The sequence below is a fragment of the Aquimarina macrocephali JAMB N27 genome (assembly GCF_000520995.1).
Taxonomy (GTDB): domain Bacteria; phylum Bacteroidota; class Bacteroidia; order Flavobacteriales; family Flavobacteriaceae; genus Aquimarina; species Aquimarina macrocephali.
The window spans coordinates 173,015-288,357 of record NZ_JACA01000005.1 but is presented as its reverse complement, the minus strand read 5'-3'; the positions used below and the strand labels follow the sequence as shown (position 1 = coordinate 288,357).

Here is a 115,343-nt window from a genome sequence, read left to right as displayed (position 1 = left end):
AATTACAATCTATTTAGGATTATTGAAAGTAGCACTTTAACTCTTAATGAAAAAGTACTAAAAATGAAGCTACTTCTGGACAAATTATTCAAAGCCTCAGATGGTGGGTGTATTATGGCAAATACAGCATTAGAAACCATTCACCTCGACCCCATATATAAAAAAGAAATACAATCATTTTTTAAGGATTTCATCTCTGGGTTACAACAACTTCTTGAGGTAAATCACCCAACAGAAAAAGCATTACTACTGGCAGAACAAATGGTTCAGGATATCGAGGGAGGTATTTTATTGATGCAGATTTATGACGATCCAAAATATCTTAACAATGCCATTGAAAGAACAGAAATAGCAATATTAAATCAGTAAAAATATGGAATCATACACTATTCATTCTTCTGACGGCTACCCCATTTCGGTAAATGAGTTTGTTCCTAAATCTCCTAATCACAAAACAATAGTTTTTGCTCCTGCAGTAGCAGTTCCTCAAAAAATTTATTTCCCACTTGCAGAATATCTCGTTGCCAGGGGGTGTAATGTATTTACTTTTGATTATCGAGGAATAGGAGATTCTCTCTCTCAAAGCATTCAATCTTTAAAAGAACATGGTTTTTTATTCTGGGCACAGGATTTTAAATCAGTTTCTAAACATGCAAAAGAAGAATTTCCTAAAAACGAACAATATATGATTGGTCATAGTTATGGCGGTAATAGTGTTGGTTTTAGTGATGCCTATCAATATTATGACAAATACTTTACTGTAGCTTCGCAATTTGGGTTTTATAAGCATTTTACCTTAAAAATGAAGGTACTCATCTATCTTAATTTTAAGTTTTTTGTACCACTTACCACTTCTCTTTTAGAATACTACCCATCTGGTTGGTTTGGGTTAGGAAAACCCTTAACCACCAGGGTAGCCAAAGATTGGGCTATTTTTTTACTACACCCAGATTCGATGTTATATTTTACCCAAAAAGACACTAGCACATACTACAAAGAAATCAAAGAGCCTATGCTTTTATTAAGTATTGACGATGATTCGTTTGCTCCTAAAAAATCAGTCGATATTTTAGGAGAACGTGTATACAAAAATGCCAGAGTGACCAGAAAACATCTAAAACCTAGTGATTTTAATCTAAAAACTATTGGTCATTTTGATTTTTTTAGAACAAAAAATCGAGATATCTTGTGGCCAATTATTGATGATTGGTTTCATCTTAATTAAATACAAAAGATCTATTATCATATATCATATGAGTGCTACCGAAAAAGAAATCTCTTACACTGCGACAAACACATATTCTACACTTAATAATCTGCATCCAGGCACTAAAAATGTTTGGTTAGTTTTTCATGGGATTGGATATTTGAGTAGATACTTCATACGGTTATTTGAAAGTCTTAATAAAGAAGATAATTATTTTATTGCACCGCAGGCTCCATCAAAATATTATAAAGGTGATAACTACAGAAGGGTTGGTTCTAGTTGGCTAACTAAAGAAAATACTCAGGCAGAGACCAAAAATGTATTACGATATGTTGATGCAATATTATCATCTGAAGAAATTCCTGAGCATACAAGGCTAATCGTATTAGGATATTCTCAAGGAGTAAGTATTGCCAGTAGATGGATTGCCAGTCGTAAAATAAATTGTAATGCTTTGGTCATGATCTCTGGCGGCTTTCCTAAAGAACTGTCCAGAGAAGATTTCACTTTTCTTACCGATCAAACAAAAATCACTCATATTCTGGGAGAAAAAGATCCTTTTTTTGAAATAGAAAAAGTTGACGCTGAGAAAATACGGGTACAGCAAATATTGCCACAAATTGAGTTTAGAACTCACCCAGGTGGACATGAGCTAGAACCAAAAACTTTGATTGATTTACTATAAATCTACCTACCCTATTATTTTTTTAATTCTTCTATTGCTGACCTACTATGAACGGTATCATAAATAATAGTAAGCTTTTGAATCTTATTTTCAGAATTTAGTACTATTACATCTACCACTTTAAACACAACTCTTTTTCCATCTTTTAATTCCCAATCAAAATCAAAAAGCAGTGAAATTCTATTTGAATCTTTTTCAGAAAATAAGCCGTCAAAATTTAATTTTGAAGTAGTGGTATCATCTGCCAATGCTTTATAAAACTTACTAGCTGGCATTGTTCCATACAATGGAGATTCAACAATCCCGTCGTCGGCAAATAAACTAACAACTTTATTCACTTCATTTTTTTCTAAAAATGATAAGTAATTCTGAGCAACTTCTTCTTTTGTCATATCTTATAAATATCTTTCTTTTATAACCTCAAAATGATGTTTTTGATGTCCTATTAATATACACCCTGCAGCTCTTGAACTCATAGGGCTACCACTCGCCTCTCCTATTCTGGTTAACATTTCACCAGTGAAGCTTTTGAATAATGAAATAGAGTTATTTCTCGCAGACTGAAAATCTGAAATCAATTCTTCTTTACTATAATTATTCGCATTTGAATACGGAACATAATCATCTTGTTCAAACCCCATAATTGGTGTTTTATCATTCCTTGCAAAACGCAAAGCACGATATGCAAAAATACGTTCGCCATCAATTACATGTTGCAACACCTCTGCTACAGTCCATTTACCCTCTGCATAGGCGTGAGTAAGTTTTTCTTCAGGAATGGACTGTATAAAATCAACAAATTCTTTTTGACTGTTTTGTAATCCTTTTACAAGATCAGGAGATTCTGCTTTAGATATATATATCCCATAATACGGATTAAACTCTCCTTCTTTTAGCTGTGATAACATAGTATATTAGGTATAAATTAAATTCCCTTTTTATTTGAAATAGTATGTAAACCCACATTATGCTATAAAACTTTGTCATGAAGCATACTATGGGTTAAAAAACGAAGCTGAAATTTAATCATTCCAGCTTCATAATATAATATCCTTAACAGTACTTTATTAAAAAATTACGCCGAATTACGACTGGCATTAATATTTCCAAACAAAGAACGAGTTACCATCTTCTCATAAATTGCAATATCTTCTGGATTTGCATCCTTATCCCTACTTAAGTCCTGAATTTTCTTCAATGCATATTGTTGTATGGTAAGCAGAGGTAATACGATATTTTCTCTAATATCGATAGATGCTTTTCCTGCAGGTTCGTTTTGCATTAGCTCAGAATATCCTGTTAACTTAAATAACAATCTTTTTGTCAACAAGTATTCATCATGAATGATGTCCCAAAATGCACCATATTCCTCATCTTCTTTCATATAAGAAGTTAATTCAAAAAAGGACTTAGTAAGACTCATCATACTATTGCCAATCAACGTTCTAAAGAATGGTGAATCTTTATAAAGTGACATTACTTTATCAAATTCTCCCTTTTCTTCAAATGCTTTTAAGGCGGTTCCTACTCCATAAAAACCAGGAACATTCTGTTTTAACTGGCTCCAACTTCCTACAAAAGGTATTGCTCGTAAATCACCAAAATCCAAAGTCTCGCTTTTACTTCTTTTAGAAGGTCGACTACCAATATTTGCTTTCCCGTAGTACTTTAATGTACTCATATGCTCAAGATAAGGTAGAAATTTAGGGTGGTTTTTGAAATCAACATATGTTTGATAGCTTATATCTGCAAGCTCTTGCATGGTTTGCTTATTCTTTACAGAGAAAAGATTACCCTCATTACTAGTCAATTCATTTTCTACGCCAGCTCCTAGCAGTTGTTCTAAATTATATTGACAAGAATCCAGTGTACCAAAATTAGAACTGATTGTTTGTCCTTGAACGGTTAATTGTATTTCCTCGTCTTCAATTGTTGGACCAAGAGAAGCATAAAATTGATTTGTATTTCCTCCTCCTCTTGCAGGTGGTCCCCCTCTACCATCAAAGAACACAACTTTTACATTGTATTTTCTAGACACTTCAGTTAATGCCTCTTTTGCTTTAAAGATCCCCCAATTCGCCATAAGATATCCTCCATCCTTGGTTCCATCAGAGAAACCAAGCATAATAGTTTGTTTCATTCCGCGGCGTTTTAGATGTTCCATATATTCTGGATTGTTATACAAAGACTCCATAACCTCATGTGAGACCTGTAAATCTGGCACCGTTTCAAAGAGGGGAATTACATCTACCGTAGGAAACTCCCAATCACAAAGTCTTATCAGTGCAAATGTTTCTAATACATTCAGTTCATTTCCATTATTACTAATAATGTAACGATTAGCTGCTCTTTCTCCATTATTTTGCTGTATTGTTTTAATAGCATAAATGGATTCTATTGTTGCTCTTGTTATATCATCATCAAAAATAGAGGGATCTATTTTTCCATTAATGGTAGAAAGCACACTGATCTGTTCGTTTTCAGAAAGAGATTCATATTGCTTAGGAAAAAGATCAAATTCCAGTTCATTAGTCTTCTGTACAACTTCTGTAAGTACTTTATGATGAATTCTTGAATCTTGACGAACATCTAGTGTCCCGAAATGAAAACCAAAAATTTTCACTTTATTAATTAGATCTTGCAGATCTTCAAGAAATAAAGATTGATGCTCCTCTATTAACTCTTCTCTAATTTCAAGCAATCCATTCATTAATGTTTCTACCGATAATGGTTCTGCGGTTTTTGCATAATAAAAGTTATCATACAATGCATTTTCTAAAACTGCTATTTTATCCTGAAGATTACCAAAAGTGATTCTTCGTTTTAATACTCGAATATCTCGATAATAATTTATCAAAATTGTTTTTCGTAAGCGTTTTGCTACTTTTAATGTAATCTCTGTGGTTACAAACGGGTTTCCATCTCTATCTCCTCCCGGCCAGAATCCTAAATTGATTAAATCATTTTCAAGATCTTCTCCTTCAAATATATTTTGTTGAACATAATTATATATGGTTCCTGCAGAGTGGTAAAATACATTTTCTAAATACCAAATCAAGCTTACTGCTTCATCATAAGGTGTTGGCTTTTCTTTCTTAAAGAAAGCCGTTTTTCCTAACTGAGCTAATAGTTTTTTTATTCTAGGAGAATCATTATCACGAATTGCTGCATCCAAATCATGAATAATTCCTAGTACTGTTCCTGGATAAAACTGTGTAGGATGTGCTGTTAAGGTTGGGCGTATTTTAAATCTTCTTAGATAATCTTTCAATTCTTCTAATTTACCTTTTGCCTGGGCTTCTTCTTTTATACTTCTTAAAGTCCCGCGACCATCCATATTATTAACTACAGGAAAGGCAGCATCTTCTATTGCATCAAATAACACAACTTGACGCTCTATATACTGGATAAACCTAAATAGCAAATCATGCTTTTCTTTTGGCATAGGGTTATCTTGATATAATGAAAAAAAGTCTTCTACAATTTCTGTAGGATTTTTGTGTTGATCATAGCCTTTTTCACATACTTCTTTAAAAAGTGGTAACAAAACCCCTGTGTTACTTATAGTATCAAAAGGTAATGTTATAAATATACTATTGTATATCTGGTACTTAGCAAGAACGTTTTCATTAAAACGTTCGATTTTTGGTTTTCTAGCCATTGGTGTGGTGGTACTTATTTATGGTTAATATGCTTTTTTATTAAATACAGTAGAGAAAATTTGTTTAGTACATCTCATGCCTGATTATAAAAAGTCTTTTTAATTAAAAAACCCTTTAAGATTTTCTTAAAGGGCTTACTCTATATTTGTTTAGTATATCCCTTTATAAATCCTGGAAAATAGAATGCATTAATCGTTTCTTATCATTAATGCTCTCTTCTAATGAAATCATAGTCTCGGTACGATATACACCATCAATATCATCTAGTTTAAAAATAATCTCCTTAGCGTGATTAGTATCTTTTGCTCTAAGCTTACAGAAAATATTAAACTTTCCTGTTGTGATATGAGCAACAGTTACAAATGGTATTTCATTAATCCTTTCTAAAACGAATTTGGTTTGCGAAGTATTTTGAAGATAAATACCAACATATGCTATAAATGAATATCCTAATTTCTTATAGTCTAATGTTAATGAAGACCCTTCAATAATACCTGCTTCTTCCATTTTTTTAACTCGCACATGTACTGTACCAGCAGAAATCAACAATTTTTTTGCGATATCTGTAAATGGTGTACGTGTATTCTCGATCAACATGTCTAGAATCTGGTGGTCAACTTCGTCTAATTTAAACTTTGCCATATTGTTTTTTTATTATTTTTCCCGATTATTTACATTGCAAATTTAGCAGAAAAATATAGTTTCCATACATTTTATTTTAACTTTTTGCTGATTCTATTAAGAATAATTCAGAGTTTAGGTGAAATTTTAACAGCTTAGCCTCTGGAACTATCTCTACTGTAACGTTTTCGTTATGTATTGTTCTTTTTTTGCCAATAATCTCCCTATGTCCGTAAAATTTTTGGAGATCATCAATTTTAACAATTTTTGGTATAAATTTCACACTATTTTTGATTAATTCTTCGCTGTATTGAACGGCTATATCTACGTTTTTGCCTTCTAACATCACATCTCTTATAATAATATCATAGAAGCATTTTCCATTTTCTGGTATTAAAAAATAGTCTTTATATGTATCTCCTATAATTTTAGTAGTCGCTATATATTGTATTGAAGTTATAAGGGAATAAAATATGTATTCTCTGGTTATTTCACGATCATAATCATTTGGGTAATGCCCAGCTTCAAAAAGTATCGTCGGCACTCCCATATTAGCCAAAGTATCTCCTACACAATTTAAATTAAAACCATCATCATACCTTCCTACCTGATTTGGAATGCACTGTTGGAGTACTGTATTCATTTTTGCTATGATTTCCATAGCTATTTTACGGCTTGGAGTTATTGATCGTTCTAAATCACTTGCTGGAGATAAAAAAGATACCGTAGCAGGATATTTAGTTTCTCCCGCACTAAAAATAGTGCGTTGTCCATGAAGATTAAAAGCAAAATCTGGTTGAATACGTTGGACCAGTTTACTAAACACTACACTTTCCTTTTGTGTTTTTTGTTGTGCATCTCTATTAAGATCTACATCGTTATAATTAAGTCTTGTATATGCTTTTGCCCCATCTGGACTTAAAATAGGTACTATATATATTGTACACTCTTTTAAAATAGCTTTTGCCGAATCATTTGAGATGTCTGTAACGAAGTTTAAGAAATCAAATACAGCTTTTGTCGTCGTACTTTCATTACCATGCATCTGGGACCAAAACAAAAGTTTTTTAGATCCATTCCCTAATTTAATAAGATGTATAGGAGCATTATTCTCTGAAAGTCCTATCTGCTCAATTTCGGTTTTTAAAGACAAAAGATCCAATAAAGGAGAAATATGATCTAGAGTAATATAACGTCCAAATAAAGAAGGTTCTTTATAAGTATTGAACCAGTTATGTAGTATACGAGTATCCATTAATTCATTTTAGAAAACTACGAAATTACTATAGTTTACTGAAGATTCATAACAAATCAGATTAATATTTACACTTGTAAACTAAAGAGATGTTTACAAGTGTAACAACATCTTATTTACATTTGTAAACATTCAAAACATACACAATTGTTTACATAGTTAAACAACAATGTTCACTATGTTTCCAAATGTATTTGAGTTATTAACAAAAAAAATAATATAATTAAGCAACATCTATTATATCTTTATAAATCAAGTATTTAAACATGTCTATTTAAACAATAAGTTCATTACAAAACATTGTTAGTTTACAATTGTAAACCATTGTTTTCAACAAATTTGTTTACCTTTGTAACCAACATTTACTTCTAAACTGGTTTACAATGGTAAACAATAAGGATTTCGGTAAGAGAATCCAAAAAATAATGGATTATCACGCTGTATCTGCCTCATCTTTCGCAGATTACATGGGTGTAGGTCGTTCTTCTATTTCTCATATTCTTAGCGGACGAAACAAACCTAGCCTAGATTTTGTAATGAAGATTGTTGATGCATATACAGATGTAGATTTACAATGGTTACTATATGGAAAAGGAACATTTCCGAAGTCTGAACATATTTCTGTTGAGAAAAAAATTCCTTTGTCAGATACCTCTACTATTTCTCAATCAACATCTGCTCCAACTACAATTTCTAAACAGGATTTATTTTCGCAGTCGTCACCAGAAGAAAAAATAGCTGCACCAAATACTCCTCCACTCGAAAAAATTTCGAGAGTAATTTCTGCCGAAAATGAAATAGACAGAATTGTTATTTTTTATACGGATGGAACCTTTAGTTCATATCACATGAAAAAATCTTAACAACTTTTTTCTTCCTTTCTATTAACTTTCTGGAAATAGAATTATTTTCGTTTTTCATTTATAACTATTATGAAGCGATTTGCTTTACTATTTTTCTGTACTCTATTTATTAGTAGTTGTTACCAACAAGAACGTAACTGTATAGATTTTCATACAGGTACTTTTGAATTTGAAACTTTTTTGGATGGTGAGTTAATTACGACCACCTTTATTCGCAATGATACTATAGAAATTGATTATTTCAGAGGTAAGATTGACACAGCCAGTATTCGATGGATTAATGACTGCGAATATATCGTACAGAAATTGTCTCCCAAAAATATGGCTGAGAAAAAAGCTATACATATGAAAATCTTAACTACCGATAAAAACATCTATACATTTGAATATGGATTAGTAGATGCAACAAACAAACAACGTGGAACCGCAAAAAAAATAAAATAATGTTCGAAATCTTTACATCTGCAGATGCCTGGGTCGCCTTATTAACACTTACATTTTTAGAAATTATTCTTGGTATTGATAATATCATTTTTATTTCATTGGCTTCTAGTAAATTACCAGACCAACAGCAAAAAAAAGCAACCAATATTGGACTATTCTTAGCCATGATCATGCGTGTCGTTTTATTATTTGGTATATCATTATTAGTTGCTATGGAAGCTCCTTTCTGGCATATCAATCTTCCTTGGATAGAAGCTGGTATTAGCGGTCAAGCCTTAATTCTATTTGGCGGAGGAATGTTTCTACTATATAAAAGTGTTCATGAAATCCATGAAAAAGTCGATGAAAAAGGTGAAGAAGAAAAAGAAATCCAAGCCAAAAGTTCTTCTTCTCTTTCTAATGCGATTGTACAGATTACCTTAATCAATGTTGTCTTTTCTTTTGATTCTATTCTTACAGCCGTAGGGATGACAAATGGATTAAGTGATGATCCCAATGATGCATTATTATTAATGATTATTGCTGTGGTAGTATCTGTTTTAATTATGATGCTGTTTGCAACTCCTGTAGGACGCTTTGTAAACAAACACCCATCAATCCAGATATTAGGACTCTCGTTTTTAATCCTTATTGGATTTATGCTTATTGCAGAAGCTGCACATTTAGCCCACCTTCAGATATTCGAAAGCGAAGTTGGTACCATACCAAAAGGATACCTTTATTTTACAATTGCATTTTCACTACTAGTCGAGTTTTTAAATTTTAAGCTACGAAAAAAGCAAAAAACTTCTAAACAAAAAGCATAAAATATAAATTGTGACATTATAAACCAGTTCAAAAAATATATGGTTTTAACTTATCAAAAATAAAATATGAATAATTTTTTTTCTATTGTATCTCTCTTCTTTATTTCTATATCAATTTATGGGCAAGAATATAAAGAGAAACTTAGCAATGATGTCTGCAAATGTTTTACCGAAAACAATAAAAAAGGGATTAATACGCTAGAAAACTGTTTTACTCAAAATATTGGTAATTATCGAAATGAATTCGATAAGCTCATTGACAAAAACTCTTCTATTTCTGAGTATGAACAAGGAGAAATCATTGGGAAAAAAATATTCTTTGAAATGCAGCAAAATTTAATTCAAAAATGTGATGCCTATTTTCTTTTCTTTGAAAATTTAAGAGAACAATCAATTCTCGCTATGAAAAAGAAATACAGTCAATCAAAAATGGATTCTATTACTACCCTCATTTCAAAAAACAAAACAACTGATTTAATTTGGGAAAGAGCAAATTTATATTTTGCTAATAGCGAATTGAAAAATGCAGAAATTGATTATCAGGAATGTTTAAAAATGGATCCAAACCATATTCCAAGTATGTTCTTCTTAGGTTGGCTACATGAGAGAAATAAAAATTATAGTAAAGCAATTGAACTTTATAAGATTATCCTAAATGCAACCAAAAAACAAGAAATAGTCTTGTTTATAGAAATTGCTACAAGGAAATCAAAAGAATGAATATTTGATACTAGTCATAAAGCTATATAATTCATGAAGAGAATATGATAAGCTGTAACAACTTACACATTGATTCGTCTTCAGAGAAATGTATAGATAATGAGTCAATTAATAGTCCAAACAGAAAAGCTTAACTTCTCGTATTCGAAATCAAAAAAAGATATTGACAGTTTAGATTTAGAAGTCCCTAAAGGAAGCATATATGGTTTTTTAGGTCCAAATGGTTCAGGAAAAACAACTACAATAAGACTTCTCTTAGGTTTACTCAATAAAAACTCGGGAAATGTTAAGGTCTTTGAGAAACCTTTTGCAAACAATAGAATTGATACACTATCAAAAATAGGAGCACTAATAGAAAACCCTTCTCTTTATAATCATTTAAGTGCAAGGGAAAATTTACTCATTGCCTCTAATTATCGAGGAAACATCAAGAAAGATCGAATAGATGAAGTTTTAGAAACGGTTAATCTTTTACGCGTGAAAGACAAAAAGGTTAAAACTTTTTCTTTAGGAATGAAACAACGTTTAGGTTTAGCGATAGCACTACTTTCAAAACCAGAGCTATTGATATTAGACGAGCCAACTAACGGGTTGGACCCTAAGGGAATTATCGAAATGAGAGAATTAATAAAAAAACTTAACAAAGAAGATGGTATTACCATTTTTATATCTAGTCATTTATTAAGTGAAATTGAAAAAACATGCACTCATGTTGGTATTATTAGAGAAGGAAAAATGCTTTTTCAAGATACCGTTAAGGCTTTAACTGCATCGCAATCAGATCAATTACAAATCGAACTTGAAACAGATGACAAACATCGTACATATGATCAACTGATTCAAATGGGATTCGAAATAAAAAGTATAGAACATGAAGAACACCTTCTTTTGGTTTCTGTAAAAGAAAAATCTCAAATCCCTGTACTGGTAGATTCCCTTCGGAAAAATGATATTAATATTTACCAGGTAATGATCAAGAATAATCTTGAAGAATTATTTCTAAACCTCACCGAAAATTAATTAAAATGACAGCTATAACATTCTATTTCAGCAGTTTAAAAAACGAAATAATTAAGTTAAAACATACTTTTGCCTTATGGTTAACTGCTATTTGCGCACTACTTATTCCTCTATTATTTTTTATAGTATATACCATAAAATGGGAAGGTTTGATTCCTGAAGAGGGAGTTAATCCCTGGAATCAATACGCAAATGAGCAAATTATGAATAGCCTTCCTGCATTGGTTCCTCTATTTATTGTTCTTATCACAAGTTTAATTATCCAAATAGAGCATAAAGCAACAGCCATTAAACATTTATTTGCTTTACCTATCCCAAAATCGAGCGTTTATTTTGGTAAACTAAGCATAGTTATTGCTACTGTATTCGCTACATATGCTATGTATTATGGATTAATTTTGTTAAATGGAAATTTATTAGGCGGCATACGTCCACAATTAAATTTTTCAGAATTCTCTCCAGAATACATATTTCATACAAAAATATTATTTCGTTCTTTTATCTCTGTTCTAGGCATTCTAGCTATTCAATTTTGGTTAAGTTTTAGATTTAAGAATTTTATTATTCCATTAGGAATCGGTATGGTATTGGTAATTATTGGTTTAATAGCTGCTAGAGCTCCAGAAGCAATTTATTTTCCCTATTCCTATTCTGTGATAAGTATGAACCCATTAGACGAAAAAACTTCGGACCTTAGTCTATTTTGGTGGTTCCCTACTGTATCAATATATAGCCTAATATACTTTTTGGTTTTTTCTATAGCAGGTTTTTTTGATATCAAAAGAATAAATGTAAAATAAAAAGAATATTCACGATAAAAACAATCGCATTTATCAGTAATCAATATTCAAAAATAATTCTGGATCAAATCCCACTCTGCTCCTTAATTATAATCAACACAAATTATTAATATTTGAAGATGTTTTTCACAAGTATAATATTAGAATCAAAATAATTTGGTTAATATTATACTCCTAAAAAATATTTTTCACATGAATGATTTAGAAATAGCAAAACAGATACAACTTAAGCACATAAGTACTATTGCCGAAAAACTAGGATTAAATTCTGACAATATCGAAATGTATGGTAAGTATAAAGCCAAATTACCACATTCGGTTATTGATAAAAATAAGGTAAACAAAAGTAACTTAATTCTTGTTACTGCTATTTCTCCAACACCTGCCGGTGAAGGAAAAACTACAATGTCTATAGGTCTGTCTGAAGGTCTAAATCAATTAGGAAAACAAACCACAGTGGTTTTAAGAGAACCTTCATTAGGTCCTGTTTTTGGGATTAAAGGTGGAGCTACAGGTGGTGGTTACTCACAAGTACTTCCTATGGAGGATATTAACCTGCATTTTACTGGTGATTTTTCTGCTATAGAGAAAGCTCATAATTTACTATCAGCTGTTATTGATAATAATATACAAAGTAAAACAAATTCATTGGGTATAGATGCCAGAACTGTTACCTGGAAAAGGGTAATGGATATGAACGATAGAGCCCTTCGACATATTGTTGTAGGCTTAGGAGGAACAACTTCTGGTGTACCAAGAGAAACAGGTTTTGATATTACTGCAGCATCAGAAATAATGGCAATTTTATGTCTTGCAGATGATTTAGAAAATCTAAAAGAGCGATTAGGGAACATCTTTATTGGGTATACTTTTAGTAAAAAGCCCGTTTATGTAAAGGAATTAAAAGTTGAGGGTGCTATGGCAGCACTTCTTAAAGATGCCATTAAGCCAAACTTGGTACAAACAATCGAAGGTAACCCGGCAATTATTCATGGTGGACCTTTTGCCAATATAGCACAAGGTACTAATTCTGTAATCGCAACACGAATGGGAATGTCTCTTTCTGATTATACCGTAACAGAAGCAGGTTTTGGTGCGGATTTAGGTGCAGAGAAATTTTTGGATATAAAATGCCAAAGCGCTGGAATATCACCAAAAGCAATCGTAATCACTACTACAATACGAGCATTAAAATATCATGGAGGAGCAGATTTAAAGTCATTGACAGATCCAAATGTCGAAGCGCTTAAAAACGGAATACCAAATCTTGAAAAGCATTTAGAAAATGTAAAGCAATTTGGAATCACTCCTGTTATTGCTATCAATAGATTTGTATCTGATAGCGATGAGGAAATTGCTGCTATTCAAGAGTTTGCAAAAAACAATAATGTAAGAGTTGCTTTAGCCGAAGTTTGGGCTAAAGGAGGAAAAGGTGCTATAGAACTTGCAAAACATGTCGTAGAGATTGTAGAATCTGGTGAATCAAACTTTTCTCCACTATACAATTGGGAAGCAGATGTAAAATCTAAGATCGAAACTATTGCCACAAAAATATACGGCGCAAATCAAGTAGATTATACTGCAAAAGCAAAAAAGAATTTAAAAACAATTGCTGATTTAGGATTGGAGAATCTTCCTATTTGCATGGCTAAAACTCAAAAATCATTATCTGATAATCCAAAATTAATAGGTCGCCCTAAAGATTTTACTATAACTATTAGAGAAATAGAAATAGCTGCAGGTGCAGGATTCTTGGTGCCAATTACCGGAGATATGATGAGAATGCCAGGTCTTCCTGCGCATCCGGCATCAGAAAACATCAATATTGATAATGACGGAAATATTACAGGCTTATTTTAGAAGTCAATATCAATAAATATGCCCTTTTGCATTATAGTTAATGTTTAACATAATACAATTATTTCTATTAACTTTGTGTAAATGGCTCTTTATTAATTAGTAGTTCTTATGGCGATTAGAAATTATGAAGGCAAGAAATATGAAGTAGATTCAGTGAATAAAACATTAGATTCACTTACTATTGAAGAAGCATTGCAAATAAATATCAACAATAAACCCTTTACGGTGTCTATGAGGACTCCGGGAGAAGATATTAGCCTAATTCGAGGGATGCTTCATTCTGAAGATATCGTTAAAAACATAAATTTCATGCCCGATATCGTCCTAAAAAAAGAGAATGATGATGGCATTGTAACCATAGTAAATCTTACTATTCCTGAAGAAGAACTAGGTGATGGGTATTCTAACAGCAGAAGTTTATTATCTGTCTCTTCTTGTGGCATTTGTGGCCGAACAGAACTTGGAGATCTATCATTTCTTGGAAAAACTATTGATGATACCGAAATAATTGATGTCAATATTATTCATCAACTATTTACAAAAATGAGTGCTTTACAGCATAATTTTAACCAATCTGGTGGTGCGCATGCTGCAGCTGCATTTACTAATACCGGAGAACTACTATGTTCTATGGAAGATATTGGTCGTCATAATGCTGTAGATAAAGTTATTGGTAAACTAATTTTATTGAACAAACTGGATCAAGCAAAAATAATCACTGTGAGTGGACGTGTTTCTTATGAAATCGTTGTTAAATGTTTTAAAGCAAAAATTCCGTTTTTAGCAGCGGTTTCTGCACCATCTTCTTTAGCTGTTGATTACTCTAAAGAACTAGGGATTACACTATTAGCATTTTGTCGTAATCAGAGAGCAACCTGTTACTCTAATCCTTATCGAACTAAAACAACCAAACAATTTCGAGACATCGATACAAAAGCAAGTTAAAAAGAATATATGTCAGATAATTTAAGTGAATTATTAGGTAGAAAAAAAGTAGATCAAAGCCTCTTTAATAAAATGGGAGAGCTGGCAAAACCTGCAGGTACACCAAGTGATGAAGAGTTAGCTAAATTAGCTGATGATTTTTTAATTGGAAAAGCCAATGCCTATGGTACAGCTAGTTTCTATGATTTTTTAAAGCCTGAAAACAAAGGTAAGAAAGTATATGTATGTAATGGGACCGCATGTGTTTGTGCCGGTACGCAAGATACTGTAGGCAATTCACTTAAAGATCATTTCAAGGAAGATGAAATTGGACATATGACATGCCTTGGAAGATGTCATGAAAATAACGCATTTCATTATAATGGAAAAAATTATTCTGGTGATGCACTTCATAATCTTGATCAAATTATTAATTCAAAAAATGAGCTAAATCAAGATAACTATACTATAAAAGCAAGCGGAAAAGCAATACTTACCCAATCATTCACTACTATTTCTGATTTTTATAAGCCTCTTATAGATGCACTCAAAAAAGATTCTGCAGAAATATTAGAAGAAATCAAAACCTCGAATGTTCGAGGTCGTGGTGGTGCTGGTTTCCCAATGGGATTAAAATTAGAGTTTTGCAGAAATGTAGAAAACGCTACAAAATTTATTATTTGTAATGCCGATGAAGGAGATCCCGGTGCTTTTTCTGATCGATATTTATTAGAACATCAACCTCATTCGGTATTATTCGGGATGCTTATTTCTGGATATGTTACACATGCAAGTTACGGGATTGTCTATATACGTGCAGAATATCCTGAAGCAGCAAAAATTGTACAGGATGCTATCGATGATCTTCGAAATGAAGGATTGATCGGGGATAATATCCATGGCAGTGGGTTTAATTTTGATTTCAAAATCATACAGGCACAAGGATCATACATTTGTGGAGAAGAAACGGCGCTTATAAATTCTATAGAAGGGCAACGACCAGAAGTTCGTGTTCGCCCACCCTATCCAGCTCAAAAAGGCTTATTTAATAAGCCAACTGTAGTCAATAACGTGGAAACATTAGCCGCTTTACATTACATTATCAGTAACGGAGGAAATGCCTGGAAACAAATTGGAACTGAACGTTCTTCTGGAACAAAACTAGTCTCCTTAGATAGCTTTTTTAATCGACCTGGCCTCTATGAAGTAGAAATGGGAACTCCTCTTTCTGTAGTTATTAATGATTTGGGTGGTGGATTTAAGTCTGACGTTAAAGCGCTTCAGATTGGCGGCCCTCTTGGAGGAGTAGTACCCATCTCAAAAATTAATGATTTAACAATAGATTTTGAATCTTTTTCAAAAGAAGGTTTCTTACTGGGGCATGCATCAATTATTTGTATTCCTTCTAGTTTTCCGATGATGAAATTTATAGAACATCTTTTTGATTTTGCTTCTTATGAAAGCTGCGGAAAATGTTTTCCTTGTAGACTAGGGACAAAACGTGGTCATGAGCTTTCTACCAAAGCATTACATTCTGGTCATAAAATAGATCAAAAATTATTCTCAGACCTTTTAACTACCCTCGAACAAGGCTCATTATGTGCGCACGGAGGTGGTATCCCACTACCTATCCGAAATACGTTACACTATTTTGAAGATGAATTGAAAACGTACTTCAACTAAATATTTAATATAATGAAAACAGCTTATATAGATAATCAGGCTTTCGAAATAGTTGAAGGAGAAACTATGCTCTCTTTTATAAGAAGGTATAAAGAAAGAAATCTTGTTCCAACCTTATGTGATGCACCAAACTTAGATCCTTTCGGTTCTTGCCGTGTGTGTAGCGTAGAAGTAGCTTTAGAAGAAAACGGAGCTGTTAAGACTTTGGCCTCTTGCCATACCCCGGTTTCAGAAGGGCAATATATATACACAAATTCTGAATCGGTTAAAGAATTACGAAAAAATATTGTTGAGTTAGTACTAACAGACCATCCTCTTGATTGTTTAACCTGTGAGGTAAATGGAAATTGTGAGCTACAAACAGTTGCTGCCCAGGTAGGAATTAGAGAAGTACGCTATCCAGAGGGAGATAATCATCTTCATAAAACAAAAGATTTAAGTCATCCCTATATGACTTCAGATTTATCCAAATGCATTAATTGTTATCGATGCGTACGTGCATGTGATGAAGTACAAGGGCAGTTTGTATTAAGTATGTCTGGTCGAGGCTTTGATTCTTCTATCATCAAAGGGTTAGATCAATCTTTTATGGATTCTGATTGTGTAAGTTGCGGTGCTTGTTCTCAAGCATGCCCTACTTCTGCTATTTCAGATGTTTTTCAGTCAAAAGCTATTAAAGCAACCGATACAACAAGAACTATATGTACCTATTGTGGTGTAGGATGTAATCTTGAAGTCGCTACAAGTAATGGAGAAATATTAAGTATTCAAGCTCCTTATGATGCAGAGGTAAACCAGGGACATACCTGTTTAAAAGGTCGATATGCTTTTAAGTTTTACGATCACCCAGAGCGTTTAAACTCTCCTATGATCAAAAGAAATGGGGCATTTGAAAAGGTTAGCTGGGACGAAGTATATGAATATATCGCTTCAAAATTAACTTCTTATAAAAATGAATTTGGCTCGGATTCTATGGCAGGGATTTCGTCTTCACGATGTACCAATGAAGAGAATTATTTAATGCAAAAATTCTTTAGAGCAGTAATACAGACTAACAATATTGATGGTTGTGCACGAGTATGCCACTCGCCTACCGCATTAGGAATGCAACGTACATATGGTACCGGAGCAGCTACAAACTCTATTGATGATTTAAAAGACACAAATTGTATTATGGTTATTGGGGCTAACCCAACCGATGCGCACCCCGTTACAGGAGCCAAATTAAAACAGTTTGCGATGAAGAGTGATAATGTATCTATTGTTATTGATCCAAGACGTACCGAATTGGCTAAATATGCAACACACCACTTAGCATTAAGACCAGGAACTAATGTGGCTGTTCTTAATATGATGATGTATTACATTATAACCGAAGAACTGGCAGATGCTTCTTTTATCCAAAATAGAACAGAAGGATTTGAAGAGTATAAAAAAGAGATTCTTTCCATAAATATAGACAAATTAGAAGCTGTTTCTGGTGTGGATCGTAATCAGGTACGTGAAGCGGCCATTGCCTATGCTTCTGCTCCAAATGCGATGTCTTTTCATGGACTAGGAGTAACAGAGCATTCTCAAGGTACATTTACAGTAATGCAAATTGCCGATTTGGCTTTGCTTACTGGTAATATTGGAAGACGCGGTGTTGGTGTAAATCCGCTACGCGGGCAAAATAATGTGCAAGGTTCTGCTGATATGGGAGTACAACCGCATCAGGGAGCAGGATATTTAGATATTACTAGCGATAAGGTAAATAAACAGTATAATGAATTTTATGGTGTAAATGTACCTATGAACATAGGATACAAAATACCCGAAATGTTTGATGCTGCCTTGGCAGGAAATCTAAAAGCTATTTGGATTATAGGAGAAGATGTTGTGCAAACAGATCCTAACACACAAAAAGTTATTAAAGCACTTCAGTCAACCGATCTTGTAATTGTTCAAGAATTGTTCATGACCGAAACTGCAAAATATGCAGACGTTATTTTGCCAGGTGCATCGTTTCTGGAGAAAAACGGAACGTTTACCAATGGAGAGAGACGTGTGCAAGCGGTTCATAAAGTTGTTGAACCTATTGAAGGATCTAAACCAGACGGGCAAATTATTGTAGATATTATGAATAAAATGGGATATGCTCAAGCAGACTATACTCCCGATGGAATGTTGGAAGAAATATCTCAAATCGTTCCTTTCTTTGCCGGGATTACATGGGATAGATTAGGTGTAAACGGACTGCAATGGCCTGTTGCAAAAGATGGTACAGACACGCAAATTCTTCATAAAACAGATTTTAAACGAGGAAAAGGATTATTTGAGTTTAATTCTTGGGAAGAAACCAAAGAATTAACTTCACATGCCAAAGATTATCCATATATTTTAACAACAAACAGGGAGTTAGAGCATTATAATTGTGGAGCTATGACTCGTAGAACTGCTAATGAACAAATACTATCTGATGATTATTTAATGATTCATCCAGAAGACGCTCAGGAAAACTTAGTTAATGAAGGTGATTATGTCTGTCTAGAATCTCCAAGAGGAAAAGTAGATGTAAAAGCCAGAATTACAGATGAAGTTAAAAAAGGTGTATTAAGTACTACTTTTCATTTCCCAGAAATTATGATTAATAATTTAACCGGAGATATTCATGATTCTGAAGCAATGTGTCCAGAATATAAAGTTGTCGCTGTTCGAATACGAAAAAGTAAAGGAAAATTTAAACCACAGTTAAGTTAATCTATATACCTATAATCATTCAGGTATTCTTGAGGTAGGTTTTTGACTTTACCTGAGGATAACTGTATTATTAGTTTTTCTAAACCATTTTCGCAATACCGATCAAAAAATAGTCGAGTTTTAGATGTACTCTTGTAGTGTTCAAAAAGCAAATTATGCCTAAAAGCGCTAAAGACTCATACCAATATAGAATTTCTAATGCAATTACTTTTATAGAAGAGAACCTAAAAAACGTACTTACATCGGATCGTATTGCACAGGAGGCTTGTTACTCTAAATATCATTTTATTCGTCTTTTTGCGGCTGTTACCGGAGAAACAGTGGTAGACTATGTTAGAAAACGAAGAGTTTCTGAGTCTGCTCATGAGTTAATTCTTACCCGAGAACCTATTGTAGCTATTGCAGAACGTTATCAATTTGATTCTCAGCAAGCATATACACGTGCTTTTCAATCTGTGTTTAATACCAGCCCGGGAAAGTATAGAAAAAAAGGGCATCGACTTGTAACTTTTGAACGATATACCTTATCACCAGCCGATATCAATAAATTACAAAACGATTTTGTTTCTATGGAACCAAAAATTATTACTATTACAGATAGAAAATTAGTAGGAATGCGAATAAAAACTTCACTATCTAATGATACGACATCTCAAATGTGGCAACAATTTATGCCCAGAAGATTTGAGATCAAAAACAACAAAAACACGGGGTATTATTCTGTACAGTCATTTGATGAAGACATCACTTTTGACACTTTTACAGAAGATGTGATATTCGAAAAATGGGCTGCCGTCGAAGTCACAGATTTTGATCAGATTCCAGAAGGAATGGTCTCTTATGTACTACCAGGTGGCAAATACGCTATATTTATTAATAAAGGACCTGTTGATACTTTCAAAAAAACAATGGATTATATACACGGAAAATGGCTTCCTAATTCGGGTTATGAATTGGGTCAAAGAAATCATTTTGCAATTATGGGAGACAAGTACCATGGTCCACATCATCCGAAATCTGAAGAAGAAATCTGGGTTCCTATTCAATGAATTGCATAATCATTGACACTATGTTATACAGGTTTCAAAAGATATACCTATCTCCTATCATATTTTTTCTAAAAATGGAAACACCTTATCTCTGTAACTAACACCTATAGGAATCTCTACAGTGTCAATATCAATATCGTTTGTTGTAAAAGCCGTTACTTTTTTTAGATTAATAATATAAGATCGATGTGTTCTTAAAAATTCTTTATCTGCTAATTCAAGTTCTATATCACCGATTTTGTATTTAGCCACAATACATTTCTTATCGGTATGTATTTTTATATAATCTTTTAAACTTTCAATATATAGAATGGTATTTAAATGTATTTTGTGATGTTTGTTTCCTGATTTGATAAGAATATAGGGATCTTCTCCTGTTAATGCATTAACGGGTGCTTCTGTATCTCTCTGGATTCCATTTTTTATTCTGAAATAACGCTCTACTGCTTTAAAAAACCTATCAAAAGTCACAGGTTTCAAAATGTAATCTACTATATCTAGGTCATACCCTTCTAGAGCATAATCTCTATAAGCAGTTGTTAGAATAGTACTAGGAGGGTGTTTTATCGTTTTTAAAAGGTCTATCCCTGTAACCGAAGGCATTTTTACATCCAAAAACAATAAATCAATAGCTTCATTATTCAAAATCTCAAAAGCTTTTAGTGCATTATTACAGGAAGCAACCACTTCTAAAGACTCTATTTGAGAAATGTGCTTTTCTATAAGTCGTACAGCCAAAGGCTCATCATCAACGATCAAACATCTTGTCTTTGTAATAAATGTATTCATACTGTAAGTTCTAGGGTTACTGTAAATAAGCTTTCTTTTTCATCGATATTAAGGATATAATCATTGGGGTAAATTAAATCCAATTGTTGCTTGATGTTATTAAGTCCGATAGATTCTTTAACTCCCTCTTGTGTAGAATTAGCAATAGAATTAGTGACTACAAAGGTAAAAATAGTGTCTTGATAATTAATAGAAATATCAATTTTTGGGGATCCGCTATCCTCTCCTGCTCCATGTTTAAATGCATTTTCAACTAATGGGAGCAAAATAAGCGGAGCTATTTCTATATCCTCCTCTAATAATGTATTAAATGTCACCTGCAAACGATCGTCATATCTTAGTTTTTCAAGGGCGATATAATTTTCGAGAAAAGAAATTTCGTTCGTAACAGAAACAAATTTAGTATTACATCTATATAGCACATAATCCAATATCTCAGATAGCTTACTTATTGATTCTGGAGTTTTTGGAGAATTATCCAAAGACAACATATAAATATTATTAAGTGTATTAAATAAAAAATGAGGATGTAATTGAGTCTTAAGCATTTTTAATTCTGCTCCTACTTTCTCTTTTTCTAATAACAAATTTTGCTGTTTCACCATAGAAATATCTACTATAAACTGAACTGCCAGAAAAATTAATGCTGCTATATAAATACTAGGAAAATAGTGTGCCATCAAAAATTTTACATCCAGAAAAATTTGAGCGACCGTTTCTTGAGTAAACGGAGGTATTCGTACCAATGGTTCTGCTACATGAACTATTAGTACTCTACTTAATGCACTAAATATGTAAGCACTAAGAAGCATTAAAATCGTAAAACGCACATATTTTTTGGTGTAAATAAATTTGGGAACCAAAACGTATGTTAAAGAATAGGAAGCTAATATTTGAGGAATCATAATGCAAATCTTATACACCAAAGAAGCGACCATTGTATGATTTTCTTCAAAATCATCTCTAACCATAAAAAACAATAACACAACCAACCAAAATATAATATGAAAAGATAATCTTGACTGTCTAAAATCTTCTTTTAATTTTTTAAAATTCATAATCTAAATATGCTGTTATATACGACTTATTCTCTAAAAAATATTATTCAATAATTTTACTCCAAATTACTGCTTTTTTGAAGAGATCTTTTACTGTAGGCCAACTACTTTTCATATAGAAACTCGGCGGCAGATGCTCCCATTTTTCGATGATTATGACCAATATTTGGTATTATTTTTAGCTCCCAATTAAAATCGAGATTCATCTTCTTCGCTTTTGCTTTTGCCTCGTTAAAAAAGAATTTTCCTCTTTCTAATCTATGTACTCCTTGTTTATCCGCAGACACTGATCTCAACAATGTGCCTCCTATTTCATCTTCATTATCTAATTCTCCTATAAATAAAATTAATTTTTTTCTAAACGAAGATTTCAAATCTTGCTCTGTAAGTTTTGTGTTTTTTATTCCAAAAGGAAGTTCTGATTCAAAATCTGGTAATGTATAAAAACCAGAATTAGATGCTAAAATCCTGTTGGCTTTAGAATTTTGCTGGAAGATTGCCATACGATGTAAAATTTGACCACCTGCAGAATGCCCAAAAAGATCATATTGTGTTTGGGTAGCATGTAGAGTATCAACAACAAGATCAAATAATCTGTCAAAATCCTGAAAAATCCATTTTTCAGGATTAAAATTCACTTTAAAAGTAAAACCATCATCTTTTAGCTTTACAATATTAGAGTTTTTTACATATTCTATATTGTTTTTTAAATTCAAGTCATACATCAATCCGCACATATGATATGCTCCAAATCCATATTCTTTTTCAGAATACATCGGCGAAAGAATAAGTATTCCATATTTTTCTGAAGCCGAAACCCAGGCATCTCTATAACTATCTCCATTTCTTCCAGCTCCGGGAACAACGATTAAGATTTTTGATTCTGATTGGTAATTTTTTGGTTTATGATAAAAGACTTTTATGGTTTTGTTTTTATTTTCATTTCCTCCATCAATAAGGAACTCTCCCGAACCATTTTGAATGTCAATTTCATTTAAAACCAACTTTTTTTCTAAATCACTTTTCTTTATAAGCTTCATTTTACAATGTGAGCAAGTTCCGGGTTTAGAAAAAGTAAATTCATCACAGGATAACCCACAAGGTTTACAGACATAGTCCTCTATTTGATTTTCAAAAGAAGTAAAAATTAGAATTATAATAAGTAGAAAGACTGGTTTCATTTTCATTTGTTTATAGCTAATAAATAATAATATCTAATTCAAAAATAAACGCTGTATTGCCTTTAAATGAATGAAGTAGACGAATTCATAAAAAAACTGCCTGAATCAAGTAAAATAAACGACGAATATCTCTTACTCATCATCTTTTATCATCCGACGATTTTTTGTTGGTATTGGTCGACAACTCAAAATCGGTACTCATAAAACAATCATTTTTGACCAAAATTAAAAACTAATCAGGATGAAAAAAATAGCATTTATATTCTTGTTAAGCTGTATTATGTCTTTACAAGCACAAATGTCAAAACAACTAACTCTTAGTGGTAAGGTAATAGAAAAAGTGTATAAACAACCATTAGAGTTTGCTACAATAGCAATCATAAACTCGGTAAATCAAAAAACTATTACGGGTGGGATTACCAATGCAGAAGGAAATTTTGTTATAGAAATTTCCCCTGGAAAATATAATATTAAAATAGAATATATCTCTTTTAAAACATACATAATAAATAACATCACTATCGATGCCGATATGACTCTTGATACTATAATACTTGAGGAAGATAATGAGCAATTAGCAGAAGTAACAATAGTATCAGAAAAAACTACTGTAGAGTATAAATTAGATAAAAAAGTATTTAATGTAGGAAAAGATCTAATTCATAAAGGAGGAACAATAAGTGATGTATTAGATAATGTGCCTTCGGTAAGTGTAGATGCTGCAGGGGCTGTTAGTCTTAGAGGAAATCCAAGTGTTAGAATACTAATTAATGGCAAACCTTCTGTGCTGACTGCAAACAATGGGCTTGAGCAGATTCCGGCAGAAAACATCGAAAAAGTAGAGGTAATTACTAATCCTTCAGCCAGATATGAATCTGAAGGTGCTGCAGGTATTATAAACATTATTCTTAAAAAAAATAAACGTTCTGGTTTTGGAGGTTCTTTACAACTTACTTCAGGAATTCCTGCAAATCACAATGCAAATATTAACCTAAATTATAAAACAGAAAAAATTAATGTGTTTGCTAACCTGGGGTACAGGTATGCTAATTTTTTTGGAGAAGAAAAACAAACACAGACTACCCAAATAAACGCTATAGCCAATAGTGTAAATCTTAATGCAGACACCAAAAGAAATGATGATCATTATAATATATATTTTGGTGGGGATTATTACATTAATGATAAAAATACACTTACCACAAGCTTTTATCATAACAAATTAAAGAATACTGATGAAACTGATTTTACTTATACCTATCTAAATACCAATAAAGAAACAGATAGTGTTATATCACGAAAAGAGGATTATAAAGAACCTCAGAATTTTAATCAGCTAGAAATCACCTATGTAAAAACATTTGATAAAAAGGGGCAAAAATTTACAGCTAATGTTCAGTACGATTTTTGGAATGATGATGAAAATGAAATGATCACACAACAACGTATTCTACCTACCGAAGGAGGTCTAACAAGAATCAGAACCCGGGATGTAGAAAGTAGTAAAGATCTCCTTATGCTATCTGATTTCATATCTCCTTTGACCGAAAAATCCAGATTAGAAACAGGTGTAAGAGCAGAAATCAGGAGAATTACCAGTGATTATACTGCATGGGTAGACGATCAAATATTAGAAGGTTTTGATAATCGTCTGGATTATGACGAGCGTATTTATGGAGCATATATGCAATATGGTAACAATAGAAAAAAGTTTAATTATCTTCTGGGAGTTAGGCTAGAACATTCTGATATCGGTATTAGTGATCGCGAAGCTCTTTTCAGTAATAAGAAAAAATACACAGACATATTTCCTACCACTCATTTTACTTATAATTTTACAGAAAGAACCAATCTTCAATTAAGTTATAGCAGAAGAATTAATCGACCACGATTTTGGCAACTAAATCCATTTGGAGGGCTTTCGGATCCTAGAGATCTCTTTGCAGGAAATCCTGATTTAAACCCTGCATATGCAAATGTTCTTGAACTTGCATTATTAAAAAGATGGACAAAAATAACGCTCAATCCATCAATTTACTATCAATATCATACTGATTTCTTCCAGTTTATTACCTCTCCTACTGCCGAAGGAGGTTTTATAACAACACCCGTAAATTTATCTCATGAAGAACGTCTTGGATTTGAGCTAGCAACAACATATAACCCGTTTAAATGGTGGCGTTTATCTGGTGAATTCAATTATTATACTTTTACACAAGAAGGAACTTATGAAAACATCAATTATGATACAGAAGATACAAAATGGTCTACAAGAGTAAATTCTAGAATGAAGTTTTCAAAAGGGTTTTCTATACAAACAAATTTCACTTATCAGGGAAAAAGTAATAGTGGGCAAAGACTTATAAAATCACAATATTGGGCAAACTTTGGGATTAGTAAAGACCTATTTAAAGACAAAGTTTCTCTAACACTTAATGCGAATAACATTTTTGATTCGAGAATTAACAAATCGACAGTTACAGGGCAAAACTACAGTTTGGTTTCCTCTGCTACCAGAAGCGGCAGAAGAGTTAGCGCAACTCTCACATATCGTTTTAATCGTAAAAAATCTGACCGTGACCGTTTACCAGACTAATCAATATACTTGCACTAAAATTTCAGTTAATAAAACCCTTTAGACTTTCTAATTCTAATGGGTTTTATTATTATTTGCCGTTATCAATAAATAGTTTACTTGGTATTTCATAATTATAAATTTTAATGCACTTTTGCAGTACCAAACAATCTATATATATTAAACGTATCATTATAATGAGTCTAGAAAGAGAATTACACAAGCGTAGTGGATCTGTATGTGAATTATCAGGAGAAACTGAAAATTTAAAAGTCTATGAAGTTCCTAAGTCTCCAGGAACAGGTCTGGATTCGCATATTCTCATTTCTCAAGTGTGTTTAGAACAAATAGAAGACCCTGAGAAAGTAGATGCAAATCACTGGCGCTGCCTTAATGATAGTATGTGGAGTGAAGTTCCTGCTGTACAAGTAATGGCATGGAGAATGTTACATAGATTAAAATCTGAAGGTTGGCCTCAAGATTTATTAGATATACTATATCTGGATGAAGATATGGCGGCATGGGCAAATGCTACAGGAGATGGTGATGATAAAGAGAATGCTATTAAACATTTAGATGCTAATGGTGCACTATTACAAGCTGGAGATTCTGTTGTCTTGATTAAAGATCTCGATGTAAAAGGTGCTAATTTTACTGCCAAACGAGGTACTCCTGTTCGAAATATTTCATTAGTGCATGATAATGCCGAACATATAGAAGGTCGAGCTAATGGGCAACATATTGTGATTCTTACTAAGTTTGTAAAAAAGACATAAAGAACTAAAAAGTAATAGAACAATCTTAAAATGTATTCAACAAAAAAACTGTGAGTCTAAATCAAAAACTCACAGTTTTTTTATGTATCCTAATTTTTATTTTTATAAATTCTTACAATACATTCATATATTTTAGTCGTGGTTGTTCACAGTGGTAACCTCTCGCTATAAAAGCTTTAACCTGGGAATGTTTAGACACATATGCACCTCCATTTATATCTGTCATGGTACAAACCCAAACTCTTTCTCCATTAATGTTTTTTAGCTTAGATTTTTCTATTTCAAATTTTTTGAATTTTTCTAATGTACTTTTCATTATACTATTTTTTTTGAATTATATGTAGTATCAAAAGTACTTATGTTCTAAATTTTAAAAACCTGTATTATATAATCGCTCTGGTTATGGTAATAATTGATAGTATTAAATTGATAAGTGTAAATTGGCCATCTGTATTTGCCTGTTAAAACTCAAAAAACCTTTATTTGAACTTAGAATAGCTAATTTATTACTATCTGATGACGAAGACTTACACCTTAAATTCGCCTTTACTTTAATATTAGAAAAGAATAATAGTTTTCTATACTTTGTTGACAGGAGTATTTATATATTCGTTTTCAAGCATCGACATGATTATTAAGTTTTTAAATTCACCATTAACCCATATGCTATCTCTTAATGTTCCTTCCTCTTTAAACCCTTCTGATTGATATAAATATCTGGCTCTTTTATTAGTTTCGAATACATCTAACCACAATCGATGGCAGTTTAATTTTTTAAAACAATACTGTTTTAATTCTTTGATTGCCATTCTACCAAAACCTCTGCCTTTCTAGTTTATAACAATTCTACGAAACTCAATACTTCTATTGTTATTTTGCAATCCTGCCAATATTACAAAACCGATAGTTATGTTATTTTCAGATTTCAGTATCAAATGTTCAATATTTCTATCTGCTATCAGATTTAAGTGTTCCTCTTTTGAGCTAGTCAATATGAACTGTGAATTCTCAATATCGGTCTCTATCGATACTACAGTATCGATATCTATTTCTTGAGTTTTACAGATTAACAAATTAGAATGTTTTTTACTTCTTTCATTTCTAAAGAAGTTAGTTTCTCTATTAAGTTTATTAATATGTACTGTACCACTACATATTAATCCTTTTTAGTCAATATCTAAAAAAGGCTCGCCTGTTCCCCTTCTTCACCGGCATCGGCGTCATCGTCTGAAGATTTTGCTGAAGTTTGATTGTTGGTTGCTTCAGGAGATACATTTTCTTCTTCAATCACTTCAATTTCTTCGGTAGGAAGTGATTCTTGTTCTTCATATGGTAATGAATCCAGTAAATTGATCTGTTTTACTTTATGTGTAGTTAATTGATTCCCTAAAGCTTTTGATCCTTTGATCGATATAAACTCTTCGAGGTTTATTTCTTCGGTCGGTCGTTGATCTTTGCCTCTAAGCTTCGTAAATATTATTTCTGCTATCGGTCTATAATCTGTAGAAACAACTTCTAAGAAAGATTTTTGATGTTCTGTAATAAAAGTTTCTTCGCGCTCTGGGTGTTCAATCAGAAAACGTTTTATGTAGTATCGCTCTTTCTCTCCATCCCAATATATTGCAGATATTGGTTTTTTGGGTTTCCATTTTTCTAAAACAATCATATCCGAACTAAAATGCAATGTCATTTCGGGAATTATTGTTTTTGCATTACCTTTTTGAGTAATAACCAAAAGACGATCCTCTCCTCTAAATTCACCTAACAATTCACCTCTTCCATCTACATTAAGGCGCTGTACCGAATCATCAAACCAAATTCTTCGTGGTTTTAGAGTAGATACTCCTTGTTCTTTCAATTCAACACGTTTAATATTATATTTGGTAACAATATTTCCTTTTACCCCTCTACCTTTGATTAACAAGTCTGCAAAATCAAGATCGAATTTTAATTTTTTAATACTTCCTGCTTGTCGCAAGAAAATAGTAATTACTTCGGCCTCACCATTTGGATTAGCAGAGAAATATGTGACTTTTGATCCTTTTTTTCCTTGTGCAAGATCATATTCTTTATCTCTTGTTACTCCTGTAACTGCAAAACGCTTAACATATGATGCTCCTCCTCTACCATCTTGATAAATCATATTATAAATCGTACGTTTATCTTTTTTCTTAAAAACAGCTATATGAATTATATTTTTACCAATAAAAGTTTTTGATCCAACTTTGGTAATCATCAATTTTCCTTCTTCTGTAAAACAGATAATGTCATCAATATCAGAACAATCTGCTACATACTCGTCTTTACGTAGCGAAGTACCGATAAACCCTTCTTCACGATTTACGTATAATTTTGTATTTCGAATTACAACTTTGGTTGCTTCAATATCATCAAAAATCTTGATTTCGGTCTTACGTTCTTTTCCTTTACCATATGTAGTTTTTAGCCTTTTAAAGTAATCTATGGCAAACTCTATAAGGTGCTCGAGATGATGTTTTACTTGGGCTATATCTTCTTCAAGTGCATCTATTTTTTGTTGTGCTTTATCTATATCAAATTTAGAAATACGTTTAATTCGAATATCTGTCAGGCGTACAATATCTTCCTCGGTAATCGCTCGTTTTAGATGTTTAATATGAGGTTGTAATCCTTTATCAATAGCTTCAATCACCCCCGGCCATGTTTCTACTTCTTCTATATCTCGGTAGATCCGGTTTTCGATAAATATTCTTTCTAATGATGCAAAATGCCATTGTTCCTGTAACTCTTCTAACTGGATCTCGAGCTCTTTCTTTAGTAATTCTACTGTATTATCGGTAGAACGGCGCAACATTTCTGAAACACCAATAAAGTTTGGCTTATTATCTTCTATAACACATCCTAATGGTGATATAGACACTTCGCAATTCGTAAATGCATAAAGTGCATCGATCGTTTTATCAGGGGAGATACCAGAAGGAAGATGTATTAATATCTCTACTTTTGCTGCGGTATTATCCTCTATTTTCTTAATCTTTATCTTTCCTTTTTCATTAGCTTTAAGAATAGAATCAATTAAAGATGTGGTTGTAGTAGAAAATGGTATCTCATTTATAACCAAAGTGTTCTTCTCATATTGAGATATCTCGGCACGTACCCTAACTTTACCGCCACGATTACCATCATTATAGTTTGTAAAATCTGCTATTCCTGATGTAGGAAAATCTGGGAAAATAGTAAATCGTTTGCCTTGTAAATGTTTAATGGATGCATCGATTAATTCGATGAAATTGTGTGGTAAAATCTTAGTACTTAATCCAACGGCTATTCCTTCTGCTCCTTGTGCCAGTAATAAAGGAAATTTTACAGGAAGATTAATAGGTTCTTTCTTTCTACCATCATAGGATAATTGCCAGTCGGTAACTTTGGGATTGTATACTACATCTAATGCAAATTTAGACAGGCGGGCTTCTATATATCTCGATGCGGCTGCTCTATCACCGGTAAGGATATTACCCCAGTTACCTTGCATATCAATCAGCAATTCTTTTTGCCCAACTTGTACCATTGCATCAGCAATACTGGCATCACCATGAGGATGATACTGCATCGTATGCCCTACAATATTGGCCACTTTATTATATCGACCATCATCGAGATCCTTCATAGAATGAAGAATACGACGTTGTACTGGTTTTAAACCATCTTCAATTGCCGGTACTGCTCGCTCTAAGATTACATAAGATGCATAATCCAAAAACCAGTCTTTATACATTCCTGTAACCTTAGTGATCACCTCTTGTGGTTGATGATCTTCGGGGGTAGAATCGTGATGTAGTTCTTCGTTTTCGTTTTCCAAATCCATATATAATTTCTGGGGCTTCTAATAATTATAATTCTTCCTCTATTGTATCAAGTTCTACTTTTAGATTATCTATGATAAATTCTTGTCGTTGTGGTGTGTTTTTTCCCATATAAAAAGACAATAATTCTTCAATCGATTTTTCTTTATCCAGCATTACAGGGTCTAAACGTATATCATCTCCTATAAAGTGTACAAATTCATCTGGAGAAATCTCACCTAATCCCTTAAATCGTGTGATTTCTGGTTTACCCGATAATTTTGCAATAGCATCTCTTCTTTCCTGCTCAGAATAACAATAGATTGTTTCTTTTTTGTTCCGAACTCTAAACAACGGAGTCTGCAATATATATAAATGCCCTTCTTTTATTACTTCGGGAAAGAACTGTAAGAAAAAGGTGATTAACAATAATCGTATGTGCATTCCATCTACATCGGCATCTGTTGCGATTACAATATTATTATATCGTAAATCTTCTAATGATTCTTCTATATTTAATGCTGCTTGTAACAGATTGAATTCTTCATTTTCATAGACAATTTTTTTACTCATGTTATAGCTATTCAACGGTTTTCCGCGTAAGCTAAAAACAGCTTGAGTATTCACGTCTCTGGATTTTGTTATAGATCCACTTGCAGAATCTCCCTCGGTAATAAATAGAGTACTTTCGAGATTACGATCTTTCTTACTATCGGTAAGATGAACACGGCAATCTCTTAATTTCTTATTATGTAGACTGGCTTTTTTTGCTCTTTCTTTTGCCAGTTTCCGAATTCCGGATAAATCTTTACGTTCACGCTCTGCCTGTAATATTTTACGTTGTAGACTTTCAGTAGTATTTGGATTTTTATGTAAGAAGTTATCCAGTTGTGTTTTTACAAAATCATTAATATAGGTTCTTACTGTAGGTAGATCTCCTCCCATTTCCGCAGACCCTAACTTGGTTTTTGTCTGACTTTCAAAAACGGGCTCCATCACTTTTATACTTATCGCAGATACAATGGATTTACGAATATCACTGGCTTCATAGTTTTTACCATAATATTCTCTAATGGTCTTTACTATAGCCTCTCTAAATGCAGCTTGATGTGTTCCTCCTTGTGTAGTATGCTGTCCATTTACAAAAGAATGATACTCCTCACTATATTGTGTTTTACTATGAGTAATCGCGATTTCAATATCATCACCTTGAAGATGAATAATATCATATAATTGATCCTCCTTATTTATAGTATCAGAAAGCAAATCTTTTAATCCATTTTCTGAAAAATATTTCTCTCCATTAAAAATAATGGTCAAACCAGGGTTAAGGTACACATAGTTTTTTAGCATTTTGGCCACATACTCTGCGCGGTACTTATAATGCTTAAATATTGTATTATCTGGTACAAAAGATACTTTAGTTCCTCTTCTACGAGAAGTTTCTTCTAATGTTTCCTGATTTGTAAGGTTTCCTTTTTCGAATTCTGCCGAAGCTGATTTACCGTCTCGAGTAGATTCTACTTTAAAGAATGCAGACAACGCATTAACCGCTTTGGTACCCACTCCATTAAGTCCGACTGATTTTTTAAATGCCCGGGAATCATATTTACCTCCGGTATTCATTTTAGAAACTACGTCTACCACTTTGCCTAGCGGAATCCCACGACCATAATCTCTAACAACTACTTTTTCTCCTTGTATAGAAATCTCAATCGTCTTACCGGCTCCCATTACATATTCATCAATCGAATTGTCGAGTACCTCTTTTACTAAAATATAAATTCCATCATCTGCAGAAGAACCATCACCTAGTTTCCCGATATACATTCCGGGTCGCATACGTATATGTTCTTTCCAGTCGAGGGATCGTATATTATCTTCGGTATATTTGGTTTCTTTGCTCATAAATTTTGGGTAGAATGCCTGCTAATATAAGGTTTCACTTACAAAATTAAAATAGCCTTTCTACAAAGTAATTAACAAATCGATAGTGAATTTTGTTGATTATTTGGTATGCAGCCATTTGATCCATCTAATTAGACCGTTTTTAAATAAAAAACGGAAATCAAAAGATCATTATTTTAAAATAATTCAAAAAATTTGTGCACAGATTAAACCATTTCTATAAAATGTGGTCATAGTACGTACAACTAAAGATCTCGATACTATGAAAAAAATCCTGCTACTATCAATTTTATTAACTACTTATGCTTGTTCTAATGATGATATATCCAATCAGGAAATCGATATTAATACTGAAACCACTACAGATACAAACCCGGTAACTTCTTCTTTTGATTTCTCTTCGTATTTTAATATTGATTTCGACAATTTATCCAATTATGTAACAATACCTCCTGCCTATATTACAAAAGATAATACAAATGGTAATGAAATCACTAATGAAGGAGCTACTTTAGGTAGAATCTTATTTTATGATAAAAATTTATCTTCTAACAACACTATTTCATGCTCTAGCTGTCACATTCAATCCACTGCTTTTAGTGATAATGCATTGGTTAGTCAAGGTGTAAATGGAACCACCGCCAGGCATTCTATGCGACTAATTAATTCTAGGTTTGCAGATGAAACAAATTTCTTCTGGGACGAAAGAGCTTCTTCATTAGAAGAACAAACAACAATGCCAATCCAGGATCATGCAGAAATGGGATTTAGCGGTACTAATGGAGATTTAAATTTTGATGGTTTATTAAATAAACTAAATGAAACTGATTATTATCCAGAATTATTTAATTGGGTTTATGGTGAATCAGAAATTACAGAAAACAAAATACAGTTAGCACTAGCTCAATTCATTAGAAGTATTCAATCTTTTGATTCTAGATATGATACAGGAAGAGTTTCTTCTCCAAATGACAGGGCACCATTTACCAATTTTTCGCAAAATGAAAACAATGGAAAACAGTTGTTTTTAGATCGCCCAAACTTTGATGCTGGCGGAAATAGGACTTCTGGTGGAGTTGGTTGTGCTGCATGTCATAGACCACCAGAATTTGATATTGATCCGCAAAGTTTAAATAACGGCTTTATTCATCGTATTGCAACAGTCATAACAGATACTGATTTTACCGTTACCAGAGCTCCCTCTCTACGTGATATTTTTAATCCCGAAGGAGAACTTAATGGTCCTTTAATGCACTTTGCTGTTGACTTAGATCAGGTTATTGATCATTATAATGATATTCCTAATACATCAGACAACCCTCAGCTAGATCGAAGATTAAAGCCTGGAGGGAATCTACAAAATCTACAAATGACAGCTCAAGAAATAAATGATTTGAAAGAGTTTTTATTAACACTCTCAGGAAATGATGTTTATACTAATGAAAAATGGGCTAACCCATTCCTATAGTATAAAGAATTGTTAGCAAAAAACAGTGATTCCTAAGCCTGGAAATCATATCTCATTTAAAACACATTTAGGGTTTAGCATCTCACCTTAAGTGTGTTTTAGATTGTATTTTTCTGAAATCATATACTCAAAAAACTCTCTTCAAAGCTTGAAACAAAATCGTTAATATATTTTTTATTAATGTCTTCTTTTCTAATAACCAGATAATGAGTTCTTTTCACACCATACTTTCCAATGCTTTTAAAAATCAAATCTTTAGGTATTTTTAGTGATTTTATTGCCCATTTCGGCATACATATAACTCCCATATTTGCGTTCACCATTTCTAAAGAAACTTCGGTAAGGGGGATAGCAGAAATTTTTATAGGTGTTATTTTATTGGGTTTTAAGAATTGCTCATAAACTGATACTGTTTCTAATGGAAAAGAATGAATAATCAAATGAATATCCTCAAAATTATCGGCACTTAAATATTCTACTTCGCTATATCTATGCTCTTTGTGCATAATAGCATAGGTTTCATCCTCAAACAATGCAATACTAGACAATTGATCATTTGCTGGTTCTGAAGTAACCAAGGCGATATCAATCTCATTTGATAATAGTTTTGAAATCGGTTGATGCGTGGCTTCAAGAATAAGATCAACATCAATTTGAGGGTATAGCATTCCCATTTTTTGAATGAACCCAGGTAATCCCTGATAAAAAGAATAACACTCTGTACTTACTTTAATACTTCCTTTGGATCCATTTTTTATTTGTTGAATACTATTAAATCCTTGCTCTATAGTTTCCAGTACTTCATTAGCCATCTTATATAGTTCCAAACCTTCTTCAGTTAGTTTCCATTTATTTCTTGTTCTATGAAATACTTTAAAGCCTAACCTTCCTTCTAATTCTTTTAATTGATGACTTAATGCCGATTGAGTTAAAAATAATCGTTCTGATGAGTTAGCGATATTACCTTCTTCAGTAATAGTTTTTATTAATCTAAAATACTTAACATCCATACCTGCAAAGCTACAATAATACTATTGTAACGAATATGAAAATATTTCAGTTACAACATCAAATCATTCATCTAATCTATTAGAAACAGGCTCTAAATTGATGTTACATTTGACAAAATAAAAACGAAGAATTATGGAAAATCAAATTAAATTTTACGAAAACAAATTAGCTTATGAAATGGATCCATCTGACTTATTTGATGCTCTTGAAAAAGAAGAAAACATTGTAGTAGTTGATGCAAGAAAATCTTTTGGGTATGAAAAGGAACATATCCCGACTGCTATTAACTTACCTCATCAAGAGATGACAGTAGAAAACACAGCCCATCTTGACAAAACAAAAACTTATATTTGTTATTGTGATGGTATCGGTTGTAATGCTTCGACCAAGGGAGCATTATATATGACCAGGCTTGGATTCAAAGTAAAAGAATTAATGGGTGGTATTGAATGGTGGAAATTTGATGGATATGCTACCCAGGGAACCAAACCTACTGAAGGTTCCTTAATTCAATGTGCCTGTTAAAAATAAAATCATGACTATTAGATTTGCAAAAGAAGAAGATATTAAACAAATTGTTTTACTATGTGAAGCTCACGCAATATATGAAAAAGCAAAGTTTAATTCTAAAGAGAAAGTAACATCACTTTTACACTATATTTTAGGATCAGAGAGTGTTCTAAAATGTGTTGTTGTAGAGCAAAATAATGAGCTTTTGGGTTATGCAACTTTTATGAAACAATTCTCGACCTGGGATGCTGATTTTTATATCTATCTTGATTGTTTGTATCTTAAAGAAGAAACACGAGGAAAAGGAATTGGCGTAAAAATAATGGCTATTGTAAGAGAATATGCTGTATCACAAAATTGTAGTATTATTCAATGGCAAACTCCAGATTTTAATATCGATGCCATTACATTTTATAAAAAAATAGGCTCAAAATCAAAAGCCAAAGAAAGGTTCTTCTGGAAAGTATAGAAAAAAAATAATCTAAATGTATTCTTCTGGTTATTTTATGCAAAAAAATTGCCGTTAAAGATCCATAAAATTCATTTTCTTTTTACCTTTAATGTCTACTTATTTAGAATAACAAATTACAAATTTTATGTTTACACTTGAAGAACTAAATCAAGTCAAAAAACGGAAACATTTGATCAATATTGCTGATCAAAAAAACATCGACATTAAAAAAATATTACAGAAACTTCGATATGAAGAAGAGCTTCGTTTTCTACAAGGAGAACTGGTAAATCTTCAGCAATGGATAGCAAAAAAGAAGTTACGTGTTGCAATAATTTTTGAGGGGAGAGATGCTGCAGGAAAAGGAGGGTCTATAAAGCGATTTACAGAGCACCTTAATCCTCGTTCTATGCGTATTGTTGCATTATCAAAACCTACCGAGGTCGAAAAAGGGCAATGGTATTTTAGAAGATACATTAAAGAATTACCTAATCCAGGAGAAATTGTTTTTTTTGATCGTAGCTGGTATAACCGTGCCGTTGTAGAACCTGTTATGGGGTTTTGTACCAATAAGCAATATAAAAATTTTATGGTTCAGGTTCCAGAATTTGAACATATGCTATATGAAGATGGAGTTATAGTAATCAAATTTTGGTTCTCTATATCAAAAGAAGAGCAAAAAAAACGCTTTGATGCAAGACTACAGAATCCTCTAAAAATATGGAAATTTAGTCCCGTAGACATGAAAGGGCAACAGCTATGGAACAAATACACTAAATACAAGGAACAAATGTTCTCAAAAACTCATACTACATTTAGCCCCTGGGTTATTGTAAAAACCAATAGTAAGAAAACTGCTCGTTTAGAAAGTATGAGGTATGTATTATCAAGATTTGACTATACGGGTAAATCGAAAGCAAAAACCACATTACTTCCTGATCCTAATGTGATCCTAAGATACTATAGATATATTGAACAAATAGATATTTGATTTATGACGGCAACTCAAAAAACAAAAAATATTAATCTTTCTAAAGAAGATCTGGAAATTCTAAACTCTCCTATTGGTTTAAAATATCTGTTTATGGATAAAAAGACTGATGTTGAAAAGGTATTGAGGATGGTTAAATATGAGATACAATTAAAAGAACTCCAGGCCGAACTTATCAAGTTACAAAACTGGACCATAAAAAATGAGAAGAAAATAGTAATCATTTTTGAAGGTCGTGATGCCGCAGGAAAAGGCGGAGCAATACGCCGTATTACTTCTCATATAAACCCTAGGCATTTTCGCATTGTAGCATTGCCAAAACCTACAAGTGAAGAAGAAGGACAATGGTATTTTCAACGTTATGTTAATCAACTGCCTACACCGGGGGAAATGGTTCTTTTTGATCGTAGTTGGTATAATCGGGCGGTTGTGGAACCTGTTAATGGGTTTTGTACAGAAAACCAGTATACTACATTTATGGGACAGGTAAATGATTTTGAAAGAATGATACTAGAATCGGATACTTATCTTATTAAATTTTATTTTTCAATCACCAAAGAAGAACAAGCTACTCGTTTTAAAGATATCAAATCAAGTCCTTTAAAAAAATGGAAAATGACCCCTGTAGATGAAAAGGCTCAAGCACTCTGGGATGAATATACAAAGTATAAGGTTAAAATGTTTGAAAAAACAAATACCGAGCTTTCTCCCTGGGTTATTATTGAAGCCGATCGCAAAACTGAAGCACGGATTAAAGCAATACAATATGTCTTGAATACGATTCCTTATGAAGAAGATATTATTTAAAACTAAAAAAGGCCCTTGTACAAGGGCCTTTTTTAGTTTTGTTTTGTAAACCCTATCCTTTTAACCAAGTTTTTCTAAGCTCTGATTGCTCTTTTGTAGAATTATCAATTACTTTAAGTTTTTTCCCTTTGGTAAAAGATTTAGTTACTTTAGTTTTAATAACAACTTCCTCTCCTGCTCTGTTAAGTTTAACTTCAATATCATCTCCTTCTTGCCATTGAAAAGTCGCACCTAGTATGTTATTAGCATTCTGCAATGTCAATTTAGTACCATTTACTTCTACAATATCATCGTTTGGTTTCGCTCCATTTTCTGCCCAGAAGCTATTATCAGAAACTAAATCTGTAAAAAAGATAGTTCCTTTTTCCTGATTTCCAGCTACAATTAAAACTCCAGAATTTTGGATATAATTTGTTTCTACTCTTTCTGATTCTACTGATAACCCTACTTTTTTAAAGAATTCTTCATAGTTAATAGGAGTTTTTCCTACAACATGAGTTTTCAAAAATTCACCAATAGCCGGATAAGTCATTGCCGTAATCTCTTCTATAATTTTATCATCGTTAAAAGGTTTGTTTTTACCATATTTAAGAGATAACTCTTTCATCAAAGATAGGATTCCTCGATTCCCATTACTTTCTTCACGCATCAGAATATCAATACACATACCTATTAATGCTCCTTTTTCATATACATTAACATAGTTAGCTGCATAAGGTTGATCCAATATATTTTCACTCATTACCGTAAAACTCATTGTATCATCAAATCCACTTGCACTCTGAATTTTACCCATGATTTTATCATAAAACTCCTGCTCTTCTACCAATCCTTGGTTAACCTGAAATAAGGTCGCAAAATATTCGGTTACTCCTTCATACATCCATAAATGTTTTGAAAAAGTGGGCTTGTTATAATCGAAATAATGTACATCTTCAGAATGAACACTAAGAGGGGTTACAATATGGAAAAACTCATGAGAAACGACATCAATCATTGCAGATGCCAACGCTTCATCGGGCATTTGTTCTGGTAATACTACTACGGTAGACGTATGATGCTCTAGTGCTCCAAATCCCGCAGGGGCATTTTCAGTGCTAGGTGCTAAATATAAATATATATCATAACGAGGAGTACTATTGATATCTCCAAGATATGCCTTTTGCCCTTTCATCATTTTAAATACAGTTTCTTTTATCTTAGCTGCTGTATGTACTTTATTTGGTGAATATATACTTAACACAATTTTGATATCTCCTACCATAAATTCTTCGACATCAAGATCTCCATACATCATTGGATTGTCTGTAATTTCGAAATACCGTGTTGCCAAATATTTATCTACGGTAATTACCTTATCATCACTAACTTCTGACCCTACTTTTTGTAACGCAGAAGTTCTCTTCATTTCAGATGGAGCTTTTACCTCTAATGCATACTGGTTATTTTTCAGTACATCAAAATATCCAATAAATCCGTGAAGGTTCAATACATAATTTTCTGGTTCTATATTAGTTCCAGAAGGAGAGAAAGGCGTACCGATGTCTGTGTTCTCTATATCATAGGTATCATTTACCAGGTAACTAATTCTATCAAGCTGCTTGGCATTCGGAATCAACCATGTATTGGTATCTTTTTTTTCTGTTTTAATTTCATTTCCCTGATAATCAAAAGCCTTAAAATCATCTACAAATTTCCCAAAATCACTTACAGCATAAGTACCTTGAACCACTTTGGGAATACGATATTTTACGGTATCCTGAATAAAGCGTCCTGGATTTATAGTAACCGGAACTTTATCGTCTTTTACTTGAGTTAAATCTATAGCTGTTGCTATAGGTACATTTGTTGCTATATCATTTGTAAGGTTACTGGTTCCACAACCAATTAATAATACACCAATGGAAATCTTGGCTAATGTTTTTTTCATTGTATTGGATTAACTATTTACTATAGCTAGACTTAAAAAAATGTCTAGTGTTTCAACTTTAATGGCGCAAATTATACAATTTGCATAGACTTTAGCTTATTTTTAGCACTTTTTATAACAAAACCACTATTTTGGATTTAATAATTGATAAACAGCGATTACAATTCTCTAAAAGCCCTGAGTTACTAGTACCAGGAAAGGCAACCATTATTTTCTTACATGATTCTTTAGGATGTGTTGAATTATGGAAAGATTTTCCCAAACAAATAGCATTAAAAACAGGGTGTAATATTATTTCTTATGATCGCCAAGGCTATGGTAAATCTGCTCCTTTTATTACTTCGAAAAGAAATAATGATTACTTAAAAGAAGAAGCTTATATTCTAGCAAAAATAATACAGAATCTAGAATTAAAAAACGTTATACTATTTGGTCATAGTGATGGCGGAAGTATTGCTTTATTAACTGCAGCTTTGTTTCCAGAAAAAGTTATTGGTATTATTACCGAAGGAGCCCATGTATTTGTAGAACAAGAAACCATTAATGGTATTAAAGCAGCAGTCCTTGCGTACCAAAATACTTCTCTTAAAGAGAAATTATATAAATACCACGGAGATAAGACGGATGCAGTTTTTAGATTATGGGCAGAGACATGGCTTTCTGAAACTTATCAATCCTGGAATATTGAAGAATATTTATCTAAGATTGAATGTCCTTCACTAATAATTCAGGGTGAAAAAGATGAATATGGAACACTGGATCAAGTAAACTCTATTGTAAAAAACACATCGGGGCACTCCAAAGCTTTACTAATTCCAGATATTGGGCATACGCCACACAAAGAGAATTCAGAAATTGTGATTAAGAATGTCATTTCATTTATTAATGAGATATTTCCTTCTCATTAATAAATTAGGGCAGCAAATGCTTTGTTATAATATTTTTAAGATCATTCTTATTTAATGGTTTATTAATAATATCATTCATTCCTATTTCCATACATTCTTCTTGCACTTCACTTAACTCGGAAGCCGTAAGAGCAATAATAGGTGTGATCTGATTAAATTCTCGTATACGTCTGGTGGCTTCTGTCCCATTAAGATAGGGCATATTTAGATCCATCAGAATAAGATCAAAATCCTCTTTTTTAACCATTTGCAGTGCATTAAAGCCATTCTCTACAATAGTACAGTCATATCCAATTATATTTAAAAGGTTTTTGGTAACGATTTGATTTATTTTGTTGTCCTCTGCGACTAATATTCGTCTATAAATAGTATTCATACTACTACTATTCAAATCTATTTCTTTCTCTTCCTTTTCGTCTATGATTTCTAATTGTAAATCAAAATGAAACTTGGTCCCCCTACCTTCTTTACTATCCAGATAAATTTCGCTATCCATCATTTCTAAAAGGTTTTTAACAATAGATAAACCTAATCCCGTTCCTTCAGATTTATTAAACTCTCTACCAACCTGAGAAAACTTCTCGAATACAAACTCTTTTTTATCCTCTGGGATTCCTACACCATTATCTTCTACTTCATATCTAATTGTAATCATTTCATTCTCTAAAGAGAGGATTTTTATTCTAAGCCATATCTTTCCATTTTCGGTAAACTTTGATGAATTTCCGATCAGATTAATTAGAACTTCGGATATCTTAAGAGAATCAACATCTAATACATCGGGTAATTCATTTGGTATTTCTAAAACAAGTTCATTGTTTTTGTTTTTTGCCTGATACTCAAAAGAATATAATAAGTTCTGAGAAAGCTTAAGTAGATTTGTAGGAGTCTTTGTAAGTTTTTCATTATTAGACTCAATCTTGCTTATTTTCAATACCTTATTTATTAAATCCAAAAGGTAGTCTCCAGAAAACTTTAATGAATTAAGCAATTTTTTATGCTTTGGTAAAATATCTTTTTCTTCTAATAATAATGTCGTAATTCCTACCACACCATAAAGAGGAGTTCTTAGTTCATGACTTACAGTAGAAATAAATTGAGATTTTGTATTGGTGAGTTTTTCTGCTTCCGCCTTTGCTTCAATGAGTTGTTTATTTTTTTCTTTTAAGACATCACTACTTTTTTTTCTTACTCTATATTTCCAATAAAAGAAAAACAAAGCTATTAGTAGCAGAACAAGGCCAACCAGTAGCACATTAATAATAGTGTCTTTTCTGGCTATTTCTGCCAAATACGCTTCTTTCTCATTGTATTCAAGATCTCTTTGATAACTATCTTCATCAAAGGTCACCTTTTTAACTTCTAACGGTTTCGATTTTTCTTTACCTGATTTCTCTAGTGATGACACTTTGTTGCCATCAGTACTATAGTTTATTTGTCCGTAACCGACAATACCCATATATACAAAACAGTACAATACTATTATTCTTAAACCCCCTTTACCCATAAATATTACAAATCTAATTTACGTTTCCAATATTTTCTTTGGAAAGTAATCCCCATCAACGTAAGTAAACACTTACTAATTAGAGTGTTAAATTAATGAAAAAACATTAAAAAACGTTTAAAAATAACATTGAAACTTTTTATAGGTGAATAGATTTTACTTTGTTTCATTTTTTCTTTGAGATTACATATACTCCGAAAATCACTATTGCTGCTCCGATTACCTGGACTGTTGACAAATTTTCTCCCAAAACGAAATAAGCCAAAAGGATAGTAGATACAGGACCCAAACTTGCTATAATCGAAAAATTAGATGCCCCAAGTTTAGCAATAGCTGCAGATACCAAATAAGAAGGTATAATTGTAGAAAAAACAGCCATGATTATACAAATAAGATATACTTCTAACGGGTAGTTCATTATATTTTGTCTATCAAAAATCAAATATTGAATAATTATACATAAAGATGAAACTATCATAGCATATGAGGTAAAAGTTACTACTCCAAACTTAGGAATTAACCACCCACTCCCTACGAGATAAATTGCATAGGTTAATGCACTCAAGAAAATCAAAGATCCTCCTAAAACGATATGACTAGTTTCTATTTGAAGCTCTCCCCAAAACGTAACAATCACTCCTATATATGTTAGTAAAATAGCTAACAGTTGTTGCTTTGTAATTATGCTCTTCAAAAAAATCCGGGAAATAATAATAACTAGTGTTGGATAAATAAAAAGAATTATTCGTTCTAATCCTGCCTTAATGTATTTCAATCCAAGGAAATCAAAATAACTTGCCAAGTAATACCCAACAAACCCAAAAAACAAAATCCACAAGTAATCTATTCTTCTAATTTTATCTTTTTCTACAGGCTTTTTATACAAGGCTAATACAATGTATATAGGTAAAGAAAATAACATTCTAAACAGTAATAGATGTTCTGAGCTTATCTCAAATTTATATACTAATTTGACTAATACTGCTTTTGCAGAGAATAAAACGATACCAATAATCGCCAGTGCAATTCCGTACGAGGATAACTTACTATTTTGCATCTTTCAAAAATAGTAGTATCGTTATTTTTGAAAAATCTAAAAACTTTCTAATTACGATACCCAACAAAAAACCTTTCTGGTATTCCCAGAAAGGTTTTATAAATAAATAAAGTATTTTTTATACATTAAATAAGAAATGCATTACATCTCCATCATTCACGATATATGCCTTTCCTTCTACTCCTAGTTTTCCTGCTTCTCTTACTTTGGATTCACTGCCATATTTTACAAAATCATCATATTTGATAACTTCTGCTCGTATAAAACCTTTCTCAAAATCGGTATGAATCACTCCTGCTGCTTGTGGTGCAGTAGCCCCCACATTAACTGTCCATGCTCTTACTTCCTTAACACCAGCTGTAAAATAAGTTTGCTGGTTTAACAATTTATATGCTGCGCGAATTAGTACTGATGCACCTGCTTCTTCTAATCCCATATCCTGCAAAAATAATTGACGTTCTTCATAATCATCCAATTCAGTAATATCAGCCTCAGTACCAACAGCTAACACTATTACTTCTGCTTTTTCTGAAGCTACAGTTTCTTTTACCTTTTTCACATAATCGTTTCCGTCTACCGCAGATCCTTCATCAACATTACAAACATAAAGTACAGGCTTATCTGTTATAAACTGAGATGGTTTCACATATGCCGTATGATCGTCTTCAGAAACATCAATTGCTCTAACCGATACTCCAGCTTCTAATCCTTCTTTAAGTTTTAGTAAAATTGCTTCTTCTTTCTGGGCCTCTTTATTACCAGTTTTTGCAGCCCTTTTTACTTTATCCAGTTTTTTTTCTATGCTCTCCAGATCTTTAAGCTGTAATTCGATATCAATCGTTTCTTTATCTCTAATTGGGTCTATCGATCCATCTACATGAACAATATTATCATTATCAAAACAACGCAATACATGTATTATAGCATCTGTTTCTCTAATATTACCTAAAAACTGATTTCCTAATCCTTCTCCTTTACTCGCTCCTTTTACTAAACCTGCAATATCCACAATTTCGACCGTTGCGGGGATTACCCGTTCGGGCACTACTAATTCCTCTAGCTTTTCCAGCCTATGGTCTGGTACATTCACCACACCAATATTTGGTTCTATGGTACAAAAAGGAAAATTAGCACTCTGTGCTTTTGCATTAGATAAACAATTAAACAATGTTGATTTTCCAACATTTGGCAACCCTACGATTCCTGCTTTCATGGTACGTATATTAATAATGGTTGGGATATTTTCTATAGTTCACTCCCAATTTTTAAGAGTGCAAAGATAATGCTATTCATATATAGTAAACAAGTACAGATTCATAAGATTATTTAATAAATAGTTTACAGTAAAAATTACTAGTCTAAACATTTATTCTCTTGATACTGGCACTTAGATTTTAGCATATTTCTGTTTTTTTGTAAATTTATACCTAACAAACACACAAATGAAAGCTTTAAAGACTCTAATTACAGCATTATTTATGATTTGTACTGCTGTTAATCACGCGCAATCTGACGAAAAAAAAGATAAACAAAATTCTTCACAAGAAACAGTGACTAAAACGATTCGTATCAAAGGACCTAATGGTGAAGAAAAAGTTATTAAAAAACAGGAAGTTATTACTAAAAAAAGCAAAATAACGTTTAGCCCTGACGGTGAAGATCAAATTAATCAATCCGCTATTTATGAAGATGATGAAGTAGTAGTACAAAAGTTTGAAACTACTTCGGATATGGTGGGTTACACTAAAGTTGCTGATGAGAAAGGTTTTATAATAACTTTTTTAAATAAATCCGGAGATAAAGTCGCTAAAGTAAGGCCACTAAAGAACGGGTATTATATTGTAAACTCAGGAGGTAATGATAATTGTCTTGGGCATTTTGATACAGATAAAAATTTTATTCTAGAAATGTATGATTCTAAAATAGACAAGGTAACTACAATTGTCTATAAATATCAAGCAAACTAAATATTTACTAATACTAATTAATAGTTAAAGCCGAGTCTATAGGACTCGGCTTTTTTTATGATATGTATCACATAGATTTTTCTGCATAAATCTCTATTTACAAATAATTTATGATGAATAGTAGACTCCACTTTATTTGAAAAACCTAAATTTAAGTAATTATTTAAAATCATAGTATAAATCTTAAAACCAAAAATCATGTTACAAACCATTTTAAATTTTAAAGGAGTTCAGAAACTTAACAGAAAACAACTTCAGATTATTAAGGGTTCTGGATGGCCTAGAAATGAACAAGATTGTCTTGCCTGTGGTGGTGAATGGAGTGCCCCCCTATGTGCATTACCATGGAATTCTCCGTGTGTATAACTAATGAAAGTAACTGAATATTTCGAGAATTAAGGGTGTAAAAATATTAAAGTAAATCTTTACATCCTTAATTTATGAATAATGACTATGTTTTTGGGCTTTATAGGCAATTTTACTATTTCTTCTTTTTAACTGAAATCATCAATAAAATCAAGGATCTAATTAAAAAACACCTAACAGTTTATGCTAAATACCAACCTTTTAGATATATTTAAGGACACAATCACCTTAATAAACATTTTTTATGAAAAAAATCACACTCATTTTATTTTGCTTATTCACCAGTTGGTGTTTTAGTCAACAAGTAGTAACAGGAACAGTTACTGACTCTTCAGGATCTCCAATACCTTATGTAAATATTATAGAAAAAGGATCTGCAAAAGGTACAACAACAGACAGTCAAGGTAATTACTCAATTGCCATAGATGCAAATGCTATTCTTGTATATAGCTATATTGGTTTTGAGACACAAGAAATAGAAGTAGGAACACAAGAAAAAATTGATGTCACCCTCCTCGAAGGAGAAGCATTAAGTACTATTATTGTGGTTGGATCCAGAAGTCCAAAAAGAACTGCAACCGATACTCCTGTAGCAATTGACATTATCGATATGCAAGACGTTATTACCAAAAGTGGTAAAATAGAAATTAATGAACTCTTGCAGTATGCCGCTCCTTCTTTTAATGCTAATAAACAATCTGGATCAGATGGTGCAGATCATATCGACCCAGCAACTTTACGTGGTCTTGGACCCGATCAAACTTTGGTTTTAATAAACGGAAAAAGAAGGCATTCTTCTTCTTTGATTAATGTTTTTGGAACTCGTGGAAGAGGGAACTCTGGAACAGATCTCAATGCTATTCCTGCATCTGCTATAAAAAGAATTGAAGTTTTAAGAGATGGCGCTGCAGCACAGTATGGATCTGATGCTATTGCTGGTGTTATTAATATTGTTCTAAAAGATAATGTAAATAAATTAACAGGAAGTATCAGTTATGGTGCTTATAATGCGAATGCAAAAGGAGATTTTCCTGCGGGAACTCCTAATACCGATGGAAATCGACTCGATACCGAAAATGATGGAAACATCATTGCTGATGATAAAAGCCTTGATGGAGGATCAGTAAAAATAACCGCTAACTATGGAGTAGAAATCGGAGAAGATGGTTACGCAAACTTTACTACAGAATATATTAGCAAAAACAAAACACTACGCCCTGGTTTTGATTTCAGGAGAGGTTTTGGAGAGGCTGCTATAGATGGTTTTAATTTCTTTGCTAATGCTGCAATTCCTATATCCAAAAAAACTGAAATATACGCTTTTGGAGGTAGAAATTATCGTGATACCGATGCTTTTGCATTTACTCGTAATGATGGAGAACGTGTTGTACCTTCTATTTATTCAAACGGTTTTACACCAAGGATAACATCAAATATTATCGATAATTCTGTTTCTGCTGGTGTTAGAACCGAAACTGAAGGTGGTTGGAAAATTGATATTAATAATACCTGGGGTAAAAATAATTTTCATTATTTCATAAAAGGAACTTTAAATGCCTCGTTACAGGGCTCTTCACCAACAGATTTTGATGCTGGTGGACACAGCCTAAGTCAAAATACAACCAGTCTTGACCTTTCTAAATATTATCCAAACATTCTTAAAGGATTAAACATCGCTTTTGGTACAGAGTACAGAATTGAAAATTTCGAAATTTTTGCTGGCGAAGAAGGGTCTTATGCAACATATGATGTTAATGGCTTACCTATTACAGATCCAGGAAGTCAAACACAGCCTACCGATCCACTTTCTGGAGAATTGAGACCTGGTGGATCACAAGGGTTCCCCGGGTATAGTCCTGCAAACGAAGTAGATCGTTCAAGATCTAACCTTTCAATATATGCAGATGCAGAATTAGATATTTCTGATAGTTTTTTATTAGGCGTTGCAGGAAGGTTTGAAGAATATAGTGATTTTGGAAGTACTACTAATGGTAAATTAGCTTTTAGAATTAAAGCTACAGAAGGTGTTAATATTCGTGGATCTGTAAGTACAGGTTTTAGAGCTCCTTCTCTGGCTCAGATATACTACAACCTTAGATTTACTGATTTCCAGGGCGGAGTCGCAACAGAAACCTTATTATCTGCTAATAATAGTCCTGTAACTGCTTCTTTTGGGATTCAACAACTCGACGAAGAAACAGCATTAAACGGAGCCTTAGGAGCAACAGCCACTTTTGGTGGTTTTACAGCTACAGTAGATGGGTATTATATTAATGTTAAAGATAGAATTGTATTAACAGGAACATTTGCTGCTCCTCAAATACCAAATGTGGCAGAAGCACAATTCTTTGCCAATGGTGTAGATACAGAAACTATTGGGCTAGATTTAATACTATCCTGGAAAGGAAACTTTGATTTTGGTAATATATCAGCAACACTAGCCGGAAACATTAATAATATGACTATTGAGGATATAAACAATGGAGGTTTAGACCAAGCTACCTTCTTTGGAGAAAGAGAAAAAGCATTTTTATTGGCTTCTGCTCCAGAAAGTAAGTTTTCTTTTAATGCCAATTACAGCAAAAATAAATTTAATGCCGGGGTTGGTTTAACACATTTTAGTGAGATTGTTCTTATCGATTTCACGGATGCAGAAGATGTATACGGTGCTAAAATTACTGCAGACCTAAATGTAGGATACAAGCTAACCGATAACCTAAAGTTTACTATCGGAGGAAACAATATTTTTAATGAATATCCCGATCAACAAAATGATGGTGAAACAGAAGCTGGTGGATACTGGGATGCTGTTCAAATGGGATTTGGTGGAGCTTATTACTATGCTAGATTAGATTTTAATTTCTAAAAAACACCAAAACATATATTAGAAGACCGCCTAAATATTTAGGCGGTCTTTTTATTTTTTAAATATTCAGAAATAAGAAATATTGATATTTCTGATTTCCTTATTTATAATTTTTTCACTTTTAAACATAAAAAGAAAAACTTTACTAAATACATTATAATTTTATCTTCTTCATAACGATCATGCACTATTTCCTTACGTCGATTCATCGTTTTGGCATCCAAAATACAACAACAAAACTTAGTTACTAGCCCTCGAAAACAGCCACTATTTACTAAATATTATAAATACAAATTCACAACACTTACAGAGTGAAAGAAATACATTTTTTTATGATTTTTTCACATATATTTTGAAAAATTCATAATACTTTATGTTAAATACTAGCATTTTTAAATATATTTAACCGACAATCATTTTAAACCAACATCATTTAAACACAAATTATTACATGAAAAAACTCGCATTTATTTTAATCGTACTATCCACAAGTCTGTGCTTTTCGCAACAGATAGTAACAGGAGTCGTCTCGGATGCAGATGGGTCTCCTTTACCTGGAGTAAATATTATTGAAAAAGGAACCAGTAATGGTTCTACAACCGATTTTGATGGTAAATACAGCATTGAAGTTAACCCCGAAGGTATTCTAGTTTTTAGCTATGTAGGCTTTAATTCTAAAGAAGTACCTGTAAATTCTCAAACAACCATCAATATCTCATTAAGTGGTGGAGCAGAACTTGATGAGATTATTTTAGTTGGATCCAGAGCGCTACCAAGAAGTAATACTACTTCTTCGCTCCCTGTTGATGTATTGCCGGCAAAAGAATTAACTTCTACTGGTCAAATTACATTCGATAAAGCATTACAATATAAAATACCATCATTTAATACTGTGCAGACACCAGTTAATGATGCTACTTCATTATTAGATCCTTATGAGATTAGAAATATGGGACCTAGTAGAACCCTAATTCTTATTAATGGAAAACGTAAAAACCTAAGTGCTTTATTGTATACTCAAACCTCTCCGGGAAGAGGTGAAACTGGTTCTGATATTTCTGCAATACCAACAGATGCCATAAAACGAGTAGAAATATTAAGAGATGGTGCATCTGCACAATATGGTTCTGATGCCATTGCAGGTGTAATGAATATTATTTTAAAAGACAATCCCGAAGAAGGCTCTGTGACTATTAGATCAGGAATTACATCTGAAGGAGATGGAGAGACGATTGGAATTAGTTTAAATAATGGTAGTTCTATAGGAGAAGATAAAGGGTTCTTTAACTATACCGTAGATTTCTCTAAGGTAAGTCTTGCTAACAGACCAGGAACTGTAGATGCACAGGGAGAATTTGATGATTTCGTTTTCACAAATCCTGATAGCTATAGTAGCTATTTAGATGCTGGAGGGCAAGCTTTAAACGGAGGAGCTACTCTAACAGGTCTTACAGCCGAACAAGCTCAGCAAGAATTTATTGATAACTACGTAGGTACTCCTAATCATACTACCAGACTTGCAGAAATCAATGCTTCAAATACACAAGGAAGAGCAGATGTTGATCAATTTTTAGCTCTCAAACCTGATGCAGGAAATATCAATGGATCACCAGAAACAGCAGCAGCAAAATTTTTGGTAAATGGTGGGTATGATATAAATAAACATACACAGATCTATCTAAATGCAGCATATGTCTATAAAAAAATAAATAGCTTCGCTAATTACAGAACTCCATATTGGAGAACAGAAGCTGCTTTTCCTTACTTAGCTGATTTTTTCCCTGATGGACCAAATGGTCAGTATATTGGATATGTACCTACTTTTGAAGGAGATCTAAATGATTATAATGCTACTATTGGTTTTAAAACCATAAAGAATGGTTGGAATTATGACCTAAGTTATACTACTGGTGGAAACACACAAACCTATAAAGTAAACAATTCGCACAATCGTAATACTGTATATTCTCCGTCTACATGGATTGATACAAATAACAATGGTTCTGTAGATCCCGGTGAACTCACACAAGGATCTGAGTTGTATAGAGAAAATAGCCCCATATCATTTGATCCGGGAGGAACTGGATTTAGACATAGTGTAGGAAATATTGATATTGCAAAATTAGTTACCGATAAAATAAGTATTGGTTTTGGAGCAGAATTTAGAACAGAAACTTTTGAAATCATTGAAGGAGATCTTGCTTCGTATGATGGTGGTGGAGCCGATTCATTTGCTGGTAATAGCCCTGAAAATTCTGGAACTTTTAATCGTTATAATTTTGGTGGATATTTGGATATAGCGTATGATATTACCGAAGATTTTCTGGTTAACGGTACGGTTAGATTAGAAGATTATAGTGATTTTGGTGATGCTTTTGTGTGGAAACTGAGTTCGCGCTACAAATTTTTAGAAGATAGATTAACATTAAGAGCCTCTATCTCTACAGGATTTAGAGCACCAACACTTCATCAAATTTATACTCAAAAAGCGCAGTATAGTTTTGTTCCAGGAGCAGGAATTCAAGTTGGTGGATTAATAAATAATGTTTCTCCTCAAGCAAAATTATTAGATATTCCACAATTAGATGCAGAAGAATCTACAAATATCACTGTAGGTATTGGTGCTAAGATTAATAGTAATATAAACTTTACTATTGATTATTATAATATTCAGGTTGAAGACAGGATTGTACTAAGTACCGAAATTGGAAAAACTGCTACCGATGCTGTTGGTAATAGTATTGGTAATACAAGCCTAGATCAATTGCTAAATGACAATAACTTAAATGATTTAAGTTTTTTTGTTAATGCATTAGATACCAGAACTTCTGGTATTGACGTCGTTGCTAATTATAAAAATATAAATCTTGCTGGTGGTAATCTTGGGTTTAGTTTATCTGGTAATTACACAATAGAAAACGAAAGAGATGGGGACGTTAAGAACCCGGCAATTGTTTCTAGTGCAGGACAATCTGTAGTTAACCTAACTCAGGAAGCTTTATTCTTTACTTCTAGACCTAAGACTAAATGGATTTTGGGAACTAGTTATGATATTGGTAAATTTGGTTTTTCGATAAATAATACATATTTCGGAAAAACAGAATTCAGACAACAAGGTCTGGGCCCTAATTTAAAAACTGAGTTTATCCCAAAAATTGTTACCGATTTAGGGATTAACTTTAATGCAACAGATAAATTTACTGTTGCTGTAAATGTGAATAACCTATTAAACGTTTTACCAGAATGGGAGTTTAAATCTCTTAACGCTGCTGGTGATGTACTTATGAATGATCCTGCAGAATTAAAAACCCGTTCTAATTTAATCACTTTCAACCAAAGGTATTCTCAAATGACTTATAATGGTTTTCATTTTAGTCAATTAGGAACTATGTTTAATATATCGTTAAACTATAAATTATAGTAACAACTTAGATCTAATTATATTAGAATGGATTGTTTTGAATATTATCCAAAAAAACATCCATTCTGTCATATTGAGCAGAGTCGAAATATACTAATAGTAAAAGATGATTGTCCATCGACTCTGCTTTAAATGGCAGAAAAATAAACTTTTCAGGTTTCCTTACTTCTTCTATAATCTTAAAAAAAACAAAATCTTTCGTTTTATTTACTTTATCAAAAGCTAGAATCATATTTTTGCATGAATTTTAGTACCAGACATTCATGAAAGATTTAACCCGTTACTTCTACAACCTTCTTGTTTCAAAAGGTATTTCAGAAAATACAGCAGAATACTTAAACCTTCTTATAGGAATATGCATTCTGGTAATTGTACTTTTTGTATTAGATTTTGTAATGAAAAAAGTTATTGTAGCCATCTTTAAAAGTTATGCTTCAAAATCTAAAAATACTTTCGACGATTATTTAGTCAAAAATAAAACTTTTGATTACCTGGCACATATAGTACCATTATCACTAACAGTATGGATTGTTCCTATGCTATTTATTGCTTTTCCTACAGCAGAAAAATACTTAGAAATCCTGTTTAACATCATGGTTATTGTATTGACAATATGGATTTTAAGAAGTATCCTTAGAACGTTTAGAGATTTTTTAAAATCTTTAGATTCTTTTAGAGATAAACCCATCGATAGCTATGTACAGGTATTTATGATATTTGTATGGTTTATAGGAGCTATTCTGGTATTCTCGTCAATGACAGGAAAATCAATATGGACATTCTTAACAGCTCTTGGAGCAATGTCGGCAGTTATTCTTCTAATTTTTAAAGACACAATTCTGGGGTTTGTTGCAAGTATACAAGTAGCAGTAAATGATACCGTTAGAATTGGGGATTGGATCACTATGCAAAAATATGGAGCCGATGGAGACGTGATCGAGATTAATCTATCTTCAGTAAAAGTTCAGAATTTTGACAAAACTATCACTACAATCCCAACATATTATCTTACATCACAGTCATTTAAAAACTGGAGAGGTATGATGAATTCTGGCGGAAGAAGAATTAAAAGAGCATTGTTAATCAAAACATCCAGCATTTCATTTTTATCTGAAGACGATCTCAATAAATTAAAAAAAATTGAACTTATTGAATCTTACCTTACTAGAATTCAACAAGATATAGACTCTTATAACCAGGAATCTAAGATTGATAAAAGTGTATTGATGAATGGAAGAAACCTGACTAATATGGGGGTTTTTAGAATGTATGTAGAATTATATCTAGAAAATCATCCGTTTATCAATAAAGAAATGACTATTATGAGTCGTCAACTACCTCCTTCTGCACAAGGAACACCTTTAGAAATATATGCTTTTAGTAATAATAAAGTTTGGAAAAACTATGAGCAAATAATGGCAGATATTTTTGACCATTTACTATCTGCTATACCATATTTTAATCTAGAAGTATTCGAATTAAATTATACTTCAGAAAAATAACTTAACACCAATAATTTTATGATTACCAGTTTCAGACTAATAAGCTACCTTGAGGGTATTTCATACCTACTTATCCTTTTTGTAACTATGCCATTAAAATATATTTTTGAATCTCCAGAACCTAATCAAATTATAGGAATGGCTCATGGGTTTCTTTTCCTAATTTATATTGTATTTGCATTTCTTGTGAAACCAGAAAAAAAATGGAACATCAAAACGCTTATGATTGTTTTGGCTTGCTCTATTATCCCTTTTGGAACTTTTTGGATGGATCAAAAATACTTGAAGAAGACTGAGTAATTGATCATTGAAACTATAGTAATCACTACTTCGATAATCAGTATCCAAGTCTAAGGATTACTCTGGATACTCTATTCTAAGATGATAAATATTGGTTAATTTACGTTTAAAGACTTTTTTTATCTGTTGAATTTCTTTAAAAGTAATATTGGCATTCAGGAACTGATTATCCTCCATTTGTTTACTTACTATTTTTTCTACAAAAGAATCAATTAAACTACTTGTTGGATTTTTAAGACTTTTTGAAGCTGCTTCTACACTATCACTCATCATCAAAATGGCAGTTTCTTTAGAAAATGGTCTTGGCCCGGGATACCTGAAATCTTCAATATTTACATTTTCATTAGTTTCTTTTTCTTTACTATAAAAATAGTAAACAGTACTAGTCCCATGGTGAGTTCTAATAAAATCGATGACACGATCAGGTAAGTTATTTTTTTTGGCTATCTCTATACCTCTTATCACGTGATCAATAATAATTTTTGCACTCTCTTTTGGAGATAATACATCATGTGCATTACCAGAGGCAGATTGATTTTCGGTAAAATATGTAGGATTTGCCATCTTACCAATATCATGATACAATGCTCCTACCCTTACCAGCATTGCATTAGCTCCTATTTCATTAGCTGCAGCTTCTGCAATATTAGCCACATTAAGAGAATGGTGAAATGTTCCTGGTGCTTTATTAGACAATTCCTTAAGTAAAACAGAATTTGTATCACTAAGCTCTAATAGTGAAACATCAGAAATCAATCCAAAAATCTTTTCGTAAGCATAGATTAAAGGATGTACTATAAGAGTTGCAAACCCACTTATCACAAACAATCCAACTGTAATCCAGTCGATATTGCTTATACTACCTTCATGAATAATATGAAACGCGATATATGCCAGAATATAAATTAATGTGATCTGCCCTACAGAAATAAATAAATTAGCCCTCTTAAAAGATTCTGAAATTGTTAGTATTGTTACAATTCCGGCTATAATTTGTAAAAAAGTATATTCATAGCTATTAGGGACAACAAACCCTAATATAAGCACCGTAATTACATGAGTAAACAATCCTAATCTCGAATCAAAAAATGCTTTAAGAACCAAAGGAAGAATACACAAAGGAACAACATAGATATAATCTGATCGATATTTAACCACCAACGTGGTTATCAATACCAAGAAAAGAACATTAAAGAAAATAAAAGTTACCTGAGTATTGTTTTCATATATATCTGATCGATATTTTTTAATAAACAATAGAAGCATCATAAGTGCTAATGAAACCAATAAGCAATACCCTAATACGATCCAATAGAAGTTTTTATCACTCCAAACCTGGGATTCATATTCTGCTTTTAACGAATTTAATATTTGCAGCTCATCTCCTTCTACTACCTCTCCTTTGGCTATAATCCTACTCCCTCTGGACACACCTCCTCTTGTAGTAAGAACTTTCTCTAATTCTATCTCTAAAGTACTCTCTGTTAGCTTATTATTTAGTCTAACATTTGGTTTTACCAAGTCATAAAAAAGAGCTACATAATCACTTTTAAACTTCGTATATTCACTCTTATTAATACGAGAATTAATTGTTTTGGTTAAAACATCAGAGGTTAGAATTTGGCCATATGTTATTGCTTCTGCCGTATTTCCTTTATTTAAAAAAATTTGCCTGTCATCATCATAAGAGTATTTTTCCTGTAAAACTCCATGTCTATATATATCATTTAGCAATATTCTACCAAAAAGTTTTGCCTGATCTCTACTGCCGCTTTGATCAAGTACTTTTAAGTAATTAGAAAATGCATTATCATAAGATTCTTTAGCCGTATTAGCAATTATAGTATCATACTCAAAATAAGGAATTACATCATCATTAATTCGTTTTTTCTCTGCTTCAATTTCTGCTTCGGTTTTTGCAATGGCAAAATCAAAAGGAGCATATAAATTCTCATATTGCCAAGGTTTACCTTTTGTAAATTCGTATTTAAATATCCCTCCTTTAGGGAATAAATATACAATGAGTGCTGTAGTACATAGAAAAAGAAAAATCCTATATATAGAGGATTGCCTTTTATATAATCTATTTAAAAATCTTTTCATGATATTGCCTTTTTTAATCAATTATAGTTCATTGATTAAAAATTTAATATTACTTGTAAAGTCTTCATAGCGTTGTTCTCCTATCAAACATTTTAGTTCATAATTCACAAAATGCAATGGCAAAACTTTACTCTTGTTCGTTTCACAAGTATTATTATATAAAATTACTCAAAAGTAATAAAAAATAAGTCAGTACCACATTTGTATTCTTGTTAGTAACTTCGCTATGCATATCCTTTAAAAATCACTAAATTCGCAAAAATCAATACACACATTTTTAAAACATAAATAATGAGTAAAGAAGTAGTAATCGTATCTGCGGTACGTACACCAATTGGAAGTTTTATGGGTAGCCTGTCTACCGTTCCAGCTACTCAATTGGGAGCCACTGCAATCAAAGGTGCATTAGATAAAATAAATCTGGACCCTTCATTAGTTCAGGAGGTATTTATGGGTAATGCAGTTCAGGCCGGAAACGGTCAAGCTCCAGCCAGACAAGCTGCATTAGGAGCAGGTATCAAAGATACTGTTCCTTGTACAACTGTAAATAAAGTATGTTCTAGCGGTATGAAAGCTGTTATGCACGCTGCACAAACTATTGCTTTGGGTGATGCAGATATTGTGGTTGCCGGAGGAATGGAAAATATGAGTTTAATACCTCATTATGTGCGATTAAGAGCGGGACATAAATTTGGACCTCAGACTATGGAAGATGGTATGCAGAGAGATGGATTAGTAGATGCTTATGACCATAATGCAATGGGAGTTTGTGCAGACCTTTGTGCAACAGAACATAATTTTAGTAGAGAAGATCAGGATGCATTTGCTATCCAATCCTATGAACGTTCTGCAAAGGCTTGGGCAGATGGTAAATTTAATAATGAAGTAGTTCCTGTAGCAGTACCACAACGTCGTGGGGAACCAGTTATGATTACTGAAGATGAAGAGTATAAAAACGTAAAAATGGAAAAGATACCTACTTTACGCCCTGCTTTTTCTAAAGAAGGAACAGTTACTGCTGCAAATGCTTCTACAATTAATGACGGAGCCGGAGCGGTTGTTGTTATGAGTGCCGAAAAAGCTAAAGAACTTGGATTAGAACCTCTTGTAAAAATAAAAAGTTATGCTGATGCTGCGCAAGAACCAAAATGGTTTACTACTGCTCCTGCAAAAGCATTACCAAAAGCAATAGAAAAAGCAGGAATCGCTCTTGATGATGTAGATTTCTTTGAATTTAACGAAGCATTCTCTGTTGTTGGATTAGCTAATCAAAAAATCCTAGGACTTAATGATACTAATACCAATGTAAATGGTGGTGCCGTTTCCCTGGGACATCCTCTAGGATGTTCTGGAGTACGAATATTGATTACTCTAATCAATGTATTAGAACAAAATAACGCCAAGATCGGTGCTGCAGCTATCTGTAATGGTGGTGGTGGTGCATCGGCTATGGTAATCGAAAGAGTATAATTGTAAATCAGGAAATAAAAGTTAAGGGCAAGAACCTTCTACCCTTAACTTTGTTCTTCTGAATCTCAATGTAATTGTCTAATATCTGACGTTTATTCGTCTATTTTCTATAAAAATTCATGCAATACGGTATTTGTAATCTAAGTATTGTCCCATTACGTTTCGAGCCTCAGGATCCCAGTGAAATGGTTTCCCAAATATTGTATGGCGAACATTTTAAGGTGTTAGAAAAACGTAAAAAATGGAGTAAAGTTCGTTTGGCCTTTGATCATTACGAAGGCTGGGTTGATAACAAACAATACATAGAAATCACCGAAGAAGAGTATAACAAATTTGATGAACACCCCCTCTGCATGGTGGGAGATATGGTCGAATTTGTGAGTTGTGATGATAATCAACTAATGCCTATCCCTCTCGGAGCTTCTCTAAAAGCATTGGATTTTTTTAGCCATCAATATGAAGGGACCACAATTGTAGAAAAACAATCCAAAGAAAATATAGTGGATACCGCTTTTCTATTTCTTAATGCTCCATACCTGTGGGGGGGAAAAACAAATTTTGGTATTGATTGTAGCGGGTTTTCTCAAATGGTATATAAACTTAATGGTTATAAGTTGTTAAGAGATGCATCTCAACAAGCAACGCAAGGGGATCCACTAAGTTTTATTGAGGAAAGTGAACCTGGAGATCTGGCATTTTTTGATAATGAAGAAGGCGCAATTACTCACGTGGGTATCATAATGAAAGATAATTACATCATCCATGCTCATGGTAAAGTACGTGTAGATCGTATAGATCACACTGGGATTTATAACCCCGAAAAACGCACACATACTCATAAATTAAGAGTGATCAAACGTATTATCTAATTTAAAAAAACCGAAATGATAAGTCCACTTCGGTCTTTTAGCACGTATAATTATAGTTCATCAAACAAATGTTATGACTTGTAAATGTATACCATTCTAAAAATGAGTATACCTACTATGTAACATTAATTTATAGTCAAAATGATGTTGAAAGAAATTCAAATCAAACCAGTACAGCCTAAGGATAGCCATAAATTACTGGATATCGGGCGTCAGACATTTTATGATGCTTTTGGACCTCCTCATAACACAGAAGAAAATATTAGTAGTTACCTTGATGAAAAATTCACTTTAGATAACATTGCAGAAGAGCTTCATAATCCAAAATCTAAATTTTACTTTGCATGGATTAATAACCAAGTTGCAGGATATATAAAAATAAACTCTGGTAATGCCCAAACAGAACCTGTAGAAGGCAGTGCCCTGGAAATAGAACGGATATATGTGGTAAAGGAGCATCAGGGGAAAAAAATTGGACAATTACTCTTTCAAAAGGTTTTACAAATAGCAAAAGAAAAGTCTATTGAGTTTATCTGGCTAGGAGTCTGGGAGAAAAACCTTGGAGCAATAAAGTTTTATAAAAGAAATGGTTTTAAAATCTTTGATACCCACCAATTTATGCTGGGAACAGATCTCCAAACGGATATGATGATGAAACTGGTTTTATAAATTTTATGATTTTTATAACAATATGCGTTGCAAATTTTAATTATTTTTGAAACGATCATTTCAATTAAACTATGCCAAAAGTAGAAACATTTGATAGAAACATAGTTTTGCAAAAAGCTACCGAAGTATTTCATAAAAAGGGATATAATGGCACTTCTATGCAAGATTTAGTAGATGCAACTTCTTTAAATCGATCAAGTATTTATAATTCTTTTGGAAGTAAATTGAATATGTTCATGGAAGTTCTTTCGCATTATCAATCTTTGTATGGAAACAGTTTTAGCCAAAAGTTAGCACAATCTTATAATGCTACCGAGGCTGTAGAAGCAATTTTTGATTTATACGTTTATGAAATTGTTAATGACAATGATCGTAAAGGTTGTTTGGTTACCAATTGTAAATCAGAAATGACAAACCAAGAGCCTTTGATCAAATCCTTTATGGAAAAAAACCAAGATCGAATGATTGCGATGCTCGAAGATATCGTGACCAAAGGACAAATGGAAAAGATTTTTAACCAGAACCAAACAGCCAGCCAATACGCACTTTACCTCTTTTCATCTATACAAGGACTTAGAATGACAGGAATACTAAACAAAAATGAAGAAGATTTAAGAAATCTCATTCGTATTATACTTAAAGTGCTATACTAATTTTTTTTAACCTATTTTGAAACGATTGTTTCAAATAAACTATTTATAAATACAAAAATAATACAATGAAAAAGTTACAAAACAAAGTAGCAGTTATTACGGGAGCCAACAGCGGAATAGGATTGGCAACAGCAAAACTGTATTTACAGGAAGGAGCCAAAGTGGTACTTTCGGGAAGACGCCAAGAGGCACTAGATGAAGTTGCAGAGAAACTTGAAGGTGATTTTATTACCGTAAAAGCTGATGTAGCCAATGCAGGAGATAATAAAAGATTAATTGAAGAAGCGACTATTAAGTACGGAAAAATTGATATTCTCTTTCTAAATGCCGGAATTGCACCAATAGCTCCTGCACATGAAATAACAGAAGAGCATTACGATACTCTATTTAATACTAATGTAAAAGGCCCAATATTAGCAACCAAAGAAGCTTTACCACATATAAATGATGGTGGAACTATATTGTTCACTAACTCTGTTGTTACTCAAAAAGGGTTTGATGGATTAGGTGTCTATTCTGCAACCAAAGGAGCATTACGAGCTTACCAGCGTGTTTTAACCTCTGAAGTAAAATCTAGAGGTATTCGTGTTAATTCTATTGCACCAGGGCCTATCGAAACACCACTTTATGATAAAATGGGATTGCCAGAAGATGTTGTAGAAGAAATGGGGAAAGGTTTTGCTCAACAAGTACCATTAGGCCGTTTTGGAACTTCTGAAGAAGTTGCAAAATCAGCTTTATTTCTAGCTTCGGAAGATGCATCCTTTATTAATGGTGTGGATTTAGAAATTGATGGTGGACTAAGCCAAATATAAAATACCTCTCAGTAAAAAAAGGCTGATTTCTATCAAAATCAGCCTTTTTAAATTTGCTTCAATTCTTTTTATAATTTTCTTAATATCACGAATCCACAAAGACTCTCAATATCAGTTTTTTGCATAACATTTTGATTATTTGTATATTATCATCTTAAAACCAATTAAATATATAAAAAACACCTGTTTTTTTGCACAATCTCCAGACAAATCCCATCTGGTATATATTTCTTAAAACTACTATACTATGGGAGAGAAAAATGATACTCAAAAATGGCCCTATCAAACAGAATTACGTAGGAATTTCTTCAAAAAAAAATTACCTGTTAGAACAAACAGTCATAACTATGTTCATCATAAAGTAATACTATTTCAGAATAGTAAGCCAACCTCAGGTTTATTCATTTGGATATATCACTTATTCTTCAATCCCAAGAATTTCTTAATACACAAACTTTATTCTAACAGTATACATCATTTACATAATTGCAATGATGTTTCCATTCGATAAAATAGTTCTACTTCCCCGGTAGAAATTCTATAAGGGAGTTATCGGATTGTCATATTTATCGTTTAACATATTCAAAATAATTGCCTCAGGTAAAATTTATTAACAAAAACAATTAGAATGAAAAAACTGCACAACAAAGTAGCCGTTATTACAGGAGCGAATAGCGGAATCGGGTTAGCAACGGCCAAGCTGTATTTACAAGAAGGTGCCAAAGTGGTACTCTCAGGAAGACGCCAGGAAGCATTGGATGAAGTTTCAGAAACTCTTGTAGGGGATTTTATAACCGTTACTGCAGATGTAGCCAAACCAGAAGATAATAAAAGATTAATTAAAGAAGCTATCGATAAATATGGTAAAATTGATATCCTATTTCTTAATGCGGGCGTTGTTTTACATCCTACTCCAACACACGAGATCACAGAAGAACATTATGAAGAGATCTTTAATATTAATGTGAAAGGTCCAATATTAGCTATTAAAGAGGCGTTACCACACATTAATGATGAAGGTACAATCCTTTTTAATAACTCTGTAGTAACACATCGAGCCTTTGATGGTCTGGCTATATATTCTGCTACCAAGGGTGCGTTACGTGCTTATCAAAGGGTTTTAACATCAGAAGTGAAATCCAGAAGTATTCGTGTTAATTCTATTTCTCCAGGACCTATTACTACTCCTATTTTTAGTAAAATGGGATTACCGAAAGATGTTTCAGAAGAAATGGGCAAAGGTTTTGCTAAACAAGTACCGTTAGGTCGTTTTGGGACCCCTGAAGAAATTGCTAAATCCGCATTATTTCTGGCATCAGATGATGCATCTTATATCAATGGTGTAGAATTGGAAGTCGATGGAGGAATGAGCCAGGTTTAGTTCCTGTTATATTTTTATTACAACATAAGTTAAAACGACAACATCAAATCAAGATCGAATAGCTCGTTGTTCACTGACAGGTATATCTGTGAGGTTTTTAAATTATTCTAAGATTTAAAAACCTCACAGAACTTTCCAATATTAATGGTAAAACTATTTTTAAAATATCAAGCTTAGACTATCATGATCAGATAATTGTTTCTATTATTCTTTAATCAATTAAAGAAACACCATTAAGGTCAGTAGTAAGCACATCACTCATGTAATCAAAAAATGGTCTTAATAGTTCATAATGATATACTACTTTATCCAAAAAATCAGGTGCAAAAACCTCAGCATCTGTAAAATTATGAGCAACAAAAAATGATTTATTTTTGATCAAATCAATATTGGGATGGTCTTTACTAAATCCTTTGGGAGCTGTTTTTACCTGGTTTGAAGAGTCAAAACCACTAAATGCTTTCTTAAAATCTGCATTTGATAATATATCACGAATCTCTTGATCATCCATTTCGAATTCTTTCCTAACACGCAATAAATCTGCTGATTCTGGACTAAAAAAACCTCCTGCCATAAGCGAATTACCAGGCTCTAGTCTTAGATAATAGCCTCCTCGTCTATGTGCTCCTGCTCTGCTAAAACTTACACTGCGATGTACATTATATGGCGTTTTATTCTTACTAAAACGAACATCTCTGTTAATTCTAAATACTTTAGTTTTTTCGATCTCATCTTTCTCACTTAATCGTTCAACTACAGATGCATAAAACGTTTTGAGTATTTTTTCATTACTCTGATATTGCTTCTTGTTTTCTGTCATCCAATCTCGATGATTGTTCTGTTTTAGGTCTTTTAAAAATTCAAATATTGTTTTTGGTATGGTACTCATAAAATATACTTTGATCTTAAAAATACTAAAATCTGTTTTCTCTATAGAAGTTTAACTAAATTTTATGGTATACGATAGATTAAAACCTTGAGTTATTTCAACAAAAATGGGAAGCTTATTACTTCCCATTCTTTACATTTCCTAAAAACCGAGTTACTAGAATTGGTCTATTAAATAATTTATCAAATCTGTCGTGGTTACTATACCGACTAATTTATCATTATCTACTACTGGTAGTGCATGAAATTCTTTTTTCGATAATATTTCTGCAACTTCCTTGATTGTAGTATTAGAGTTTACGCTAATTAGGTTTTTTGCCATTACCTGTTCTATAGTAAACATTTCATAAACTACAGTATCAACATCATGTTCTTCTACATCCACTGCATCGGCAAAGCTTATACGTAGTAAATCTGTATAACTTAACATACCAATAATAGCATCTCCACTAACCACAGGAATATGGCGGATATTATTTTCTTTAAATAGCATTTCCGCTGTTTCTAAACCATTAGTATGATTTAAGGTAATTACATCGGAAGTCATAATTTTGGAAACAGGTGTTCTTTTTTTCATTCTATTAGGTTTAAATTCTATACTAAAGATAGGATCAAACTCACAAAATAATTATGACAAATATCAGTTAATGTATCCAAAATTTGTTTAGAATTTTCAAAGTATCACTTATACGTATTCTAGTTCAATTTACAGTAGTCATACAGCAACACTTTCATATCATTAAAACAATGATGATCAATGCTATTGCATAACCTATTATAATAGATCTCCAGAAAATATGTGCTTTTTTTAAGTCCATAAAATAAAACGATACAGCGATAAATTTTAATGCAGAAAGTAGTAAAATTATAAAAGAGATATTTTTATTTATCACCCCAGAAATTATTCCCGAAATAACGGTTAGTAGTATTAAAAATATATAGGTAATAGTTATGCTTTTTTTCATGGGGATACCTTTTTAAATTAATGTATAACTCCTAAAATAGAAGTGCCGTTTTCTATCAAAAAAACAAATAAATGATAGGAAAAATTAATAACCATATTAGATCACACATATGCCAAAACGTAGCACTAGCCTCAACATCTTCTATATTTGTTTTCTCTTTTCTTAGTCCAAAGTAAACAGAGCCTAATATCACCAAACCAACAATAACATGTATGACATGAAATAACGTAAGTAACCAATAAAAGGTAAAAAACAAGTCATGATTAATGTCAAGACCCAAATTTATTTTTTCGTTGTATTCAAAGGTTTTTACTATTAAAAATAACATTCCAAACAGCATTGTTGCTAACAATAGTACTTTAGATTTTTGGAGGGTGTTGATTTTTAAATAATGAACGGAAATAGCCATACAAAAACCACTGGTAATTAAAAGAATAGTATTAATAATTCCGTAGACTGGATTTAACAGTAATCTTGATTCATGAAAAATTTCAGGTTCTTGTTTGCCACAGTATACCATTGCTATTATAGCCATTCCAAAAGTTATTAATTCTAAAAAAACAATGATCCACATAAGGATCCCTCCCGGTGGGTAGTATATATTTCTATAGTTAATAGGTTCTTGTTTCATTTATCTTTTTTAAACTTCCTTCACTAAATTGTTTATATCCATGTTTTTTAATCCCAATCTAACAATCGTTTTTCTCCTTTCAATTTTTGAATTTCGGTTACATCCTGAGACATTTCGATAACTCCTTTATAATTTTTGTGATTGTCTCTAATTGCAAAATATCGGATATGGATTACCTGGCCTCTGTAATTAAACCAGAATTCTGCCACATCTTTTGTTCCTGCTCTAAATTCGTCTACAATACGCAATACCATATCTACGCTTTTTGGAGGGTGACAAAAACGAACTTCTCTTCCTATAATTCCTTTGCTTCTTGGAAAAACACGATCCTCTCCCCGATTATAAAAAATAACTTTGTCGTTTTCATCTACATAAGTAATATCAACAGGTAAATAGCGAAGCAATAAGTTTACCTGATTTGGAGTCATATAGCCCTCATCATAATGAAAAGTGTCTTCTAGAGAAAATGGTAAATCACGTTCGGTAAAATCCTTGCTTGGATGAATATATTCTGATTCTATTGCGGGATATGGTTTTGGTTTTTGGAGTAACATCCACCCCATTTCTTCATCTCCTTCATAAAATTCTTCCCAGTCCGCTTCGGAAAGTATTTGCATAGCATTAGGAAATAGTCGCATATCTTCGATAATCAAAAGACGTTTTATACCCTCAATTAAATATGGAAGGTTTTCTGATATTTTAGAAGTATTTCTCTCTGCATTGTACGTATTCAATAATCTAATCTGGTCTCTTAAATTATCATGAAACGACCACATACCACGACTGGGACCATTCCAACCATGTTTTTCTAAGTAGGGAAATAATTGGTTTTCTTTTCGAGCAAATCGTTTTTCTATTGTAGTTAACTGATTGAATATATTAAAATACTTTTGAAAATCTTTTACCGCATCTGCTTCATATAATTCTGATAATAATTCCTGAATTAGTTCACTTTCCTGATAATACACTTTTACCGGGTGTCCCTCTGGTAATTTTTCTATTTCTGATAAAAAAGAGTTCATTTAATTTTGGTGTTTAATCTTCTCGTAGAGTTTTACTAATGATTGTAGTAGTTCTACTGGTGTTGTTAAAATTTGATAATGGTTTTGTCCAAACATTTGCGGCAAATAATATTTTGCCTGTGCTTCAATTGCCAGGGCATATGAATTTATTTGACGTTCATTGAGTTCTCGTAAGGCTTGTTTTATATCATTGATACCATATTTCCCTTCATATCTATCATAATCATTTGGCTTTCCATCAGAAATAAGAATAATCCATTTATTCTTAGTATTTCTTTTATCCAACAATGCCCCCGAATGTCGAAGTGCAGGTCCAATGCGAGTATATCCGCCAGGTTCTACAGCTCCTATTTTAAATTTTGCTTTACTCCAATGATCATCAAAACCCTTAATCGTTATGTAACTAGAATGATTTCTGGTTTTAGAATAGAAACAATTGATCGAGAAATCGATATTAAATTCATCTAATATTTCACCAAAAAGAATGGAAACTTGTTTTTCTACATCGATAACTCGATTACCGGCAGCATAACCATCGCTAGATAAACTAATGTCTAACAACAATAAAATAGATAGATCTTTTTCTTTTTTTTGTTTAGATAAATATATTTTCTCTGATGGAGTTATACCAGAATGTACATCGACAAACAAATCGGTTATGGCATCTAAATCAAACTCCTCTCCTTGTGTCTGTCTGCGTTGTTGTTGATATTTATTATTAACTGTTGTCAACATTTTTCTTAGACCAAGCAGTGTAGACCCATTTTTTGATATTGTTTTTTTATAATATCCAACATCAGTTTTTAGAATGGTTTTGGGATATACTTTACAAAAATTGTCTTTATACGTACGCTTTGCATAATTCCATTCATCATAAGGAATAAAATACCCTTTTTCATTTCTTTCGGCACTTTCTGCTATAGTTGTATTTTCAATGAAATCTGCCTGATAAACAGAATGTGCAGTGTCATCAACTCGCACAGTGTACTTCATATTCAAATCTTCTAAAGCATTAGCATGATCATCTATCTCATCATCTCCATCCATGTCTTTGAAATTCCCTCCAAATTCATCTGCCGTTTCCACCTTTTCAAACTGATGTTGCAAAACAGCATCTTCTACTTGTTTTTCATCTACTTGAATCGAAATTATTTCTTCTACAGCATTAGCTTTCAAGGTCGTTTTTGGCTGCTCTGGGTTGGCAGTTTTTATTTTTTCAGTAAAATTATTCAAAGTTTCGTTAAGCATTTCTTCAGGAATATTGCGCATCCACTTTCCATAAATAAATGAATAATCTATTTGTGTGTCTTTTTTAGCTTTTCCAGCATAATACGCTATGAATTTTTGGAAATAATTCTCGGTGATCGGGAATTCTTCGAATAAGCGTTTTAACACTTTTGATGAAGTATCCGAGGCTAGGATTCGGGACTCTTCTACTGAATGTTCTAAAGTATCATTCCAGTTCAGATCCAGGTTTTTTTGAGTAGCCAGATATAGTACTCTAAATAGATAAAAAGAAATATTTTCTTCGATTGTTAAAAATTCAGCATATTTTGAAGGCAGAAAGAAGTTATTATTCTTATAACCACCTTCTCTTTCTGCTTCATAAATTTCTATAGGTTTACCAGTAATAGCTCTCGCAAAAATGGTCAAACGAGGTTTTATATCGTTTAACTTTACTGCGTAAGCTAAATTTGCTTCTTTTTTCTTTCTGCGGCACTTGAAATAATGGGCAAATTTGGTAAAGATGTATTCATCTGGTTCAAACTCAAACATGATTTTAGTATTGATATGTTACATTTTGGTTTAGAGTAGCTAAATGCTCATTACCAAACATTTTGCATTTTAAATTATATCATCAAATCACACAGATCTTTTAAAGCACTTATCACCTCTAGATCATCTGTGAGAGGTTCTACAATAGCTACATGTACTGCAAGACGTTTTGGTAATCCAGAATGGATTAATTTTGCTGCGTCAACCAGCAATCGTGTCGAAACGGTTTCGGTTAGACCTAACTCGGTTAAGTTTCTTATTTTGTTTGCAATGTTTACCAGCTTCTTGGCATCTGCCGGAAGAACATCTGTTTCATTTATCAAAATATCAGTTTCAATTTTGGCCTCTGGATAATCAAAAGATACAGCTACAAAACGTTGCCTGGTTGAAGGTTTTAACTCTTTAAACCCTCTTTGATATCCTGGATTAAAAGAAGCGACTAACATAAAATCGGGATGTGCTTTTATGGTTTCTCCTAACTTATCAACGAACAACTCTCTTCTATGATCTGTAAGTGAATGAATGGCAACAATCACATCTGGTCTTGCTTCTGCAATTTCGTCCAAATAAAGAATCGCTCCTTTTTTAACTGCGGTGGTTAATGGGCCATCCAGCCAGATGGTCTCGGCTCCTTTGATAATATACCTTCCGATTAAATCGGTAGAAGAGGTTTCTTCATGGCAACTAACTGTAATTAGGGGCTTACCTAATTGATATGTCATATACTCGATAAATCTTGATTTACCAGTACCTGTAGGCCCTTTTAATAAAAATGGGATTTTGCTTTTATAAGAATGTTCAAAAACTTCTATCTCTTTGGCAATGGGTTTATAAAAAGGGGGACTAATTGGTACTTCAGTAGTCATTTTGGATAGTGCTGTTTTGTTTCCGTTGGGAGCAATATGGTCCATAATTTTATTGTTTTTAAATTGAAAAAGGCCTAAAAAGTTATAAGTAGTGACAAATGAAGTCTATCAAACCATTTTATCACTTTAACATCAATAGTACATCTACATTATATGGGGGAAAGGTAGATACATAAACACAACATGTTCTTTTTAGGCCTTATTCTGAATAAAGAAAACTATATTTTAATATCAATTAGACATCATCAGCCTCCATAGCTTCATCAGTAGGACGGCCATGCTTTATAAAATCAATTATATATAATATGATTCCAATGGTAAATAGTGTTGCACAAAGAATCAACACGACAAAATGAATGCTAATCTCGTTTTGTACAGCCATAAATTCCATTTTAAACTTACGTTCTAAATATACTTGAGCTACGCCAGCGACACCAAATGCAACTGTCATACCAATCATTCCTATATTTGATACCCAGAATGAAGCTCTTCCTCTTATACTATTGTATAATTTCCTTCCTGTTAGATTTGGCAAAGAATAACTTATAATCGCAAGTACGATCATTGCATATGCTCCCCAAAAAGCAAGGTGACCATGCATAGCAGTAACGAGAGTTCCGTGAGTATATAAATTAGTTTGTGGTAATGTATGAGCGAAACCTAATAGCCCTGCTCCTACAAAAGATACAATCGCTGATCCTATAGTCCAGAATAACGCTATGGTGTTAGGGTGTTTTTTCTCTCCTTTTCGATACATATTTACTGCAAAAAGTGCCATTGCCAAAAAGGCTAAAGGCTCTAGAGCAGAAAATATACCTCCTACAATTAACCATATTTTATTAACTCCTATATAATAATAATGATGACCGGTACCTAAAACTCCTGATAAAAAAGTTAGACCCACAATAACATATAACCATTTTTCTATAACCTCTCTATCAACTCCAGTAAGCTTAATTAATAAGAAAGAAAGTATACCTCCCATAATAAGTTCCCAAACTCCTTCTACCCATAAATGTACAACCCACCAACGAAAGAACGAATCAGTCACCTGGCTATCGAATGGTAACATCCCGGGTAAATACAATAGAGCAGCGAACAATAACCCCATAGATAGTACTAATGATGTAGTAGTTCTACGTTTTCCTTTAAAGAGAGTCATGAGTATCAATCCTAAAAAGAGTAGTACATTAGCAACAACCAAGAAATCTAATTGCCTTGGTATTTCTAAAAATTTACGTCCCTCCCACCAATTAAAGTGGTATCCAACGATAGCAGTAACACCAACCAACGCAAGTGAAATTAATTGTACATAAGCCAATTTTACATTTACAAGTTCACGTTGGGCCTCTTCGGGAATAATATAATATGCTGCTCCCATGAAGCCGGATAATAACCAGACTACTAATAAATTTGTATGTACAGCTCTAGCTGTATTAAAGGGAATAAAATCATGTAATCCATCCAGGCCAATACGGGCAAAACCCATAATAAATCCATAGGTAATTTGTAAGACCAGTAGTAACATGGATAAAGCAAAGAACCAGTATGCTACTTTTTGCGATTTGTATTTCATCTATCTATATTTTTAAGTTATTTAGTTTTCATCTTTTGCTAATGGAGATACAACTCTATCAAAACCATTTAGATCAATATCATCAATCCAATCAAAAAAGGCGATAAGGTCTTTTGCTTCTTCTTCAGAGAAACCATAGGCTACCATCTTTCTGCCATTTGGCGCCCAGGGAACAGGAGTCATTAATACTGCTTTTACATACCCTTCTCCTCTTCTATCGAGGACCTTGGTTAGTTCTGGAGCATAATATCCTCCCTCTCCTAGAAGAGTATGACATCCCATACAATTGTTGGTTTCCCACAAGTGTTTTCCTCGCACCACTTGTTCTGTTATTTCAGAGTAATTTGATTGATCCTGATCCTCACTAAAAGAGTATATTGTCAATCCTATAAATGCTAAAAAAGTGACCAATGTTCCTCCCAGAAAGAAATTTCGTGCTTGTTTTTTAGATAACATAGTTGTTATTGATTTAAATTAGTATAAAAAGACCTTTTTATCTTTTATCGATGTAAAAATATATAAACACAAAGCTTTCAAATATGATTTAAATCATAAATCTATCCATAATGATTCATTAGTTGCATGTTATATGATTATAAAAGTTTAACTAAAAATTATAGAATACAAGTAATTATGACCTTCTAATGTTATTATTATTTTAAAAATGTAAGGATTTACGATTTATAGAGACTTTTATACCTTTTATTCTATATATTTACTAGAGTTTTCAAATAAACTGTAATGACTAAAGAGAGAGATCAAATTATCGCTAAGATAAAAGAGCTGAAAAAGAATCCAAATCTTAAACTTGAGCTAAAAGAAAAAACCGAATATTTTACGAAATTACTTTTCTATACATTATTCGATACAGATACAGAAGTAGCCAAAAATATAGATCGTCTTGAAAGAACTTTTGAACAGCTTGTAGATTTAGCTTGTTGGGAAACCGAGAAACCATGTAGTAAACTTTGGCAATCTTATCTAGAGAAGTTACCAGGTATATTAGAAAAACTAAACCTGGATGCCCAGGCCTTTATGAAAAGTGATCCGGCAGCAAACTCTATAGAAGAAATATACATGGCCTACCCGGGGTTTTATGCTATAGCAATCTATAGATTAAGCCATGAGCTTCTTAAGTTCGGTTTACCACTTGTCCCTCGTTTGATGACAGAATATTCACATCGATTAACAGGTACCGACATTAACCCGGGAGCAGAAATCGGAGAATCGTTTTTTATTGATCATGCAACAGGTATTGTTATCGGAGAAACAGTAATTATAAAAGATAATGTGAAGATATATCAAGGAGTAACTCTAGGCGGATTATATGTAGACCGAAAACTTCGTAATGTAAAACGTCATCCAACAGTAGAAAACAATGTAACCATCTATGCTAATGCAACTATATTAGGTGGAAGTACCGTTATTGGAGCTAATAGCACCATTGGGGGTAATGCATGGATTACCTCTTCGGTTCCCGAAAATTCGATTATTTCAAATACAGCAGAAATTAAGATCAAAAAAGTTATTTAATGTCACATACTATTTTAGACCTGATAGGAAACACTCCTTTGGTAAAGGCTTCTTCGCTAATCGACAATCCCAATATTACATTATATCTAAAACTAGAAGGCCATAATCCAGGAGGAAGTGTTAAAGATCGTGCCGCTTATAATATGATTCAATCTGCATTGGATCGTGGTGATATTGATCAAAACACTAGACTTATCGAAGCAACAAGTGGTAACACAGGAATTGCTTTGGCAATGATCGCAGGAATTTTTAAACTGGATATTGAATTGGTAATGCCCGAGAATTCTACCAAAGAACGAGTGCAGACCATGCGTGCATTTGGCGCAAAAGTAACACTTACCTCTGCAGATATAGGGATAGAAGGCTCAAGAGACTATGCAGAAGATAAAGTTAATAAAGAAGGGTACGTAATGCTTAATCAATTTGCTAATGATGATAATTGGCGCGCCCATTATAAAACTACCGGACCAGAAATCTGGAAAGATACTCAAGGTAAAATCACACATTTTGTATCCTCTATGGGAACTACAGGAACGATTATGGGAACATCTACTTACCTCAAAGAACAATCAAAAGATATACAAATTGTCGGAGTGCAACCTACCGACGAATCCAGAATTCCCGGAATACGCAAATGGCCAAAAGAATACCTTCCTAAGATTTTTAATCCAAATAAAGTAGATCAGGTTATCGAAGTAAGCCAGGAAGAAGCTACTATTATGGCAAAACGATTAGCAAAAGAAGAAGGCGTTTTCTCTGGTATGAGTAGTGGTGGTTCTGTTACCGCTGCTTTAAAATTAGCAAAAACTCTAAAAAGCGGAGTGCTGGTTGCTATTATCTGTGATCGTGGAGATCGATACCTAAGTTCTGATTTATTTGAGTAATGTCTATTTTTTCCCTTTTTAGTATACTTTGTAATTCTTCTTTTTTTATTTAAGTTTTTCTGATTCAGATGTATATCACTTCTGGTTTCTTTAGATTTCAAAAATGAGTAATCTGACTCAAAAAAATGAAATTTGGCATAATATTATATATACTTCTTTTTATTATTTTATAATGTTTAATGGATACAAAATAAAAATTGATAATTTTGATATATGCTCTGTTTCAAAAGTTTAAATAATTCATGGATAATCCACTAATTATAAATGTAATAAAATTAAAAAATGAAGATTGATTTAAATAACAAAAAATTCAAGACTCAATCTAATACAAATAATGGAGAAGTATCAGATGAAACCATTTTCAGATATAGCCAAAATGAAAATATCATTTGGGCTAATTATGATGGTGGACAAATTATAAAGGGAAATTTGATAGGGAAATTGGTTAATGATCATCTCGAATTTGTGTATCAACATATAAATAAAGAATATGAGTTAATGACTGGAAAGTGTAAATCATACCCAGAATATATTGAAGATGGAAAAATAAAATTGAACGAATTTTGGCAATGGACATGTAAAGATTGTAGTTCTGGAAAATCTACTATAATCGAAATTTAATATAAAAATACTCATTATATATACTCTCCCAAATAAAGAATCATATAACATTTGAAGTTTTTCAGCAATTAATAGAAAAGCTTAAAAACGAAAAACACCAAATTATATCATAAATCATTCTTTATATACTTCTTAAAGAAGCAAAAAATGGATAGATATCAGGAAACATTTAAAACTTGGGATAAAGTAGCTCAAATTTATGAGAACAAATTTATGGATTTGGACCTGTATAATGATACCTATGATATATTCTGTGAATCCATCTCTAATGGTAACTCCAACATTCTTGAAATCGGTTGCGGACCAGGGAACATAACTCAATATCTTCTAGCCAAAAATCCTAATTTTAGGATAACGGCCATAGATAATTCGGAGAATATGATTAAACTGGCTAGAAAAAACAATCCAACCGCCGAAGTACTGGTGATGGATAGTCGGGAAATACATACTATCCCTAATAAATTTGATGCTATTATTTGCGGATTTTGTATCCCCTACTTATCACAATCAGATTGTTTAAAAATGATACTGGATTGCAATAAATTGCTCAATGATTCAGGAATACTTTATATAAGTTTTGTAGCTGGAAACCAAGACGACTCGGGGTATCTATCAGGAAGTAGTGGAGATAGGGTCTATTTTTACTATCATGAGTTAAAAAGTATTGAAGAAAGCCTAATGACTGCATCTTTCAAAATAAAAGAATCATTTCAAAAAAAATATAAAAAAGCAGATGATATCGAAGAAATTCATACCATACTTATTGCTGAAAAATTAAACGAATAACATTATATAATATATATAATACTAGTACCAATAGAATTAGATGGAAATAAAAATTTCAGAAACAAAGAATATAGAACTAGAACAAATAATTGATTTATATAGAGCCAATGAATGGAGCTCGGCAGATAAGCCTAAAGAATTATATAATGCATTACTGAATTCTCATTCATTAGTTTCTGCCTGGAGCGGAGATCACCTGGTTGGATTAGGTAATGCAATATCTGATGGGTATTTAGTTGTGTATTATCCTCATTTACTTATTCATCCTGATTATCAGGGAAAAGGTATTGGAAAAATGATAGTAGATAAAATGCAGGAAAAATATGGCCATTTTCATATGCAAATGTTAACAGCAGATGGCAAAGCAATTGATTTTTATCAAAAAGTCGGATTCGTTAGAGCCGGTGAAACCGAACCTATGTGGATTTATAAAGGCGATGAGCATTAACTAATTTATTTCTCAAGCTATTTTTCTTTTCTTTGCAGTTATGCCAGATCAACAACTCGTTTTACATACTTTAAAAGAATATTTTGGGTATGATAGCTTTCGCCCATTACAACAGGATATCATTAACTCTGTTTTTGCCGGAGATGATAATCTTGTTATTATGCCTACAGGAGGTGGTAAATCAATATGTTACCAGCTACCTGCTTTATTGTTACCTGGAGTAACTCTGGTTATTTCTCCTCTAATTGCTTTAATGAAAGATCAGGTTGATGGTTTATTGGCAAACGGTATCAAAGCAGCTTTTATCAATAGTAGCCAGACTGAAACCGAGCAACAGGAAATTTATCAAAAATTATCGGATAAAGAAATTAAGTTACTATATATCGCTCCAGAGAGTTTATCGTTTTTAGAAGTGATATTTTCACAAATAGAAATTAGTTTAATCGCAATAGATGAAGCTCATTGTATTTCTGCCTGGGGTCATGATTTTAGGCCAGCATATACACAACTGGGATATCTTAAAAACAGGTTTCCTAAAACACCGGTTATTGCACTAACTGCTACAGCAGATAAAGCGACACGTCAAGATATTTGTGATCAGTTAAATATTACGAAAGCCAAACAATATCTTGCTTCGTTCGATCGTAAAAATCTTAGCCTAGAAGTACGTCCTGGAAATAAAAGAATTGAACAAATCATTGATTTCCTCAAAGATAAACCTAATGATAGTGGGATTATCTATTGCTTAAGTAGAAAAACTACCGAAATGCTATCTGAAAAATTGCAAAATCAGGGATTTAATGCAGAAGCATATCATGCAGGAATCGATCATCAAAAACGATCTTCTGTTCAGGAAGGTTTTATTAATGATACTGTTCAGATTGTTTGTGCTACAATCGCTTTTGGTATGGGTATAGATAAATCTAATGTGCGTTGGGTAATTCATTACAATTTGCCAAAAAATATTGAAGGGTATTATCAAGAAATTGGTCGTGCCGGTCGGGATAGTTTACCATCTTCTACTCTACTCTTTCATAGTTATGCAGATGTAGTACAATTACAAAAATTTGCTAATATGTCTGGTAATCAAGAAGTACAATTAGCCAAACTAGATCGCATGAAGCAATATGCTGATTCCCTGAGTTGTCGACGTAAAATTTTACTTAGTTATTTCGGAGAATTAATCGAAGAAGATTGCGGTAATTGTGATGTATGTAAGAACCCTCCAACTTTTATCGATGGGACTATTATTGCTCAAAAAGCATTATCTACAGTAACCCGAATCAAAGAACAAGAACCTATTGGTACTGTGATTGATATATTACGAGGTGCACAAAATGCTGCAGTATATGATAAAGAATATCAAAATATAAAAACATATGGTATTGGTGGCGATATGGCATGGAGAGATTGGCAACAATACATCATACAATTAATCAATCTAGGATATTTGGAGATTGCTTTTCATCAAAATAACAAAATAAAACTCACTTCGCTTTCGCAAAAAGTACTATATGAAGGAGAAAAAGTGAGTCTTGCACATTTGCAAGAGTTTGAAAAAGCAAAACAAGCAAATGTCATAAAACAAGTGGATCAGGGAGCGGCACCTAATCTATTTGAGAAACTACGTCAACTACGACTAGAATTAGCAAAAGAAGCAGGTATTCCTGCCTATCAGATTTTTAGTGATGCAACCCTTAAAGAAATGGAGAAATTTCGTCCAATGAGTGATGAAGAATTTATGCAGATTAATGGAGTTGGACGACAAAAGATGCAAAACTACGGGTACCAATTCATCAAAGCTATTATTGATTTTTCGGCAGAAAAAACAAAAAAGAAAAAAAAGAAAAGTACTAAAAAAGGGAATACACATTTAGAAACTTTAGCCTTGTACCAGCAAGGACTCTCTATAGAAGAAATAGCGCTGCAACGTCGACTGGCAGAATCTACCATCTTCTCACATATTATGAAACTATATGAAAATGGTGAAAATATTGATTTAAAGCAATTTGTAAATAAAGAAGATTTTAATACCGTAAAAAAGGCTAAAAAAGAATTGGACAATCCAGAAACCTTAAAACCATATTTTGAACATTTTGAAGGAGCTATAGATTACAATACTATCAAATTAGTATTAATAATTTTAGACGAAGAAAATTCAGACTCTTAATATTATTCTGTAGATCCTATAGTATTATGAAATAAATCTGCTAATCGTATTTCTAAATAATGAATTACTTCTTTTTGCGAAGTTTTATTTTTGTACATCTCAAATGTTTCTGCAATATTACGATCTTTTAATATCTTAAAATCATCAATGGAGTTTTGAAAATCTTCTAACTTTAAGTTCCAATCCAAGAGTGTTTTTAATAATTCTTTATGAGATGTATATTTTTTTTCTAAAACTACTAGTCTTTCTACATCTACAGAATCTTTAACTTTACTGCTATTTATTTTCCCGTATACCACATTATATTCTTCTTCTATAGAACGATCAAGTTGTTTTGCTTCTATTACTAATTTTAAATAAGCATCGTACAATCTTTCATTATAAAATTCTATAAATTTTAAATGATTGTCAATTTGCACGAGGTAATCAATAGCTATATCCTTATATACTTTACCGCCAGCATCTTCTCTGCTTATCAACTTTTCTTTTAATATTTCTAGTGTAGCTTCTTGCTGTTGTATCAGCCTCTCAAAACCTTCTCTTTTGGGCAGTGTTACTATTTGATTCGTAATTTCTTCTGGTAATCCAATAAAATGATACCTTCTATATTTGATTTCAATAGAATCACTTTCTATTTCTTTCTTTACTTCCTTTCTTATTTTTTTATTTTTTTCCTTTGTTTTTTTTTCAAAGGATTTTTCTTTCTTTTCCGCTATAGAATCTTCTTTTTTTGAAATACCTGGCTTTATTTCAACTTTATGTACTCCAGTAATTATATAATCATCATTGAGTATATATCTTAAAAACTTATAATCATTTGATTTCTCTGCATAATTATTAGTTAGACGAACACCTCGAACATATTTATCGTCTAAAAGTTTATCATCATTACTACAGGACAAGAAAATAGTGTAAATAAAAATTAGTATGTAAAATCCCCTTTTCAAAAGTATTGAGTTTGTGTTATTACCGTTTATAGTCTACCATAAAATAATTACAAAAATTGAAGCTTTGTAATGTATCATAATTTAAGACCTATGAAATAGCTAAATTAAAATATTAACAATATAGAGTAACCTCTATTACAAGATTTTGGGGCGTTAATAAAACTTAATTTTTTAAGAATCAACCCTATAGTAACTAAAATTTCATGAATTAATTGTGTTATACTGCCCAAAAAATAAAAGTAATACGACTAATCGCAGGAAGGAGAAATGATAACCTCAAATTTTTCATATCCCGAACTATAGTCAAACCCCGTATGTAATTCATGTACAGGAACACTTGAGGGATAAAATGTAATGGGTTCTATACAAATCATATTTGTCACTTCACTCCATAACATTATATGTCTAAAACCATTTGTTTTTAAATTAACAGCAAGGCTACCATTATTTGTGAGAGATATCTCTTTACAATCTTCTAATAAGAAGGCAGATGCTCCAGCTTCTAAAATAGTATGTAAAGAAATATTCTGACTTGCAGTTTTCATTATGATATTCTGGCTATAAATTTTAAATGCAGGGTGAAAACCTAACATCAATGGCATATTCTTTTCTGATTTTATCTCAAAGATAATTTTTAAAGCCTCATTCGATAATTCAAAAGTTTTTATAAACTCAAAATCATATGGCCAATTAAGCCATTGTTGCGAAGATCTATTAGGATATTTATGATTAGACAACTGCGTATTTGCAACATATTTTTTTTGAAAACAAGCACTACTCTTCTCAATTGTTACAGGAAGATAGTCCATAACTCTTAAAATCCCGTGCTGATCCAGTTTTGCGTCTCCTTTTGGAGTTTGAACTGAAAACTGATTTTCTTTAGTCGAGCCAATCGTAGGAAACATTTCGATTTCTGTGTTTCCCCATCCTGTATCTCCTTTTTGATGCATTACCTCTATACCATCTACCAGATAACTTATTAATTCACCTTTATCAATAGTAACTATAGTTTTTTTATCAGGACTATACAATGTTGTCTTGTCTGGCATATACTAGCAGGCTTTTATTTTCTTTCTGAAATATTTTTTATCACTATCAGAAACCAAAGTGTCCATAAGAGCTTTTTTTGCAAGCTCTAGATGTGTGTTTTCATCATAATGAAATAGTAATGTATTTAATTCGGCAATAGATATTCCATCATCGTTTTCTTTTATTAGTTGTAACTCATCACCAACAGAAACAGGTCCTGGGTGGATTATTCGTACATACACTCCAGAAAGCAGCGAATCTATCATCTGTTTTAATACTGCATGATTGCCAAAACGAATACCTAGTTTGTAACAAGGTTGTCTTGGGCGTGAAACCTGTATTGTAGCTCCTCCAAGTTTATAAACAGATCCAATTTTTATGTTTTTTTCATCAAATCCTTCTACCGTAATATTCTCACCAAACATTCCATGATTCCATTCTAAATCAGGATATTTTGTTTTCCAATAAGGATAATGATCTGCCGAATATAAATAGCAAGCTTTATCAACTCCACCATGATATCTTCTATCTATAACATGATCATTTCGAACATCTTCTTTCTCTAAATATATAGGATCTTTGACTGGAAGCTTATAGATCCCTGTTTTTTCTTCTCTTCCTTTCCAATGTATACTGCGAGGAGTTGCAATATTAGTAGATAAAACTTTCATGATTTATGTTTTAAATTCAACCGAGTTTAATATTAATCCAGAACCGGGAACTATATGTTCTAATACAATTTCTTCTGCTTTAGGATCAAGTGTTTGTCTGATAAAATCAAGGGATATTTTTCCTTTTCCTAAATCCAATAATACTCCCATCATTAAGCGAATTTGGTTTCTTTTAAACCCTTCACCTTTTACTCGTAAAAGATAGCTTTCTTTTGGAAAAAAACTAGCAGTATACACTTCATTTTTTTTAATTTCACAATGTGTTATTTCGCCTTCCAAAATTGTATTTTCTGTGGGTCTGTGACAATATGATCTAAAATTATGTTTTCCTACAAATAGCATAGCTGCTTCTTGCATTAGATTTATATTAAGTTCTTCTGTAATATTATACATAAACGGAGCACAAAAAGGATGAAATTTATCTCCAAAGGAGAATAAATATAAATATTCTTTGCTCTTCGGAGATTGAATAATATTAAACTGCTCGTTAGTTTCTTCAATCCCCAAAGCCTTAATATCCTGAGGAAGATTTTGATTAAATAAAGGATAAAAAACTTCGATATCCAAAGGTTGATGATCTACAAATAACTCAATATAAGTTTGATTAACCGACACTTTAGCATCTGTTCTTCCTGTTGCCAGAACTTTAAAATCTTTATGTTCCAGTACATAAGCGATTGTTCGTTCTACCATTCGCTGAAGAGTATTTACTGTAGGTTGTTTCTGCCAACCATGATATCTAAAACCAAGGTATTGCAACTGAATGATGTAATAATAACGTTTACGGAACATTGAATATAGTATTAAAAAGTGTCCGAATATAGATAAATTATGCATTTCAACGATAATTGATCAATTTTTAATCCTAAAATTATGTGAACACCATTCTATTATTTGTTATATTTGGGTAAAGCTAATTAATAATTTAAAATCAACTTAGTTATGGTGAAGTCAAAATATCAAAGTGTTCTGGATTTAGGACAAGAATTAAAAATCCAGGACGGTGATGTATCTGAAGAAAATGGAACTCTTAAGATAAAAGGTACTGCAAATACGCAGTATGAAAAAAATCAACTTTGGGATAAAATAAAAGAAATAGGTGGTAGTTCTCCTTCTGATATTATGGCGGATATCAAAGTTGCTGATACTTCTGTATATCATAGACATACAGTAAAAAGCGGTGAATCATTAAGCAAAATTGCAAAGCACTATTATGGTGATGCAATGAAATACAAGGCTATTTTTGAAGCAAATACAAATATTCTTAAAAACCCAGACGTTATTCACCCAGATCAGGAACTTGTTATTCCTAATTTATAATATCATATATTTAAAAATAAAAAAAGACCACTTAGTATAGTGGTCTTTTTTTATTTCAATATATAGCCTACCTACCTCTTTTGAGAATTCTTCTTTCAAAAAACAAACTTTTCTAAGTTTTGTGCATCAAAAGTCATTTATGAAATCATATTTATCATAAAAACCCACCCTAAAACCGTTATTAAATTACGTAAAAACCACAAATAATAACAAAATGTTAACAAATCTTTAAACATTTAGCAAAAAATTAGATAATATTTCTACTTTTGCCGCTTAACTCAAACTCAACTTATATGAAAACGCGATTATTTTTATTCGTGAGCTTATTCATTGTAGGCCACGTATTCGCACAAGGTAATAACCCTTGGCAAAGAACTAGTTCTTCAAAAAGTCTTAATGTTATTAAGACAAAGACAGATTTACCATCAAACACTCTTTTTGATCTTAATATTGAAATTCTGAAAAAAGCACTTCAGGATTCTCAATTGCGAGGAAAATCATCAAATGGTTCTACTGTTATAATGCAGTTTCCAAATGAGCAAGGTAAAATGGAATCTTTTAGAATAGTAGAGGCTCCTGTAATGCATCCTGATCTTGCAGCCAAATATCCTGAAATTAAATCGTATGCTGGTCAGGGGATCGATGACCCGACAGCTACAATCAGATTTAGTATTGCTCCTTCTGGATTGCAAAGTATGCGTCTATCTGGTAATTCTAAAACTGTATTTATAGAGCCATATACAACAAGTGGTTCTGTATATACTATTTATTCTAGAGATCAGAGATCAGGTACAATCGATAGATTGAATTGTTCTGTTGATGAGAATACTCCTAACTTTTCTAATAAAGGTGGGATTAATCAAAAAAATGCTGATGACGGTGTTTTAAGAACTTATAAATTAGCTGTTTCCACTACTGGAGAATATACTCAATTTCATGGAGGTACTAAGGCAGGTGCAATGGCTGCTATCAATGCTACTATGACTCGTGTAAACGGAATATATGAGACCGATTTTGGAGTTACAATGGTACTTATTGCTAACAACGACGCTGTTGTTTATACAGATGCAAATACTGATCCTTATACAGGAAGTTATAACAGTCAATTGCAATCTACATTAACCAGTGTAATCGGAGAAGCTAATTATGATATTGGTCATGTATTTGTTCTTGCTCCAAAAAATGGTAATGCAGGATGTATCGGATGTGTATGTGTAAATGGGAAAAAAGGAAGTGGTTTTTCTTCAAGAAATACACCTCAGGGAGATATTTATGATGTAGATTATGTAGCGCACGAAATGGGACATCAATTTGGTGGAAATCATACGTATACATTCCGTAGTGAAGGAACAAATGTACAAATGGAACCAGGAAGTGGTACTACTATAATGGGGTATGCAGGAATTACTGGTGCTACAGACGTACAACAGAATAGTGATCCTTATTTTCATGCAGCAACAATCCAACAGATAACAAATTATGTAAAATCAACAAGTTGTCAGACCAATACTAATACAGGTAATGCTATTCCTACCGCAAATGCAGGAGCTGATTATACAGTTCCAAAAGGAACTGCATTTGTATTAACAGGTCAAGGTACTGATGCTAATAGTGGAGATGCACTTACTTACTGCTGGGAACAAATGGATAATCGTGTAGGAACATATCCTGGGCCAACTGTAACTTCTGGTGTTGCCTTCAGATCTTATACACCTACAGCATCTAATCAAAGATATTTTCCAAGACTAGAAACTATTAAAACTGGTGCTACCTCATGGAAATGGGAAGCTGTACCAGATGTAACGAGAGCTTTAAATTTCAGATTAACGGTTAGAGATAATAAAGCTGGTGGTGGTGCAAATAATAGTGATAATATGAAAGTTAATGTTACTGCTTCTGCAGGACCTTTTGTTGTTAATGCTCCTAATACTAATGTTAGCTGGTCTGCAGGTTCTACGCAAACCGTAACCTGGAATGTTGCTGGTACAACTGGAAACGGAATTAATGCTGCCAATGTCGATATTTTATTATCTACAGATGGAGGAAATACCTATCCAACGGTTATCGCTACTGCAGTACCTAACGATGGTTCTCATAGTATAACAGTTCCAAATTCTCAAGGAACACAAAACAGAATCATGGTAAAAGGGTCAGGAAATATATTCTTTGATATTTCTAATGCTAACTTTGAAATTACTGGAGGAACCGGAGGAGATACACAAGCACCTACAACTCCTGCAAGTTTAGCTACCTCTAATGCAACACAAACTACTATTGATCTATCTTGGAGCGCTTCTACAGATAATGTTGGAGTAAGTGGATACGATGTATATCAAGGTAGTACAGTTATAGGAACAGCTACAACCACAACTTATCAAGCTACTGGGTTATCTGCTAATACATCATATTCTTTTAGAGTAAAAGCTAAAGATGCGGCAGGAAATCAATCTGGTTTTAGTAATACAGCAACAGCAACTACCCTACCAGGAAATACTGGTGGAGGATGTACAGGAGAGATTTCTTCTTTCCCATATGCTGAAGGATTCGAAAATACGCTTGGAGCATGGTCTCAAGCCACTGGTGATGATATTAACTGGACTATAGATTCTAATGGAACTCCATCAAATAATACCGGACCATCAAGTGCTGCAGAAGGTACATATTATGTATATACAGAAGCTTCTGGAAATGGTTCAGGATTCCCTAACAAAAGAGCAATATTAAACTCTCCTTGTTTTGATCTTAGTGCTGCATCTCAAGCAACATTTACTTTTCAATACCATATGTATGGTACTAGTATAGGAACATTAACACTAGAAGCAAGCACAGATAATGGATCTAACTGGACTTCTTTATGGACTAAATCTGGAAATCAAGGCAACTCTTGGAAATCAGCTAGTGTAGATTTAGCATCATATACTGGAGCTACAGTTAAATTAAGATTTAATGGAATCACCAGTACATCTTGGAGTGGTGATATCACTTTTGATGATGTTAAGCTAACTACAGGAACAGTTAATCCTTCTTGTACAGATGTAAACTTATCTATTACATTTGATAACTACCCAGAAGAAACAAGCTGGCAAATTACTAATAGTAGTAATCAAGTTGTAGCCTCTGGAGGAACATATGGTTCTCAGGCAGATGGTTCTACACTAACTCTTACAGAGTGTTTAGCTGCTGGTTCTTATACATTTACAATAAGTGATGTTTATGGAGATGGTATTTGCTGCCAATATGGTAATGGATCTTATTCACTAACAGCAGGTAGTACAACACTAGCATCTGGTGGTTCTTTTGGTAGTTCAGAAAATACTGCATTTACTATAGGTGGTACTGCTAGAGGTGTAACAGTAGACAGTTTTAATACTACAAAAGCTTCTCAGGTTTCTATAACACCAAACCCAGTAATAAGTGGTACTAATACAATCCTTAGAGTTACTTCTCCAACTGATAATATTTCAGTTACCATTTTTGATCTATTTGGAAGAAGTGTATACAAAAATGACAATGTAAGTAATAAATCATTTAATCCTGGAAATCTTGCCAATGGAGCATATTTGGTAAATCTTAAAACTGATCACAAAACATCAGTTCATAAGCTAATTATGAACTAGTTATGAATTAATTTTAGTAATCAAAGCATGAATAAAAAGCCATTAAAAAATATTTTTAATGGCTTTTTATCCATTTTAAGTAAGTTAAACGGGCAAAATCATGCATTTCATCGAAAAAATGACGATCTAAACAACACAAAACTTGCTTTTTTACGGTTTTACCGTACTTTTGTTTTCCAAATCGATAGAATATTTATATGAAAAAATTATTACTTTTAGTTTTCTTATTTATTTCATTACAAAATTACGCACAGTCCTTATCCAAAACAAGGATTATATATGAGCATAAAGATAAAATAGTAATGGATAACGGAAAGCAATACAAAATCCTGGTTAACAAACCATTTTATTCAGTTTCTGATACTACGATAAAAAAATATAAACAATATGCTAATCACCATCTTTTACGATTAAACCGTGTTCTTATTATTAGTAATGATGAGGAGTATATAGAATTAATCGAATGGGTAAAAGGAGACATGAAATTATATGAATCTCGTGAGATTTCTGATTTTAATCTAAAAGAAAATAATATTTCAGATTCTCTTGTTGCTCCAAAAAACTAAGTAGCCTCAATAACAGAAGTTTTAGCAAGTTGTAAAATTTGTTCAAATTGCTCTTTTAAAGTAAGGTTAGAATTATCAATCTTGATAGCATCTTCTGCTTTCTTAAGTGGTGAATCTTTTCTTGTACTATCTATATGGTCTCTATTAACAACATTTTTTAGAACATCTTCATAGGTAACATTTTCTCCTCTTTCTCTAAGTTCCAGAAATCTACGTTCTGCACGATCTTTTGCAGTTGCAGTCATAAATAGTTTAAGTTCGGCATCTGGAAAAACAACAGTTCCTATATCTCTTCCATCCATGACAATGCCTTTATCCATCCCCATTTTTTGTTGTTGCTCTACTAATTTTTTACGAACACTAGAAATAGCAGCAATTTTACTCACATATCTAGAAACGGTAAGTGTTCTGATTTCTCTTTCCACATTCTCTCCATTAAGCAAGATTTCTGCCAGGCCAGTTTCTGGATTTATCTTAAACCTAAGATCTATTGTAGAAAGATCTTTTTCTAATGCTTCATGATCAAAATGAAGTTCATCAATAATTTTTTTTCTCATAGCATATAAGGAAACTGCTCGATACATTGCCCCGGTATCTACATAAATATATCCTAATGCTTTGGCTAACTGTTTTGCGACAGTACTTTTTCCTGTAGAAGAATGTCCATCTATAGCTATTATTATCTTATTGTCTTCCAATTTGTGAGAAATGCTATTTGTATTAAAAATCAAAAATAAACCAAACTATTTGGAAAATACAGATTATCTAAAAAAAGTTATTATCAATGAAATGATTATATCTAATAAATTATTTATTAAAATATAAAGATTACTACGCTATAACAAAGGCATCTAATCATTTGACGTTATAAGAAATGATACTAAAACTTGTTTAGAAACACAATAATTACGTTTTATCGAAGTTATCTACCTTTAGACCCCTACTGCATGAATATAAGCTACTTTATTATACCTTAAATCAACACACATTAACCTAAGTATACACAAATCATGGGCTTTTTTGATTTTTTAAACGAAAAAATAGCAATAGATCTTGGCACCTCAAATACGCTTATTACCTATAAAGGAAAAATAGCAGTAAACAACTCTTCTATCATATCAATTCATCAAATTACCGGAAAAATTATTGCAGTAGGTAAAGAAGCAGGTATGATGCGTGGCAAAATTAACAAGAATATAAAAACAATATCTCCATTTAATAATGGTGTTATTTCTAATTTTGATGCAGCAGAGAAAATGCTAAAGACATTTATCAAAAAGTTATCAGTTTTTAATACTTCAGCTTTTGCTACTTCTTACAATATGATTATTGCTATTCCTTGCGGAAGTACCGAAGTTGAAATGCGGGCGGTACAAGAATCTGCAAAACGACTCAATGCAAAAAATATATTTCTAATACCAGAACCTATAGCCGCCGCAATAGGTGGTGGGATAGATGTTCTAGAACCTAAAGGAAATATGGTTGTAGATATAGGTGGAGGAACTACAGAAATTGCTGTGATCTCTTTGGGGAGAATAATTAGTGGCCAATCTGTAAAAATTGCTGGAAATGTTTTTAATGAGGATATTACTCAATATGTAAGAGAATCTCGAAATCTACATATAGGAGAGTCTATGGCAGAGAAAATAAAAATAAAAATTGGTTCTGCAATTGATACCTTAGCATCACCTCCAGAAAAAATGATGGTAGAAGGAAGAGACATTCTTACAGGAAAACCTAAACAAATACAATTATCACATAAAGAGATTAAAAAAAGTTTAGATAAGTCTATTATACAAATAGAAAATGCAATTATGGAAACACTTTCTGAAATTCCTCCAGAACTCTCTGCTGATATCTATAATTCTGGTATTTATTTAACAGGTGGTGGATCAATGCTAAGAGGGCTTGATAATCGATTATCTATAGCTACAGAACTTCCTGTACACCTAGGAGATCAACCACTAGAAACTGTTGTAAAAGGAAGCGACATTGTTTTAAAAAACCTGGAACTATATAAAGATGTCTTGATTAAAAAGAGAAGGTCATAAAATCACATAAAAAACAAAAGGCAGCGTTTAAAATCGCTGCCTTTTGTTTTTATAATTATATTAAATTATATTCTTATAATTTCTTTGCATTCTTAACCTTGGTATTGGTAATTGCAAGTTTTAATACATCTTCCATATCCTTAACATAATGAAATTTAAGCCCTTTTAAATATTCAGATTTAATTTCATTAATATCTCTCCTGTTATCTTCGCAAAGTAATATCTCTTTTATATGTGCTCTTTTTGCAGCAAGGATTTTTTCTTTAATTCCACCAACAGGTAATACTTTTCCTCTTAATGTAATCTCTCCTGTCATGGCAAGGCTTTTCTTAACCTTACGTTGTGTAAATAAAGAAACTAGAGATGTTAACATTGTAACTCCTGCGCTAGGACCATCTTTTGGAGTAGCTCCTTCTGGTACGTGTATGTGTACATTATAGGTTTCAAAAATATCTGGGTTAATACCTAATTCTACAGCATTGGCCTTAATATATTCCATAGCAATGGTAGCAGATTCTTTCATCACCTTCCCTAAATTCCCAGTAATAGTCAGACTACCTTTTCCTTTTGACAGAATAGATTCTATAAATAGAATATCTCCACCTACGCTTGTCCAAGCAAGTCCTGTTACTACACCTGCGACATCATTATTTTCATACTTATCACGTTCTAACTTTGGTGCTCCAAGAACTTCAATAATATCTTCATTACTAATTTTCACATTATACTCCTCCTCCATTGCTATATTCTTAGCAGCATAACGTACCATTTTAGCAATTTGCTTTTCTAGACCACGTACTCCAGATTCTCTGGTATATCCTTCAACTATTTTTTCTAGTTGCGCTTTCCCTATTTTTATATGGGATTTATCCAACCCGTGTTCTTCTAGCTGTTTTGGCAACAAATGTTGTTTGGCAATCTCTATTTTTTCTTCAATCGTATACCCAGTTACATTAATAATTTCCATACGATCTCTAAGTGCTGGCTGAATAGTTCCCAGACTGTTAGAAGTAGCGATAAACATTACTTTAGAGAGATCAAACCCCATTTCAAGGAAATTATCATGAAATTCAGAATTCTGCTCGGGGTCTAAAACCTCTAATAAAGCAGATGATGGATCGCCTTGATTACCTACTGATAATTTATCTATTTCGTCTAATACAAATACAGGATTACTGGTTCCTGCTTTTTTGAGACTTTGGATAATTCTACCTGGCATTGCTCCTATATACGTCTTTCGATGTCCTCTTATTTCTGCTTCATCACGCAATCCTCCTAATGAAATCCTTACATATTCTCTTCCCAGAGCCTCTGCTATAGATTTTCCCAGTGAAGTTTTACCTACTCCAGGAGGGCCATAAAGACATAATATCGGAGATTTCATATCATTACGCAGTTTTAATACTGCGAGGTATTCTATAATTCGACGTTTTACTTCATCCAAACCATAATGATCTCTATCCAAAATCTTCATAGCTCGTTTTAGATCAAACTTATCCGTACTAAATTCATTCCAGGGTAAATCCAGAAACAGGTCTAAATAATTACGTTGTATAGAATATTCTGCAACTTGAGGGTTCATACGTTGCATTTTGGACAATTCTTTATCAAAATGTTCTTTTATTTTTTCATCCCATTTCTTATCCTTGCTACGCACGCGCATTTCTTCGATTTCATCTTCATGCGAGACACCACCAAGTTCTTCTTGAATGGTTTTCATCTGTTGATGTAAGAAATACTCTCGCTGTTGCTGGCTCATGTCATGTTGAACCTTACTCTGAATGACATTTTTAAGTTCCAATTTCTGAAACTCTACATTCATATATTTTAATGTAGCTAAAGCTCTTTTCTTAAGGTCATTGATCTCTAGCAATTTCTGTTTCTCCTCTACAGGAAGATTTAAATTAGAAGACACAAAATTGATAAGAAAAGAATTACTTTCTATATTTTTAATAGCAAATGAAGCTTCAGAAGGTATCGTCGGACTTTCCTTTATGATTTCTAAAGCCAAATCTTTGATTGAATCGATTATAGCACTAAATTCTTTATTCTCTTTTGCCGGTCTTGCCTCAGGAACTTCTTTAACTTTAGCTTTAATATAAGGTTCTTCTTCTACAACTTCATCTATATGAAATCGTTTCTTTCCTTGTAGTATTACCGTAGTATTACCGTCAGGCATTTTTAAAACTCTTAAAATGCGAGCTACTACACCTACTCTATTAATATCTTTTAAAGATGGGTTTTCTATACCTTCTTCTTTCTGAGAAACTACCCCTATTGTTTTATTACCATTATTAGCTTCATTAAGAAGTTTAATAGATTTATCTCTTCCTGCAGTAATAGGAATAACAACTCCAGGAAATAGCACAGTATTTCTTAAAGGTAATATTGGTAATATTTCGGGTAAATCTTCTTTGTCTATTTCTTCTTCATCTTCTGGCGTCATTAAAGGAATTAATTCTGCATCTTCATCTATCCCCTGAAATGACAAACTGTCAAGTGTCGTAAATTTGGTTTTAGCCATAAGTATATATCAAAGTCATTTTGTCATCACGACAAAACAACATTTTTTTTTAGAATTTAATGAAACTGATTAAAAACCTTATAAAGCCCATTAAAACATGGCCTTTATTATAGATTCATTATTTACATTTCAATTGTTATGCCACAAGTTTTAAAAAAAAAATTAAAAAACTGTAACAAAGCAATGCAATATATATCTTTATGTTAAAGTAAATTATATTTTTTGTCACTAACCCAACTAAATACAGAGCAATTAATTGCGAAATGTCGCGAGCAAGATCAAAATGCGCAGCTCGAAACATACAATCGTTATTATAAAGCAATGTACAATACAGCATTGAGAATCATAAAGGACACAGCAGAAGCTGAAGATATTATGCAAGAAGCTTTTTTAACAGCTTTTACAAAACTATCAATGCTAGAAGATAATAATATGTTTGGGGCCTGGTTAAAAAGGATTGTTATTAATGCCAGTTTAACCGCAACACGTAAAAAAGATGTTCATCGTGAGGTAGCCCTAGAAACTGTTGAGTATGCTCTTACAGATAGCGACGGAATTGTAGAAGAAGATCTTGCTTCTGTAAAAGTAAATACAGTACTAAATACACTAACTCAACTTAAAGACAGCTATAGTACAGCATTATCACTACACCTTATAGAAGGTTACGATTATGAAGAAATCTGTCAGATTATGAATATATCATATTCTAATTGTCGTACGCTTATTTCGCGCGCAAAAGAAAGCCTACGAAAAAAATTACAATTTGTATGAATACCGATAAAATAGAAAAGTTATTTAAACGTATGCAAAATCAATTAGACATACATGAACCTTCTGCTAATCACCAAGTACGGTTTTTAGAAAAGTTGCAGCAACAAAACAAAGTTGTACAGTTGCAACCTAAAAAGGTGAATTGGTATAAACCACTTGCAATAGCTGCTTCGATTGCTATAGTATTTGGGATGGCAGCAATGACTTTTATGTTTAATCCAAAAGAAGAAGTAGATCTGGCAAATGTTTCTCCTCAAATGGAGGAAACTCAAAGCTTTTTTACCTCTGCTATTCAATTGCAACTCGAAGAAATCGATAAAGTTTCTTCTATAGAAACCAAAGAATTGGTTTTGGATGCAATGAATCAATTAGAAAAACTGGAATCTGATTATGAAACACTTAAAAAAGATCTCTTTCATAGTGGAAACGATAAACGTGTAATTAGCGCTATGATTAAGAACTTCCAGAAACGTGCAAATTTATTAGACGAAGTACTTCAAAAAATTAACAGCATTAACGAATTTAAATTAACAGAAAATGAAAACTTTATACTATAATATAATCCTCTTATTGATGATTCCTGCTCTGGCATTGGCCAATAATGGAGATCTGAAAGGAAAATATACTAAAGAAAAAATACTAAAAAAGGACTTCTCGGTTAACGCAGATGCCTTATTAAAAATCAGTAACGATTATGGTAACCTGGACATTACTTCCTGGAACGAAAATCGAATCGTTATGGAAATCACTATTGAAGTAAGTGGAAATAGTGAAGAAAAAGTGATCAAAAAACTTGAATCTATTGATGTTGAGTTTGATTCTTCTTCTCAAATGGTTAGCGCCAAAACTACTTTTAATAAAAATAATAGTTCCTGGTGGGATAAATGGACTAGCGGATGGAATAACAATATGAATATGAAAATCAATTATACTGTAAAAGTTCCTGTAACCAATAGCGTAGATTTTAATAATGATTACGGAAGCATCACTCTGGATAAAATAAAAGGTAGCGCTAAAATCAACTGTGATTACGGTCAAATTATTATTGGAGAGTTACTAGGAGATAACAATTATATCAACATAGATTATACTAACAATAGTACTATCTCTTATATGAAAAATGGAAAAATCAATGCAGACTATTCTGATTTTGAAGTTGGAAATGGTGATAGTATTGATCTTAATGCAGATTATACACAATCAAAGTTTAAATCTATAAAAAACTTGAACTACAACTGCGATTATGGTGGAATTCGAATAGAAAATGGTGGTAAAATAATAGGGTATTCAGATTATGTTAACACAAAATTCGGAAGTATTTCTGAAGAACTAAGCATTGATTCTGATTACGGATCTATCGAAGTGCGTTCATTACAACCAACCTTCAAAAATGTAACAATTAAAACAGATTATACCAGCGTTAATATTGGATATGAAGAAGGATGTACTTTTGATTTTGCAATCAAAACCTCGTATGGCGGCATTAAACTAGATGAAAGTATAAACGTACAAAAGAAATACGTTAAGGATTCTAAAAAAGATTATCAAGGATATAGTGGCCAAGCTAATAGTGGGAAAGCAATTAATATTACCTCTAGCTATGGTGGAATCAAATTAAGAAAAAACTAAACAAACAAAACACTAATACATCAATAAAATGAGAACAGCAGCATTTATTATAGGACTTACATTATGTAGTATAACTTCTCTGCAAGCACAATGGTGGGGAAATGGAAAAAAAATTAACGGTAATGGTAATTCTGTTACCAAAAACAGAACTACATCAGATTATGATCAGGTAAAAGTAAAAGGAAGCCTGGATGTATCCTTAATATCAGGTACAGAAGGAAAGATCACAATCAAGGGAGAAAGCAACCTTATTGATTATATAGAAACCAAGGTCGAAGGAGATGCTCTAAAAGTTTATGTAAAAAAAGGGTATTACCTAAAACCTTCTATAGGAAAAAAACTAATTATTACAGTTCCTTTTAAAGATCTAACTCAAGTTACACTCTCAGGGTCAGGGGATGTATATAGCTCTGACCCAATTAAGGCCTCTGATTTTAAAACTGGAGTATCTGGGTCTGGTGATGTTAAACTTGTTGTAGATGCAGAAAACATATGGGGACAAGTATCTGGGTCTGGTGATCTGGCTTTAAAAGGAAGCACAGGCACTTTTAATGGAAATGTATCTGGATCTGGTGATCTTTCTGCATATGAGTTAAATGCAAAGAATGTAACAGCTACTGTATCTGGATCTGGCGATATCGAAGTAATGGCTACTACTTATTTAAAGGCTCGTGTATCTGGATCTGGTGACATATTCTATAAAGGAGACCCGCAAAAAGAAGATAAAAAAGTATCTGGATCAGGAGATATTACAAAAAGATAGTATTAAGATAACTATCAAATAAAGTAAACTGTTTAAGAATCTCTATTCTTAAACAGTTTTTTTATGAATAATAAATCTCTATTTTTACATTTTACTTGTTATAAAGCACTAATAATGTTATTATGACAGATGTATTTTATTTTACGTTCACCCCAAAACAAAAATCAAATTGCGGTTCTTATCAAAAAAAGATATTCCTTTTAAAGAAATTGTACCCGATGGCTACATTGATATTCATTCACATTTGCTTCCGGGTATTGATGATGGAGTTAAGACAATTTATCAATCCGGCTATATCCTGGAACAATTTGAAAATTTTGGTTTTAAAAAAGCAATTACTACTCCCCATATAATGCAAGATATATGGCCAAATTCTTCGCAAACCATAACTAGTAATTTAGAAAAACTTAAAGAGGTTCTTCCTCCTCTTGGGATAACAAAAATAGAACTACAGGCAAGTGCAGAATATATGATGGACGATTTGTTTTATGAACGTATAAAAAACAATGACATTTTACCATTACACAAAAATTATATCCTGGTCGAAATGTCTACTTTTGCTCCTCCTATTAATCTAAGCGAAATCTTATTCGAAATTAAATTAGCAGGATATATTCCTATTTTGGCGCATCCAGAACGGTATTCTTTTTATCAAGATGATCTAAAAAAATATGATGAATTAAAAGAATCCGGTTTTCTATTTCAGGTTAACCTATTATCAATATCAGGATATTATGGTGAGCAAATAAAATCCTTTGCTAAAAAACTGATAGATCAAGGGTATATCGACTTTACCGGTACAGATGTACACAACTATCATCAATTAGAAGTCCTTGAAAAAGGATTTGATTATAAAGTTGCTAAAAAGATTACTTCGTTAATGAAAAACAATATCGAGTTTTCTTAATTCTTTTTACCATAACCGTATCCATAGTTATAACCAGTTTTATTACCAGCGGCATTAAGTAAAACTGCAATATTTGGTAAACGTTTTTCTCTATAGAAATTTTCTGGAACCTGTAATACTCTTTTATCAGAATAATTTTCTCTTACGATATAAATACTTAAATCAGCATGTTTTACTATTAAAAGAGTATCGGTTACAAGACTAACAGGAGCAGTATCTACAACAATATAATCATAGTGCTCTTCTAAATACTTAAACATTACATTCACTCTTTCCTGCATTAGAAGCTCTGCTGGGTTGGGCGGTATTGCTCCAGACGGTATAATATCAAATGAATCTTCTTTCTTATATTTATATATAATATCTTCTGGAGTTAACTCATCATTCATTATAAAATTAGTAAGTCCTTTAGAATCTTTCCCATTAGGCAACTCAAAAAACTGATGAAATTTAGGATCTCTTAAATCAGTACCTAAAAAAGCTACTTTCTTTCCTGAAATAGCTAAAGTTTTAGTCAAATTTGAAGAGATTAAAGTCTTTCCTTCTCCAGAAATAGTAGACGTAACAAAAATAACTTTCCCTTTAGTTTTATTAATTCCTGCCATTAGGAAATCTAAATTAGTTCTTAAGATCCTAAATGCCTCTGCTATTCCTGATCTATCATTTTGCGAAATCAAGATTTTATTTTTAGATTTCACCTTTGGTATAGATCCAATAATTGGCATAGAAAGTACTTTTTCAAGATCTTCTCTCGAACTTACTTTTACATTCAATAAATCTGAAGTATAAATAATAAGAAAAGGCAATATCAAACCAAGAAAGAAAGCTCCTGCATATACTGTTTTCCTATTTGGAGATACTGGATATGATCCCAATGTAGATGCTTTATCTATTACCCTGGCATTAGAAAGAGTAATATGGCTTTTTATCTCTGCTTCTTCTCTTTTTTGAAGTAGGTAAAGATATAATTGTTCTTTTATAGTCTGCTCCCGCTCAATAGCTCTAATATCTTTCTGTCGTGTTGGCGCACTATATATCTGACCACCAAAATATTGATTTTGAGTATTTAAGCTTCGTAATTGACCGTTAAGTGAGTTTTTTAAGCTATTTAAACTTCCTATCAAAACTTGTCTTAATCCACCAATTTGCTGATCTATATTTACAACAACAGGATTCCTTATACTCGAAGTTTTTAACAAACGTTGTCTCTGAAGAATTAACCCATTATATCTTGATATTGTTGTAGCAACTGTTGGATCACTAAATCCTGAATTAGATTGTGGTACAAGATCAAACTTACCCTCTTGGCTAAGTACAAACTTTCGCATTGATTCTATAAAATAAAGCTGTGTATTTAATCGTGCTATTTCTTGAGAGTTTTTTGTATCTAAATCAGAGAATTGCTGGGCTTGAACTGCCACATCACTACTAGTCAATCCCCTACTAGATTGATAAGTTGCAGCTTGATCGTCTACTTGAGTCAAATCTCCTGAAATGAGCTCTAAACGATCATTTATAAAATCTGCGGTTCTTGCCGAAGCTAGTCTTTTATTTTCTATGGTCGCCTTGTTGTATTCTTCTACAAGATCGTTAATAATATCTTTTGCTTTTTCCTTTACCGGGTCGTTTAATGACAATCTAACAATTGATGAGCCTTTACCTGGTATAATAGATAACCTGTTTCTATACGATTCTGCAACAAATTTTACTGGTGTTATTATAATTTTTATGATCTTACCACTATTAGCATCCATAGTATCCACACTTGGTGTGATAATAATATCTCCAACACTAGTAGTTATTGTTTTCCCAAAGGAGTGATCACTTAATTTTTGATCTTTTTCATCTAAAAAAGAAAACGTGGTGCCAGAATCAATTCGTACATGAAAGACCTTTGATTTTTTATGTACTATAGAATCATCTGATAAAAAGTTGATTTCAATAAGTGATTTTGGATAGTTCTCTACTTCTAAAATTCTTCCTTCACTAAAATATCGAACATTGAGCTTCAAATTATTAACTACATTGGTCAATAATGTTCTTGATTTAATTATCTGAATTTCATTCTCAATTTTATTCTGTCCATCATCTAATATCCCAAGATCTTTAAATGCAGATAATTCAGATTCACTCATACTTTCATCCTGAGAAATCGCAATGGTAGAAGAAACATTGTACTGAGGGATTGTATATCTTACTTTAACATACGCTAAAGAAACAAAAACAAAGACACTTAGTACAAACCAATACCATTGTCTAAGGTATTTTATAATCTGATCTCTAAGATTAAAACTAAATCCAGAAGACGAATCAAAATTAGTACCCTTTGTAGGAGTATTATTGGTATTAGAAATCATATGTTTATTATCTTATGACCAGAGTAACTACAGATAAAACAACACCAACTATACTGATAATTATACCAAGGGTATTGTTACGTGTTTTGGATTCTTTTATTCTTGAGTCATTTGGCTCAACATAAAGAACATCATTTTGTGCTAAATAGTATACAGGAGATTCAAAAATTGATTTAGAAGTAAGGTCTACACGATGATATGTATTTACCCCTTCATTTTCTCTAATGATTATTACATTTTCTCTTCTTCCTTTAATCGTCATATCTCCTGCCAAACCAAGGGCTTCAATAATAGTAACTCTCTCATTAGGAATCGTATAAGAACCTGGTTCTGAAACTTCTCCCATAACAGTAATTTTAAAGTTTTTTAACCTTACACTTACTATTGGATCATTAATATATATTTTTAGTTTTTCTTTAATTACTTTTTTAGCTTCAATTCGAGTTAAGCCAGCAATTTTCAGCTCCCCTAAAACAGGAAAATCAATATTTCCCTCTTCATTTATCAAGTAAGTAGGTTCTCCTGTCCCTGCAGAGCTTGTATCTCCCCCACCGCCTTCTCCTAAAGAAGAAGAGCCTTGCATTAGATTAAATGGCCTTACTGCATCCATATCTGCTGCTGAAACCATTATCCCAACGATATCATCAACTTTAAAAACAGAAGTAAAAGAATTTGTTGAAGAAATCTTCTCCAAATTTGCAGAATTTTGAAAATAAACCACATTCTCGGGTACTTTACAGGAAAAAACTGATATTAATACCGTAAATAATAACAAAAATCTACATCGCATATTTTAATACTTTATAAGTAAGCCTTTTAATAAGTTACAAAAATATAACTTTATTTAATTTAGCAATGAGATTTTGCTTTATCTATACTTTTTTCCTTTCATGTGTTCTAAAAGAACACCATAAAACATATAGGCAAGTCTATTCCCCTAGACAAGCCAATCTCTTTTTACTAAAAATGTTTTGAAGGTATTTTTCCCCTTACTATTATAATACCTCTATATTGTTGTATCAAGTACTATGCAAGAACTTTTTGCTTACCTCGAATACTTTTTTTGTTAATTTTATCGATACTCTCAAAAGTAGAATTGTTAGAAATAAATTCTGGAACAATCTCTTTTAATTTCCCTACAATTTGATGATCCTGACTCAATAAATTCATAATACAAAGGTCATCAATTTTATCTTTTATCAATATACAATCATCATCATCAAATCTACTTATCATTATTTTTTTATGATATGTTGGTAATGTATTTTCTGTATCAGCCAGAAGTTCTTCATATAATTTCTCTCCTGGTCTAAGGCCAGTTATTTTTATATCTATATCTTCTGGGTACCTAAGGCCTGATAATCGTACCATTTTCTTTGCCAGGTCAAAAATCTTTACAGATTCCCCCATATCAAAAATAAATATTTCACCACCATTACCCATTGTTCCTGCTTCTATGACTAATTGAGAAGCCTCCGGTATGGTCATAAAGAAACGGGTTACATCTTTATGAGTAACTGTTAATGGTCCACCTTTTTGGATTTGTTTTTTAAATAATGGAATAACAGATCCATTCGATCCCAGTACATTTCCGAATCTAGTGGTAATGAATTTAGTTTTACTCTTACTGTTAATACATTTTATATACATTTCGGCAACTCTCTTAGTTGCTCCCATTACGTTTGTAGGGTTAACTGCTTTATCTGTAGACACAAAAACAAACTTATCTACACCAAACTCAGATGATAAGTCTGCTAGCTTTCTGGTTCCAAGCACATTAATTTTAATTGCCTCACAAGGATTATTTTCCATAAGAGGAACATGCTTATATGCTGCAGCATGAAAAACCATATTAGGTCTATATTTTTCGAATATAGTTTCTACTCTCTGATGATCTCTTATATCAGCAACAATAGGTGTAAAATTAGTCACTCCTTTACTTAACAACTCTTGTTGTAAATCATATAAAGGAGATTCTGCCTGATCAACCAAAACAAGATGTCTATAGTTATAAAATGAAGCTTGTCTTACTATTTCGCTTCCTATTGATCCAGCTGCTCCTGTTATCAAAATCACCTTATCATTAAGCTCTTGTGTAATATTTTGATTATCCATATTAATAGGAGCTCTTTCTAACAAGTCTTCTATTTGAATTTCTTTAATCTGAGAAACCTTTAATTTACCATCAATCCAATCATTTACTGCTGGTATTATTTTAACAGTAACTTGCAGTTTAAGTAAATTATCCGAAATTTCTGAGAGTCTTTTTTTACTTATATGTGGAATTGATACAACGATCTCCTTAACATTGTTCTTTGTAATAAAGCTTTGATCGATCATTCCCGAAGGATATACCTTAATCCCATTAATTGTTTTACCAATTTTTTGAGAATTATCATCAACAAAACCAACTACAGATAAGGATCTGTTAGAATCATTAGTAACCGCTGCAAGGGTTATTAACCCAGAATCTCCAGCCCCGTAAATCAATATTCTAGAAGTTTCTCCTATTTTTGACTTCACATAGTAGTAGCAATATTTAAATACCAAACGACTTGTAGTAAGTGTTATAATATTTAATAAATAGTGCACACAAATTATAGATACCGGAATATTCAATAATTCTGGCAATAGTGCTAACCTACTGGATGCCATAAAAAATCCCATTAAACTAATCAAGATAGTTACAGCAACAAACAGGTTATAAGCATCTCTCATTCCTGTATGTCTAACCACTCCTTTATAGGATCCTATCATTAAAAAACTTAAGGTAGATAAACCAGCTATAATTGGTAATTGGTATATTAAATTAGTGGTATCAAAATTTAGTGTGATTCCAAATCTAATGACGTACGCCAAAAAGAAATTAAAGATCGTAATTAACACATCAATAGATAAAACAAGCCATTTAGATGCGTGTTTATGCGAATTATTTATAAGGTAGCTCTTTATCATCTCAATACATTTTTAATTACTGATACAATTCTATATAAATCATCTTCTTCAAGATTAGACCCGCTGGGTAAGCAAAGGCCTCGATCAAATAGGTCATCAGAAATTCCATTGAGGTAAGCATCACAATCTGCAAATACAGCTTGTTGATGCATGGGCTTCCATAACGGTCTTGATTCTATGTTTTCTTCTGCTAATGATAACCGTATTCCTTCTCTTAGCTTATAAGAGCTGGTTTCTACACAGGTTAACCATCTATTAGAATGATATCCAGAAGGTTCTTCCAAAAATTTTATATCAGAGGAATCTTCAAGATTCTTTTTGTAAAATTCAAAATTACTACGTCTATTATTAACATGGGCATCTAAAACTTCCATCTGTCCTCTTCCTATACCTGCAGTAATATTGCTCATTCTGTAATTATATCCTATTTCAGAATGTTCATAATGAGGTGCATTGTCTCTGGCTTGAGTTGCCAAAAAAATGGCTTTATCTTTATATTCTTGTTTTTTAGAAACAAGTGACCCACCTCCAGAGGTAGTAATAATCTTATTCCCATTAAAAGAAAGGATTGCGATATCTCCAAAAGTCCCACAGTTAACTCCTTGATAAGAACTTCCTAAGGCTTCTGCACTATCTTCTAATATTGGAATTTTGTATTCTGAAGCAATGTTGTGAATAGCATCTATATTATATGGCATTCCATATAAATGAACGGCAATAATTGCTTTAGGCTTTTTACCTTTTGCAATTCTGTCTTTTATTGCTATCTCTAATTGGTCTGGACATAGATTCCAGGTGCTTCTCTCGCTATCTACAAATACCGGTTTAGCTCCAAGATATACTATTGGATTTGCAGAAGCAGCAAATGTCATACTTTGGCATAACACCTCATCACCTACTGTAACACCAAGTAGTTTTAACCCAAGGTGTAATGCAGCTGTACCAGAGCTTAATGCTGCAGCATAAACATCTTCTCCAAGATAACTTTCAATATCACTTTCAAATCCATTAACGTTTGGACCCAAAGGTGCTACCCAGTTTGTGTCGAATGCTTCTTTTACAAATTTTTGCTCTGATCCACCCATATGCGGTGAAGAAAGCCATATTTTTTTTGAATCAATTATATTCATAATTTTCCCATTAATAATGAACAATAATTTCCTATTGACATAATAATTATATAACACATATAATCACTAGTCAAATCTTTTTGATGACAATCTAAAAAACGCTGGAAGAAGGGGGGTAGAACTTCCTTTTTTGAACTTACTTTATATTTGTTTTCCAAGGCTAAAATAGTCTAGTTAAATCAATTAACAACTCAAAATCTAATTTTTTAGACAGAATACTAGAAAAAAACGTTCAATGACTCACGTTTGCCTAAATATCATCTCATAATACGGAAATCCCGTAAGAAAAGTATTATAGATATGTCATAAAACTACTTGTAATAAAAAACGAATTTAAATTCAAAATCCTATTTTATCACAAAATTAAACATAACACATCCTCTAAATTCATTTTTCATATTACTTTTTTGTAAACTATTTTGGGTAGTACAAGTATACCTTAATAATTAATTAATTTTATGGGTGTAACACCTATTTATGAATAGGGTCATTTCCCCTACTCCCCATTATTCTTTTTATCAAAAAGCCTATTGTTTTGCATGAATTAAAAAAATAACTTAACAAATATTTGATTTATAGAATTAAATACACAAAATTTATACCCTTCAAAAGCAATGAGATTTTTTCATAAAATTTATTTGTATAATCCCTCCCCGAATTTTATAATTATATAAAGTATAGATGTTATTTAATTCTTTAGATTATTTCATATTTCTGCCAGTGGTTTTTGTTCTCTACTGGTTTATTTTCTATAAAAAAATTCAAATCCAGAATTTGTTCATACTCATTGCCAGTTATATCTTTTATGGCTTATGGGATTGGAGGTTTCTATTTCTTATACTTGCAAGTACCCTTGTTGATTTTTTTATTGGTCAAACTATTTATACAAATGATTCTACTGTAAAAAGAAAAGCTTGGTTATGGGTAAGTGTTATTTTCAACATCGGCCTTTTAGGTTTCTTTAAATATTATAATTTCTTTATAGGGTCCTGGGTAGATTTTCTTTCTATTTTCGGATACGAACTTAAAAGCACATGGACATTACAGATTATTTTACCTGTAGGGATATCTTTTTATACGTTTCAAACAATGTCGTATTCATTAGATATCTATTATAAAAGATTAACACCTACCAAGAATTTTATTGCATTTGCCACATTTGTTAGTTTTTTCCCTCAATTGGTTGCCGGCCCCATAGAAAGGGCTTCTAATCTCTTATCACAAATCACTACTAAAAGAATTTTTAATTACGCACAATGCACTGAAGGTCTAAGACTTATACTCTGGGGATTGTTTAAAAAAGTGGTTATTGCAGATTCTATTGCTCCTATTGTAGATGATATCTTTCTTAATTATAATGATTATTCTGCTTCTACTTTAATCCTTGGTGTATCCCTTTTTAGTTTTCAGGTCTATGGAGATTTTAGTGGGTATTCTGATATCGCTATAGGAACTGCCAAACTATTTGGAATAGAATTAATGTCTAACTTTAAGTTTCCTACATTTTCTAGAAACGTTGCAGAATACTGGCAACGATGGCACGTTTCTTTATCCACATGGTTTAGACATTATGTATATATTCCTCTTGGCGGAAGCAGAGTGAGTAAACTTAAATCGGTGAGAAATATTATTATTATTTTCTTGGTGAGTGGTTTTTGGCATGGTGCAAACTGGACCTTTATCGTATGGGGAGCAATTCATGCAGCTTTATACATTCCTGTTTTTTTAATGGGACGAAATCGCATTTACATGAATACAGTGGTGGCAGAAAATCGTTGGTTTCCCACTTTAACAGAAATCTTACAAATCTTACTTACTTTTTCGGTAGTTACATTCTCTAGAGTATTCTTTAGATCTGAGTCAATTACTGATGCTTTTGGATTTTTAGAACAGATGTATTCTAATTTTTCATATGAAACCTATCAACATCCATTAGGGTATCGTATGATAGATTACTTTATATTGTTAGGCCTTTTTATTTTATACGAATTTAGAATTAGGAGAGACGAGCGTGCCCCTTTTAAATTTAAATCAAGAATTGTGAGATTTGTCGCGTATACTTTAGTAATTTTAGGAATGTTACTATTCTTTGATGACAATATAGACAGATCATTTATTTATTTCCAATTCTAATTAAAAATAGATAATGACATCAAAAATAGCATTACGACATAACTTTAAAATCACATGAAAAAACTTATAATCAAAAGCATCTTATATGTTTTTCTAATACTAATTGTATTAGAAGGGTTAGTACGTGTTTTTCATTTAGGAAAAGATACTCCTACTCGATTTCTCGATGAACACAAAGTCGAAAAATGGAAGCCTAATCAAAATGGTTTTTCAGTTACCGGAAACAGAAGACAAAATTTCTCAGAATATCATATTAATACGACAGGGTATAATTCCTACAGAGAATTTACTCCAACAAAAGATAAAGTAGAAATAGCACTGGTTGGAGATTCATTTATAGAAGGGTTTCACCAAAACTACTACAACTCTATTGGTAAAAAGATTGAGAATACTCTCCCAGAGATCGAAGTATATGAATATGGATATGCTGGGTATGACTTTGCAGATCAACTGCACCTTGTGCATTCGTATGCATCTCAATTCGACCTTATTGACCACATTATTTTAGGTATAAAATTCTCTAACGATTTAACTCGCGCAGAATACCAGGTCGTCAATAGTCGATTGGCTTTAGAATCGCCTATAAACAGAATGCTAAAAAAAAGTAAACTAATAGTATACTGCAAAAGTATTGGGATTTTGGATCCTCCTCAAGAACTAATGTACCGATTGATTAATGCTCTTAAACCTAAAAAAAAGACGGTTCTTAAAGATGATACTGAAATTTTAAAAATCAAAAATCAAAATGAAAGGAAGTATCTGGAAAATTTTAAAAGTTTGGTTTCTAAATATGGATATGATAAGAAACGATTTACACTTCTTTTAGATTCAAGAATAACAAGTCCTTTATTTTTATCGTATTTAGAAGAAAATAAATATAATTATATTGACTTCTCTACTTCTTTTGAAACCTCTGATCGTTCTACCACTTTAATCTATGACAGACACTGGAACAATCACGGTAGAGATGTCATAGCAAAGAATATTACTCAATATTTAAGAGATACTAATTTTATAAAGAATTAATATTTTCCTGGTGCTTTTATCGATTTATCATAAAAGTGATGATCATAATTCTTTGTTATAAAATAATCAGTAGGTTTTTCTCCGGCAAAAAATTGAAATTCATTAATAAAATGGCTTTGATCATAATAACCATGGTCTAATGCAGTAGATAAATATTCAGGATTCCTGTTTAATAGTATTTTTTTTACGGTTGCTTCAAACCGTATGATTCGTTGAATTTTTTTTGGTGTAATCCCAAATTGGGACTTAAAATTTCTTTCAAACTGGCGATAACCCAAATTGGTATAAGCAGCTAATTCTTTTAAAGAAATTGAATTATACTGCTTATATAAAGAATACATAATAGTATCCCATTTATCATTTTGTTTATCATGGAAACCATACAAACACTCAAGTAAAAAAGATTCTATACATTTAATTTTGTCATTAATAGTACGGCACTCATCTAGCTTCTCCAAAAAATCTCTACCACTAGATCCCCAAATATCCTCGACAGAAGCAAATTGATTATTTAACTCCAGATATGGGATTGAAGAAAAGTGACGAAAAGCTCCACTTCTAAATCGAACTGATATAAAAGAAACCTCACTGGACTCATCTATATGTAATATTGAATTTCTAGGACAAATAATATGTGCATTATCACATTTATGATTATTCATTAGAAGTGGTTCATGAGTATGAAACAACAATTCTAATCCAGCACCGGGTAAAATCGCAGGTAATTTAAATTCTCTCGAATGCTTTAATACATACATTCGGTCGACATATTTTGACAAACTTTTATTGGGTCTATATGACGTTTTATTGATTAACAATTAGAAGACTTCTATTACTGGTTCTGATGTAAGTTGTGAAGACACAAGTGAAATAAACTCATTAAAATGATTAGAAGAATTATGCGCATCAACTGCATCCATATTCGTATATTCTTCATAAAAAACGAATTCTGTAACCACCCCTATTTCTTGATATAAACGATAGGTCATACAACCTTCTTCTAAATTACTTTCCTGAACCATTTTTTTTGCATAAGTCAAAAATTGTTCAACACTTTCTTTCTGTACACTTAACCGTGCTATAATTGTTTTTTTCATATCACAAATATATACCGACTTAACATATCTGGATTGTAAAAAAACGACATCATTTAAGAAATATGCGAACCGGTTTCAAAAACTATTTTTTGCATCTTCGATTTCCCAATAATCAAATACGTGTTTTCTTCTTCTAGAACTATTAATACACCCGCATTTGATACATGTTCTATACTAGTATATAAAAAGTCAAACACAATTTTTCTTAAAAAACTATACTCGGCACTATTATAATCTACTGTAGGATATTGCTTATCATGGTCTACCTCTACTATAGGCAATGCTTTATACTTTAACTCCTGTATGACAACAGTATTCTTTTTACGTTTTGCTTTATATTTTTTATACCGAACATAAGCTATTTTAAAAACAAACTCTTTAAAACTCACTTTTAAATATTCTACAGAAGCACTAATAGCAGCAGAAATAGATTTTTTGGGATAGATAATTTGATGTTCAAAATTATAGATATGGTTGCACCACTCGCGCTTATAAGTAAGGTCTCCCATCCCCATCTCATAAGACTTATGATTATTTGCAATACACCAATCTAGTTTTTTATAAATCTCTACACTTCCTAAACTAAATTTCCCATAGTCAATATCATATGATGATATTGCGCTAAATAATCGTCCACAAAAATGGTGATTAAGTGATATCACTATTGGATTATCATTATCATAAACCACAAATAATGATGCTTTTTTTTGATTGATTAAAGAAAAATACATGCTTTTATAGTGATCCCATCGAATAAGGCTTTGGCTTACATCATTACGTTGTTTAAATCTTCTGATCAGCATTTTTTCTAAACAATCCATTAATACATCATATTCCTCCTCTTCTATTGCACCATAATATGTTTTGTATGAAATCTGAAAACACGACTCGAGTCTTTTCACTCTTCTTCTTATTCCTTTTGCATTACTTCTGAAACGATATTTTATATAAGCATCTGCACTAGCAAAACCATCCAGGAAAATAGCATAACCTTTAAAAAACTGATCAACTTTTTTTAGATTAAACACTTCTTTATTAAGTTCTGGTTTTAAGTAATCTGCTATAAAGAAAACTGAGTAAACTGTATCGGGATTATTTACTAGCTCATCATCATAATCCGGATTAATTAGCTGCTCTTCGCTTTCTAAATAGTTAATCTTCGGAAATACTTTTGGTATCAATCCTTTTTCAAAAAGTTCAAAAAAATAATCTATCTGGACCTTTTTCATATACTTAATCTATAAAAAGGGAAAAAATAATCTTTTACATTTTCTTTATGAATCTGAGAATATTCTGCATTAGCAGATAAACATAACTCATCATAAACTTTTTCATTAATTATTTTTCTACCCGTGTGAAAAATCACATCTTCATCCTTTGGAAAAAGTGACTTTTTATGCTTATACAACCCGTCACCATCTTTCATACCTCCTCCTAAGACATAGTATTTGATCTTATTCGTGATCGCCCACTCTATAATTTTTACTCTAAGAAAGTCATTAGGTCTATAACTAAAATACTCTGCATTAGTTCCTCCAAGAAATGCAAAAATAGTATCCTTGTAGCCAATGATAAGCTCAATCGAAATTGGAATATCCTCATAATATGCAATTGCAATAGAGAAATTATCTAAATTTGATAATATTAGATTTTCAAAATAAACATTGGAGAAAAAATAAATACGATCAGCATTATTACGATTCATCGTATTTACATAGATATCATTAAAGATTTTAATGATATCTTTTGTTATTTCATTCTGATGAAATATTTTAAATTCTAAATTATGATTTACTGCCTTTCTGTAATTGTTTCTAACTTTAGGTAAAAATGCTATCCATTGATCGTCAAAATTCTCTAAAAGATGCCCTCTTACATTTGACAATGTATTAGTTAGACATCCCGAATATTTTTTATGATTTCCATTTAGGCTAAATCGAATGAACTCTGTTATTACATTATGATCCTTATACCATTGGTCAACATTGTTCCAAAATTGGGCAATATCTTCTTCTTCTACAGTATCATTAAACAAAGGGCCACTATAGCCATACGGGCTTATAACATCAAAATACGGATGCTTCTGATCTTTGACTTTTATTTCTCTAAAGACAAAAGGCATTAGAATTATTGGAGCACCTTCTTTCTCGAATAAAAAATACTTTAATATATCAGAACCTTTTTCAAAATACTTCAAATGTTCTAATGAATAATAAATATTATTATTCCATTTTCCTTGAAGAAGTTTTTTGTATTCCAATACATTAATTTCATCATCAAGATTTTCAATAAATAGCTTGTAATTTTGTTTCAATTCCTAAAAAAATATTAACTTATTAGTGATAAATTTTACATTTAGAGTTTTTTTTCAATCTAATTTTTCTACATAATACTTTTATTTAATCTCTGATTGCAAAGTCTTTATAGTTTTTGCGGGATTACCCACAACGGTTGTATAATCCGGTACATCTTTTATCACAACAGCTCCAGCTCCAATCATTGCATATTCTCCTATTTTTTTAACGCCTGTCATAACTGTAGATCCAATTCCGAAAAAGGCATTACGCCCAACATCTATTGAAGCACCTACATTTACTCCAGCAGATATAAAAACACCTTCTCTCAAATCAACATGATGCGCAACATTACCCCCCATACTTATCATAGTAAAATCCCCTATGGTTACATAAGGCATAACAATACTTCCTACTAACACATATACAGCTTCTCCTATATTAACATTTGGTCCAATCGAAACTGAATGATGTAAAAAATTAGGAATACCATATCCTTCATTCTTCAATGTTGACAAATACTTTGTTCGTATAGAATTTACTCCAATAGGGCAATATATATCTTGTATTTTATTTTTGAATTTAAGATCAAATAAATCTTCATATTTTCCCAGAATCGGAACTCCATTAATCTCTTTACCAATAAGGTCTATATTATCATCTATATAACCAATAATATTAATTCCCGCTTCTTTGAAATAGGAAGCATATACTTGCCCGTATGTTCCTGCTCCTATGATAATTGAATTTTTCACTTATTTTTTATTTTTTAGTGATTAAAACTTTGACTGTAATTAATTATCACCAGTAAAAGTAGGCATATTAATATTTTTTGAATTATTGATGTTTTTTTTGAAAAGTACTTTTTTTATTGTACTAAAAAAAATTTTTATATCAGTTTTAAAACTTACATTCTCTACATACCAAATATCAAGATTAAATTTCTCATTCCAGGAAATGGCGTTTCTTCCATTTATTTGCGCCCAACCAGTAATCCCTGGTCGCACTTCATGCCTTCTCTTCTGAAAACTATTATATAATGGCAAATACTTTACTAATAAAGGTCTTGGACCAATCAAACTCATATCTCCTTTTAACACGTTAATGAGTTGAGGAAGCTCATCTAAAGAATATTTTCTGACAAATTCCCCTATTTTTGTAACTCGTTGTTCAAAATGTAATAGCTCTCCATTAGCATCTTTCCTATCATTCATACTTTTGAATTTAATTATTTTAAATATTTTTTCATTCTTACCTGGTCGTTGTTGAAAGAAAAATGGCTTCCCTCTATTGGTAAAAATTAAAATAATCATTATTATTAATAGAACTGGCATTAATAGTATCAACCCAATTAATGCAACTAAAAAGTCTAAAATTCTTTTAAAAAAAAAAATATACATCAGATATCTATTTATAATTCCGACTCAATTGTACTTAATAAATCTCCAATATTATTCATATTCATTAAATCCATTAGTTTAAATTTAATACCAAAAGATTTTTCGACTTCTGAAATGATCATCATATGCGTTACAGATTCCCATCCATCAACATCATTCGCAGTAGTTTCATCAGCAAGCTGAAAATTATCATGCTCTAATACAGATACAAAAGCTTCTTTTACTTTTGATAAAATCTCTTCTTTACTCATTATTAATTATTTAATTTATGTCAAAATATGTTCTTAATTCTTTTCTATTAATTTTTCCGTTAATACTGTGCGGAAACTCTTTTATAAATCTCACATGACCCGGAATCATATAATCCGGCATTTTTGTTTTCATAAAATCGAATATTTCTTCAGTATCAAATTCTTCAGATTCTATAGCTAAGCATAGTTCTGCATTACCCAATGCATTGGCAATATCTAGAGCAACCATATTAACTTTTCTATCTGATTTTGTTTTTGCATGAAATTCGACTTCTGCCAACTCTACCCTATACCCTCTAATTTTTACTTGAAAATCTGCTCTACCAACATATAAGAAATCTCCTTCTTCATCTTTAAAGCAAAGGTCTCCAGTTTTATAGTAACGTTCTTTTCTTCCGTTTTCTTCTCTCACAAAAAAACTTTGAGCATTTCGTTCTTCATTTTTCCAATACCCGGGAGTTATTTGTGGACCTCCAAGAGATAGTTCTCCTGTTACATTTACAGGTACTTCTTCATTATTTTCATTTACCACAAGATACAACGTATCTTCTTGTGGTGTTCCTATAGCAATTATCCCATTATGAGCTTTTTGATGAGTTTCTTTATGGTATGGGTAAAAGCCACTATAAACTGTAAACTCTGTGGGGCCATAGTAATTAAATATTTTACAATTAGGAAGACATTCGCTCCATTCTTTGGCAATATCACTATGCAATGCTCCTCCACCAAAACTACAATATCGTACATCGGGAGCATTAATTTCGGGAAAATATGGTCTCAGATAATTTATGATCGATGGCACCATAGTAAGAACCGTAAGTCTCTGTTCCTTAATAAGTTTAAAAATATAAAAATACTTAATTGCTCCTTTTGGTATTGTATAAACACAAGAACCTGACAAAAAAGGAAATAAGTAAGTTACTACAGAAAAATCAAAAGTAAGTTCAAACATTTGTAAGCATCGATCCGAAGGAACCAGATTAAATTCTGGCTCAACATCAACTGCATTTACCAACGCATTAACGTTATCAAAGGTAATAGGAACTCCTTTAGGAAGCCCTGTAGTACCCGAGGTAAATAATATATATGCTAATTGATCACCAGAAACATGTTTAGGCTTCAGGTTTATATCGGTATGATCCAATGCTCCAGAAGTAATAATTTTATAATCCTCATAAATTGAAGTTTTAGAAGAATCAATGACATATCGTGTCTCTGTTAATTCAAAAACTTTATGATTACGCTCAATTGGTGTTGATGGATTTACAGGAACGTATGCCTTCCCTTCGAGCCAAAGTGCAATAATACTTGCATAGGTCTGAAGATCATCATTGGTTACTAAACCAATTAGTTTTTCAGAATCTTCTACAGTATTTGCTATAGCATCTCTTATTTTAGATATTTCAATAGCAAAATCATGGTATGTATAAAACGTATTGTTTATACATAAAGCATTACAATCAGAATGGCTTTCTATCGAATCTTGTAGTTTTTTTACAAATTTCACATGTTTAAATTTTAATAATTACTCGAAAACAAATCAATTATAAATTAAATAATGTTTGTAATCACCGTATTCTTCACATTAAAAACTTTAAATATTTCCTTTTACAAAGTATTATTTAAAAATTATTAATATTCGTTTCACCCTTTTGATTTAATAAAAATGTCCATCTCTATTCAACATATGTGAGTTTTCAAAATCGAGTTTGGTTTCATCATGAGCTAATCCCTTTTTTGTGACTCTATGTGTAAAAACAGTACTATATCGTTTTGTTATACAATCTGATAATTGAGTGTCATCTGTAAAAATAAACTTAGTTCTCTTTTGGATAAAATTTTCTATCAGAGCATCTACACACAAATTATAATTTTCTTCTTCTTCTACCAAAAAGTATTTAACATTAAACTCATTATAATTTACCACATAAGATAAAAAGCCAATAATTTTATTTTCTTTCATAATTTTCAGGTTATGAATATAAATATTATTACTGGTTCCTGTTTGTAATGATGTATATGGATGCTTTGTTGCAATTGGGGTTTGCATATACTGCATCTCATTAATCTGCCAGTTTACATATTCCTTTGTCTTAAGGATCAGGTCATTTTTGCAAAGCAGATCTATAAATTCCCAGGTTTCATCATCCATCTGGTTGATATAATCATAAGAAAGTGTTTTAGTTCTTTTTCTAGCTTTAGGTCTATTTAATAACCTAATACATGATGCTACTGTATTATCAATTCTATCCAGAATAAATTTAATTGATTTTAAAAACCGAAACCTTCCTATAAGCATAGATGCATCGAGGCTAAAGAAGATGGTATGCCTTAATCTTGATGCGATTACAGTAAAGGGTTGTTTTTCATAAAATGTGGTTACATTTTCGGCATAAGATTTTATGAGTATTTGTTTTCCTGTTAAATTAACAGCTTCATTATAAATATAAGTTCCTAAAACTGTATCTTTATATTCTTCATGTACCCACCAAGAAATCATCCAATATACTTTTGATGGTTCTTTACTTCCATTATTTAGTAAATCAGGAAACATAAAAATAAAAGAGATCATTTTATTATCCTCATACCCTATGACACCACAATACTCATCTTCTTCTATTCGTGTGTTGGAAACTAACCATAATGCTTTACTCTTAGGCAATGGAGTAAGGTTTCCTTTCCAATAGGTATTTTGATCAATACCTTCTCTTAGCATCTTTTTGGTTATCGCAACTATTTCTAAGTTTTTATTCATCTATTCTTTTTAAGAAACATAACTAGTTTGTACCGTCAAAATATTCTGATGTCAGGTCATTTGATAAATTCACATCTTCTTTTTGTATTACTTTTTTTAATGTTAATCCAATTATTTTTAGGTCTAACAAAAAACTATAGTTTTCTACATACCATACATCATACTCGAATTTCTTTTTCCAGGTAATAGAATTTCTTCCATTAACCTGGGCCCATCCTGTAATACCAGGTCTTACATTATGTCTCTTTTTTTGAACGTCATTATACACAGGTAAATATTCTATTATCAAAGGACGAGGTCCTATCAGGGACATTTCTCCTAGTAACACATTAATCAATTGTGGAATTTCATCTAAAGAAGTTTTTCTAACAAATGCTCCTACTTTGGTTATTCTATCCTTATCTAGTAATAAATTTCCTTGTGCATCTTTTTTATCGTTCATTGTTTTGAACTTTATGATGCTAAAAAATTTTTCATTTTTACCAGGTCTTCTTTGAACGAAAAAAGGCTTACCTCTATTTGCGATAGCCAGAAAAAGAATCAGTAGTATAAATATAGGTGAAATAAAGATCAGTAAAATTAGTGATACACTAAAATCCAAACTTCTTTTTATAAAAAATCTATACACCTTTTTTAAGTTTTGATGACCATAAAAGAGACTTCATTATTTAATCTAACAAATGTATAAACCATTTGTTAAAAAGTGAAATAAAAGAATTACTATCTCCTTTACAATCATTAATATTAACAACCAAACGATATGACCCTAAGACGTATCCAGGACAACCATACAACACTAAAAATTGGGGGAATAAAAAGATAATTATTATTTATACTACCAGGGAATGAAGCTAATAATTTGTCTATAATTCTATATCTAAAATCGAGAGTAAATATACAATCAATATTTTAGTTTTCACCTCATTAAATTAACTTTTTTTAACAAGGTATTGTTATTAAAAATTCTGTATAAATACAGTTACATATCTTTGTTTTAATATGTATCAGTTGGCATAAGTACATTTCTTCACTACAACGCTCGATACTCTTCCAACAGCGCTTCCCACACTACTTTTCGTTCATATCGACTGGTGATAGATTCTCGTGCATTGGCGGCTAAGGTATCTCGCTGGGCCTTATCCTCTACCAGTATTTTTAGATGCTTAAATAACAGTTCTGCATCTTTTACCGGGATGATTTTACCATTTATACCATCTGTTATAATCTCATTACACCCATTAATATCGGTAACAACACTTGCTAATCCCATAGATGCTGCTTGCATCACTACATTAGGAAACCCTTCTCTATAGCTAGGAAATGCTAATATATCAGAAATTGCAAAATAGGGTCGCACATCATTCTGCCATCCTACCATAATAATATTTGAATTGGTATTTATCTCTTCTTCTGTTTCTGGTAATAACGGATCCAAATCCTTTTCAAATGTACCTACCAATATTAATTTAGCAGTAGTAGATTCTGCACTCAATTTCTTAAAAGCGCTAACAAGTTCATTTATTCCTTTATCCCTTACCACCCTTCCGACATATACAATTACAATATCTGATGCATCAATTCCTAAACGTTGTGATAGCTTCAATTTATCTTCATCTGAATATAAATCAGGATCAAAAAAAGAAATATCGATCCCGTTAGAACTTCCGTTAGCGATTACTTTTAGCTTTTTTGGCGAAGTAAATTTATGCTTGATAACAATATCATTAAGCCCAGTCGAATTAGGATAAATTTTGGTTGCGCATGCATATGTAAGTTTTTCTACCATATTTAATAAGGTCCGTTTTGCTCCTGTAGCTTCCAATAGTGGTAATCCAGCTATCGTATGTAAACGATGTGGTACACCTGCTAATTTTGCTGCTAACATCGATACTGTTCCTGCTTTTGGGGTATGACTATGAACAATATCCGGTTTTTCTTTTTTAAACAATTTATAAAGTGCAAAAACAGCTTTTAAATCTTTAACTGGAGTAATTTTACGAGTCATTTCAATCGGAATAACCCGAATTCCTTCCTGTTTTGAGATCATTTCTAATGTATCACCTCCTTTACCAGAAACTCCTATAACATCATAATGCTGAGACATATAACGTAATTGTCCCTGTAATAACTTCCCTAATGATATAGGTACTGTAGTAACCCTAATTATTTTTTGCATTTTTCCCCAGACTTAAAAAGTATAACTAATAAACTCATTATCTATTTTGATATTTAAAATAACGATGAGCTGATTCTAAAATATTTTCAGACACAAATATAGCTATATGTGAGTGTTTGAAAACTTTAAATTATGGTTTCTTTTATTTTTTAAATACCCAGCAAAATGACTAGCAAAAATATTGTTGTTTTCTACGGGAAATCAACAAAAAAACTAAGGTTCAGGCTATCAAAATCAAGTATTTATGTTTTTTGAAGGAAAATTTAACATTTTCAAATAAAATTTACACAATTAATTTATTAATCTTACGTTAATGCAGTTAATAACTAACTCAAAAAAATATGGTAAATAACTCAAGCCAGAATAATAATTAACCTAAAATATCCCCCCAAAATGAAAAAGTTGCCTTATTACCTACTTATTTTTATGAGCTGTATTGCTATCTCCTGTAGCAAAGAAAGTGTTGATGATGTTACTCCAGTTGTTGGAGTTGAAACTCCTGATGAAGAACCTCCAAAACCAGATACAATACCAAACGTAGTTACAACGCCTTGTGACTTTGATTTATCTACTGTTGCTGCTAATTCTACAATTATATTTAATTGTGTTTTAGACCTTAAAGGAGAAACGATCACATTACCCGCCAATGTTAAATTTGAATTTGACGGTGGTGATGTTAAAAATGGAAAGCTAATTTTTGCTGGTGGTACTATTGCTGGTGAACTTTTAAGTTCTAATATAGAAATCGAAGGAGATGTAAAACTTAAAGAACCTACCTTTAAATTTTTTGCCTCACGATGGGAAGGTATTGTTGAAGGAACTACTACTTCTAATGTTGCTTTAAAAAATAATAAAGAATTAGAACGATTATTTAAGTATACAAAAAACCTAGGTGCTACAACCTTTCAGATTGGTAAATTTGATGCCTTTTTTGAAATCACAAAAATTACTCCTCCAGAAGTCTTTTTTAGAGCAAGTGATGAAGCTGTTAATATTCCTTCAGATTTTACACTAAAAATGACTGATGAAACTTTTTTAAGAGCTTTTCCTGCCGAGGCAGATAAAAAAAACGGGGCTATTCTTGCATTTACCGATGTTGATAATGCAAATGTTATTGGAGGAAGCCTTGTAGGTGATAGAAATACAAGGGCATACTCCTCTGGCGATGTAGGTGAAACAGGGAGTCATTTATTTCATATTCAATCAGGAAGAAATGTAACGGTTGACGGTGTAAAATTTATAGACGGTTCAAAAGGTGGGGTTACCATCTATTCTAAAGGTTTTTTCTCTAGACCAGATACCAACTACAAACCTTCTACCAATGTAACGATTAAGAATTGTGTGTTTAAGGATAATAGAAGAATGGCAATTTCAGTCACAGATGGTAGAGAAATTTTTATAGAAGACAACTCTTTCGCAAATACGGGTCAAGCATCTCAAAATTCTGATGGAGGAGACGTGGGATACTCTATAAATATAGAAGCAGCAAGAAGAAGAGATAGTAGTGGAAACTTAGAAGAACTTCAAAAAGTATTTAATGTTTTTGTAAGAAGAAATACCGAAACCAATAGTAGAAGTGGATTTATTACCGTTAATATAGGGCAACATGCAACGGTTGAAGATAACATCGTTGGTACCAGGATATCCTATAAGCTTGCCAACAATACTAAAATTTTAAATAACACATTAACAGCAGATGGAATTGGCTTAGAAAGTTGGGCAATTTTTGCTTCTGGAACTGGAGAAACCGTTTTTAACAACGAAGTTGGCGGTAATAAAATTTCTGGATATAAAACAGGAATTGTTGTTGCTTCAAACGAAGCATATATTCACGATAATACTATAGATAACGTTGCAGTAGGTATTCAACTTAGTAGAGCCAATGATCCTCGGGTAATAGACAATACAATTACTAGGGCTGATAAAGGAATAACAGCAACGAATACTTTTGCAAAAAATGCCGAGATAAGAGGTAATCGAATTACGACCTCTAATGGTTTTCATATGTTCTTTTCAAGTCTAAACTTAGAGGATGCGACTACGCAAAGCTACAAGGTTAATGTTATTGGTAATACGCTTATTAATGCAAAGAAAATTACTATTTCGAATACATACGGAGTCATATTTTCAGAAAATAATGTTACTGGTGGAATAGAAATTGGGAACTCCAACAATATAGAAGTATCTGGAAATACAAAAATTCAACCAGATGAGAGTGATGGTATTAGAATATTTGGCACAAACAATAACGTTACCATCCTTAATAACAAGATTACCGAACCAACAGGAGCAGAAAGATATCAATGTATCAATAATAGTGCTAGTAGCCCTAACTCGATTACTTTAACAAACAACAGTTGTAATTAAATCTGATTTATGTATTGAAACTTCTTGATGAAGTTTCAATACATATTTTTTCTTGATTTTAACATAGCATAGCTACGATTAAATCAAAAAAGTAACGAAGGGTATTTGCAGTAACTCACAGATGAAATAGATTTTCTAATGTAGAAAACGGGTTAAAATAATATCTATACATTTTTATTTGTAAACATCCCGACACCAAGAGCGCAAGGTATTCTTGCCAGACTTATAAAAAAGAGGTTTTCAATTTTTTTGAAAACCTCTTTTTCTTTTAACCTCTTGATATGATTAATATATTATATCATTTATTATTGATTAAAATCCATTTTTGATATAGAGTCAGATAACCGTTTTGTAAATAACCTTGCTCCTGTATCATTTAAGTGTGAAGGATCATGAAACAATTCTGGTTTGTTATAGAATTGCTTGTCATTAAAAAGATTAATCAATGGTATATTTTTTTCTTGTGCTATATCTTTAATTTTCAAAAAGGATTCGCTTTTAGAATACTCTATTCCATTATATAAAGGAGAGGTTACGAATAATAGATGGACATCTTGATCTTTAGCATTTATTATAAACGCTTCTATGGCTTTAACAAAATTCTCATCAATCTCTTCTGCATATTCTTTTACTAAAACCTCATCATGTAGATCTAACTTTTCTGGATCAATTTTACCTTGCAAAGGGCGATATCCTTTATAATCGATCTGTGGAGAAATATAATATCGTAAAGCATGAACAATTGTAGAATTGTTCTGATAAGATTTAAAAAACAATTTAAGCCATACCATAGTAGAATTTAATCTTAGTATAGGGTTTAGTATTTTATGATGTTCATGATAATAAGGATGTAAATCGCTAAGTCTATCATAAGCGATTTGTGATTGATACAAAAAACTATCATCTATATTCAATATCATTATTTTTGGAGCAGTTCTGCTTAAAATCATCTCTTGCAATGCCAAATGAAAAA

102 protein-coding genes and 1 pseudogene (2 of these 103 running past the window's edge) are annotated in these 115,343 nt (G+C 32.1%); 52 read left to right on the top strand and 51 right to left on the bottom strand.

Annotated features, from left to right (window positions below; translation table 11 throughout):
- The 3 genes in view from Z054_RS29935 to Z054_RS0106435 are tightly spaced (at most 28 nt apart) and all read left to right on the top strand, a layout consistent with a single transcriptional unit that may run on beyond the window.
- Nucleotides 1-369: the 3' portion of a TetR/AcrR family transcriptional regulator gene (locus Z054_RS29935; RefSeq protein ID WP_024769259.1), read on the top strand. It extends 195 nt beyond the left edge of the window; only the last 369 of its 564 coding nucleotides appear in the window; its start codon lies off the left edge, out of view; its stop codon occupies nucleotides 367-369.
- Nucleotides 370-373: 4 nt separating this feature from the next.
- Complete coding sequence (locus Z054_RS0106440) at nucleotides 374-1,225, top strand: alpha/beta hydrolase family protein (RefSeq protein WP_024769258.1); 852 nt, start codon at nucleotides 374-376, stop codon at nucleotides 1,223-1,225.
- Between the two features lie 28 nt (nucleotides 1,226-1,253).
- Nucleotides 1,254-1,892 carry an alpha/beta hydrolase gene (locus Z054_RS0106435; protein ID WP_024769257.1) on the top strand — a complete coding sequence of 213 codons (639 nt, stop codon included), beginning with the start codon at nucleotides 1,254-1,256 and terminating at the stop codon, nucleotides 1,890-1,892.
- Nucleotides 1,893-1,906: 14 nt separating this feature from the next.
- Here Z054_RS0106435 and Z054_RS0106430 read toward each other — a convergent pair whose 3' ends face one another.
- The 5 genes from Z054_RS0106430 to Z054_RS0106410 form a co-directional block, all read right to left on the bottom strand.
- Entirely contained in the window at nucleotides 1,907-2,284 is a 378-nt protein-coding gene (locus Z054_RS0106430; protein WP_024769256.1) for a hypothetical protein, read from the bottom strand.
- 3 nt (nucleotides 2,285-2,287) lie between these two features.
- Entirely contained in the window at nucleotides 2,288-2,800 is a 513-nt protein-coding gene (locus Z054_RS0106425) for a DinB family protein (protein WP_024769255.1), read from the bottom strand.
- A gap of 167 nt (nucleotides 2,801-2,967) precedes the next feature.
- Nucleotides 2,968-5,553 (bottom strand): phosphoenolpyruvate carboxylase, encoded by a 2,586-nt coding sequence (locus Z054_RS0106420; RefSeq protein WP_024769254.1) that lies wholly within the window; start codon nucleotides 5,551-5,553, stop codon nucleotides 2,968-2,970.
- Nucleotides 5,554-5,716: 163 nt separating this feature from the next.
- Nucleotides 5,717-6,196 carry an Lrp/AsnC family transcriptional regulator gene (locus Z054_RS0106415; RefSeq protein WP_024769253.1) on the bottom strand — a complete coding sequence of 160 codons (480 nt, stop codon included), beginning with the start codon at nucleotides 6,194-6,196 and terminating at the stop codon, nucleotides 5,717-5,719.
- A gap of 76 nt (nucleotides 6,197-6,272) precedes the next feature.
- Nucleotides 6,273-7,430: a M14 family zinc carboxypeptidase gene (locus Z054_RS0106410; protein WP_024769252.1), complete on the bottom strand. Its 1,158-nt coding sequence runs from the start codon at nucleotides 7,428-7,430 to the stop codon at nucleotides 6,273-6,275.
- A 383-nt stretch (nucleotides 7,431-7,813) separates the two neighbouring features.
- Here Z054_RS0106410 and Z054_RS0106405 point away from each other — a divergent pair, with 383 nt between their 5' ends.
- From Z054_RS0106405 to Z054_RS30880, 11 genes are all read left to right on the top strand, one after another.
- Nucleotides 7,814-8,293 (top strand): helix-turn-helix domain-containing protein, encoded by a 480-nt coding sequence (locus tag Z054_RS0106405; protein ID WP_024769251.1) that lies wholly within the window; start codon nucleotides 7,814-7,816, stop codon nucleotides 8,291-8,293.
- Nucleotides 8,294-8,362: 69 nt separating this feature from the next.
- Nucleotides 8,363-8,737: a hypothetical protein gene (locus Z054_RS0106400; RefSeq protein WP_024769250.1), complete on the top strand. Its 375-nt coding sequence runs from the start codon at nucleotides 8,363-8,365 to the stop codon at nucleotides 8,735-8,737.
- Nucleotides 8,737-9,543, top strand: a complete 807-nt coding sequence (locus tag Z054_RS0106395) for a TerC family protein (RefSeq protein WP_024769249.1) — start codon at nucleotides 8,737-8,739, stop codon at nucleotides 9,541-9,543. The genes Z054_RS0106400 and Z054_RS0106395 overlap by 1 nt, the downstream gene beginning before the upstream one ends.
- Nucleotides 9,544-9,609: 66 nt before the next feature.
- Nucleotides 9,610-10,263, top strand: a complete 654-nt coding sequence (locus Z054_RS0106390) for a tetratricopeptide repeat protein (protein ID WP_024769248.1) — start codon at nucleotides 9,610-9,612, stop codon at nucleotides 10,261-10,263.
- Nucleotides 10,264-10,362: 99 nt separating this feature from the next.
- Nucleotides 10,363-11,283, top strand: coding sequence for an ABC transporter ATP-binding protein (locus Z054_RS0106385; RefSeq protein ID WP_024769247.1), 921 nt, complete (start codon nucleotides 10,363-10,365; stop codon nucleotides 11,281-11,283).
- Nucleotides 11,284-11,288: 5 nt separating this feature from the next.
- On the top strand, nucleotides 11,289-12,083 hold the full coding sequence (locus Z054_RS0106380; RefSeq protein ID WP_024769246.1) for an ABC transporter permease: 795 nt from the start codon (nucleotides 11,289-11,291) through the stop codon (nucleotides 12,081-12,083).
- A 192-nt stretch (nucleotides 12,084-12,275) separates the two neighbouring features.
- Complete coding sequence (locus tag Z054_RS0106375) at nucleotides 12,276-13,943, top strand: formate--tetrahydrofolate ligase (protein WP_024769245.1); 1,668 nt, start codon at nucleotides 12,276-12,278, stop codon at nucleotides 13,941-13,943.
- Nucleotides 13,944-14,051: 108 nt separating this feature from the next.
- Nucleotides 14,052-14,888, top strand: coding sequence for a formate dehydrogenase accessory sulfurtransferase FdhD (gene fdhD, locus Z054_RS0106370; RefSeq protein ID WP_024769244.1), 837 nt, complete (start codon nucleotides 14,052-14,054; stop codon nucleotides 14,886-14,888).
- Between the two features lie 9 nt (nucleotides 14,889-14,897).
- A complete protein-coding gene (locus Z054_RS0106365) occupies nucleotides 14,898-16,550 on the top strand; it encodes an NADH-ubiquinone oxidoreductase-F iron-sulfur binding region domain-containing protein (RefSeq protein ID WP_024769243.1) in 1,653 nt (550 codons plus the stop codon).
- A gap of 12 nt (nucleotides 16,551-16,562) precedes the next feature.
- Nucleotides 16,563-19,289 carry a formate dehydrogenase subunit alpha gene (gene fdhF / locus Z054_RS0106360; protein WP_024769242.1) on the top strand — a complete coding sequence of 909 codons (2,727 nt, stop codon included), beginning with the start codon at nucleotides 16,563-16,565 and terminating at the stop codon, nucleotides 19,287-19,289.
- 155 nt (nucleotides 19,290-19,444) lie between these two features.
- Nucleotides 19,445-20,338 carry an AraC family transcriptional regulator gene (locus tag Z054_RS30880; RefSeq protein WP_084050135.1) on the top strand — a complete coding sequence of 298 codons (894 nt, stop codon included), beginning with the start codon at nucleotides 19,445-19,447 and terminating at the stop codon, nucleotides 20,336-20,338.
- A 57-nt stretch (nucleotides 20,339-20,395) separates the two neighbouring features.
- Here Z054_RS30880 and Z054_RS0106350 read toward each other — a convergent pair whose 3' ends face one another.
- The 3 genes from Z054_RS0106350 to Z054_RS0106340 form a co-directional block, all read right to left on the bottom strand.
- The gene (locus tag Z054_RS0106350) at nucleotides 20,396-21,127 is read right to left on the bottom strand and encodes a LytR/AlgR family response regulator transcription factor (RefSeq protein WP_024769240.1); all 732 of its coding nucleotides are present in this window, start codon (nucleotides 21,125-21,127) and stop codon (nucleotides 20,396-20,398) included.
- Nucleotides 21,124-22,185, bottom strand: coding sequence for a sensor histidine kinase (locus Z054_RS0106345; RefSeq protein WP_241461392.1), 1,062 nt, complete (start codon nucleotides 22,183-22,185; stop codon nucleotides 21,124-21,126). The genes Z054_RS0106350 and Z054_RS0106345 overlap by 4 nt, the downstream gene beginning before the upstream one ends.
- 104 nt (nucleotides 22,186-22,289) lie before the next feature.
- On the bottom strand, nucleotides 22,290-23,366 hold the full coding sequence (locus Z054_RS0106340; RefSeq protein WP_206538791.1) for a hypothetical protein: 1,077 nt from the start codon (nucleotides 23,364-23,366) through the stop codon (nucleotides 22,290-22,292).
- Between the two features lie 241 nt (nucleotides 23,367-23,607).
- Between Z054_RS0106340 and Z054_RS0106335 the strand changes: the two genes are divergently transcribed.
- Together Z054_RS0106335 and Z054_RS0106330 are read left to right on the top strand one after the other, a co-directional pair.
- Nucleotides 23,608-25,962, top strand: a complete 2,355-nt coding sequence (locus tag Z054_RS0106335; RefSeq protein ID WP_024769237.1) for an outer membrane beta-barrel family protein — start codon at nucleotides 23,608-23,610, stop codon at nucleotides 25,960-25,962.
- 176 nt (nucleotides 25,963-26,138) lie between these two features.
- Nucleotides 26,139-26,717 (top strand): PhnA domain-containing protein, encoded by a 579-nt coding sequence (locus Z054_RS0106330; protein ID WP_024769236.1) that lies wholly within the window; start codon nucleotides 26,139-26,141, stop codon nucleotides 26,715-26,717.
- 112 nt (nucleotides 26,718-26,829) lie between these two features.
- Here Z054_RS0106330 and Z054_RS0106325 read toward each other — a convergent pair whose 3' ends face one another.
- The 5 genes and pseudogenes from Z054_RS0106325 to Z054_RS0106310 form a co-directional block, all read right to left on the bottom strand.
- Nucleotides 26,830-27,033 (bottom strand): hypothetical protein, encoded by a 204-nt coding sequence (locus Z054_RS0106325; RefSeq protein ID WP_024769235.1) that lies wholly within the window; start codon nucleotides 27,031-27,033, stop codon nucleotides 26,830-26,832.
- Nucleotides 27,034-27,295: 262 nt separating this feature from the next.
- Nucleotides 27,296-27,532: pseudogene (locus Z054_RS29930) on the bottom strand (GNAT family N-acetyltransferase); the annotation flags it as partial.
- A 15-nt stretch (nucleotides 27,533-27,547) separates the two neighbouring features.
- Nucleotides 27,548-27,790, bottom strand: coding sequence for a hypothetical protein (locus tag Z054_RS29925; RefSeq protein WP_051473684.1), 243 nt, complete (start codon nucleotides 27,788-27,790; stop codon nucleotides 27,548-27,550).
- A gap of 104 nt (nucleotides 27,791-27,894) precedes the next feature.
- Entirely contained in the window at nucleotides 27,895-30,561 is a 2,667-nt protein-coding gene (locus Z054_RS0106315) for a DNA gyrase/topoisomerase IV subunit A (RefSeq protein WP_035090764.1), read from the bottom strand.
- A gap of 25 nt (nucleotides 30,562-30,586) precedes the next feature.
- Nucleotides 30,587-32,446, bottom strand: a complete 1,860-nt coding sequence (locus Z054_RS0106310; RefSeq protein ID WP_024769233.1) for a DNA topoisomerase IV subunit B — start codon at nucleotides 32,444-32,446, stop codon at nucleotides 30,587-30,589.
- Nucleotides 32,447-32,708: 262 nt separating this feature from the next.
- Here Z054_RS0106310 and Z054_RS0106305 point away from each other — a divergent pair, with 262 nt between their 5' ends.
- Nucleotides 32,709-33,914 (top strand): cytochrome-c peroxidase, encoded by a 1,206-nt coding sequence (locus Z054_RS0106305; RefSeq protein WP_024769232.1) that lies wholly within the window; start codon nucleotides 32,709-32,711, stop codon nucleotides 33,912-33,914.
- Nucleotides 33,915-34,033: 119 nt separating this feature from the next.
- Here the strand turns inward: Z054_RS0106305 and Z054_RS0106300 are convergent, their stop codons facing one another.
- The gene (locus Z054_RS0106300) at nucleotides 34,034-34,924 is read right to left on the bottom strand and encodes a LysR family transcriptional regulator (RefSeq protein WP_024769231.1); all 891 of its coding nucleotides are present in this window, start codon (nucleotides 34,922-34,924) and stop codon (nucleotides 34,034-34,036) included.
- Nucleotides 34,925-35,057: 133 nt separating this feature from the next.
- On the opposite strand from Z054_RS0106300, the gene Z054_RS0106295 reads away from it, so the two are divergent.
- The 4 genes from Z054_RS0106295 to ppk2 (Z054_RS0106280) all read left to right on the top strand — a co-directional run bounded on the left by Z054_RS0106295 (nucleotide 35,058) and on the right by ppk2 (Z054_RS0106280) (nucleotide 37,684).
- A complete protein-coding gene (locus tag Z054_RS0106295; RefSeq protein ID WP_035090762.1) occupies nucleotides 35,058-35,450 on the top strand; it encodes a rhodanese-like domain-containing protein in 393 nt (130 codons plus the stop codon).
- 10 nt (nucleotides 35,451-35,460) lie between these two features.
- Entirely contained in the window at nucleotides 35,461-35,904 is a 444-nt protein-coding gene (locus tag Z054_RS0106290; protein ID WP_024769229.1) for a GNAT family N-acetyltransferase, read from the top strand.
- A 127-nt stretch (nucleotides 35,905-36,031) separates the two neighbouring features.
- Complete coding sequence (ppk2, locus tag Z054_RS0106285; protein WP_024769228.1) at nucleotides 36,032-36,877, top strand: polyphosphate kinase 2; 846 nt, start codon at nucleotides 36,032-36,034, stop codon at nucleotides 36,875-36,877.
- Between the two features lie 3 nt (nucleotides 36,878-36,880).
- Nucleotides 36,881-37,684 (top strand): polyphosphate kinase 2, encoded by an 804-nt coding sequence (gene ppk2, locus Z054_RS0106280; protein ID WP_035090760.1) that lies wholly within the window; start codon nucleotides 36,881-36,883, stop codon nucleotides 37,682-37,684.
- Between the two features lie 52 nt (nucleotides 37,685-37,736).
- On the opposite strand, the gene Z054_RS0106275 is transcribed toward ppk2 (Z054_RS0106280), so the two are convergent.
- Nucleotides 37,737-39,614, bottom strand: a complete 1,878-nt coding sequence (locus Z054_RS0106275) for a M61 family metallopeptidase (protein ID WP_024769226.1) — start codon at nucleotides 39,612-39,614, stop codon at nucleotides 37,737-37,739.
- 131 nt (nucleotides 39,615-39,745) lie between these two features.
- Here Z054_RS0106275 and Z054_RS0106270 point away from each other — a divergent pair, with 131 nt between their 5' ends.
- Nucleotides 39,746-40,522 (top strand): alpha/beta fold hydrolase, encoded by a 777-nt coding sequence (locus Z054_RS0106270; protein ID WP_024769225.1) that lies wholly within the window; start codon nucleotides 39,746-39,748, stop codon nucleotides 40,520-40,522.
- 4 nt (nucleotides 40,523-40,526) lie between these two features.
- On the opposite strand, the gene Z054_RS0106265 is transcribed toward Z054_RS0106270, so the two are convergent.
- The 3 genes from Z054_RS0106265 to ychF all read right to left on the bottom strand — a co-directional run bounded on the left by Z054_RS0106265 (nucleotide 40,527) and on the right by ychF (nucleotide 44,299).
- Nucleotides 40,527-42,029 carry a response regulator gene (locus Z054_RS0106265; protein WP_084050132.1) on the bottom strand — a complete coding sequence of 501 codons (1,503 nt, stop codon included), beginning with the start codon at nucleotides 42,027-42,029 and terminating at the stop codon, nucleotides 40,527-40,529.
- Between the two features lie 166 nt (nucleotides 42,030-42,195).
- The gene (locus Z054_RS27940) at nucleotides 42,196-43,086 is read right to left on the bottom strand and encodes a DMT family transporter (protein WP_035090758.1); all 891 of its coding nucleotides are present in this window, start codon (nucleotides 43,084-43,086) and stop codon (nucleotides 42,196-42,198) included.
- Between the two features lie 118 nt (nucleotides 43,087-43,204).
- Entirely contained in the window at nucleotides 43,205-44,299 is a 1,095-nt protein-coding gene (gene ychF, locus Z054_RS0106255; RefSeq protein ID WP_024769223.1) for a redox-regulated ATPase YchF, read from the bottom strand.
- Nucleotides 44,300-44,528: 229 nt separating this feature from the next.
- Between ychF and Z054_RS0106250 the strand changes: the two genes are divergently transcribed.
- From Z054_RS0106250 to Z054_RS0106235, 4 genes are all read left to right on the top strand, one after another.
- Nucleotides 44,529-45,053 carry a hypothetical protein gene (locus tag Z054_RS0106250; protein ID WP_024769222.1) on the top strand — a complete coding sequence of 175 codons (525 nt, stop codon included), beginning with the start codon at nucleotides 44,529-44,531 and terminating at the stop codon, nucleotides 45,051-45,053.
- 198 nt (nucleotides 45,054-45,251) lie between these two features.
- On the top strand, nucleotides 45,252-45,419 hold the full coding sequence (locus tag Z054_RS32090) for a hypothetical protein (protein WP_167549783.1): 168 nt from the start codon (nucleotides 45,252-45,254) through the stop codon (nucleotides 45,417-45,419).
- A gap of 244 nt (nucleotides 45,420-45,663) precedes the next feature.
- Nucleotides 45,664-48,285, top strand: coding sequence for a TonB-dependent receptor (locus Z054_RS0106240; protein ID WP_024769221.1), 2,622 nt, complete (start codon nucleotides 45,664-45,666; stop codon nucleotides 48,283-48,285).
- A gap of 451 nt (nucleotides 48,286-48,736) precedes the next feature.
- Nucleotides 48,737-51,706: a TonB-dependent receptor gene (locus Z054_RS0106235; protein WP_024769220.1), complete on the top strand. Its 2,970-nt coding sequence runs from the start codon at nucleotides 48,737-48,739 to the stop codon at nucleotides 51,704-51,706.
- 22 nt (nucleotides 51,707-51,728) lie between these two features.
- Here Z054_RS0106235 and Z054_RS0106230 read toward each other — a convergent pair whose 3' ends face one another.
- Nucleotides 51,729-51,938: a hypothetical protein gene (locus Z054_RS0106230; RefSeq protein ID WP_024769219.1), complete on the bottom strand. Its 210-nt coding sequence runs from the start codon at nucleotides 51,936-51,938 to the stop codon at nucleotides 51,729-51,731.
- 31 nt (nucleotides 51,939-51,969) lie between these two features.
- On the opposite strand from Z054_RS0106230, the gene Z054_RS0106225 reads away from it, so the two are divergent.
- A complete protein-coding gene (locus tag Z054_RS0106225; RefSeq protein WP_024769218.1) occupies nucleotides 51,970-53,208 on the top strand; it encodes a mechanosensitive ion channel family protein in 1,239 nt (412 codons plus the stop codon).
- A gap of 18 nt (nucleotides 53,209-53,226) precedes the next feature.
- Nucleotides 53,227-53,508 carry a DUF3817 domain-containing protein gene (locus Z054_RS0106220; RefSeq protein ID WP_024769217.1) on the top strand — a complete coding sequence of 94 codons (282 nt, stop codon included), beginning with the start codon at nucleotides 53,227-53,229 and terminating at the stop codon, nucleotides 53,506-53,508.
- A 57-nt stretch (nucleotides 53,509-53,565) separates the two neighbouring features.
- Here the strand turns inward: Z054_RS0106220 and Z054_RS0106215 are convergent, their stop codons facing one another.
- Nucleotides 53,566-55,611 carry an HD family phosphohydrolase gene (locus tag Z054_RS0106215; RefSeq protein WP_024769216.1) on the bottom strand — a complete coding sequence of 682 codons (2,046 nt, stop codon included), beginning with the start codon at nucleotides 55,609-55,611 and terminating at the stop codon, nucleotides 53,566-53,568.
- A 291-nt stretch (nucleotides 55,612-55,902) separates the two neighbouring features.
- Between Z054_RS0106215 and Z054_RS0106210 the strand changes: the two genes are divergently transcribed.
- From Z054_RS0106210 to Z054_RS0106185, 6 genes are all read left to right on the top strand, one after another.
- The gene (locus tag Z054_RS0106210; protein ID WP_024769215.1) at nucleotides 55,903-57,081 is read left to right on the top strand and encodes an acetyl-CoA C-acyltransferase; all 1,179 of its coding nucleotides are present in this window, start codon (nucleotides 55,903-55,905) and stop codon (nucleotides 57,079-57,081) included.
- A gap of 119 nt (nucleotides 57,082-57,200) precedes the next feature.
- Entirely contained in the window at nucleotides 57,201-57,950 is a 750-nt protein-coding gene (locus Z054_RS0106205) for a C40 family peptidase (RefSeq protein WP_024769214.1), read from the top strand.
- A 141-nt stretch (nucleotides 57,951-58,091) separates the two neighbouring features.
- Entirely contained in the window at nucleotides 58,092-58,619 is a 528-nt protein-coding gene (locus Z054_RS0106200) for a GNAT family N-acetyltransferase (protein ID WP_394331054.1), read from the top strand.
- Nucleotides 58,620-58,690: 71 nt separating this feature from the next.
- On the top strand, nucleotides 58,691-59,272 hold the full coding sequence (locus Z054_RS0106195; RefSeq protein WP_024769212.1) for a TetR/AcrR family transcriptional regulator: 582 nt from the start codon (nucleotides 58,691-58,693) through the stop codon (nucleotides 59,270-59,272).
- 65 nt (nucleotides 59,273-59,337) lie between these two features.
- Nucleotides 59,338-60,087 carry an SDR family NAD(P)-dependent oxidoreductase gene (locus Z054_RS0106190; RefSeq protein ID WP_024769211.1) on the top strand — a complete coding sequence of 250 codons (750 nt, stop codon included), beginning with the start codon at nucleotides 59,338-59,340 and terminating at the stop codon, nucleotides 60,085-60,087.
- 628 nt (nucleotides 60,088-60,715) lie between these two features.
- A complete protein-coding gene (locus Z054_RS0106185; RefSeq protein ID WP_024769210.1) occupies nucleotides 60,716-61,468 on the top strand; it encodes an SDR family NAD(P)-dependent oxidoreductase in 753 nt (250 codons plus the stop codon).
- Between the two features lie 211 nt (nucleotides 61,469-61,679).
- Here Z054_RS0106185 and Z054_RS0106180 read toward each other — a convergent pair whose 3' ends face one another.
- The 9 genes from Z054_RS0106180 to Z054_RS0106140 form a co-directional block, all read right to left on the bottom strand.
- On the bottom strand, nucleotides 61,680-62,357 hold the full coding sequence (locus Z054_RS0106180) for a DUF2461 domain-containing protein (protein ID WP_024769209.1): 678 nt from the start codon (nucleotides 62,355-62,357) through the stop codon (nucleotides 61,680-61,682).
- Between the two features lie 156 nt (nucleotides 62,358-62,513).
- Nucleotides 62,514-62,933: a CBS domain-containing protein gene (locus Z054_RS0106175; RefSeq protein ID WP_024769208.1), complete on the bottom strand. Its 420-nt coding sequence runs from the start codon at nucleotides 62,931-62,933 to the stop codon at nucleotides 62,514-62,516.
- A gap of 154 nt (nucleotides 62,934-63,087) precedes the next feature.
- The gene (locus tag Z054_RS0106170; RefSeq protein WP_024769207.1) at nucleotides 63,088-63,321 is read right to left on the bottom strand and encodes a cytochrome C oxidase subunit IV family protein; all 234 of its coding nucleotides are present in this window, start codon (nucleotides 63,319-63,321) and stop codon (nucleotides 63,088-63,090) included.
- A 55-nt stretch (nucleotides 63,322-63,376) separates the two neighbouring features.
- The gene (locus Z054_RS0106165; protein ID WP_024769206.1) at nucleotides 63,377-63,952 is read right to left on the bottom strand and encodes a cytochrome c oxidase subunit 3; all 576 of its coding nucleotides are present in this window, start codon (nucleotides 63,950-63,952) and stop codon (nucleotides 63,377-63,379) included.
- A gap of 47 nt (nucleotides 63,953-63,999) precedes the next feature.
- Entirely contained in the window at nucleotides 64,000-64,974 is a 975-nt protein-coding gene (locus Z054_RS0106160; RefSeq protein WP_024769205.1) for a DUF438 domain-containing protein, read from the bottom strand.
- Complete coding sequence (locus Z054_RS0106155; RefSeq protein ID WP_024769204.1) at nucleotides 64,975-66,750, bottom strand: nitric oxide reductase activation protein NorD; 1,776 nt, start codon at nucleotides 66,748-66,750, stop codon at nucleotides 64,975-64,977. It abuts the gene before it with no gap.
- A 74-nt stretch (nucleotides 66,751-66,824) separates the two neighbouring features.
- Complete coding sequence (locus Z054_RS0106150; RefSeq protein ID WP_316929922.1) at nucleotides 66,825-67,661, bottom strand: CbbQ/NirQ/NorQ/GpvN family protein; 837 nt, start codon at nucleotides 67,659-67,661, stop codon at nucleotides 66,825-66,827.
- A gap of 190 nt (nucleotides 67,662-67,851) precedes the next feature.
- Nucleotides 67,852-69,192 carry a cbb3-type cytochrome c oxidase subunit I gene (locus Z054_RS0106145; RefSeq protein WP_024769202.1) on the bottom strand — a complete coding sequence of 447 codons (1,341 nt, stop codon included), beginning with the start codon at nucleotides 69,190-69,192 and terminating at the stop codon, nucleotides 67,852-67,854.
- A 21-nt stretch (nucleotides 69,193-69,213) separates the two neighbouring features.
- The gene (locus Z054_RS0106140; protein WP_024769201.1) at nucleotides 69,214-69,648 is read right to left on the bottom strand and encodes a c-type cytochrome; all 435 of its coding nucleotides are present in this window, start codon (nucleotides 69,646-69,648) and stop codon (nucleotides 69,214-69,216) included.
- 285 nt (nucleotides 69,649-69,933) lie between these two features.
- Between Z054_RS0106140 and epsC the strand changes: the two genes are divergently transcribed.
- The 6 genes from epsC (at nucleotide 69,934) to recQ (ending at nucleotide 75,634) form a co-directional block, all read left to right on the top strand.
- The gene (gene epsC, locus Z054_RS0106135) at nucleotides 69,934-70,725 is read left to right on the top strand and encodes a serine O-acetyltransferase EpsC (protein ID WP_024769200.1); all 792 of its coding nucleotides are present in this window, start codon (nucleotides 69,934-69,936) and stop codon (nucleotides 70,723-70,725) included.
- Nucleotides 70,725-71,609, top strand: coding sequence for a cysteine synthase CysM (gene cysM, locus Z054_RS0106130; protein WP_024769199.1), 885 nt, complete (start codon nucleotides 70,725-70,727; stop codon nucleotides 71,607-71,609). Before epsC ends, cysM begins: the two co-directional genes overlap by 1 nt.
- 282 nt (nucleotides 71,610-71,891) lie before the next feature.
- Entirely contained in the window at nucleotides 71,892-72,230 is a 339-nt protein-coding gene (locus Z054_RS0106125) for a hypothetical protein (protein ID WP_024769198.1), read from the top strand.
- 147 nt (nucleotides 72,231-72,377) lie between these two features.
- Nucleotides 72,378-73,016: a class I SAM-dependent methyltransferase gene (locus Z054_RS0106120; protein ID WP_024769197.1), complete on the top strand. Its 639-nt coding sequence runs from the start codon at nucleotides 72,378-72,380 to the stop codon at nucleotides 73,014-73,016.
- 40 nt (nucleotides 73,017-73,056) lie between these two features.
- Nucleotides 73,057-73,464 (top strand): GNAT family N-acetyltransferase, encoded by a 408-nt coding sequence (locus tag Z054_RS0106115; protein ID WP_024769196.1) that lies wholly within the window; start codon nucleotides 73,057-73,059, stop codon nucleotides 73,462-73,464.
- A 40-nt stretch (nucleotides 73,465-73,504) separates the two neighbouring features.
- Nucleotides 73,505-75,634, top strand: coding sequence for a DNA helicase RecQ (gene recQ / locus Z054_RS0106110; RefSeq protein ID WP_024769195.1), 2,130 nt, complete (start codon nucleotides 73,505-73,507; stop codon nucleotides 75,632-75,634).
- Nucleotides 75,635-75,636: 2 nt separating this feature from the next.
- Here the strand turns inward: recQ and Z054_RS0106105 are convergent, their stop codons facing one another.
- From Z054_RS0106105 to Z054_RS0106090, 4 genes are all read right to left on the bottom strand, one after another.
- On the bottom strand, nucleotides 75,637-76,536 hold the full coding sequence (locus Z054_RS0106105) for a hypothetical protein (RefSeq protein ID WP_024769194.1): 900 nt from the start codon (nucleotides 76,534-76,536) through the stop codon (nucleotides 75,637-75,639).
- Nucleotides 76,537-76,829: 293 nt separating this feature from the next.
- A complete protein-coding gene (locus tag Z054_RS0106100) occupies nucleotides 76,830-77,630 on the bottom strand; it encodes an aldose epimerase family protein (protein WP_035090754.1) in 801 nt (266 codons plus the stop codon).
- Nucleotides 77,631-77,633: 3 nt separating this feature from the next.
- Nucleotides 77,634-78,281, bottom strand: coding sequence for an MOSC domain-containing protein (locus Z054_RS0106095; RefSeq protein WP_024769192.1), 648 nt, complete (start codon nucleotides 78,279-78,281; stop codon nucleotides 77,634-77,636).
- A 3-nt stretch (nucleotides 78,282-78,284) separates the two neighbouring features.
- Nucleotides 78,285-79,073, bottom strand: coding sequence for a tRNA pseudouridine synthase A (locus Z054_RS0106090; RefSeq protein ID WP_024769191.1), 789 nt, complete (start codon nucleotides 79,071-79,073; stop codon nucleotides 78,285-78,287).
- A 150-nt stretch (nucleotides 79,074-79,223) separates the two neighbouring features.
- On the opposite strand from Z054_RS0106090, the gene Z054_RS0106085 reads away from it, so the two are divergent.
- From Z054_RS0106085 to Z054_RS0106065, 3 genes are all read left to right on the top strand, one after another.
- The gene (locus Z054_RS0106085) at nucleotides 79,224-79,601 is read left to right on the top strand and encodes a LysM peptidoglycan-binding domain-containing protein (RefSeq protein ID WP_024769190.1); all 378 of its coding nucleotides are present in this window, start codon (nucleotides 79,224-79,226) and stop codon (nucleotides 79,599-79,601) included.
- Between the two features lie 293 nt (nucleotides 79,602-79,894).
- On the top strand, nucleotides 79,895-83,218 hold the full coding sequence (locus Z054_RS27935; RefSeq protein WP_024769189.1) for a reprolysin-like metallopeptidase: 3,324 nt from the start codon (nucleotides 79,895-79,897) through the stop codon (nucleotides 83,216-83,218).
- Nucleotides 83,219-83,415: 197 nt separating this feature from the next.
- Nucleotides 83,416-83,784, top strand: coding sequence for a hypothetical protein (locus Z054_RS0106065; RefSeq protein ID WP_024769188.1), 369 nt, complete (start codon nucleotides 83,416-83,418; stop codon nucleotides 83,782-83,784).
- Here the strand turns inward: Z054_RS0106065 and cmk are convergent.
- Nucleotides 83,781-84,482 (bottom strand): (d)CMP kinase, encoded by a 702-nt coding sequence (gene cmk, locus Z054_RS0106060; RefSeq protein ID WP_024769187.1) that lies wholly within the window; start codon nucleotides 84,480-84,482, stop codon nucleotides 83,781-83,783. The genes Z054_RS0106065 and cmk overlap by 4 nt on opposite strands.
- Nucleotides 84,483-84,794: 312 nt before the next feature.
- Here cmk and mreB point away from each other — a divergent pair, with 312 nt between their 5' ends.
- The gene (gene mreB, locus Z054_RS0106050) at nucleotides 84,795-85,835 is read left to right on the top strand and encodes a rod shape-determining protein (RefSeq protein WP_024769186.1); all 1,041 of its coding nucleotides are present in this window, start codon (nucleotides 84,795-84,797) and stop codon (nucleotides 85,833-85,835) included.
- A 73-nt stretch (nucleotides 85,836-85,908) separates the two neighbouring features.
- On the opposite strand, the gene lon is transcribed toward mreB, so the two are convergent.
- A complete protein-coding gene (gene lon, locus Z054_RS0106045; protein WP_024769185.1) occupies nucleotides 85,909-88,359 on the bottom strand; it encodes an endopeptidase La in 2,451 nt (816 codons plus the stop codon).
- Between the two features lie 222 nt (nucleotides 88,360-88,581).
- On the opposite strand from lon, the gene Z054_RS0106040 reads away from it, so the two are divergent.
- From Z054_RS0106040 to Z054_RS0106020, 5 genes are all read left to right on the top strand, one after another.
- Nucleotides 88,582-89,130 (top strand): RNA polymerase sigma factor, encoded by a 549-nt coding sequence (locus tag Z054_RS0106040; RefSeq protein ID WP_024769184.1) that lies wholly within the window; start codon nucleotides 88,582-88,584, stop codon nucleotides 89,128-89,130.
- Nucleotides 89,127-89,687, top strand: coding sequence for a hypothetical protein (locus tag Z054_RS0106035; RefSeq protein ID WP_024769183.1), 561 nt, complete (start codon nucleotides 89,127-89,129; stop codon nucleotides 89,685-89,687). The genes Z054_RS0106040 and Z054_RS0106035 overlap by 4 nt, the downstream gene beginning before the upstream one ends.
- Nucleotides 89,668-90,759, top strand: coding sequence for a DUF4097 family beta strand repeat-containing protein (locus Z054_RS0106030; protein WP_024769182.1), 1,092 nt, complete (start codon nucleotides 89,668-89,670; stop codon nucleotides 90,757-90,759). The genes Z054_RS0106035 and Z054_RS0106030 overlap by 20 nt, the downstream gene beginning before the upstream one ends.
- A gap of 28 nt (nucleotides 90,760-90,787) precedes the next feature.
- A complete protein-coding gene (locus Z054_RS0106025) occupies nucleotides 90,788-91,522 on the top strand; it encodes a head GIN domain-containing protein (protein WP_024769181.1) in 735 nt (244 codons plus the stop codon).
- Between the two features lie 169 nt (nucleotides 91,523-91,691).
- Nucleotides 91,692-92,429, top strand: a complete 738-nt coding sequence (locus Z054_RS0106020; RefSeq protein WP_024769180.1) for a tyrosine-protein phosphatase — start codon at nucleotides 91,692-91,694, stop codon at nucleotides 92,427-92,429.
- Here Z054_RS0106020 and Z054_RS0106015 read toward each other — a convergent pair.
- From Z054_RS0106015 to Z054_RS0106000, 4 genes are all read right to left on the bottom strand, one after another.
- Nucleotides 92,426-94,786, bottom strand: a complete 2,361-nt coding sequence (locus Z054_RS0106015; RefSeq protein ID WP_024769179.1) for a GumC family protein — start codon at nucleotides 94,784-94,786, stop codon at nucleotides 92,426-92,428. The genes Z054_RS0106020 and Z054_RS0106015 overlap by 4 nt on opposite strands.
- A 7-nt stretch (nucleotides 94,787-94,793) precedes the next feature.
- Nucleotides 94,794-95,480 (bottom strand): polysaccharide biosynthesis/export family protein, encoded by a 687-nt coding sequence (locus Z054_RS27930; protein WP_241461391.1) that lies wholly within the window; start codon nucleotides 95,478-95,480, stop codon nucleotides 94,794-94,796.
- 332 nt (nucleotides 95,481-95,812) lie between these two features.
- Nucleotides 95,813-97,741, bottom strand: a complete 1,929-nt coding sequence (locus Z054_RS0106005; RefSeq protein ID WP_024769178.1) for a polysaccharide biosynthesis protein — start codon at nucleotides 97,739-97,741, stop codon at nucleotides 95,813-95,815.
- Nucleotides 97,738-98,871 carry a DegT/DnrJ/EryC1/StrS family aminotransferase gene (locus Z054_RS0106000; protein ID WP_035090746.1) on the bottom strand — a complete coding sequence of 378 codons (1,134 nt, stop codon included), beginning with the start codon at nucleotides 98,869-98,871 and terminating at the stop codon, nucleotides 97,738-97,740. The genes Z054_RS0106005 and Z054_RS0106000 overlap by 4 nt, the downstream gene beginning before the upstream one ends.
- 774 nt (nucleotides 98,872-99,645) lie before the next feature.
- On the opposite strand from Z054_RS0106000, the gene Z054_RS0105995 reads away from it, so the two are divergent.
- Together Z054_RS0105995 and Z054_RS0105990 are read left to right on the top strand one after the other, a co-directional pair.
- Nucleotides 99,646-101,004: an MBOAT family O-acyltransferase gene (locus Z054_RS0105995; RefSeq protein ID WP_316929921.1), complete on the top strand. Its 1,359-nt coding sequence runs from the start codon at nucleotides 99,646-99,648 to the stop codon at nucleotides 101,002-101,004.
- A gap of 54 nt (nucleotides 101,005-101,058) precedes the next feature.
- Nucleotides 101,059-102,030 carry a hypothetical protein gene (locus tag Z054_RS0105990; RefSeq protein WP_024769175.1) on the top strand — a complete coding sequence of 324 codons (972 nt, stop codon included), beginning with the start codon at nucleotides 101,059-101,061 and terminating at the stop codon, nucleotides 102,028-102,030.
- On the opposite strand, the gene Z054_RS0105985 is transcribed toward Z054_RS0105990, so the two are convergent.
- The 11 genes from Z054_RS0105985 to Z054_RS0105935 form a co-directional block, all read right to left on the bottom strand.
- Nucleotides 102,027-102,848 (bottom strand): AraC family transcriptional regulator, encoded by an 822-nt coding sequence (locus Z054_RS0105985; protein WP_316929920.1) that lies wholly within the window; start codon nucleotides 102,846-102,848, stop codon nucleotides 102,027-102,029. The genes Z054_RS0105990 and Z054_RS0105985 overlap by 4 nt on opposite strands.
- Nucleotides 102,849-103,127: a putative quinol monooxygenase gene (locus tag Z054_RS0105980; RefSeq protein ID WP_024769173.1), complete on the bottom strand. Its 279-nt coding sequence runs from the start codon at nucleotides 103,125-103,127 to the stop codon at nucleotides 102,849-102,851.
- A 53-nt stretch (nucleotides 103,128-103,180) separates the two neighbouring features.
- Complete coding sequence (locus Z054_RS0105975) at nucleotides 103,181-104,356, bottom strand: GNAT family N-acetyltransferase (RefSeq protein ID WP_024769172.1); 1,176 nt, start codon at nucleotides 104,354-104,356, stop codon at nucleotides 103,181-103,183.
- A complete protein-coding gene (locus tag Z054_RS0105970) occupies nucleotides 104,353-105,441 on the bottom strand; it encodes a GNAT family N-acetyltransferase (RefSeq protein WP_024769171.1) in 1,089 nt (362 codons plus the stop codon). The genes Z054_RS0105975 and Z054_RS0105970 overlap by 4 nt, the downstream gene beginning before the upstream one ends.
- 81 nt (nucleotides 105,442-105,522) lie before the next feature.
- Entirely contained in the window at nucleotides 105,523-106,176 is a 654-nt protein-coding gene (locus Z054_RS0105965; protein WP_024769170.1) for a NeuD/PglB/VioB family sugar acetyltransferase, read from the bottom strand.
- A gap of 39 nt (nucleotides 106,177-106,215) precedes the next feature.
- Nucleotides 106,216-106,821, bottom strand: coding sequence for a sugar transferase (locus Z054_RS0105960; RefSeq protein WP_024769169.1), 606 nt, complete (start codon nucleotides 106,819-106,821; stop codon nucleotides 106,216-106,218).
- A gap of 11 nt (nucleotides 106,822-106,832) precedes the next feature.
- The gene (locus tag Z054_RS0105955) at nucleotides 106,833-107,072 is read right to left on the bottom strand and encodes an acyl carrier protein (RefSeq protein WP_024769168.1); all 240 of its coding nucleotides are present in this window, start codon (nucleotides 107,070-107,072) and stop codon (nucleotides 106,833-106,835) included.
- Nucleotides 107,073-107,082: 10 nt separating this feature from the next.
- Nucleotides 107,083-108,579: an AMP-binding protein gene (locus Z054_RS0105950; RefSeq protein ID WP_024769167.1), complete on the bottom strand. Its 1,497-nt coding sequence runs from the start codon at nucleotides 108,577-108,579 to the stop codon at nucleotides 107,083-107,085.
- Between the two features lie 150 nt (nucleotides 108,580-108,729).
- Complete coding sequence (locus Z054_RS0105945) at nucleotides 108,730-109,827, bottom strand: hypothetical protein (protein ID WP_024769166.1); 1,098 nt, start codon at nucleotides 109,825-109,827, stop codon at nucleotides 108,730-108,732.
- A 22-nt stretch (nucleotides 109,828-109,849) separates the two neighbouring features.
- On the bottom strand, nucleotides 109,850-110,455 hold the full coding sequence (locus Z054_RS0105940; RefSeq protein WP_024769165.1) for a sugar transferase: 606 nt from the start codon (nucleotides 110,453-110,455) through the stop codon (nucleotides 109,850-109,852).
- 402 nt (nucleotides 110,456-110,857) lie between these two features.
- On the bottom strand, nucleotides 110,858-112,003 hold the full coding sequence (locus Z054_RS0105935) for a glycosyltransferase family 4 protein (protein ID WP_024769164.1): 1,146 nt from the start codon (nucleotides 112,001-112,003) through the stop codon (nucleotides 110,858-110,860).
- Nucleotides 112,004-112,396: 393 nt separating this feature from the next.
- Here Z054_RS0105935 and Z054_RS0105930 point away from each other — a divergent pair, with 393 nt between their 5' ends.
- Nucleotides 112,397-114,370, top strand: coding sequence for a right-handed parallel beta-helix repeat-containing protein (locus Z054_RS0105930; RefSeq protein ID WP_084050129.1), 1,974 nt, complete (start codon nucleotides 112,397-112,399; stop codon nucleotides 114,368-114,370).
- A 305-nt stretch (nucleotides 114,371-114,675) separates the two neighbouring features.
- Here the strand turns inward: Z054_RS0105930 and Z054_RS0105925 are convergent, their stop codons facing one another.
- Nucleotides 114,676-115,343, bottom strand: the 3' portion of a protein-coding gene (locus tag Z054_RS0105925) for a hypothetical protein (protein WP_152538479.1). Its footprint extends 223 nt past the window's final position; only the last 668 of its 891 coding nucleotides appear in the window; the start codon falls outside the window, past its right edge; its stop codon occupies nucleotides 114,676-114,678.

What these genes read in the sequence shown, in the direction of transcription:
- Z054_RS0106440 (WP_024769258.1), top strand. Translation starts at nt 374, where the DNA reads ATGGAATCATACACTATTCATTCTTCTGACGGCTACCCCATTTCGGTA.
- Z054_RS0106435 (WP_024769257.1), top strand. Translation starts at nt 1,254, where the DNA reads ATGAGTGCTACCGAAAAAGAAATCTCTTACACTGCGACAAACACATAT.
- Z054_RS0106430 (WP_024769256.1), bottom strand. Translation starts at nt 2,284, where the DNA reads ATGACAAAAGAAGAAGTTGCTCAGAATTACTTATCATTTTTAGAAAAA.
- Z054_RS0106425 (WP_024769255.1), bottom strand. Translation starts at nt 2,800, where the DNA reads ATGTTATCACAGCTAAAAGAAGGAGAGTTTAATCCGTATTATGGGATA.
- Z054_RS0106420 (WP_024769254.1), bottom strand. Translation starts at nt 5,553, where the DNA reads ATGGCTAGAAAACCAAAAATCGAACGTTTTAATGAAAACGTTCTTGCT.
- Z054_RS0106415 (WP_024769253.1), bottom strand. Translation starts at nt 6,196, where the DNA reads ATGGCAAAGTTTAAATTAGACGAAGTTGACCACCAGATTCTAGACATG.
- Z054_RS0106410 (WP_024769252.1), bottom strand. Translation starts at nt 7,430, where the DNA reads ATGGATACTCGTATACTACATAACTGGTTCAATACTTATAAAGAACCT.
- Z054_RS0106405 (WP_024769251.1), top strand. Translation starts at nt 7,814, where the DNA reads ATGGTAAACAATAAGGATTTCGGTAAGAGAATCCAAAAAATAATGGAT.
- Z054_RS0106400 (WP_024769250.1), top strand. Translation starts at nt 8,363, where the DNA reads ATGAAGCGATTTGCTTTACTATTTTTCTGTACTCTATTTATTAGTAGT.
- Z054_RS0106395 (WP_024769249.1), top strand. Translation starts at nt 8,737, where the DNA reads ATGTTCGAAATCTTTACATCTGCAGATGCCTGGGTCGCCTTATTAACA.
- Z054_RS0106390 (WP_024769248.1), top strand. Translation starts at nt 9,610, where the DNA reads ATGAATAATTTTTTTTCTATTGTATCTCTCTTCTTTATTTCTATATCA.
- Z054_RS0106385 (WP_024769247.1), top strand. Translation starts at nt 10,363, where the DNA reads ATGAGTCAATTAATAGTCCAAACAGAAAAGCTTAACTTCTCGTATTCG.
- Z054_RS0106380 (WP_024769246.1), top strand. Translation starts at nt 11,289, where the DNA reads ATGACAGCTATAACATTCTATTTCAGCAGTTTAAAAAACGAAATAATT.
- Z054_RS0106375 (WP_024769245.1), top strand. Translation starts at nt 12,276, where the DNA reads ATGAATGATTTAGAAATAGCAAAACAGATACAACTTAAGCACATAAGT.
- fdhD (WP_024769244.1), top strand. Translation starts at nt 14,052, where the DNA reads ATGGCGATTAGAAATTATGAAGGCAAGAAATATGAAGTAGATTCAGTG.
- Z054_RS0106365 (WP_024769243.1), top strand. Translation starts at nt 14,898, where the DNA reads ATGTCAGATAATTTAAGTGAATTATTAGGTAGAAAAAAAGTAGATCAA.
- fdhF (WP_024769242.1), top strand. Translation starts at nt 16,563, where the DNA reads ATGAAAACAGCTTATATAGATAATCAGGCTTTCGAAATAGTTGAAGGA.
- Z054_RS30880 (WP_084050135.1), top strand. Translation starts at nt 19,445, where the DNA reads ATGCCTAAAAGCGCTAAAGACTCATACCAATATAGAATTTCTAATGCA.
- Z054_RS0106350 (WP_024769240.1), bottom strand. Translation starts at nt 21,127, where the DNA reads ATGAATACATTTATTACAAAGACAAGATGTTTGATCGTTGATGATGAG.
- Z054_RS0106345 (WP_241461392.1), bottom strand. Translation starts at nt 22,185, where the DNA reads ATGAATTTTAAAAAATTAAAAGAAGATTTTAGACAGTCAAGATTATCT.
- Z054_RS0106340 (WP_206538791.1), bottom strand. Translation starts at nt 23,366, where the DNA reads ATGAAACCAGTCTTTCTACTTATTATAATTCTAATTTTTACTTCTTTT.
- Z054_RS0106335 (WP_024769237.1), top strand. Translation starts at nt 23,608, where the DNA reads ATGAAAAAAATAGCATTTATATTCTTGTTAAGCTGTATTATGTCTTTA.
- Z054_RS0106330 (WP_024769236.1), top strand. Translation starts at nt 26,139, where the DNA reads ATGAGTCTAGAAAGAGAATTACACAAGCGTAGTGGATCTGTATGTGAA.
- Z054_RS0106325 (WP_024769235.1), bottom strand. Translation starts at nt 27,033, where the DNA reads ATGAAAAGTACATTAGAAAAATTCAAAAAATTTGAAATAGAAAAATCT.
- Z054_RS0106315 (WP_035090764.1), bottom strand. Translation starts at nt 30,561, where the DNA reads ATGGATTTGGAAAACGAAAACGAAGAACTACATCACGATTCTACCCCC.
- Z054_RS0106310 (WP_024769233.1), bottom strand. Translation starts at nt 32,446, where the DNA reads ATGAGCAAAGAAACCAAATATACCGAAGATAATATACGATCCCTCGAC.
- Z054_RS0106305 (WP_024769232.1), top strand. Translation starts at nt 32,709, where the DNA reads ATGAAAAAAATCCTGCTACTATCAATTTTATTAACTACTTATGCTTGT.
- Z054_RS0106300 (WP_024769231.1), bottom strand. Translation starts at nt 34,924, where the DNA reads ATGGATGTTAAGTATTTTAGATTAATAAAAACTATTACTGAAGAAGGT.
- Z054_RS0106295 (WP_035090762.1), top strand. Translation starts at nt 35,058, where the DNA reads ATGGAAAATCAAATTAAATTTTACGAAAACAAATTAGCTTATGAAATG.
- Z054_RS0106290 (WP_024769229.1), top strand. Translation starts at nt 35,461, where the DNA reads ATGACTATTAGATTTGCAAAAGAAGAAGATATTAAACAAATTGTTTTA.
- ppk2 (WP_024769228.1), top strand. Translation starts at nt 36,032, where the DNA reads ATGTTTACACTTGAAGAACTAAATCAAGTCAAAAAACGGAAACATTTG.
- ppk2 (WP_035090760.1), top strand. Translation starts at nt 36,881, where the DNA reads ATGACGGCAACTCAAAAAACAAAAAATATTAATCTTTCTAAAGAAGAT.
- Z054_RS0106275 (WP_024769226.1), bottom strand. Translation starts at nt 39,614, where the DNA reads ATGAAAAAAACATTAGCCAAGATTTCCATTGGTGTATTATTAATTGGT.
- Z054_RS0106265 (WP_084050132.1), bottom strand. Translation starts at nt 42,029, where the DNA reads ATGGGTAAAGGGGGTTTAAGAATAATAGTATTGTACTGTTTTGTATAT.
- Z054_RS27940 (WP_035090758.1), bottom strand. Translation starts at nt 43,086, where the DNA reads ATGCAAAATAGTAAGTTATCCTCGTACGGAATTGCACTGGCGATTATT.
- ychF (WP_024769223.1), bottom strand. Translation starts at nt 44,299, where the DNA reads ATGAAAGCAGGAATCGTAGGGTTGCCAAATGTTGGAAAATCAACATTG.
- Z054_RS0106250 (WP_024769222.1), top strand. Translation starts at nt 44,529, where the DNA reads ATGAAAGCTTTAAAGACTCTAATTACAGCATTATTTATGATTTGTACT.
- Z054_RS32090 (WP_167549783.1), top strand. Translation starts at nt 45,252, where the DNA reads ATGTTACAAACCATTTTAAATTTTAAAGGAGTTCAGAAACTTAACAGA.
- Z054_RS0106240 (WP_024769221.1), top strand. Translation starts at nt 45,664, where the DNA reads ATGAAAAAAATCACACTCATTTTATTTTGCTTATTCACCAGTTGGTGT.
- Z054_RS0106235 (WP_024769220.1), top strand. Translation starts at nt 48,737, where the DNA reads ATGAAAAAACTCGCATTTATTTTAATCGTACTATCCACAAGTCTGTGC.
- Z054_RS0106230 (WP_024769219.1), bottom strand. Translation starts at nt 51,938, where the DNA reads ATGATTCTAGCTTTTGATAAAGTAAATAAAACGAAAGATTTTGTTTTT.
- Z054_RS0106225 (WP_024769218.1), top strand. Translation starts at nt 51,970, where the DNA reads ATGAAAGATTTAACCCGTTACTTCTACAACCTTCTTGTTTCAAAAGGT.
- Z054_RS0106220 (WP_024769217.1), top strand. Translation starts at nt 53,227, where the DNA reads ATGATTACCAGTTTCAGACTAATAAGCTACCTTGAGGGTATTTCATAC.
- Z054_RS0106215 (WP_024769216.1), bottom strand. Translation starts at nt 55,611, where the DNA reads ATGAAAAGATTTTTAAATAGATTATATAAAAGGCAATCCTCTATATAT.
- Z054_RS0106210 (WP_024769215.1), top strand. Translation starts at nt 55,903, where the DNA reads ATGAGTAAAGAAGTAGTAATCGTATCTGCGGTACGTACACCAATTGGA.
- Z054_RS0106205 (WP_024769214.1), top strand. Translation starts at nt 57,201, where the DNA reads ATGCAATACGGTATTTGTAATCTAAGTATTGTCCCATTACGTTTCGAG.
- Z054_RS0106200 (WP_394331054.1), top strand. Translation starts at nt 58,092, where the DNA reads ATGATGTTGAAAGAAATTCAAATCAAACCAGTACAGCCTAAGGATAGC.
- Z054_RS0106195 (WP_024769212.1), top strand. Translation starts at nt 58,691, where the DNA reads ATGCCAAAAGTAGAAACATTTGATAGAAACATAGTTTTGCAAAAAGCT.
- Z054_RS0106190 (WP_024769211.1), top strand. Translation starts at nt 59,338, where the DNA reads ATGAAAAAGTTACAAAACAAAGTAGCAGTTATTACGGGAGCCAACAGC.
- Z054_RS0106185 (WP_024769210.1), top strand. Translation starts at nt 60,716, where the DNA reads ATGAAAAAACTGCACAACAAAGTAGCCGTTATTACAGGAGCGAATAGC.
- Z054_RS0106180 (WP_024769209.1), bottom strand. Translation starts at nt 62,357, where the DNA reads ATGAGTACCATACCAAAAACAATATTTGAATTTTTAAAAGACCTAAAA.
- Z054_RS0106175 (WP_024769208.1), bottom strand. Translation starts at nt 62,933, where the DNA reads ATGAAAAAAAGAACACCTGTTTCCAAAATTATGACTTCCGATGTAATT.
- Z054_RS0106170 (WP_024769207.1), bottom strand. Translation starts at nt 63,321, where the DNA reads ATGAAAAAAAGCATAACTATTACCTATATATTTTTAATACTACTAACC.
- Z054_RS0106165 (WP_024769206.1), bottom strand. Translation starts at nt 63,952, where the DNA reads ATGAAACAAGAACCTATTAACTATAGAAATATATACTACCCACCGGGA.
- Z054_RS0106160 (WP_024769205.1), bottom strand. Translation starts at nt 64,974, where the DNA reads ATGAACTCTTTTTTATCAGAAATAGAAAAATTACCAGAGGGACACCCG.
- Z054_RS0106155 (WP_024769204.1), bottom strand. Translation starts at nt 66,750, where the DNA reads ATGTTTGAGTTTGAACCAGATGAATACATCTTTACCAAATTTGCCCAT.
- Z054_RS0106150 (WP_316929922.1), bottom strand. Translation starts at nt 67,661, where the DNA reads ATGGACCATATTGCTCCCAACGGAAACAAAACAGCACTATCCAAAATG.
- Z054_RS0106145 (WP_024769202.1), bottom strand. Translation starts at nt 69,192, where the DNA reads ATGAAATACAAATCGCAAAAAGTAGCATACTGGTTCTTTGCTTTATCC.
- Z054_RS0106140 (WP_024769201.1), bottom strand. Translation starts at nt 69,648, where the DNA reads ATGTTATCTAAAAAACAAGCACGAAATTTCTTTCTGGGAGGAACATTG.
- epsC (WP_024769200.1), top strand. Translation starts at nt 69,934, where the DNA reads ATGACTAAAGAGAGAGATCAAATTATCGCTAAGATAAAAGAGCTGAAA.
- cysM (WP_024769199.1), top strand. Translation starts at nt 70,725, where the DNA reads ATGTCACATACTATTTTAGACCTGATAGGAAACACTCCTTTGGTAAAG.
- Z054_RS0106125 (WP_024769198.1), top strand. Translation starts at nt 71,892, where the DNA reads ATGAAGATTGATTTAAATAACAAAAAATTCAAGACTCAATCTAATACA.
- Z054_RS0106120 (WP_024769197.1), top strand. Translation starts at nt 72,378, where the DNA reads ATGGATAGATATCAGGAAACATTTAAAACTTGGGATAAAGTAGCTCAA.
- Z054_RS0106115 (WP_024769196.1), top strand. Translation starts at nt 73,057, where the DNA reads ATGGAAATAAAAATTTCAGAAACAAAGAATATAGAACTAGAACAAATA.
- recQ (WP_024769195.1), top strand. Translation starts at nt 73,505, where the DNA reads ATGCCAGATCAACAACTCGTTTTACATACTTTAAAAGAATATTTTGGG.
- Z054_RS0106100 (WP_035090754.1), bottom strand. Translation starts at nt 77,630, where the DNA reads ATGCCAGACAAGACAACATTGTATAGTCCTGATAAAAAAACTATAGTT.
- Z054_RS0106095 (WP_024769192.1), bottom strand. Translation starts at nt 78,281, where the DNA reads ATGAAAGTTTTATCTACTAATATTGCAACTCCTCGCAGTATACATTGG.
- Z054_RS0106090 (WP_024769191.1), bottom strand. Translation starts at nt 79,073, where the DNA reads ATGTTCCGTAAACGTTATTATTACATCATTCAGTTGCAATACCTTGGT.
- Z054_RS0106085 (WP_024769190.1), top strand. Translation starts at nt 79,224, where the DNA reads ATGGTGAAGTCAAAATATCAAAGTGTTCTGGATTTAGGACAAGAATTA.
- Z054_RS27935 (WP_024769189.1), top strand. Translation starts at nt 79,895, where the DNA reads ATGAAAACGCGATTATTTTTATTCGTGAGCTTATTCATTGTAGGCCAC.
- Z054_RS0106065 (WP_024769188.1), top strand. Translation starts at nt 83,416, where the DNA reads ATGAAAAAATTATTACTTTTAGTTTTCTTATTTATTTCATTACAAAAT.
- mreB (WP_024769186.1), top strand. Translation starts at nt 84,795, where the DNA reads ATGGGCTTTTTTGATTTTTTAAACGAAAAAATAGCAATAGATCTTGGC.
- lon (WP_024769185.1), bottom strand. Translation starts at nt 88,359, where the DNA reads ATGGCTAAAACCAAATTTACGACACTTGACAGTTTGTCATTTCAGGGG.
- Z054_RS0106035 (WP_024769183.1), top strand. Translation starts at nt 89,127, where the DNA reads ATGAATACCGATAAAATAGAAAAGTTATTTAAACGTATGCAAAATCAA.
- Z054_RS0106030 (WP_024769182.1), top strand. Translation starts at nt 89,668, where the DNA reads ATGAAAACTTTATACTATAATATAATCCTCTTATTGATGATTCCTGCT.
- Z054_RS0106025 (WP_024769181.1), top strand. Translation starts at nt 90,788, where the DNA reads ATGAGAACAGCAGCATTTATTATAGGACTTACATTATGTAGTATAACT.
- Z054_RS0106015 (WP_024769179.1), bottom strand. Translation starts at nt 94,786, where the DNA reads ATGATTTCTAATACCAATAATACTCCTACAAAGGGTACTAATTTTGAT.
- Z054_RS0106005 (WP_024769178.1), bottom strand. Translation starts at nt 97,741, where the DNA reads ATGATAAAGAGCTACCTTATAAATAATTCGCATAAACACGCATCTAAA.
- Z054_RS0106000 (WP_035090746.1), bottom strand. Translation starts at nt 98,871, where the DNA reads ATGAATATAATTGATTCAAAAAAAATATGGCTTTCTTCACCGCATATG.
- Z054_RS0105990 (WP_024769175.1), top strand. Translation starts at nt 101,059, where the DNA reads ATGAAAAAACTTATAATCAAAAGCATCTTATATGTTTTTCTAATACTA.
- Z054_RS0105980 (WP_024769173.1), bottom strand. Translation starts at nt 103,127, where the DNA reads ATGAAAAAAACAATTATAGCACGGTTAAGTGTACAGAAAGAAAGTGTT.
- Z054_RS0105975 (WP_024769172.1), bottom strand. Translation starts at nt 104,356, where the DNA reads ATGAAAAAGGTCCAGATAGATTATTTTTTTGAACTTTTTGAAAAAGGA.
- Z054_RS0105960 (WP_024769169.1), bottom strand. Translation starts at nt 106,821, where the DNA reads ATGTATATTTTTTTTTTTAAAAGAATTTTAGACTTTTTAGTTGCATTA.
- Z054_RS0105955 (WP_024769168.1), bottom strand. Translation starts at nt 107,072, where the DNA reads ATGAGTAAAGAAGAGATTTTATCAAAAGTAAAAGAAGCTTTTGTATCT.
- Z054_RS0105945 (WP_024769166.1), bottom strand. Translation starts at nt 109,827, where the DNA reads ATGAATAAAAACTTAGAAATAGTTGCGATAACCAAAAAGATGCTAAGA.
- Z054_RS0105935 (WP_024769164.1), bottom strand. Translation starts at nt 112,003, where the DNA reads ATGCAAAAAATAATTAGGGTTACTACAGTACCTATATCATTAGGGAAG.
- Z054_RS0105930 (WP_084050129.1), top strand. Translation starts at nt 112,397, where the DNA reads ATGAAAAAGTTGCCTTATTACCTACTTATTTTTATGAGCTGTATTGCT.